Annotated in this window: 105 protein-coding genes (1 of these 105 cut by a window edge); 33 read left to right on the top strand and 72 right to left on the bottom strand. The window is 48.5% G+C overall.

Annotation, left to right across the window (positions count from 1 at the left end; translation table 11 throughout):
* Positions 1-496: 496 nt before the first annotated feature.
* From ACFS25_RS14185 to ACFS25_RS14170, 4 genes are all read right to left on the bottom strand, one after another.
* Complete coding sequence (locus ACFS25_RS14185) at positions 497-970, bottom strand: methyltransferase family protein (RefSeq protein WP_381501901.1); 474 nt, start codon at positions 968-970, stop codon at positions 497-499.
* 186 nt (positions 971-1,156) lie between these two features.
* Positions 1,157-1,876, bottom strand: a complete 720-nt coding sequence (locus ACFS25_RS14180; protein WP_381501898.1) for a LytR/AlgR family response regulator transcription factor — start codon at positions 1,874-1,876, stop codon at positions 1,157-1,159.
* 10 nt (positions 1,877-1,886) lie between these two features.
* A complete protein-coding gene (locus tag ACFS25_RS14175; RefSeq protein ID WP_381501895.1) occupies positions 1,887-3,008 on the bottom strand; it encodes a histidine kinase in 1,122 nt (373 codons plus the stop codon).
* On the bottom strand, positions 3,005-4,075 hold the full coding sequence (locus ACFS25_RS14170) for a sensor histidine kinase (RefSeq protein ID WP_381501892.1): 1,071 nt from the start codon (positions 4,073-4,075) through the stop codon (positions 3,005-3,007). The genes ACFS25_RS14175 and ACFS25_RS14170 overlap by 4 nt, the downstream gene beginning before the upstream one ends.
* A 252-nt stretch (positions 4,076-4,327) precedes the next feature.
* On the opposite strand from ACFS25_RS14170, the gene ACFS25_RS14165 reads away from it, so the two are divergent.
* The 3 genes from ACFS25_RS14165 to ACFS25_RS14155 all read left to right on the top strand — a co-directional run bounded on the left by ACFS25_RS14165 (position 4,328) and on the right by ACFS25_RS14155 (position 7,473).
* The gene (locus tag ACFS25_RS14165) at positions 4,328-5,650 is read left to right on the top strand and encodes a vanadium-dependent haloperoxidase (RefSeq protein ID WP_381501889.1); all 1,323 of its coding nucleotides are present in this window, start codon (positions 4,328-4,330) and stop codon (positions 5,648-5,650) included.
* A 51-nt stretch (positions 5,651-5,701) separates the two neighbouring features.
* On the top strand, positions 5,702-6,289 hold the full coding sequence (locus tag ACFS25_RS14160; RefSeq protein ID WP_381501886.1) for a hypothetical protein: 588 nt from the start codon (positions 5,702-5,704) through the stop codon (positions 6,287-6,289).
* A gap of 620 nt (positions 6,290-6,909) precedes the next feature.
* Positions 6,910-7,473, top strand: coding sequence for a recombinase family protein (locus ACFS25_RS14155; RefSeq protein WP_381501912.1), 564 nt, complete (start codon positions 6,910-6,912; stop codon positions 7,471-7,473).
* Between the two features lie 117 nt (positions 7,474-7,590).
* Here the strand turns inward: ACFS25_RS14155 and ACFS25_RS14150 are convergent, their stop codons facing one another.
* From ACFS25_RS14150 to ACFS25_RS14030, 25 genes are all read right to left on the bottom strand, one after another.
* Positions 7,591-8,088, bottom strand: a complete 498-nt coding sequence (locus ACFS25_RS14150; RefSeq protein WP_381501884.1) for an RES family NAD+ phosphorylase — start codon at positions 8,086-8,088, stop codon at positions 7,591-7,593.
* An 8-nt stretch (positions 8,089-8,096) separates the two neighbouring features.
* Positions 8,097-8,501, bottom strand: a complete 405-nt coding sequence (gene parS / locus ACFS25_RS14145) for a type II RES/Xre toxin-antitoxin system antitoxin (RefSeq protein WP_381501881.1) — start codon at positions 8,499-8,501, stop codon at positions 8,097-8,099.
* Positions 8,502-8,678: 177 nt separating this feature from the next.
* Positions 8,679-8,882, bottom strand: a complete 204-nt coding sequence (locus tag ACFS25_RS14140; RefSeq protein ID WP_381501878.1) for a hypothetical protein — start codon at positions 8,880-8,882, stop codon at positions 8,679-8,681.
* Positions 8,883-9,000: 118 nt separating this feature from the next.
* Positions 9,001-9,432 (bottom strand): GPW/gp25 family protein, encoded by a 432-nt coding sequence (locus ACFS25_RS14135; protein WP_381501874.1) that lies wholly within the window; start codon positions 9,430-9,432, stop codon positions 9,001-9,003.
* Positions 9,433-9,434: 2 nt separating this feature from the next.
* Entirely contained in the window at positions 9,435-9,734 is a 300-nt protein-coding gene (locus tag ACFS25_RS14130) for a PAAR domain-containing protein (RefSeq protein ID WP_381501871.1), read from the bottom strand.
* An 11-nt stretch (positions 9,735-9,745) separates the two neighbouring features.
* On the bottom strand, positions 9,746-11,527 hold the full coding sequence (gene vgrG, locus ACFS25_RS14125) for a type VI secretion system tip protein VgrG (RefSeq protein WP_381501868.1): 1,782 nt from the start codon (positions 11,525-11,527) through the stop codon (positions 9,746-9,748).
* Positions 11,528-11,565: 38 nt separating this feature from the next.
* A complete protein-coding gene (locus ACFS25_RS14120; RefSeq protein ID WP_381501866.1) occupies positions 11,566-12,213 on the bottom strand; it encodes a CIS tube protein in 648 nt (215 codons plus the stop codon).
* 46 nt (positions 12,214-12,259) lie between these two features.
* Positions 12,260-12,439 (bottom strand): DUF5908 family protein, encoded by a 180-nt coding sequence (locus ACFS25_RS14115; RefSeq protein ID WP_381501865.1) that lies wholly within the window; start codon positions 12,437-12,439, stop codon positions 12,260-12,262.
* A 4-nt stretch (positions 12,440-12,443) separates the two neighbouring features.
* Entirely contained in the window at positions 12,444-12,887 is a 444-nt protein-coding gene (locus ACFS25_RS14110) for a phage tail protein (RefSeq protein ID WP_381501863.1), read from the bottom strand.
* 2 nt (positions 12,888-12,889) lie between these two features.
* Positions 12,890-13,342, bottom strand: coding sequence for a phage tail protein (locus ACFS25_RS14105; protein WP_381501861.1), 453 nt, complete (start codon positions 13,340-13,342; stop codon positions 12,890-12,892).
* 33 nt (positions 13,343-13,375) lie between these two features.
* Positions 13,376-15,298: a phage tail sheath family protein gene (locus ACFS25_RS14100; protein ID WP_381501860.1), complete on the bottom strand. Its 1,923-nt coding sequence runs from the start codon at positions 15,296-15,298 to the stop codon at positions 13,376-13,378.
* 62 nt (positions 15,299-15,360) lie between these two features.
* Complete coding sequence (locus tag ACFS25_RS14095; protein ID WP_381501858.1) at positions 15,361-15,990, bottom strand: hypothetical protein; 630 nt, start codon at positions 15,988-15,990, stop codon at positions 15,361-15,363.
* Positions 15,991-16,023: 33 nt separating this feature from the next.
* A complete protein-coding gene (locus ACFS25_RS14090; RefSeq protein WP_381501855.1) occupies positions 16,024-17,031 on the bottom strand; it encodes a hypothetical protein in 1,008 nt (335 codons plus the stop codon).
* A gap of 3 nt (positions 17,032-17,034) precedes the next feature.
* Positions 17,035-17,586 (bottom strand): DUF4255 domain-containing protein, encoded by a 552-nt coding sequence (locus ACFS25_RS14085; RefSeq protein ID WP_381501852.1) that lies wholly within the window; start codon positions 17,584-17,586, stop codon positions 17,035-17,037.
* A 219-nt stretch (positions 17,587-17,805) separates the two neighbouring features.
* On the bottom strand, positions 17,806-18,228 hold the full coding sequence (locus ACFS25_RS14080) for a helix-turn-helix transcriptional regulator (protein WP_381501849.1): 423 nt from the start codon (positions 18,226-18,228) through the stop codon (positions 17,806-17,808).
* A 201-nt stretch (positions 18,229-18,429) separates the two neighbouring features.
* Positions 18,430-21,666 (bottom strand): hybrid sensor histidine kinase/response regulator transcription factor, encoded by a 3,237-nt coding sequence (locus ACFS25_RS14075; RefSeq protein ID WP_381501846.1) that lies wholly within the window; start codon positions 21,664-21,666, stop codon positions 18,430-18,432.
* Between the two features lie 700 nt (positions 21,667-22,366).
* The gene (locus ACFS25_RS14070) at positions 22,367-23,236 is read right to left on the bottom strand and encodes an amidohydrolase family protein (RefSeq protein ID WP_381501843.1); all 870 of its coding nucleotides are present in this window, start codon (positions 23,234-23,236) and stop codon (positions 22,367-22,369) included.
* A 48-nt stretch (positions 23,237-23,284) separates the two neighbouring features.
* On the bottom strand, positions 23,285-24,046 hold the full coding sequence (gene madM, locus ACFS25_RS14065) for a malonate transporter subunit MadM (protein WP_381501839.1): 762 nt from the start codon (positions 24,044-24,046) through the stop codon (positions 23,285-23,287).
* Positions 24,034-24,411 carry a malonate transporter subunit MadL gene (gene madL / locus ACFS25_RS14060; protein WP_381501835.1) on the bottom strand — a complete coding sequence of 126 codons (378 nt, stop codon included), beginning with the start codon at positions 24,409-24,411 and terminating at the stop codon, positions 24,034-24,036. The genes madM and madL overlap by 13 nt, the downstream gene beginning before the upstream one ends.
* A gap of 58 nt (positions 24,412-24,469) precedes the next feature.
* Positions 24,470-25,987, bottom strand: coding sequence for an acyl-CoA synthetase (locus tag ACFS25_RS14055; RefSeq protein WP_381501832.1), 1,518 nt, complete (start codon positions 25,985-25,987; stop codon positions 24,470-24,472).
* Between the two features lie 40 nt (positions 25,988-26,027).
* Positions 26,028-26,795, bottom strand: a complete 768-nt coding sequence (locus ACFS25_RS14050; protein WP_381501829.1) for a 3-hydroxyacyl-CoA dehydrogenase — start codon at positions 26,793-26,795, stop codon at positions 26,028-26,030.
* Between the two features lie 16 nt (positions 26,796-26,811).
* On the bottom strand, positions 26,812-27,960 hold the full coding sequence (locus ACFS25_RS14045) for an alpha/beta hydrolase (RefSeq protein WP_381501826.1): 1,149 nt from the start codon (positions 27,958-27,960) through the stop codon (positions 26,812-26,814).
* Between the two features lie 8 nt (positions 27,961-27,968).
* A complete protein-coding gene (locus ACFS25_RS14040) occupies positions 27,969-29,795 on the bottom strand; it encodes a feruloyl-CoA synthase (protein WP_381501823.1) in 1,827 nt (608 codons plus the stop codon).
* Positions 29,792-30,571 (bottom strand): crotonase/enoyl-CoA hydratase family protein, encoded by a 780-nt coding sequence (locus ACFS25_RS14035; RefSeq protein WP_381501820.1) that lies wholly within the window; start codon positions 30,569-30,571, stop codon positions 29,792-29,794. The genes ACFS25_RS14040 and ACFS25_RS14035 overlap by 4 nt, the downstream gene beginning before the upstream one ends.
* Positions 30,572-30,729: 158 nt before the next feature.
* Complete coding sequence (locus ACFS25_RS14030; RefSeq protein WP_381501818.1) at positions 30,730-31,290, bottom strand: DUF3237 domain-containing protein; 561 nt, start codon at positions 31,288-31,290, stop codon at positions 30,730-30,732.
* A 133-nt stretch (positions 31,291-31,423) separates the two neighbouring features.
* Here ACFS25_RS14030 and ACFS25_RS14025 point away from each other — a divergent pair, with 133 nt between their 5' ends.
* Positions 31,424-32,338 carry a LysR family transcriptional regulator gene (locus tag ACFS25_RS14025; protein ID WP_381501815.1) on the top strand — a complete coding sequence of 305 codons (915 nt, stop codon included), beginning with the start codon at positions 31,424-31,426 and terminating at the stop codon, positions 32,336-32,338.
* 6 nt (positions 32,339-32,344) lie between these two features.
* On the opposite strand, the gene ACFS25_RS14020 is transcribed toward ACFS25_RS14025, so the two are convergent.
* From ACFS25_RS14020 to pcaH, 9 genes are all read right to left on the bottom strand, one after another.
* Positions 32,345-33,643, bottom strand: a complete 1,299-nt coding sequence (locus ACFS25_RS14020) for an MFS transporter (protein WP_381501812.1) — start codon at positions 33,641-33,643, stop codon at positions 32,345-32,347.
* 93 nt (positions 33,644-33,736) lie between these two features.
* Complete coding sequence (locus ACFS25_RS14015; protein WP_381501810.1) at positions 33,737-34,846, bottom strand: 5-methyltetrahydropteroyltriglutamate--homocysteine S-methyltransferase; 1,110 nt, start codon at positions 34,844-34,846, stop codon at positions 33,737-33,739.
* 48 nt (positions 34,847-34,894) lie between these two features.
* Positions 34,895-36,103, bottom strand: coding sequence for a 3-oxoadipyl-CoA thiolase (gene pcaF, locus ACFS25_RS14010; protein WP_381501807.1), 1,209 nt, complete (start codon positions 36,101-36,103; stop codon positions 34,895-34,897).
* Between the two features lie 5 nt (positions 36,104-36,108).
* A complete protein-coding gene (locus ACFS25_RS14005) occupies positions 36,109-37,455 on the bottom strand; it encodes a 3-oxoacid CoA-transferase (protein WP_381501804.1) in 1,347 nt (448 codons plus the stop codon).
* A 56-nt stretch (positions 37,456-37,511) separates the two neighbouring features.
* Positions 37,512-38,726: a 4-hydroxybenzoate 3-monooxygenase gene (locus tag ACFS25_RS14000; RefSeq protein WP_381501801.1), complete on the bottom strand. Its 1,215-nt coding sequence runs from the start codon at positions 38,724-38,726 to the stop codon at positions 37,512-37,514.
* Positions 38,723-39,877, bottom strand: a complete 1,155-nt coding sequence (gene pcaDC / locus ACFS25_RS31885; protein WP_456242999.1) for a bifunctional 3-oxoadipate enol-lactonase/4-carboxymuconolactone decarboxylase PcaDC — start codon at positions 39,875-39,877, stop codon at positions 38,723-38,725. The genes ACFS25_RS14000 and pcaDC overlap by 4 nt, the downstream gene beginning before the upstream one ends.
* 2 nt (positions 39,878-39,879) lie before the next feature.
* Entirely contained in the window at positions 39,880-40,962 is a 1,083-nt protein-coding gene (gene pcaB / locus ACFS25_RS13985) for a 3-carboxy-cis,cis-muconate cycloisomerase (RefSeq protein ID WP_381501798.1), read from the bottom strand.
* A gap of 12 nt (positions 40,963-40,974) precedes the next feature.
* A complete protein-coding gene (gene pcaG, locus ACFS25_RS13980) occupies positions 40,975-41,565 on the bottom strand; it encodes a protocatechuate 3,4-dioxygenase subunit alpha (protein ID WP_381501794.1) in 591 nt (196 codons plus the stop codon).
* Complete coding sequence (gene pcaH / locus ACFS25_RS13975; RefSeq protein ID WP_381501791.1) at positions 41,562-42,311, bottom strand: protocatechuate 3,4-dioxygenase subunit beta; 750 nt, start codon at positions 42,309-42,311, stop codon at positions 41,562-41,564. The genes pcaG and pcaH overlap by 4 nt, the downstream gene beginning before the upstream one ends.
* 143 nt (positions 42,312-42,454) lie before the next feature.
* Between pcaH and ACFS25_RS13970 the strand changes: the two genes are divergently transcribed.
* The 3 genes from ACFS25_RS13970 (at position 42,455) to ACFS25_RS13960 (ending at position 44,335) form a co-directional block, all read left to right on the top strand.
* On the top strand, positions 42,455-43,342 hold the full coding sequence (locus ACFS25_RS13970) for a helix-turn-helix domain-containing protein (protein WP_381501788.1): 888 nt from the start codon (positions 42,455-42,457) through the stop codon (positions 43,340-43,342).
* 125 nt (positions 43,343-43,467) lie between these two features.
* Entirely contained in the window at positions 43,468-43,710 is a 243-nt protein-coding gene (locus ACFS25_RS13965) for a hypothetical protein (protein ID WP_381501785.1), read from the top strand.
* Positions 43,711-43,753: 43 nt separating this feature from the next.
* Entirely contained in the window at positions 43,754-44,335 is a 582-nt protein-coding gene (locus ACFS25_RS13960) for a hypothetical protein (RefSeq protein WP_381501783.1), read from the top strand.
* Positions 44,336-44,514: 179 nt separating this feature from the next.
* Here the strand turns inward: ACFS25_RS13960 and ACFS25_RS13955 are convergent, their stop codons facing one another.
* Both ACFS25_RS13955 and ACFS25_RS13950 read right to left on the bottom strand, forming a co-directional pair.
* Positions 44,515-45,489: a S41 family peptidase gene (locus ACFS25_RS13955; RefSeq protein WP_381501780.1), complete on the bottom strand. Its 975-nt coding sequence runs from the start codon at positions 45,487-45,489 to the stop codon at positions 44,515-44,517.
* A gap of 48 nt (positions 45,490-45,537) precedes the next feature.
* Complete coding sequence (locus tag ACFS25_RS13950) at positions 45,538-46,152, bottom strand: hypothetical protein (RefSeq protein WP_381501777.1); 615 nt, start codon at positions 46,150-46,152, stop codon at positions 45,538-45,540.
* A gap of 392 nt (positions 46,153-46,544) precedes the next feature.
* On the opposite strand from ACFS25_RS13950, the gene ACFS25_RS13945 reads away from it, so the two are divergent.
* Both ACFS25_RS13945 and ACFS25_RS13940 read left to right on the top strand, forming a co-directional pair.
* Entirely contained in the window at positions 46,545-47,450 is a 906-nt protein-coding gene (locus ACFS25_RS13945) for an NAD-dependent epimerase/dehydratase family protein (RefSeq protein WP_381501774.1), read from the top strand.
* A gap of 340 nt (positions 47,451-47,790) precedes the next feature.
* Positions 47,791-48,639, top strand: a complete 849-nt coding sequence (locus ACFS25_RS13940) for a hypothetical protein (RefSeq protein ID WP_381501771.1) — start codon at positions 47,791-47,793, stop codon at positions 48,637-48,639.
* Positions 48,640-49,020: 381 nt separating this feature from the next.
* Here the strand turns inward: ACFS25_RS13940 and ACFS25_RS13935 are convergent, their stop codons facing one another.
* The 10 genes from ACFS25_RS13935 to ACFS25_RS13890 all read right to left on the bottom strand — a co-directional run bounded on the left by ACFS25_RS13935 (position 49,021) and on the right by ACFS25_RS13890 (position 60,290).
* On the bottom strand, positions 49,021-49,875 hold the full coding sequence (locus ACFS25_RS13935) for an oxidoreductase (protein ID WP_381501768.1): 855 nt from the start codon (positions 49,873-49,875) through the stop codon (positions 49,021-49,023).
* Between the two features lie 271 nt (positions 49,876-50,146).
* On the bottom strand, positions 50,147-50,446 hold the full coding sequence (locus tag ACFS25_RS13930; RefSeq protein ID WP_381501766.1) for a hypothetical protein: 300 nt from the start codon (positions 50,444-50,446) through the stop codon (positions 50,147-50,149).
* 47 nt (positions 50,447-50,493) lie between these two features.
* Positions 50,494-52,419, bottom strand: a complete 1,926-nt coding sequence (locus tag ACFS25_RS13925; protein ID WP_381501763.1) for a hypothetical protein — start codon at positions 52,417-52,419, stop codon at positions 50,494-50,496.
* A gap of 207 nt (positions 52,420-52,626) precedes the next feature.
* Positions 52,627-53,532 carry a helix-turn-helix domain-containing protein gene (locus ACFS25_RS13920; protein ID WP_381501760.1) on the bottom strand — a complete coding sequence of 302 codons (906 nt, stop codon included), beginning with the start codon at positions 53,530-53,532 and terminating at the stop codon, positions 52,627-52,629.
* A gap of 18 nt (positions 53,533-53,550) precedes the next feature.
* Positions 53,551-54,291 (bottom strand): SDR family oxidoreductase, encoded by a 741-nt coding sequence (locus ACFS25_RS13915; RefSeq protein WP_381501757.1) that lies wholly within the window; start codon positions 54,289-54,291, stop codon positions 53,551-53,553.
* 219 nt (positions 54,292-54,510) lie between these two features.
* Positions 54,511-55,746 carry an alpha/beta hydrolase family protein gene (locus ACFS25_RS13910; protein WP_381501754.1) on the bottom strand — a complete coding sequence of 412 codons (1,236 nt, stop codon included), beginning with the start codon at positions 55,744-55,746 and terminating at the stop codon, positions 54,511-54,513.
* Between the two features lie 873 nt (positions 55,747-56,619).
* Positions 56,620-57,537 carry an SDR family oxidoreductase gene (locus ACFS25_RS13905; RefSeq protein WP_381501751.1) on the bottom strand — a complete coding sequence of 306 codons (918 nt, stop codon included), beginning with the start codon at positions 57,535-57,537 and terminating at the stop codon, positions 56,620-56,622.
* A gap of 64 nt (positions 57,538-57,601) precedes the next feature.
* Positions 57,602-58,081 (bottom strand): YybH family protein, encoded by a 480-nt coding sequence (locus tag ACFS25_RS13900; RefSeq protein ID WP_381501747.1) that lies wholly within the window; start codon positions 58,079-58,081, stop codon positions 57,602-57,604.
* Between the two features lie 333 nt (positions 58,082-58,414).
* Complete coding sequence (locus ACFS25_RS13895; protein WP_381501744.1) at positions 58,415-59,143, bottom strand: LytR/AlgR family response regulator transcription factor; 729 nt, start codon at positions 59,141-59,143, stop codon at positions 58,415-58,417.
* A 16-nt stretch (positions 59,144-59,159) separates the two neighbouring features.
* Positions 59,160-60,290 (bottom strand): sensor histidine kinase, encoded by a 1,131-nt coding sequence (locus ACFS25_RS13890; protein WP_381501741.1) that lies wholly within the window; start codon positions 60,288-60,290, stop codon positions 59,160-59,162.
* A gap of 277 nt (positions 60,291-60,567) precedes the next feature.
* Here ACFS25_RS13890 and ACFS25_RS13885 point away from each other — a divergent pair, with 277 nt between their 5' ends.
* The 3 genes from ACFS25_RS13885 to ACFS25_RS13875 all read left to right on the top strand — a co-directional run bounded on the left by ACFS25_RS13885 (position 60,568) and on the right by ACFS25_RS13875 (position 65,490).
* Positions 60,568-63,030, top strand: coding sequence for an outer membrane beta-barrel protein (locus ACFS25_RS13885; RefSeq protein WP_381501738.1), 2,463 nt, complete (start codon positions 60,568-60,570; stop codon positions 63,028-63,030).
* Between the two features lie 394 nt (positions 63,031-63,424).
* A complete protein-coding gene (locus ACFS25_RS13880; protein WP_381501735.1) occupies positions 63,425-63,532 on the top strand; it encodes a winged helix-turn-helix domain-containing protein in 108 nt (35 codons plus the stop codon).
* A gap of 788 nt (positions 63,533-64,320) precedes the next feature.
* On the top strand, positions 64,321-65,490 hold the full coding sequence (locus ACFS25_RS13875) for a glycosyltransferase family 4 protein (RefSeq protein ID WP_381501732.1): 1,170 nt from the start codon (positions 64,321-64,323) through the stop codon (positions 65,488-65,490).
* A 339-nt stretch (positions 65,491-65,829) separates the two neighbouring features.
* On the opposite strand, the gene ACFS25_RS13870 is transcribed toward ACFS25_RS13875, so the two are convergent.
* Positions 65,830-67,005 (bottom strand): DmpA family aminopeptidase, encoded by a 1,176-nt coding sequence (locus ACFS25_RS13870; RefSeq protein WP_381501729.1) that lies wholly within the window; start codon positions 67,003-67,005, stop codon positions 65,830-65,832.
* 857 nt (positions 67,006-67,862) lie between these two features.
* Between ACFS25_RS13870 and ACFS25_RS13865 the strand changes: the two genes are divergently transcribed.
* From ACFS25_RS13865 to ACFS25_RS13845, 5 genes are all read left to right on the top strand, one after another.
* On the top strand, positions 67,863-68,120 hold the full coding sequence (locus tag ACFS25_RS13865; protein ID WP_381501726.1) for a LytS family sensor histidine kinase: 258 nt from the start codon (positions 67,863-67,865) through the stop codon (positions 68,118-68,120).
* Between the two features lie 9 nt (positions 68,121-68,129).
* On the top strand, positions 68,130-68,558 hold the full coding sequence (locus tag ACFS25_RS13860; RefSeq protein WP_381501723.1) for a LytR/AlgR family response regulator transcription factor: 429 nt from the start codon (positions 68,130-68,132) through the stop codon (positions 68,556-68,558).
* 5 nt (positions 68,559-68,563) lie between these two features.
* The gene (locus tag ACFS25_RS13855) at positions 68,564-68,692 is read left to right on the top strand and encodes a hypothetical protein (RefSeq protein WP_381501916.1); all 129 of its coding nucleotides are present in this window, start codon (positions 68,564-68,566) and stop codon (positions 68,690-68,692) included.
* The gene (locus ACFS25_RS13850) at positions 68,679-68,795 is read left to right on the top strand and encodes a hypothetical protein (RefSeq protein ID WP_381501720.1); all 117 of its coding nucleotides are present in this window, start codon (positions 68,679-68,681) and stop codon (positions 68,793-68,795) included. The genes ACFS25_RS13855 and ACFS25_RS13850 overlap by 14 nt, the downstream gene beginning before the upstream one ends.
* 574 nt (positions 68,796-69,369) lie before the next feature.
* The gene (locus tag ACFS25_RS13845) at positions 69,370-70,389 is read left to right on the top strand and encodes an LLM class flavin-dependent oxidoreductase (RefSeq protein ID WP_381501717.1); all 1,020 of its coding nucleotides are present in this window, start codon (positions 69,370-69,372) and stop codon (positions 70,387-70,389) included.
* 552 nt (positions 70,390-70,941) lie between these two features.
* On the opposite strand, the gene ACFS25_RS13840 is transcribed toward ACFS25_RS13845, so the two are convergent.
* The 12 genes from ACFS25_RS13840 to ACFS25_RS13785 form a co-directional block, all read right to left on the bottom strand.
* Positions 70,942-71,106 carry a hypothetical protein gene (locus ACFS25_RS13840; RefSeq protein WP_381501713.1) on the bottom strand — a complete coding sequence of 55 codons (165 nt, stop codon included), beginning with the start codon at positions 71,104-71,106 and terminating at the stop codon, positions 70,942-70,944.
* Positions 71,107-71,258: 152 nt separating this feature from the next.
* Complete coding sequence (locus ACFS25_RS13835) at positions 71,259-71,867, bottom strand: hypothetical protein (RefSeq protein ID WP_381501710.1); 609 nt, start codon at positions 71,865-71,867, stop codon at positions 71,259-71,261.
* A gap of 71 nt (positions 71,868-71,938) precedes the next feature.
* Entirely contained in the window at positions 71,939-73,036 is a 1,098-nt protein-coding gene (locus tag ACFS25_RS13830; protein WP_381501707.1) for a DKNYY domain-containing protein, read from the bottom strand.
* A gap of 27 nt (positions 73,037-73,063) precedes the next feature.
* Complete coding sequence (locus ACFS25_RS13825; protein WP_381501704.1) at positions 73,064-73,327, bottom strand: hypothetical protein; 264 nt, start codon at positions 73,325-73,327, stop codon at positions 73,064-73,066.
* Between the two features lie 49 nt (positions 73,328-73,376).
* Entirely contained in the window at positions 73,377-73,619 is a 243-nt protein-coding gene (locus ACFS25_RS13820; RefSeq protein WP_381501699.1) for a hypothetical protein, read from the bottom strand.
* Entirely contained in the window at positions 73,616-73,939 is a 324-nt protein-coding gene (locus ACFS25_RS13815; protein ID WP_381501696.1) for a hypothetical protein, read from the bottom strand. Before ACFS25_RS13815 ends, ACFS25_RS13820 begins: the two co-directional genes overlap by 4 nt.
* Before the next feature lie 116 nt (positions 73,940-74,055).
* On the bottom strand, positions 74,056-74,643 hold the full coding sequence (locus tag ACFS25_RS13810; RefSeq protein WP_381501693.1) for a hypothetical protein: 588 nt from the start codon (positions 74,641-74,643) through the stop codon (positions 74,056-74,058).
* A 26-nt stretch (positions 74,644-74,669) separates the two neighbouring features.
* Positions 74,670-74,915 carry a hypothetical protein gene (locus ACFS25_RS13805; protein ID WP_381501690.1) on the bottom strand — a complete coding sequence of 82 codons (246 nt, stop codon included), beginning with the start codon at positions 74,913-74,915 and terminating at the stop codon, positions 74,670-74,672.
* A gap of 269 nt (positions 74,916-75,184) precedes the next feature.
* Entirely contained in the window at positions 75,185-75,619 is a 435-nt protein-coding gene (locus ACFS25_RS13800; RefSeq protein ID WP_381501687.1) for a hypothetical protein, read from the bottom strand.
* Positions 75,620-75,709: 90 nt separating this feature from the next.
* Entirely contained in the window at positions 75,710-76,090 is a 381-nt protein-coding gene (locus ACFS25_RS13795; protein WP_381501684.1) for a DUF805 domain-containing protein, read from the bottom strand.
* 154 nt (positions 76,091-76,244) lie between these two features.
* Complete coding sequence (yiaA, locus tag ACFS25_RS13790) at positions 76,245-76,643, bottom strand: inner membrane protein YiaA (RefSeq protein WP_381501682.1); 399 nt, start codon at positions 76,641-76,643, stop codon at positions 76,245-76,247.
* 334 nt (positions 76,644-76,977) lie between these two features.
* Positions 76,978-79,944, bottom strand: coding sequence for a tetratricopeptide repeat protein (locus tag ACFS25_RS13785; protein ID WP_381501678.1), 2,967 nt, complete (start codon positions 79,942-79,944; stop codon positions 76,978-76,980).
* Between the two features lie 287 nt (positions 79,945-80,231).
* Between ACFS25_RS13785 and ACFS25_RS13780 the strand changes: the two genes are divergently transcribed.
* The 3 genes from ACFS25_RS13780 (at position 80,232) to ACFS25_RS13770 (ending at position 81,755) form a co-directional block, all read left to right on the top strand.
* Complete coding sequence (locus tag ACFS25_RS13780) at positions 80,232-80,468, top strand: hypothetical protein (protein WP_381501674.1); 237 nt, start codon at positions 80,232-80,234, stop codon at positions 80,466-80,468.
* 180 nt (positions 80,469-80,648) lie between these two features.
* Positions 80,649-81,050, top strand: a complete 402-nt coding sequence (locus ACFS25_RS13775; RefSeq protein WP_381501671.1) for a hypothetical protein — start codon at positions 80,649-80,651, stop codon at positions 81,048-81,050.
* 15 nt (positions 81,051-81,065) lie between these two features.
* Entirely contained in the window at positions 81,066-81,755 is a 690-nt protein-coding gene (locus tag ACFS25_RS13770) for a Rossmann-fold NAD(P)-binding domain-containing protein (protein WP_381501668.1), read from the top strand.
* 34 nt (positions 81,756-81,789) lie between these two features.
* On the opposite strand, the gene ACFS25_RS13765 is transcribed toward ACFS25_RS13770, so the two are convergent.
* Both ACFS25_RS13765 and ACFS25_RS13760 read right to left on the bottom strand, forming a co-directional pair.
* The gene (locus ACFS25_RS13765; protein ID WP_381501665.1) at positions 81,790-84,855 is read right to left on the bottom strand and encodes a ligand-binding sensor domain-containing protein; all 3,066 of its coding nucleotides are present in this window, start codon (positions 84,853-84,855) and stop codon (positions 81,790-81,792) included.
* On the bottom strand, positions 84,840-85,613 hold the full coding sequence (locus ACFS25_RS13760) for a LytR/AlgR family response regulator transcription factor (protein ID WP_381501662.1): 774 nt from the start codon (positions 85,611-85,613) through the stop codon (positions 84,840-84,842). Before ACFS25_RS13760 ends, ACFS25_RS13765 begins: the two co-directional genes overlap by 16 nt.
* 268 nt (positions 85,614-85,881) lie before the next feature.
* Between ACFS25_RS13760 and ACFS25_RS13755 the strand changes: the two genes are divergently transcribed.
* The 4 genes from ACFS25_RS13755 to ACFS25_RS13740 all read left to right on the top strand — a co-directional run bounded on the left by ACFS25_RS13755 (position 85,882) and on the right by ACFS25_RS13740 (position 88,943).
* Positions 85,882-86,286, top strand: a complete 405-nt coding sequence (locus ACFS25_RS13755) for a globin domain-containing protein (protein ID WP_381501659.1) — start codon at positions 85,882-85,884, stop codon at positions 86,284-86,286.
* A gap of 369 nt (positions 86,287-86,655) precedes the next feature.
* The gene (locus tag ACFS25_RS13750; RefSeq protein WP_381501656.1) at positions 86,656-87,540 is read left to right on the top strand and encodes a hypothetical protein; all 885 of its coding nucleotides are present in this window, start codon (positions 86,656-86,658) and stop codon (positions 87,538-87,540) included.
* A gap of 91 nt (positions 87,541-87,631) precedes the next feature.
* Positions 87,632-88,483 (top strand): globin domain-containing protein, encoded by an 852-nt coding sequence (locus ACFS25_RS13745; protein ID WP_381501653.1) that lies wholly within the window; start codon positions 87,632-87,634, stop codon positions 88,481-88,483.
* 235 nt (positions 88,484-88,718) lie between these two features.
* Positions 88,719-88,943, top strand: coding sequence for a hypothetical protein (locus ACFS25_RS13740; RefSeq protein ID WP_381501651.1), 225 nt, complete (start codon positions 88,719-88,721; stop codon positions 88,941-88,943).
* 559 nt (positions 88,944-89,502) lie between these two features.
* Here ACFS25_RS13740 and ACFS25_RS13735 read toward each other — a convergent pair.
* From ACFS25_RS13735 to ACFS25_RS13725, 3 genes are all read right to left on the bottom strand, one after another.
* The gene (locus tag ACFS25_RS13735; protein ID WP_381501646.1) at positions 89,503-90,153 is read right to left on the bottom strand and encodes a hypothetical protein; all 651 of its coding nucleotides are present in this window, start codon (positions 90,151-90,153) and stop codon (positions 89,503-89,505) included.
* 68 nt (positions 90,154-90,221) lie between these two features.
* Positions 90,222-90,539 (bottom strand): erythromycin esterase family protein, encoded by a 318-nt coding sequence (locus ACFS25_RS13730; protein WP_381501643.1) that lies wholly within the window; start codon positions 90,537-90,539, stop codon positions 90,222-90,224.
* A gap of 447 nt (positions 90,540-90,986) precedes the next feature.
* Entirely contained in the window at positions 90,987-91,877 is an 891-nt protein-coding gene (locus ACFS25_RS13725) for a helix-turn-helix domain-containing protein (RefSeq protein WP_381501640.1), read from the bottom strand.
* 223 nt (positions 91,878-92,100) lie between these two features.
* Here ACFS25_RS13725 and ACFS25_RS13720 point away from each other — a divergent pair, with 223 nt between their 5' ends.
* The 8 genes from ACFS25_RS13720 (at position 92,101) to ACFS25_RS13685 (ending at position 99,063) form a co-directional block, all read left to right on the top strand.
* The gene (locus ACFS25_RS13720) at positions 92,101-92,598 is read left to right on the top strand and encodes a cyclophilin-like fold protein (protein WP_381501637.1); all 498 of its coding nucleotides are present in this window, start codon (positions 92,101-92,103) and stop codon (positions 92,596-92,598) included.
* Positions 92,599-92,646: 48 nt separating this feature from the next.
* A complete protein-coding gene (locus tag ACFS25_RS13715) occupies positions 92,647-93,282 on the top strand; it encodes a (2Fe-2S)-binding protein (RefSeq protein ID WP_381501634.1) in 636 nt (211 codons plus the stop codon).
* The gene (locus tag ACFS25_RS13710; RefSeq protein ID WP_381501631.1) at positions 93,279-94,343 is read left to right on the top strand and encodes an FAD binding domain-containing protein; all 1,065 of its coding nucleotides are present in this window, start codon (positions 93,279-93,281) and stop codon (positions 94,341-94,343) included. Before ACFS25_RS13715 ends, ACFS25_RS13710 begins: the two co-directional genes overlap by 4 nt.
* Before the next feature lie 2 nt (positions 94,344-94,345).
* Entirely contained in the window at positions 94,346-96,586 is a 2,241-nt protein-coding gene (locus ACFS25_RS13705; RefSeq protein ID WP_381501628.1) for a xanthine dehydrogenase family protein molybdopterin-binding subunit, read from the top strand.
* A 29-nt stretch (positions 96,587-96,615) separates the two neighbouring features.
* Positions 96,616-97,029: a (R)-mandelonitrile lyase gene (locus ACFS25_RS13700; protein WP_381501625.1), complete on the top strand. Its 414-nt coding sequence runs from the start codon at positions 96,616-96,618 to the stop codon at positions 97,027-97,029.
* Positions 97,022-97,612 carry a DapH/DapD/GlmU-related protein gene (locus ACFS25_RS13695; protein WP_381501622.1) on the top strand — a complete coding sequence of 197 codons (591 nt, stop codon included), beginning with the start codon at positions 97,022-97,024 and terminating at the stop codon, positions 97,610-97,612. The genes ACFS25_RS13700 and ACFS25_RS13695 overlap by 8 nt, the downstream gene beginning before the upstream one ends.
* A 28-nt stretch (positions 97,613-97,640) precedes the next feature.
* The gene (locus ACFS25_RS13690; RefSeq protein ID WP_381501619.1) at positions 97,641-98,177 is read left to right on the top strand and encodes a cupin domain-containing protein; all 537 of its coding nucleotides are present in this window, start codon (positions 97,641-97,643) and stop codon (positions 98,175-98,177) included.
* 151 nt (positions 98,178-98,328) lie between these two features.
* Entirely contained in the window at positions 98,329-99,063 is a 735-nt protein-coding gene (locus ACFS25_RS13685) for a carboxymuconolactone decarboxylase family protein (RefSeq protein ID WP_381501616.1), read from the top strand.
* 315 nt (positions 99,064-99,378) lie between these two features.
* On the opposite strand, the gene ACFS25_RS13680 is transcribed toward ACFS25_RS13685, so the two are convergent.
* A complete protein-coding gene (locus ACFS25_RS13680; protein WP_381501613.1) occupies positions 99,379-99,606 on the bottom strand; it encodes a hypothetical protein in 228 nt (75 codons plus the stop codon).
* 84 nt (positions 99,607-99,690) lie between these two features.
* Here ACFS25_RS13680 and ACFS25_RS13675 point away from each other — a divergent pair, with 84 nt between their 5' ends.
* On the top strand, positions 99,691-99,855 hold the full coding sequence (locus ACFS25_RS13675) for a hypothetical protein (protein ID WP_381501609.1): 165 nt from the start codon (positions 99,691-99,693) through the stop codon (positions 99,853-99,855).
* A 189-nt stretch (positions 99,856-100,044) separates the two neighbouring features.
* Here ACFS25_RS13675 and ACFS25_RS13670 read toward each other — a convergent pair whose 3' ends face one another.
* The 3 genes in view from ACFS25_RS13670 to ACFS25_RS13660 are tightly spaced (at most 24 nt apart) and all read right to left on the bottom strand, a layout consistent with a single transcriptional unit that may run on beyond the window.
* Positions 100,045-101,502 carry a TolC family protein gene (locus tag ACFS25_RS13670; protein ID WP_381501606.1) on the bottom strand — a complete coding sequence of 486 codons (1,458 nt, stop codon included), beginning with the start codon at positions 101,500-101,502 and terminating at the stop codon, positions 100,045-100,047.
* A complete protein-coding gene (locus tag ACFS25_RS13665; RefSeq protein ID WP_381501602.1) occupies positions 101,499-103,763 on the bottom strand; it encodes a peptidase domain-containing ABC transporter in 2,265 nt (754 codons plus the stop codon). The genes ACFS25_RS13670 and ACFS25_RS13665 overlap by 4 nt, the downstream gene beginning before the upstream one ends.
* A 24-nt stretch (positions 103,764-103,787) precedes the next feature.
* Positions 103,788-104,625: the 3' portion of an HlyD family secretion protein gene (locus tag ACFS25_RS13660; RefSeq protein ID WP_381501600.1), read on the bottom strand. It continues 341 nt past the right edge of the window; only the last 838 of its 1,179 coding nucleotides appear in the window; its start codon lies beyond the right edge, outside the window; its stop codon occupies positions 103,788-103,790.

Here is a 104,625-nt window from a genome sequence, read left to right as displayed (position 1 = left end):
TGACGACAGAGGCCAGCCACTTCTTTTTTTGGTTATGTCTAAAAGTCTCACAAATCGCTCCCAAAAGTGAGACGGTGTATTGGCCCTTATACAAACGTCCGTCAACTGGTGAATAGAGTTGCTAGCTACGAGACAATATTCAATGTAAATCTGTCCCAAAAATAGTACTTTACCGCTAAAGTATAGATATGCTTATCCTATCCTCCTCTTTTCAAGATTTGTATTTTTCCTAGTTGGCGTTCAGGAAAGGCGACCTTTTCGTGAACGCTTTTTGTGTTTCAGGACAGGGGTCAGACTAATTCTGCGAATCATGGTAAGCGTTCACTTGGCCAAGCCTTTTCGTGAACGAAAAGGCTTGGTTTGCAAATTGTAGTAAATCAATAAAAGGCGCTGGCTATACGCGCCAAAATTTCATTACTAAAAATGGTATATTGCCAAGACAGGACTCGCCAGCATATACCAGCCATTAAATTAAACTTTTTTAATGGGGCAAGACTTACAACCAACGCCGTACCATGGCTTTATAGCTCAAGTATTCCTCGCCAAACTTGCGGGTCAAGTACTCTTCTTCGCGTTCAATGATGCCTTTCTGAACGACTAGTAACAGGGGGATGAGCAGGAATAACCCCCACCAGGCATTCGTACCCATTGACACCCCAATATAAATAAGCGTTAAGGATACATACATTGGGTTGCGGCTATACCGATACAGGCCATTGCTGACAATAGCCGTGGTGGCACCCTTCGGGTGAATCGTGGTCTTATGGTGAATCATTCCCCGAAACGCCAGCAGCAGGGTACTCACGCCAACACTGAGCCAAACCAGGCCAATACGCAGGGCGATGCTTGTCGAAAGAACCGGCGTAGGAAAGACATAGCTTATTCCTAGCCCGAGCAGTAAAGTACTACCAAAGAGCAGGGGCGGGAAAGCAATAACTCTCGCATGATCGGCATTTTTGTCCGTAGTCATATCGTATATAGGTCAAATGAATCCTGTTCCGAGTCGATCATCGATCAGTCAAATAAGTTGTTCATCAAAGGGGCCCCAACCTTCCTTCAAATTGATAGTTTGGCTTTTAAGGGCGTTGTTGGGCCTATTCATCCATCTAAACATGAAGTACATCGTCTACCCTTCTCAGCTGTATTCGAGTGGCCCTCAAGCAAGTCTTAGACCAGCTAGAGTCCGTAGTACGTGCGGGCAATACAGCCGACCGATGGGTAATTCCTGGTGGCTCAAGAAAACGTGAGCGGCTGTAAAGGCCGATATCTTATCCAACGCAACCAGAAAAGAACGGTGAATGCGCAGAAACCGGTTTTCGGGTAAGAGCGTTTCCAGGGAGCTGATCGTCCGCTTAATCAGCAGGGGCGGGTCAGCCACCGTATAGAGACGAACATAGTCTTTCATACTTTCCACGTACACTAAATCCGCCAATTGGACCCGGACCATCCTCCGGTCAGCCCGCAAATACAAAAATTCTTCCTGATTTGCCACTGACCGATTAGGCGCTGGCAAGGGGCTCGCGTCCGGATGCATAACTTTATCAACGGCCCGCAGGAAACGATCTAACGCGATGGGTTTCAACAGGTAATCCACCGCATTTAACTCAAATCCGTCCAGGGCATACTCCCGGTAAGCCGTCGTGAAGATGACTTTAGGAGGCCGGCGAAGGCTCCGTAGAAAATCGGTTCCCAACAAAGTCGGCATCTGGATGTCTAAAAACAGCAAGTCCACCGACTGGGTTTGTAAGATTCGGAAGGCATCCAGAGCATTTTCGCATTTACCAACAATGACCAGCTGGCTAACCTGGGCGGCATGGGATTCAAGGACCTCCAGGGCGGGGGGTTCATCGTCGACCAACAAACAGGTAAGTGGCATATGTAAACGGTTAAGTGAAGGTTGTCAAAAGAGCTATTTCCGGATTTTGATGGACCAATGAGTCAACTGGCAGATCTAATAGAACCACCACCAGGTCGGTCTCCGCGAGCAGTTCCAGGGAGAACTGCCCGGCGTATAACAGGGCTAATCGGCGACGAATGGGGGTTAATCCGGCTTCTTCCTCTTCAACCGAGACGCTTCGTGAAGGATCCCGGCTGTGAATGACCTTGAAGCGAAGGGATTTCTGCCGGACATGGCCCTGAATGGAAATCCAGGCAAGCTCGGTGTCTTCACCGAGATAATAAAAAAAGGCATGTTCGACCAAGGCCAGCAGCAGTAAGGGAGCAATCCGGCATCCGTCCAGTGTCCCACTAACGTTCATCGAAATGGCTAGTTGCGCGCCCTGCTGTCCTTGTTGAAGATCGACATACCGCTGGACCGTCTCCACTTCCGCGTCGAGCGGAACCCAGGGCGCCCGACTTTCGTAGAGCAGGTAACTCAGTAGATGCGAAAGATCCAGTACGACCTGGGGCGAGCGGCTCGATTTAACCCGGGTCAACTCCTGCAAATAAGCCAGCGTATTGGCGATAAACTGGGGATGGAGTTGCGTTTTGAGCAGGGCCAACTCCGTGCTGAGTCGTTGTCGGCTCAACTGTTGATGCTGCCGTTGCCGATCGTACCAGTATTGACCAATCTTGAAGCTGCTGGCCAGCCCGGCGACCAGATTGATAAAGAAAAAGCCTCCTCCCGGAAAAAAGCCGATGAAGTACGCCCCGTTAAACGATCGGGTGGCGGGTATGCCCAATACATGCGGAGCAATAACGAATTCATAATCGGCCGAAAAAAGGCGAAGTATAGCCGCACTCGCCACCACCCAACCCACCAAAAAGAACCCGAATAGCCCGAACCGCTGGCGGAGCAGAAGGGGCGAAATCAACCCGTACAGGAGTGGATACGTGACCAGGATATAGGTGGGTAGCTGGATCGAAAGCAGCATGACGAGCGTCACATACCCCCCGGGGCTATTGGGGTCGGGCCAGCGAATGAGCCACATGAACAGGGTAATCCCCAGCCAGAAAAGTACGTGCCTGGCCAGGCGATTCGGTAGTGGAAAAGAAGGCGACCGCTTCATCGGGCTTGCAGGGGAAACGTGAGACAGACCGAAAACTTGGTTGGGTGCGACTCGATCGCCAGTTGGTACGCTGACGCGTAGAGCAAACTTAGGCGCTGGCGAACATTCTGCAGGCCGATGCCGCCGGGCTTATCCCCTTCAGGGGGCCTGATGGTGCGGGTGTTGGTGAGTTGAAAGCTTAGCTGACCTGCCTCCACCCAAAGTTGGAGGGTAATCTGCGCTTTACCCAGTTGTTGGGCCGAGCCGTGCTTGAAGGCATTTTCCACAAAAGGCAGTAGTAGTAAAGGGGGAAGCTGATAGTCCGCCAGTGCCCCCTGGATAGAAACCTCTACCCGGAGCCGATCGCCATACCGAAGCTGTTCTAACTGGATATAGTGCTGTAGCACCCGCACTTCGGTCGTTAAGGGTATCTGGGCCTGATTGCACTCCTGGGTCATGTAGTGCCATAAGCCCCGAAGCCGCCCCACGACGTCGGTGGCCTGATCCGACTGTTTGAGCGTCAGGGCGTATAGATTATTGAGCGTGTTAAACAAAAAATGCGGATGTACCTGGGCTTTTAACAGGCGAAGTTCCGCCGTTACATTCTCAGCTAGTAAGCGCTGATTGGCTACTTCCTGGTGATACCAATGGCGGAGCAGCTTGCTGATGGTAGCCAACGCGGCCGTCGCGATCATCAGAATATAGGTACCCGCCGAAAAGGTATTGAAAAAATCGGCGTTGGTGGGCACCTGATACCCCGCTCGCATCGGATGGAGTATCGAGTACCGAAATCCATAATGAAGGCCCAGGCACCCCATTAACCACCCCGCCAATCGCCAGCCCAGTTGACGGGTCTCCCCCTGCCAATAGGGAGCTAATACCCCATACAGGAGCGAGTAGGTGGCAACCATAAACAGCCCCAGGAACAGCAGCGCATCCCGAAGCGCTAAGAGAGGCTGGTTAATAAGCTTCATCTGGAGAATATACCAGGTCAGAAACAGGGTGTAGATGACCCAGAATGCCCCGTGCCGTAGCCAGACATATTGCTCCAACCCGGCCAGCGCCTGCTTTAACGATCCCTTTTCCATGAGTGGCTCGTGGGGAAATAACTTAAAGTTACGTCACAAAGACGCATTGTACTTGTTTTTTTATGCGCCATCGACAGACAGCACAATGGGGTCGATAAACGGTAGAAATCCCCGTTCATCGACCTGAACCGGTTGTCTAACCCAATTGCGTAGCTCATGGACGATTAAGCGAGTATGGGTTGGTCAGAGCCCGTATGTTTAGAGCCCGATTGACACGAACTACTTCCCAATCAAGCGAAAACCCCTGTTGCCATGCATTCCTTATCGACCGTCCAACGTTTTGGCCTCCTTACCCTCTGGCTATTGAGTTGCTTTTTTTTAGTAGCCTCCTGTCAGGACCATCGACTACCCGAAACCCCTATGGGGGCCCCCTACCCGGCTGATGTCCTTACGGCCTGGTTAACCCTGCAACTCAAACTCACCCGAACAACGCCCGCCCCGCCCCCGGTGGTAGCCCGGCGATTTGCCTACTCCGGTATCGCTGGCTACGAATCCATCGTACCGGGTTTGCCAGGTTACCAGACGATCGCTCCCCAACTTAATGGGCTGCCCGCTTTACCCACTCCTACCCCTGCTGTCAGCTACTACTGGCCCGCCAGTGCCAACGCGGCCTTAGCAGCCATGAGCCGCTACTTTTATCCTACGACGACCAACAAAGCCGCTATTGATTCCCTGGAGGCCGCCAATAGTCAACTTTACCAAACCCATCAGGATGCTGAAGAGCTAAACCGGTCGGCTGCATTTGGTAAGCAGATTGCCAATACCGTATTTGAATGGGCGAAAACCGATGGCAATGATAATACCACCCCGTACATCCCGGTGGTCGGACAAGGCCTGTGGATACCCACGCCCCCCGCCTTCTTACCCGCTGCCCTGCCCAACTGGGGCAAAAATCGGCCCATTCTGCTGGGCAGTGACGCTGGAGCGGATCAGGGTCCCCCCGTTCCCTACTCGGAAGACCCTCAGTCGGCTTATTACGCCCAGGCCAAGGAAGTCTTAACCATTTCGCAACACCTCACCGACGAACAGAAAACGATTGCGCTCTTCTGGGCCGATAATACCGATGGAAATGGTTTTGCGGGTGGGCACTGGATGTACCTGCTCAACCAGGAGCAACTAAGGCAGGGGTGGCCGGTAGACAAGGTGGCCGTTGGCTGGGTCCAGCTGGGCGTGGCCATCTCAGAGGCTCAGATCAGCCTCTTTAAAAGCAAGTACCTCTATAATCGCGTTCGCCCGATCACCTACATCCGCACCGTGCTGAACCAGGCGGATTGGAACGCGTTTATTCCCACGGTGAACCACCCTGAATATCCGGCTGGTCATGCCGTAGCGGCCGGGGCGGCTACCCAGACCTTGGCTCTGTTATTTGGGGAGCAATATCCGTTCACCGATACCTCCTATCGCCTGGGTGGCTACATTCCTCGCTTTTTCAACTCGTTTCAGGAAGCCGCCCTTGAAGCGGGAAACTCCCGAATTTATGGAGGCCTACATTATCGAAAAACCATTGAAGTGAGTCAGACCCAAGGTCAGGTCATTGCCAATAACGTGGCCCAGCAGCTAAAATTTAAGCCGTAGTGTAGCGATTTTATGATGAATTGATCCGGCTAATCAGATCAATTCATCATAATGCTCAACCAAAGACGCCGGATTGACCTTACCGAGTGTAGTATTTCCCTTCTTGATCTAACGACGACTAAACGCCTGATTAGTAATAATAAACGTAATCTGATGGAAATTCGCCGAGCAGTGGTGTTACCCGTCTCCCTGGCCACAGCCCGTCAGCATCTGGCTGTGGCCTTAGCTAGCCCTCTGGTGGTCCAACAGGGCAATCTCATCTTAGCTAAAATTGTTTGTTATGGTCTTATCAAGGAGAATAAGCTATGGGTTCGGTACATTGAATTTGGCCGCTCCCCTGTATACATTGACCTGATGGCCCATTTGGAAGAGACACCGGGTGGTGTACGGTTACACATGACTATTGCTGCGGAGGAAACCCCCGGTTTCCTGATTTACCTACCCCTACTGGCAGTGTATCTCTTCTTTGTGTCAAGCAGTCTCAACTCTGGTCTAAAAGCGGAGTTGCTGGGTAATTACTTCCTTCTTTTAGCGTTTAGCGCTACCATAACGTTCCTATGGCGCTCGCTAAACACCTCGTTCTCCCAGATGAGAATCACTAAATTAAAAGGGGTTCTAGAGCAAATGATCACCGGTTAGGTATGAAAGGATGCGATGGTTAACTTGTATCAAACCAGCTTCTTTTCTGATTGTGATGGGTACTATTCCCCAGAAACCTGATGTAATAAAGTAGCTTCGAAACTCTTTGTTGCAAGCGTTTCAGTAAACCCTCTAAACTCGAGACGGTGTATTGGCCCTTATACAAACGTCCGTCAACTGGTAAATAGAGTTGCTAACGACGAGCCAATAGTCAATCTAAATCTGCCCTGAAAATAGTATTTTGCCGCTAAAGTATAAATAAGCTTATCCTATCCTCCTCTTTTCAAGATTTGTACTTTTCATAGTAGGCGTTCAGTAAAGGCAGCCTTTTCGTGAACGTTTTCAGATGTTTTTCAGGACAAGTAAACCTGAATGATGACTGATCGATCAGATCAGCTATCATTCAGGTGATACCCCTTTCTAAAGAGCTTAGTGGTATCCTTCTTTTTGTTAGCCTTGCAACCTGATAATTCTGTACCTTCAACACCAACAACCTGCTTCCTAGATCGACAATAGATTTCTTACATTCACGTCCATAACGTGAGATAGATACTACTATATCATGAAGTTAGGTTACGCCCGCGTCTCTACCGCACCGGCGGCCCGGCCAAGATCAAAACCTGGCACTTCAGCTAGATGCCCTTAATGCAGCAGGTTGCTCGAAAATCTTTCAGGAAAAAGCCAGTGGTTCTAAAACAGAACGACCTGAATTAAACAGGCTACTCGAAATCATTCGGGAGGGGGACACCTTGATGATTTGGAAGCTAGATCGATTGGGCCGTTCCCTGAATCACTTGATCGAGATCGTAACTCTGTTGGAGCTACATCACATTGGGTTAGTTAGTTTGAACGACCCGATCGATACCACAACGGCTCAAGGTCGGCTCGTTTTTCGCATTTTCGCCAGTCTAGCCGAGTTTGAGAGGGAGGTGATTCGGGAGCGGACGTTGGCTGGTTTAGCTTCCGCCCGTCGACGAGGTCAGCTCTTAGGTCGTCGTAAAGGACTATCCAAAGCCGGTGAGCAGAAAGCCCGCATTGGTGAAAGCCTCTACAAAGAAGGCAAGTACTCGGTCGAACAAATCGCCCGCGAGTTACACATCTCTAAGACAACGTTATATAAGTACCTCCGCCAACGCGGGGTCAATATAGGCGCTTCAGTTGAAACCCCAGTTGCCACAACTTAGAGAATTATCGATGTAGGCTATTTAACATTTACTAAACGAGCTTTTAAGTAAGGTTACGCTTGGCTTTTGTGCACGTATATTACCCTATTAGAGCTAAGTTAATCTATTCAGTACCCATCAAAGGCTGTCGGTATCTTTCCATAAACGAGCGTCTATGGGGAAAGCGGACGTTCGGGCTACGATTATTTGCTTGAATGCTGAGTGTGCCGGGTGAAGCAGGTAGTTAAAGGAGTCTGGTACCACTGCAGAAGGGACACCAATCGCTAGCACGTCAGGCTTAGCCAACCAGGTGGCTATTGCCTGATGATTCACATTAAAATCCGCTTCGTCTCGCCAATCAGTCGGCAAATCTGACGCATTGAGTAGACGTGGCGGTTCGGGTAATACCAGCGTCAAGAGTACGAGCCGGGGTAAGTCGCTATAGGATAATGACCGTAAGTGGACAATCTGTTCCAGCAAGGCCAATTCAGGGCTAGCGGAGGTGTAAAGAATTCCCACACCAGGCGGATTCCAGCGACCTCCTAACCGTCGCGCTCCTTCTGCCGAGAGGGGCGTAGTCACAAAGCGTTCTTTAATAAGCCGGTACACACGTACCTGTGATTCAGGGGAGGTCATGCCAAATCTCAGGAGTAGATGCCATGCTCAATCCGCCCCAACACGGTGTGAACCATACTAAAACCAGTGGTGGTATCTAAAAGAGTAACGGGTGCCTGGCGACGGAGTTCCGGTAAAGGACCATGCAGCCAGCGGCCCAGTACGTCCGTACGGCCATCAAATACATCTAATCCGTGCTTAATCAAGACCTCCAGTAAGAGTAATCGCTCTGAAGCATTGCTATCTAATCGAGCATCAGGGCGTAGCCGATGTAAGGTACGCTCCGAGAGATTCAGAATGCGCGCCATCTCTTTATCAGTTAGTCCGATAGGCCTGGCTACCTCATCAGCTTTGGCACGACTTAAGCCTGCCCTGGATTGTTCGACAATGTCAAAGCCATCGCCTGTCCATTCTGTATTCACACTTAATTCCATTCGCTTTCTATTTGCTGTCACTAAGGTAAGCGCCATTTGGCATAATCACAACTAATGGCTCGATCTTAGGCGAGCAACGTGTTTGTGATTATGCTTCACTGAAATTCACTTCGACTTGCCCAATACTGAGGCATCGATGCCTCAAGTTAAAAGCGTCAAAATAAACGGTGTAGAGGTTCAAAACGCTGAACGACTAAAGTGAACGGTTTTATTGAACGCAAAAACCACTGTTTTTGACCACACCCTCCTACCCGACCACCGTTCATTTAAACCTCCGAATAAAAGCAGGACAAGACAGTCCTGCAAACGCGCAGCCTCCTGGCGGTCGGTTGTTGTCAGCTCAATTGCCAGTTGCTTGATGCTGTGGATCTGCTTGTTCATGCATACAGAACTTACGTTTGGGATCCAACGGGAGTCAGGGCAATATCTGTCTATAGGCCAGCCATAGTTCTTTGGAGTAGCCCCAACGAAGGATGTAAGCTATAGGAATCTTCTACTATTACAGAAGGTTGGCTTCAGTCTTATAAAATGGGAAAACTACATTATGCCGACTGTTAATGGTGCGGATGGTGTAGTCAACTTCAATGAATAGTACACCATCAAGTGCATTACCAGCATTTATACTAACCGCGTTGACTTGTACTCGGGGTTCAAAATTTAAGATAGCCAGTTCGACTACTTCCTGCAAATGCCGGTTCGTTGTCGTATCCGACGTCTCGAAAAGAAACTGACGGAGCGCACAACCATAGTCAGGAACCATAATACGTTCTCCAGGTTCGGTATGAAACAGAATGTATAGACTCTGGCGAATATCTTCGGCCGCTGCCGCCATACTGACCAATTGGCCATCGTGGCCTGATGAAATTTTCTGGTCAAATGAAGGCGGAAAGCTCCATCCGATCCCTAAAAACGACTTTTCCGGTAATTCCATCTTTATCCTCCGATTATAACAGTTGGCATACCAAGTACAATGCTACCTCCATGGGCGGTGGTGTCGCCCATGCGAGCCGCTGGCATACCACCAATTAAAACTGTTGCCGAGCCTTTTATGATCGTGTCGGGCGGACCGACACATACACACATATCACCCAACTTGGCGGCTGGCAGACCACCAATGAGTACGTTAGGGCTTCCAGGCCCTATAATTGGGCCCCCAACGTGCGGAATGGGGGGCAACCCAGGCGTCAGCATGGGGCACACATGCATATCAGTTAATCGTGCAGCTGGAGGCATCTTTGTATTGGTTAGTTTATCATGACGAGGGCACCCTTAATAACCATCTGCCCAGCCGCTGAAACTTCAGCAGAAGCAGTTCCCTCCAATTTAAGTTGGGACTGGGCTTTACCCGCTATGTTCAAGCCATTGAGTGCAAGGTCGCCGGTAGCTTTAATGTCTATTTTGCCCGTGGCCTCCAGTTCAATGTTCGAAGCGGCCTTTAACTTGATCGCACTTTTTGAGTCGAATGTAATACCATCCTGATTCATTATGATGGCGTTCCCATGCTGATCCTTAATGGTAACAGACTTGGCATCGTCGCTGAAAACGATCTGGTTTTTACCAGGCGTCTCAATGGTAATAATCTTCTTTTCGTCATCGAATTCAACCTTTAGGTTCTCTTTTGTGAGCCAGGCTTTTTTAGTATTGGCTGCATCAGGCACATAGGCCGGTTTCTGCTTTTTGCTGTATAACGACCCCAGAATGACTCCATACCGTGGATCGCCCCCCACGAAACCAATAATGACCTCATCGTTTGTTTCCGGATAAAAAAAGGAGCCGGTTCCGGCCGAGGCCTGTTGCTGCGCCAGCCGTACCCAGAGTAATTCATTATTCAACGCAGGCACTCTTACCTGCACGCGAAAATGCCCCTCCGGATCCTGATCGGTTTTGGTAACAGTGCCAGAGCAAAGACCATTAATACCCGGCAAAACCCCCGCTGCCGCCGGAGCCATTACATCTGGCTGACGTTCTATGAACCACTTTTCATCAAGCCCCAACACGATTTCCGTAGACCAGTCACCTGCTTCCAAGGTGTGATTAACCTGCGATACGAAAGCAGTACCATTGAACCGATTCCCAAAGCCCACAAGCTCAACCATATTCCCCAGTAAAACCGAAGCATTCCCCGGAAATTTGATAGTCCCTTTAATTTTGGACAAAGCCGACTTCAACCACAAGCCATTTAGCCAGGCTCGGGCCTCTTCGGCCGGGAGCGGAGCCTGCGTCTGAACCGTAAAAGCAGAAAGTCCTATTACACTAGCTAACGATGCACTGGAATCAGTACCATTCGTTTTTACACTTGGATTTGTAGCACTCAACGCCTGAACACTCTGCGTTAAGTCGTCCCAAAATGACCCGCTAACGGCACTGTATTGGCTTCTGGCATCGAGTTCCAGATTAAACGTATACACGCTTTCGCCATGCGTTAGCCGTAACACTGGTTTTGTAGAAGTCGAAGGCTTACTAACCGCCACCTTCTTGCCCGGAACCACCATCAGGCCGTTTGCTTCGGCTCTGCTCAGCAAAAAATCCCAATCGGTACAATAATACTGAACTAGTTCCTTATGCGATACCGTCGTTGCCGTTACATCAGCCGTAAGACTATGATTGGAAAATAGTTGCGTAAATACATCACTATCTTTCTTGTTCTCATACGTTTTTGACTGTCGGCCAATCGTCATTTTTACCTCATTGCCCCGACACTCTACAGCCAGTTGAGACGAACTATCCGAGGCCAGAAAAATGGTTTGGCCAATAATCAAGCCCGAAAAAATTTCTTTATTTTCGGAGTGATACCCCGCCTGAATAGAGATTGTAGCTCCTGGTTTAACCGTACTGTCTTGGCTAAAGGCAAACAATTGCTCGGATGGATCGCCGTCGAGGAATTCGACACGAGCTGTACTGACACGATTCACCCCAAAAAAAACGTTTATCTGCGCTACTTCACGAGTGCCGTCGAGTTCTTTGCCATCAATGAGCACCCGGTAAGAAACTAGATCAAGTTTGGCATTTAAAGGAGAGGTAACCATAATCTAAATTGAAATAGTTGGAGCAAATAGGTTGGGGACTATTTTAATGAAGGTAAAGCAAGGGTCGTACCTGGAGTAAGACGGCGAAAGGTTGCCAGCCCATTAAATCGGGCTACCTGAATGTAATAGTCGGGCTTACCGTAATAGTGGTAGCAGATAAGCGGCAGGTTATCGCCAATTTTTACGACATACAAATGCGTTAAATCAGATGATTGCCTATCTGCTTTTCGAGCTAGCGTCAACGGGTCGGCAAAGCCGGTGAAATTAAGCGCAACCGTAACCCGGAGGGGAAAACCGTCTGACCGGAATAGGGTGTATTTAACGCTCATGTCATTCAATACGCCTTTAAACAGGAAACTACCCCAGGTAAGCTGGATATAGTTTGGGTGGTGGCTTACGCCCTGGTAAGTATACAGAATCTTCTGAAGATCAGCGATTTCCTGACTGACGTTCGTTCGTTTTTTATCGACAATTCCGGTACCGTCAATTGTCAATTCGAATGACAGTTTTTCTTCCCCCATATCCACAAATTTTTGGGATTTACCAGCGCCCCCGACAATATCCGGAGAAGCATAATTCACCTGTCGGTTGTGAGAAAAGTTAGCCGGGTTCACCTGAACCGTATACTTACCAGCGTATTTGCTGAATTTCTCGTCAGAATAGGCAATGATCTTTAACTTTTCCAAGGTGTTTTCGTCTAGTTATACCAACAAACCATGGCCTGTTTTTGCACTATCGTTCCCAACCAGAGGAGGACGCCAGCTTGAGCTTTGCCATACAGGCCTGAAGCACTTCTCGCTTTAATCGCTCCAGCTGATCGGTCGATAACTTTAGCGTACCTGATGGCTGGGCTTCACTTGTCGGCGATTCTACGGTTACTTTAATGACCAATTCCCGGATTTCAATAGGCATGACGTCAGAGATCAAAGTGCGAATAAGCAAGCTCAAGCGATTCGATAGCCAGTTTATTTTCCTGCGCATTAAAGTCAGAAATACTCCATTTGACCGGCCATGCATTATGAAATGTCCAGCTTTTCAAGGGTTGCCCCTCCTCGTTTAGCAACTGTAGGTCAACCGTCTGTGTAGTAATAGGCGAGGAAAACTCGGCACTGAGGGTTTTTCTGAACCATTCAACCAGATTAGAACCAGAGTCTACATAACCCCTTTTCAGCACCAGGTTCGTATAGGTTGGTATGCCCGGCACTTTATACTTATACAGATTAAGACCGCCTTCCTGAATTTCTTCGGTGGGCAGGGTTACAGAAACCCCGCTCACCTCCTGAAATCCATTGTCGGAATCCGAATTCTTCGGCCCGAACGATATACTAAAGTAAAATCCAACTGCAGGGTAGGTATTCATGGTTAGCCGTTTTTGATGACAATCGTTTCATAGGCAATTTCAATAGTTTCGACAGCTACTTCATTACCGTCTGACTTTAGGTCTGTCCCCGAAATTTTGACCGGAAAAGCATTGGTCAATGTCCAGACCATTGTGTCTGCACCACCCTCATCCATAAGGCTGATTACCACCGTTTCCCGTTTTATGGTGTTCAATTTGATGGTGCTGTACCAGGTCCAGAACTTGTTATCTTTGGCGAAGACGCCTTTCTTCAACGTGATATTTCCTGTTTTGGCAATACCCGGCATCTTGATGGTTGAGAACACTTTACTGTTGCCAGCCCGGTATTCAATAACCTGGGTCTCGCTATCGAGGCCAGTTACTTCCTGAAATGGAATTTCTCCCTGATCACCCAACGTTACTTTGAAGAAAAATTTGGGTAAGGGCCATACATTATCCTGCTTATCGCCAGCCATGATTGCTATGATTTACGTGTTGTGTGAAAGGGTTTAGGACTTTTGCATCTGCTGCTGGAACGTGAGCATAATAAATTCGGCGGGTCGGACAATCGCCACCAAAATGGTGATGTTCATAATACCATTCAGGATATCATCAGCCGTCATTGTCGATCCTAAGCCAATGGAAACTTGGTAGGCATCGTCTGGTTTGGTACCGGCCAGCGCTCCCCGCTTCCAGAGCGTGAATAAATAACTGCTGATCATGCTGTTCATGAGGGTCCAAGTACCTGAATCGTTTGGCTCAAAAACGTAAGACCGTGCAGCCAGTTTCACCGACTGTTCGATCATGATCATTGTGCGACGTACGTTAATGTAGCGCCAGTCTTGGCTATTGCCGTCCAGCGTTCTGGCTCCCCACACCAACACCCCCAGCCCGGTAAAGGGTCGTATGGCATTGATAGATTTACCCGAAACTGCGTCGACGTTCAGACCGGACTGATCGCCATCACTCAGGCTAACCGTTGGTGCTACCACTGAGTTGAGACTGACGTTGGCCGGTGCTTTCCAAACTCCCCGGTTATTATCGACACTAGTGTACACCCCGGCCATAGCTGCCGATGCGGGCAGGGTGTTGATATACCGTGCAATTGCTTTTGTGATAGCGACGTACGATTTACTTGAAGCCAGTAATGAGTTATGAATTACAGTGGCCTCAATTGGCTCAAAGTCTGTGACTAATTCTTGACCAATAGGAGTTTGAACACGCTCTAGGGCAAGTTTGGTAATCGAAACAGAGATTCTATCTATTTGATTCGACTTCACTTTTTCCTGATAATCTTTTTTAGCCGCAGATATCGCTGCGTCCAGATCGCTTTGTGCATCGTTATAACTAGTAACTACTTTACTTTCTGTTTCGCCTTTCAGCGTTTTTCCCCTTACATAGGCTAAGTCTTTATCTGAGTCAAGTGCTCTTCCTAAATCTATGTTTGTTGCTGAAAAGGTTATTATTGCCTTAGCTAACTCATTGGTGGCTTGTGAAACACCTACCTCCATTATGTCATTTATCTTTGAAGGAACTCCTAGTATTGAGTTAGCCAAAGCCCCATTTAGTTCTTGGTTACCTTTGAGGTCATCCAGTAATGTTGCGTTCTCTTGCACTAGAGGAAGCAGTATAGTGGCCATAGCCTGGGCTAAAGTGATGGTTGATTCAACTTGAAAGGTTGTTAAATTGTCTATTGTTACATTATCCCCTGATTGATTTCCCACTGTTGCTACAGCCAAAGCCCCATTTAGTTCTGGGTTATCTTTGAGGTCATCCAGTAATGTTGCGTTCTCTTGCACTAGAGGAAGCAGTATAGTGGCCATAGCCTGGGCTAAAGTGATGGTTGATTCAACTTGAAGGGTTTCTAAGTTGTCAAATTCTGGAGGATTGGGCTTTACGTCGGCAAGCTTATCAGTTACTGCAGGAACATCAAGTGCAGTTTTCACAAAAGAATTTTTCTTCATTAAATCTATCGACGCCTTAGCCAGGGCCTTGGCCACGTCCAGATTATTGGCCAAATCAGAGACTTTTATATCTTGTAATCTCTTAAAGGTAGTGCCGCTTACAGTAGGCATCACAGCCGCTACAGTACCGTTATTAAGTGCATTTTTAACCTCCGCATTACTTGCCGCTGCTTTTTTTGCCGCTATTATTAACGCATTCCTGAATGCTGGATTAGTTGTTAGCACATCATTAAACTCTTCTTTATTTTTTTCTAATATTAAATCGGCAGCAGACTTCTTACCACTCACATTGGGATCCGCCTTAACTCTTGATTCCTCCGAAGGAAGTAGTTGCAGTTGCCGACTATTCAACAGAATATCCTTCCCATCTTTGTCTTTACCTACAGGCTCATTCTGTAAAGTGATCACCAACTCCTCACCAAAGTATTGGAATGTAACTTCATTGGTTGACACAATATTAGTTTCCACCCAAGGGAAGTAACACACACCATATTTCAAATTATTCTGGCCAATTTGATTGCGAAAGTCTGTTATCTTTTCCTTAGTGTTCCCCGGCTTTGCACGGCACCATAATACACATCAATCAAAGCAATGCGGTTCAGGTAAGTGGCACAATGAGCTAGCATTGTCGTTGCCACCGTATAATAATCAGGTTCGTCAAGCCGAAGCGCATCCGGGCAGACAATCATGGTTGGTTCAGACTCATAAACTAAAGCATCGATGGCCTTTACAAAATCATCTTTGGTACTATCTCCACTTTGATAAGAACCAATCGAAATGATGTAGCAGGTAGCCCCCCCGTTTTGGTAGAACAGGCGGATACTATTATAGAGATAAAATAATTTACCGGTAGGAACAAGGTATTGAGTTGTCTTATCCCACAGTTGAATTGGAATTGATTCAACAAGCCTACTTTCTTTATCCGTTTCTGCTTCAGCCTCAGACTTTAATACAAAAGATGCGAAATATCCACCACCAAAGTATAGTTCAAACTCGCTAAACGATGTTACTCGTATGGGTTTATTTGATAAATCACGGTTATCATAAGTTGCCTGCTTCGTGTGTCCAATAAAGACAGGCACCGCCGTAGCTACCTCAACAACGGAGTTAGGAAAGGCATTTTTCTCAATAATGTAAACACCGGGGGTTTGCTGAACCATTTTGATTACTGATTTAGAAGGTGAAAGGGTGAATTATAAATACACATACATTTCCGAGACAAGCTTGTCCGGATTACGTTTCATATTATCTCTCGTTAGAGTCTCTTTCCCGGCATGTGGCAGGGTTATCGGACTCAATACGCCTTCTGATTTGCCTTGAATTTTGTTAGGACTATTATTTCTTTCTGAAAGTGCAATAGGGCTCTCTGACACAAAAAAATCGGTTAGCGGGATGTTAGCGGGAAGAAATCTGATGCTTGATCCAGAGATAATTTCTAGTTCAATCTTTTTATCAAGCTGATATTTTTTAATAATAATATACTTCCAGTACGTTTCTCGGTCGGCAAAATTGATTGCAATTGGCTGTTCCTTACCTATTGCACTTTTAGCTATCTCAAGAATACCCCAGGGCCGTAAAGAATGTAAATAGCTATCAGCATAAAACGATAGTACCACTTGGGCATCAATCTGAAGTTGATATGAACCATCCCCCCATTGGCGCAGATCGACCAAAATAGATTGTGTTGAATTTTTGTCTGGATAGCTAAAGGTTTCTAGTAATTCTTTTTTATTAAAATCAACTAACTTAACAAGCTTATCAGGCGATGCAACAGTTGGAAGAAGATACTCAAAGAGCATTGGCTTTAGATGACACAAGTCTTTTTCGCCCACGTGATCTTCACAAGAAACTGTTATCTTGTATGGCTTAACTTCTCTGGTACTTAAGAAATAGGTCTGCCCAAATGCCTTGTTCAGAGGCAATTCACTATAGTTTTCAAAGTAGACATCCGTTGGTTGGACACTAAAAATCAAGGGAAAGATTTGACCAGGTAGATTAGCGATTGTTTTTTGTAGATCATCCAGTTTGAGTTCAATCAAACCGATCAATCCACTATCTGTTTTTTTCAATATAATGCCTGCCCGACTGAGCTGTTGCCTTGTCGCTGGCGTTGGCAACAGTTCTATGTTTCTTAAGATCTTATCGACAAAATAATCATGAACGAAAATAACCTCAAATAACTCAGCAAAAATCTGTTTCATGCGCTAGGCTGGGTTTTGGTTAATGGCCAAAATTGGCGGTGTCGTACCAGTTTTTAACCCTTCCTGAATGGTCAGCATTTTTACTTTATATACGACAGCAGGAATATGCTTTCCGCCAAGCATACCCCAGATGTTATTCCAGTCCTGCAAATTGGTGGACTCCATTTCCAGAACCAGTTTATCAAAACCAGCATCAAGTGTGGGAGAATTCTGAGCAGTAAAAACATTTTTGCTCTGAAAGAAAGCTATGGTATAGGATAGGACTTTTAATGCTTCATCATAATTATCAGCGGAAGCTCCGAAAAGTACTGACAGATTTAGTCGGATAGCCGGTTTTAGTTGAGCGTATTCATTAGCAATCCGTTTAGTCTCAACCATATTCCTGACGCTGGTTTCCTGCTCAATTGTAAGTAACGTAATACATAGTTTACCATTCGTATCCGAAGTTATCGAGCCAGCATGATCAACGTACGATGACATGACAGCCTCCTTACCCTGCATCTTTAAATAAACGTTAATTTCTTCCAGAATAAATCTCAGTGCTATTTCTATCATTTTTCACCTGTAGTTAAGGGGCAGGCCAACATAGTCAGAGGAATATCGACTCGGCTAAATCGCTTACAGAAAATGTAAACAACACTAGTTAACAGGGCTGTCAATAGACCCTTTTAATGCACCAAAGCTCGACTTTTCCCGTTCCTTGCACTGTCCGTTTTGGGGCATAAGCTGTCAAATTCGGGGCATTTAACTAGAAAAAAGGGATAAAATGGGTCATTAACCCTTCTCAAGTTGGCTAGTGGTAAATTCGGTGGGTGTCTGGTGGTAAAACTCTTTGAATACGGCCGTGAAATGCGACGGCGTTTTAAACCCCGTTAAGCTGGCAGTTTGACTAACGGTGTACCCAATACGTAGCAGCTCGACGGCTTTTTTGAGCCTATATTGGCGAATCAGGTCAGTGGGTGTTAGCTGATTCAGGCTTTGTAATTTTCGGTAAAGCGTTTTTCGGTTCATGGTCAACTGTCTGGCCAGCCAGTTGACACTCATTGACGAGTCATGCTGCTCCAGCAGAGCGTGAATCCGATGCAGAAAGACAGATTCAGTTGCCCCAAACGAAGCAAGCACGCCATCAATAGGAGGGTCCAGGGTCAAAACAATGAACTTCCGATTATGATTGTCTTCTTTCTCTTGACGATCCATTCGCTTTATGAAATCATGAAGCTGTAACCAGCACGAACAGCCTTCATCTCAGGCCGCTTTCAATGGTTTTTACATGGTGTGGATAGAACAACCATTTTTGATAGCTCAAATTTCGTCCATTCCTACCGAAGGCACTGTCCTGCCTGGGGCATGGGCTGTCAAATTCGGGGCATTCCAGGGGCAACACTAAAAGAATCACCACTATACCCTTTTGTTACGGCCAGCGATGAATTCGGTCGGCGTTTGCTGGTAGAATTCTTTGAAGACAAGGGTGAAGTGAGAGTGCGTACTAAAACCAGTCAAGTCGACGGTTTCGATCACACTGATACCAGATCGCAGTAGTTCGGCCGCTTTCCGCAAGCGATACTGCCGAATCAGCTCGGCCGGTGCCAGTTGAATCAGGCTCTGTACCTTTCGATAGAGTGTTTTCCGGTTCATGGCCAACTGATCGGCCAGCCAGTCGACACCAATCGTGGTGTCATCCAGGTTCTGGTCTAACAACCCATAAATCCGATTCAGAAAGGGGTCCTGGATTAGCTTAGGTATGACCTCCGTCGACGTTGTCGACTCCGCAACGGCCAGCGCAAACTGTTGCCGATAATAGGCCCCTAACTTTTGCTGGCGAGTAATCAAGTTATGGACCCGCAATTGCAACTCAACCAGGCTAAAGGGCTTGGCCAGGTAATCATCGGCTCCCAATTGCAATCCGTCAATTCTACTCTGCTGAGCCGCTTTGGCCGTTAGCATCACGACCGCAATATGGTCCGTATGGGCATTGGCTTTGATGAGCTGGGTGAGTCGGTACCCGTCCATGCGGGGCATCATCAGATCTGTAATGACAATATCAGGCAGTTCGGTCTGGGTTAATGCCCAACCTGCCTGACCATCCTCCGCCTGAACTACCTGATATGACCCAGACAGTTCCCCCACAAGAAACTCCCGGAGTTCGGCATTGTCTTCCACAATCAAAATGCAGGGCATCAATTGGCGACTAACAGTCAGATTTACTACCGGAGTCATCTCGAGCGGTACCTCTAGCTCAAGGGCATTCGACTTAGGAGTTGACCAGCGGATGTGGGGTAGATTAACGGTTTTTGATACAGGTTCGATAGGTAACGTCAAATAGAAGGTCGTACCGAGATTCACTTTACTCTCGAGGGTAATGGTTCCTCCCAGTAGGCCAACTAGTTCATGAACCAGCGCCAGCCCAATACCAGTCCCTTCGTAGGCCCGGGTGCTGGCGCTATCCACTTGATAAAAGCGGTCAAAGACATACGGTTGCTGTTCAAAAGGAATACCAATGCCGGTATCCACCAATCGGAAGGCTACCTGGGTCATTTCGCCGGACGACCAAACGGGCATACCCGTCAGCGTCACTTGCCCTCCCTTGGGTGTAAACTTGATGGCATTGGCTAGCAAATTGGTTAGAATTTTATCCCATTTATCCGCGTCGAAAGCGTACTCGCCTTGGGATAACCTACCTATACGATACCGCAGATGTATGCCTTTTTGCTCAGCCGAACGCTGAAATAGCGTGACAATCTGGTGGACAAACTCCGTCAGGTCTCCCTGCATGAGCGAAACGGGCATGAAATTGCCCTCCAGTTTGGCTAGATCGAGGAGTTGATTGATCAGCCGCAGGAGCCGATCTGCGCTGTGATGGACCAACGTCAATAACGCGCCATCGTACCGTTTTTCTTCCAATAGTTTGGCTACCGGCGATAGAATGAGTGAGAGGGGTGTACGAAACTCGTGGGTCAGGTTATTGACAAAGCGCGACTTTACCTGATCAAGCTCCCGAAGCTGGTCAGCCTGCTGGTGAAGTTCCTGGGTACGCTCAGCGACCTGTCGTTCCAGCTGTTCATTTTGCTGAGCTAGGAGTTCCTGTCGTTCGTGTTGTTGAGCCAGATTCTGGGTTGATAGCATTTCGACCTCCCGGAGCCGGTCAACCAGTTGCCCGTTGACCCAGCCATGTTCCAGCGCCAGCAGAATCGACAGTGTCAGCGGGAAGCACAGAAAACTGGCTAAATAAAAACCATGAAACAGCCATTCATGGCCATACCCTGGGAGATGCAGGGAAAATAAGAGTGACGACAGAATCCATAAGCCCAGATTACAGAACGCGCAGATGGCAACGATGTTAGCCCCCCTCAACTCACGCCTGACCGCCACCAGCGAAAGTCGGATCAGCTCAAGTGGCAGGAAATAATTGACAGGAACAGATAACCACTCAAAATCAGGGGATAGCGCAATAAGCTTAAGGCTAACACTGCCCATGGCCAGCCAAAACAGCCAACCCCGGCGAAAATTGAAAAGCCTGTAAAACGTCAACACTACTAGGCACGGCACCCACTTATCCATCTGTGACCCATAGTCAGCCAGAATCTGCAGGCCTATGGTGTGCGTAAAAGGGCTGGAAAACCTGAAAAAAAAAGCGAAATTCAGCAACAAATACATCCCGGCGGCATAGAGGTTTGCCCGCTGGCTGCGATGTGCAAAAAACAGGCTCAGATGCAGAATAAAGAGAATGAAAGCGATCCCGATCCGAAATGTATTCAGGTAAATCGACTCGACGTCGACCGGTTTGATGGCCGGTAGAACATGGCTGGGAAGTAGCCAGAACTGAGTTGCTGCCGCATCCCAGCGGACGTAGTTGGTGTAGTAAACTTGACTCGGCTGGCAAGCAATCCGCAGGGCCAGCAGATGGCTGGACGAGGCCGTCAGGGGAAAACTAAACGCGGCCGAAGGATTATAAGCCTGTACGCTATCGGGATTGGCACTAACCTTACCGAAACGATACAATAATCGCCCGTCCAAATAAATCTCTGACGCAATGGATTGAGACAGCTTGATCATCAGGGGCGGCAAATTAGGTCCGGTCTGAATGTGCAACCGAAGCCAGCCAATACCCGCCTGCTGTAGTTGAGGTAACTCCCGGATGTCTTTGGTTGGATCAATCGTCGTCCAGTGTCGATCATCCAGATCGGTGCTGGCTCCCGTTGGGTTATCACCGGGCTGGAATCGCCACCCCCCTTTGAGCAGAAATCCCTCCTCGGGCACTTGATTCAGAGTGACAGGGGTTGGTGCTGGCTGGGCCTGGGAAATCGTCACGAAGGAAAGGGCCACGATGAGACTATGAATCAGCCGCTTCCATACCGAGGGTGATGAGCCGTTGAGCCGTTGTTGGTGAAGCCCGACTAACATGGATTGCTCAGCTTGAGGGATATCCTCGGTTAGAGGCTGAAACAGCCTGGAATCAGGTGTGCGGATCTCCTGTTTTACTTTTGCTAACGGCAAGCCGTTTGGCAGAGAAACCCCGGTAAGATCGAGATAGCCACATGGATGGTATTTGAGCCCGGCAGCGATAAGACCAGCGCCTATCTGGCTCAACAAGAGAATCTGCCCAACGCTCAACGATTGGAAATGGAGTAGTCGCACAGGCAGTCAATGGCAAAGAGGGAGTGGATGAGCTAAAACTAAGTAATTATACGGCTTACTCCTACGACTTACCCCAAAAGCACTAAAGCCGATAGGGTACAGTTGATGAGTACCAGGCTGACCCATTATATACATAAAGGCGTCGTCCATCATGGTAAAGAAGGGTTGAGTTGACCCCAAAAAGTCGCTCCACCTGATTGGGGGTACGAGCGGATTTCTTTAGTTGACATTTGTAGCCAATTGAGACTGATCGGGCAGTTCTCAGGGGTGGCCCCTTCCTTCGTTAAGTGCTACCCATTGATCAATGCGCTTAACCTTATTTTCCATTTCGTGAGTCTCAATTTTTAGGGTCTAAAGTTGTCCTTGGTATGCATGTTGTTCGTACAATCAGCGAATCTCAGGACGGGTCAAGCCGTATGCTACGGATTAGCGTTAACAGCTATTAAAACGGGAACAAGTGATTATCGGCGTACAGTACGGCTCATTTTCTATTGGACAAAACATATCTCGATAACCCTGTCAAGTTTGCGGTATACACATCTCTCCTACTCAACCGGCTGTTTTCGTCCAACAAAAGGGCAACGAATACTATTTATGAACTTGCTATTTTGCTATCAATGAACGAGTTGTGTTACCATTAGCTACCGCTGAAAATCGTCCACGAAAACGTCCGATTAAATTCTGGCAAGGACAATTAGTTTTAGACGGTCAACCCCAGCATCTTAATTGCATTCTCCTTCAGAATCAGCGGTTTTACTTCATCTTTGAATCCGGCTACCTCAAAATCTTTTAACCACCGCTCAGGCGTAATCAAGGGAAAATCAGTTCCGAACAGCATCTTATGTTTGAGTTGCGTATTGGCATACTGTACCAGTTGGGGCGGAAAATATTTTGGCGACCAACCCGACAGGTCAATATAAACATTGGGTTTGTGCATACATACTGACAAGGCTTCATCTTGCCACGGCCATGACGGATGGGCGATGATGATGGGCGAATCGGGGAAGTCAATTGCTACGTCGTCCAGATGAATTGGGTTGGAGTAGTCAAGCCGCAAGCCGCCCCCGCCCCGAACCCCCGATCCAAAACCGGAATGGCCGGAATGGAAAAGCATGGGCAAGCCAGCGGCCGCAATCACTTCGTAAAGGTGGTAGGCCATCCGGTCATTGGGGTAAAAACCCTGCACCGTTGGGTGAAACTTGAATCCTTTTACGCCAAAATCCTCAATCAGCCGTTTGGCTTCCCGGGCACCCATCCGGCCTTTGTGCGGATCGATGCTGGCGAAGGCAATCATTACGTCAGAGTTTTCGAGGGCAGCTTCGGCTACCTCTTCGTTCGGAATCCGTCGTTTGCCGGTTTCATGTTCCGAGTCAATGGTGAACATGATAAACGCCATATTCTGCTCCCGGTAATACGTGATCGTTTCCTGAATAGTAGGCCGGTGGGTCGATTTAAAGTACCTGGCAAAGGCCTCATCAAACTCTGGTCGGTAATCGTCGTGCGGCTGTTTGCACGATACTTCGGCGTGGGTATGTACGTCGATGGCAACGATTTTAGCTAAATCAATCATGTTCTGTTTGCTAGGTCTACGCGATTCAACAGGCGTCATTAAGAAAATTTAACCGACAATTACCTTGACCAGCAGGTACAATATCGATGGGCAGAGTAAACAACCTAAACCCGTGTAAAAGGTAGCTGTCATGGCGCCATACGGCACCAGCTTCGGATCGGTAGACGCTAATCCGGCGGCAACACCACTCGTTGTGCCGATCAACCCACCAAAGACCATGGCCGTTACTGGATTATTTAAGCCGATAAAACGGGCCACCAGTGGTGTGCCAATCGTGACTAAAATGGATTTCACGAGGCCTGTGGCAATACTGTTTGCAATCGCATCAGACGAAGCCCCGATGGCTGCCCCGGTAACGGGCCCGACAATAAATGTGCAGGCTCCGGCACCAATGGTTGTGATGCTTTTGGCATCCCGATAACCCATGGCATACGCAATGAGCGACCCACATAAAAAAGTGAGAATGACACCCGTAAAAAGTGAAATGATACCCGCTAGTCCCGTTTTTTTAATAATGGCAAAACTCACTCCCATTGCGGTCGAAACAATGGCGAAGTCTCTAAACATGGCTCCGCCCATGAGTTCAAATCCGCTTAATTGTTTGATGTCGGCAATGCCTTTATTACCGCCCGTAAGGATACCTCCAATGTAAGAAATTACCAAACCCAGAAAGATGGCGATAGCCGATGCGGGTATCTTTTTGTTGGTGAGTTTGTCGGATAAAAAATCGGATGCGTACATAATAAGGCCGATCGAAAAAAAGGCAACGATCAATCCGTTTTTTGATAACAGGGTCGTTATATACTCCATTCTTCCGTTCCTTTTAAGGATAATTTCGCTACGATAGGCACTAACACTAAACAGAGGATAACAGGTATGATGCCCGCTAGCAGCGCTATGGCACCACTCGACAGCGCCACCCGTACATTTTGCGTAGCTGCCATAGCCACAATAACAGGGATGTACATTTTGCTCCAGAACAGGATACCGCTTTCCATTTCCAGATTAATTTTATTCCGTTTTTCCAGCCAGTTTTGGGCGTATACCAGGAATAACATGGCAAAACCGACCCCGCCTACATTGGCATCAATGTGAATAAGTCGACCAATCGTTTCGCCGACTAGCTGACCGGCCAGAAAACAGCCCGATAAAAGCGCTACACCTCTGATTAGCATCGTTATTAATCGTTTATAGGAGTTATAAGTCCGGTGTCCGTTTGTCGTGGTGTCGGGTTTAAGAACCCGACACCACGACAAATATTTTTTTTAGCTCGTTTTTGGTAACTTTTCCCATGGCATTGCGCGGGAGATCGTCCACAATTTTATATTGCCTCGGCACTTTATAGGCGGGCATTTTCTCACGAATCCAGGCATTCAACACTGTCAAATCGAGCGACCCGTCATTGACAACAAGGGCGGCAACGACCAACTCGCCCCACTCTTCATTATCCAGACCGACCACGCTGCAATCATTGATCTGGGGATATGTCCGCAGGACTTCTTCAATTTCTAACGCCGATATTTTATAGCCCCCCGACTTGATAATATCAACCGAGTTTCGGCCCAGGATCTTATAATAGCTATCATCCAGCACGGCAACATCGCCCGTTTTGAACCAGCCGTCCGTCGTAAATGTCGCTTCGGTGGCTTCTTTTTTGCGCCAGTATTCCTGAAATACATTCGCTCCTTTCACCAGAATTTCGCCGGGCGAATCCACGCCGGGTGCTACATCGTTATGCTGTTCATCGACCAATCGGATTTGCACGCCCGGTAATGCCTGCCCAATGTGACCTGCCCGGCGTTCGCCCTCGTATGGATTGCTAATGGCCATTCCTATTTCGGTCATGCCATAGCGTTCCAGCAGCCGGTGTCCGCTAATGGTTTCCCATTTCTCCATAACCGAAACGGGCAACGCAGCTGACCCGGACACCATCAGTCGAAATGTTGCCATACTAGCCGTTAACGCTTGTTTCTGCGCTTCGGGAAGCTGGTCAAAATAGGCGATGAGTTTAAAATAAATGGTCGGTACGGCCATAAACAGGCCGTCCTGGCTCCCCAGTGCTATTTTCGCAAACCAGTCGAACACCTTTTCTGGCGCAAAGTTTGGCAAAAACTCAACGGTGCCGCCCGCCCATAAGGTGCAGGAAATCACGTTGATGATGCCGTGTACATGGTGCAGGGGCAAAACGCACAAAATAATATCCTGTTCAGAATACGCCCAGGCCTGTACGAGAGTAGACACCTGCGCGTCGATGTTTGCATGCGTAGTTACTACCCCTTTGGGCAGATTGGTGGTGCCACTCGTATACAAAATCAGGGCACGATGGCTGAGGGTAACAGGCGGCAAAACACCCACTGGGGCGGGTTTGTCATCAGCGCCTAACACGATCAATCGGATTCCCTGCTGTGCCGAATAATCGGTTAAAACAGATTCGAATTCGGGCGAGACCACAATAATTTCGGCCTCCGTATCCTCAATTACGTACTGGAGCGACGCCAACGGGTAGGTTATGCAAAGGGGCACCGCAATACCGCCCGCCTGCCATATACCCCATTGGACACGCACATAATCGAAGCCGGGAACGACCATAAATGCAACCCGCATTTCGGCAAGATCCGCGCTGTTTTTCAGTAAGGTTCGCGCAAACTGCTGGGAGCCTGTCTGTAAATCCTGAAAACTATATGAATGACCGTGGGCGATAATGGCTGTTTTGTCAGGGTTTCGGAGTTGCTGTTGAATAATTGATAGCATCAGATTTGTCTTTGAGTTTTTCTAGGTAAACCAAAGGTATTTATTTTGCGCCCATCCGGATAGCTCCATCGAGCCGGATTGTTTCGCCGTTGAGCATTTGATTTTCGATAATGTGTTTAACCAGGGCCGCAAATTCGGCAGGCTGGCCAAGTCGCGATGGAAACGGAACCTGCTGACCGAGCGATAGCCGGGTTTCTTCGGGCAAACTAGCCAGCAGTGGCGTCTCAAATATACCGGGTGCAATGGTCATGACCCGAATGCCAAACCGGGCCAATTCACGGGCAATGGGTAGGGTCATCCCCACAATTCCGGCCTTTGATGCTGCATAGCCTGCTTGCCCGATTTGCCCGTCGTACGCGGCCACCGATGCCGTATTGATCAGGATACCCCGTTCACCGCTGCTTACTGGCTGGTTGTGCTGGATAACTGCCGCAGCCAGCCGCAGCATGTTAAATGTACCAATCAGGTTGATTGTAACGGTTCGGGTGAAGCTGGCTAATGAGTGCGGTCCCTTTTTGCCGACTACCCGCTCGGCCGGACCAATACCCGCGCAGTTGATGGCTCCATGCAATCCGCCAAACTGAGCGAGTGCCGTATCTATGGCGTTTTGTACGCTGGCTTCGTCCGTTACGTCGGTCTGAACAAATTTGGCACGAGCGCCGAGGGCTGTTTCCATGGCTGCACCAGCTTCCGAATTAATGTCGGCCAGCAACGCGAAACCCCCATTGTCGACCAGAAGTTTGGCCGTGGCCGCACCTAAGCCAGAGGCTGCTCCCGTAACGATAAAAACGTGATCCTGAATTGTCATCTGTGTTTTATGTAGATTAGTCGATCATACCCGCCTTCGCTTTCTGGCCGGTTGCTATCCACTGGCGCAGGGCGTCGAAGGCCGTGGCAACTTGCTGGGGTTTGAACTGACAATGCCCCTGCCCATTGGTGTACTTCACCACAAACAGCGCATCTTTACCCTGCTTATGGATCATGTTTTCAAAATTCACGACGCCATATTGCGGAGGGATCAACTGGTCATAGACGGTGTGCAGCAGGACAACTGGCCGAATGATGTTACCCGTGCGGTCGTATTTTCCGAAAAGGCCATCCGGGCTGACCGTTGCTGCCAGCCGTTCGGCTTTCTGATTCACTACGAGATCGTTTGGGAAGCCGCTGTATAGGGTGTTTGTATTATCGAACGGGTTGCCTTTTGCCTGTTGGGCAATATCGCGCAGCACATTTTCATTGAAAAACAGGGAGAACGGTAAGTCATCCATTTTTAAATCGAACCGTTTGGCGAAGGCTACGGCCAACAGCGAGTCTTTCGCAAAAATAGCTTTCCTGATGGCCGCTGCTTTGGCCTGCATGGTATTGCCAGCCTGAGCCTGATACGGTTTTGAGACATCGAAAATTTCGGCCAGGGACGTAACAACGCCCGGAAACAACCCATTGAAGGTCGCGTACATATCGAACTCCTTGCGGCATTGCAGATACGGGCGACTCGATAAGGGGCACATCGGCAAACCGCCCTGATAGTATTGTCCGAAATTTTCGAGAGTAGCCAGCGCCACCCCACCGCCCATCGACTGACCAACCATAATGGTCGTGTCGGGCCGACTATATTTTTTGATGAAAAACGCACGTAAGGCTTCGGTATCGTCCACCCCTTCGGCCAGTGCAAACCCCTGTTTGCGGTAGTCGGAAGCCGCCACGGCAAATCCCCGCTCTAAAAAAGGCTGCACGGTATTGAGCCATCGATTGCTGCGACTCTGTGCGGGCGACCCAACAAACTCATAGCCATGGGCGAACATCACCAATCGTTTGGCTGGCGCTGTTGTCCAGCCCTTCGGGAAAACGATCTGGTAGCGTGCGCCATTGATACTCCCCGAATCAATGGAGGAAACTGCGGATTGTGCCAGGGCCGAAACGCCGCTTAATAAGCCAGCGAAAAGAAGGAAACGTTGGGCGATGCTCTTAGTCATGGATCTGTCTAGTTCTTGTATAATTCGTCAACAATTTCCGGATGATTAGCCAGAAAGGCCCGTTGGTTTATGGAGCCTTTGTCGGTAAGTTCACCCCCATCTAACGATAGCGTAAAATCGGCAAAAACGGCTTTTTTGATCAGTGTCGAGCTACCGCCCTCCTCGTTTTTCAGGCTATTGAGCACGTCTGCCAACGCATTAATTACGGTTTTATGAGCAACCAGCTCCGGCAACGGAACATGGGCAGGATAACCACTCAATCGACAGCAATACTCGATATTAGGAATCACGATGGCACCGACAAACGCCCGGTCGTGGCCCGTAATGACCACATCCTGAATCAATCCATTACCAATCGTGATGAGTTTGGTGCGCAGATTTCCTACGCTCACCCACGTGCCGGTGTCAAGTTTAAAGTCTTCGGCAATGCGCCCATCAAACACGACCCCCTCGTTAGGGTCGTTGGGGTCAACAAATTTGAGAGCATCGCCGGTGCAATAAAACCCTTCGTCGTCAAAAGCACTGGCCGTTGCGTCGGGTTGCCGCCAGTAGCCGGGTGTAATGTTGGCTCCCCGGTAGCGGGCTTCAAGTTTGCCACCATTCGGTACTAGTTTCAGGTCAAGGCCCGGTACGGGTACACCCAACATGCCGGCAAAGCTACCGGCTTTGGTGGCAAATAAGGCCGATGGACTCGATTCGGTGCAACCCAGCCCCGTTGCGATAACGACCCGCTCGCCGGTCGTCTCGTAGGCCAGTTCTTCAAAGGCATCCCAAACGTGCTGCGCCATCCCGGCACCGGCATAAAACAAAAGTTTCAATCGGCTGAAAAAGTGTTCGCATAGCGCTTTGTCACGCCGAAAATACGGAATCAGTTCTTCGAAGCCCTTGGGTACGTTGAAGTATAAGGTTGGGGCAATATCGCGCAGATTGGCAACGGTGATAGTAATGCCTTTGGGTGTGGGTGTGCCTTCATCAATGTAGAGCGAACCGCCATTGAAGAGCATGAGCCCGAAGTTATGATTCCCACCAAACGTATGATTCCAGGGGAGCCAATCTATAATAGTCAGGTCGTCATCGGTCAAAAACGGAAACGTCTGGGTGATTTGCTGCCAGTTGGTACAAACCATCCCGTGTGTATTGATAACGCCTTTGGGAAAGCCCGATGTGCCGGACGTAAACAGAATTTTGGCCACAGTTTCGGGCTTAACAGCCGCAAAAGCCTCCTCAACCGCATCCGTGGGCAACGTATCCAGCAACGTATCGAAGGCGATGGCATTTACGCCCTCCGGTGCCTGATAAACGTATACCATGTGAGCGGCTCCGGCACAGGCCCGCAGGGCTTTTTCGTACTGCTGGCCATTCGATACAAATATAAGCTTCGGTGCCAGTAGCTCAAGGGTATAGGTCAATTTGGCAAAATCGGTCGAACGTAACGAATAGGCCGGACTAATGGCCGAATACGGAATCCCAACGTGCAGGGCAGCCAAAGCCATTAGACCGTGTTCGATGCTGTTTTCCGAGAGAATCGCCATGGATGTTTCGGCTGTCAGCCCCAAATCGATTAATCCCTGGGCCAGTTTCCTGACAATGGTGAAGGTCTGCGCAAAGCTTACGGTTCGCCAGTTACCGTTGCTATCGCGCTGACCCATAAACACCCGATCGGGCGTAGCCGAAGCCCAATGCGGCAGACGTTCTGTCATGCGATTGGGGTGAGGAGCCAGCGTTTCCGTCGAGCGTAGTAGGAGCGTTCCATCGGGACGAGTAATTTTTTCAATGCTGACGGGTCCAAACTGAACGGGCCGAAAGGGAGTTTGTTTGAGGTTGAGGGTTGTCATGCGTCTCCGACTTTTTTGGCTTTCCCGTCTAAAAAATCCCTCAATCGTGCTTTGGCTTCGGGCGCATTCTGGGCAATAGCCGCCGTAAGCGATTCCATCATCAGGCCTTGTTCCTGACCCGAATCCGCTATTCTGGGTAGAATATGCATCAGCGCATAATTAGTCATACCAGCGTTTGACGCCACTTTCTTCGCCAATTCAATGCCTTTTGTCAACCCGGCACCTTCCTCAACCACGTATTGTGATAGACCAATCGCCATGCCTTCGTTGGCAGGATAGACACGTCCCGTCAGCATCATGTCGGTCATGCGGGCCAGCCCAATCAGTTTAGGCACACGAACGGAAGCTCCTCCGCCGACAAAAATGCCACGCTGTCCTTCGGGTAAGGCATAAAAGGTAGACGTTTCAGCTACCCGAATGTGGCAGGCACTGGCTAATTCGAGTCCACCACCTACGCAGGCTCCGTGCAAAATAGCAATGACGGGAACCGTACCAAACTGTACCCGATCCAACGCTCGATGCCACATCCGGGAATGATGCAACCCTTGTACCGCGTCGCGTTCAGTTAGTGACGACAAGTCGAGACCCGCGCTGAAATGCTTGCCTTCGCCGTAAATAATGGCACAACCTATCCCCGACGGTATGTTAGCAAATACCTGCTCAATGCCCAGAATCAACTCGTCGTTGAGGGCATTGCGTTTGTCGGGACGATTGAGTTTGACAATAAGGACGTTGTCCTGAATTTCAGTATATAACGTATCGGGTAATGGCAACATAGCGGATGCGGGAAATTAGTTTGCAAAAGGGTAGAGCACGATAAATCAGACTTGAAAACGTTCACCTTTGGCTATGTTTACCAATGGAGCCACTCGTACTTTATTGTCAATCGCCTAGCGGTATGGCCTAACGGAGTGAGGGCTTCAACGGCATGCTATTACAATATTTTCCAGACTTGAATAATCACTCCATCCGGATCGCGAATGCCTTTCGAGATAAATAGCGTTTGGGTAAGCCATTCGTACTTGCCCGGTGGGGTTTCAAAGGTGGGAGCGGCCCGGAAATAGTAGTCGTTGGGGCTTACTTTTTCGCCGTTGGCAATTCGTCGGGCCACCTCAGGAGTCGCCGTCCGAATGCCTTTGTTATTGACGTAGATAAGAACCCCATCGTCAGTCTGGAGCGTATAAAGCGCGCTGAGTTCCGTCGTTCCATCTTTTCGCAGAATCTGCCAGTCAGCCCCACCGTTGATGATGGTTCCCTTCATGTTGGGACCGCTGAAGGTTCTGCCCGTTATCGGGATGATGCGCCGTGTACCATGTGGTGTTTCGCCGACGACCATAGCTGGGGCAATCTTTACATGTAGTTCACAAACAAACTCCAGTTGAGGAGCTTGTGGACCAGTTGATGCCAACTCTTTTTGTGCCAAAACCTGAAACGACGGTTGGCAAACAAGTAAGCAAATAAGTAGCCCGATAGGGGACAGCACGGAATTTTTCATTGAATGGCTTCGGGCAAGACATAACAAAAAGACAAAATAATACGGGTAAAGTCTAATCGTTCTTTCTTACCTTGTCATAAGAAATACTTATCAGGGTGGCTATGTGCCCCTAATCAGTCCTGTTTGCTACATTATGGAATTACGTCAGTTGAAATATTTTGTGGGCGTAGCAGAAGAACTGCATTTTGGTCACGCTGCCCAGAAGCTATTTGTCTCACAACCCGCACTGAGCCAGCAGGTTAAATTACTGGAAAACGAACTAGGCATTGAGCTGTTTGTAGGCATTAAGCGCACTCAACTACATAAGGTTGAGTTAACCGAAGCCGGGAGAGCCTTACTGACCGACGCCAAACGAATTCTGCAATTAACTGACAACGCAATCCGAAACGCCCGGCAGGCAGGGGCCCGGCAACAGGTCGTGACACTGGGTGTTTTCAAACTGATTCTGCCCGAACGGATCATGGGCATGCTCGAACTTTTTTCAACTCACTGCCCAACGGTGGAAATCAAAATCGTTGAACTCCCCAACACCGCTCAGGTTCAGGAGTGGGTGGCCAACGACCGGGTTGATTTGGGGATGACCGTACTGCCATTAGTCTACGAAGGATTACTAACGACACCGTACGCTGAAACCGATTTCAGTATCCTAATGAACCGAGACCATCCACTGGCAACCAATACGTCGGTCAGGCTGGAACAGTTACGACACGAAAAGTGGATTGATCACGGACCGGAAGCGGGCTTGTTTTTTGGGCAGATCGAGGCCGTTTGCCGCCAGGCGAATGTTAATCGGGAAAGCAACATTGTGCAGGTTGTTCCCTCTTTCGATCTACTGAAAAGTATGGTTCGGCTAGGAAAAGGACTTGCGTTTATTCCGGCTTCACTGGATTTGCATCAGGAACCCAATTTGCTGTCGATGCCGATCATTAACACCGACAGCACACCCTTCAAACAGATTGTTATTCAACACGTTCTGATTCACAAATCGGAACGGTCATCTCCGTTGGTGCAGGCAATGGCCAGCTTAGTTAGGGCAAAAACGGTCTAAGCAAGTTCACCGAATTTTCGGAGACGAAATATAGAGGGTCATAATACCCGCCAGAATGGTCGGCAGCGCATAGATCAAAAAGTTAGTGCCCATCGAAAGTCCCATTCCAATGAGTACTCCGCCCATAGCGGGGCCAATAATACCGCCCAATCGACCCATCCCGATTGCCCAGCCAACGCCCGTTGTTCGAAACCCGGTCGGGTACATACGGGCGGCAACGGCATACAGGCCCACAAAACCACCCTGAATACCAAAACCGAGCAGCCCGAACACCAGAAGCAGGACCGACGACCCTTTAAATAGACTGAAAGCTGCCATGAGCAAACCCGTCATAATCAAGAAGATACCGATTGTTTTTTTGAGTCCAATCCGGCTGGAAATGTAGCCCTGGGTGACAATACCGAAAAAGGCACCGACATTGAAAACCGTTCCGGCATAAATGGCTAATTCAATCGATAAACCCGCACTGGAAGCCAGCTTGGGAATCCAGCTCGTGAGAAAATACAACGTAGCAAACGATAGAAATAAAGCAACCCATAGCTGAATCGTTGGAATTTTATAGTCATCCGCCAGAATGGATGTTAGGGGAATTCCCTGCCGTTGAACAGGTTTGGCGGGCAATGACGTGATCGTGTTACGTTGCATCCTGGCTAAAATCAGATTCGCGTTCGCCAGCGCATTTGGGGGCTGCGATTGCAGATAAAACTCCAGCGATTCAGTCAGGAAGAAATAGATAACGGGCAGCGCGACAAGAGTGGCCATACCCGCCAGTTGAAACATGGTTTGCCAACCCGACACGGGAATGACGCGGGCCGCGACCAGACCCGACAGAACCGCACCAACCGGATAACCGCCAATAACAACACTCACCCAGAAATCTTTCGTTTTATCGGGCGTATACTCCGCCACCAGAGCTGCCGTACTGGCCAGCATACTGCCAATACCTATCCCGCTCAGAAACCGAAACGCGATTAAGAATCCGATAGAACTCGCCTGGGATGTCAGGTAAATACTGATACCCATGATAGCAGCACTGAGCAGAATCATGGATTTTCGCCCGATCGTATCGGCAAAAGGAGCTAAAAACAAAGCCCCAAAGGTCATACCGAACAGGCCTGAGCTGAATACGACGCCTAAAGCTTCGGGACTCACCTGCCAGGCTTTGGCAATGGCGGGTGCCGCATAGGAAATCACCATCACATCCATACCATCGAGCATGTTCATCAGCCAGCATATAAATACGGTGGCGTATTGAAGTCCTGTTAGCGGTTGTTTGTCAAGCAGGTTTCTCGGACTCACTTCCATTGATTCGATACGGTTAGGAAAAATCAGGAACGGGTTATGTAGTTACCAAACTATTTATAATCAACTAATTAGCAGTGACAAAATCAGCAACTATCAGGGTGTACCCCAGACCTTAATGGCCGTGTTGGTCACCAATTCCAGTTTCCGCCATTGGTCGTCGAAGGTTAAATCATTGCCGTGGTGAGTGGACGAAAAGCCACATTGCGGACTAACAGATAGGTTGTCTAATGGCATATATTGGGCTGCTTCATCGATACGTTTGGCTAAATCATCTATGTCTTCCAACGTCCGAACTTTCGACGAAATAATACCCAGCACTACTTGCTTATCCTTCGGAACGAACCGTAACGGAGCAAAATCGCCAGAGCGCTCGTCGTCATATTCCAGAAAATAGGCGTCGACGTTAATTTCATTGAAAAGCACCTCCGCTACAGGTTCATACCCGCCCTCTGCAAACCAAGTGCTGCGGTAGTTACCCCGACACAGGTGAATGCCTACGGTTAAATCATCGGGTCGATCATCGATTACCGAGTTAATCAGAGCCGCATAGGTGCGGGGTAACTCATTCGGATCTTCGCCCCGCTCCACAGCCGCAGCCCGCATCTTTGGGTCGCACAGATAGGCCAGATTAGTATCGTCCAGTTGCAGATAACGCAGCCCAGCCTGATATAAATGGTCAATTTCCTGACGATAGGCGGCCGACAGATCGTGGAAAAACTCGTCCATGTCGGGGTACGAATTGATATCGATGGATTTACGCCCACCCCGGAAGTGAATCATTGTTGGCGACGGGATAGATACTTTGGGGGTTTGCATCACGACTGATTTCAGGTAATTGAAGTCTGCCACCTGAATATCGTTGACGTGCTTTAGTTTACCTGTTACGCTCAACACGGGAGGTTTAAAATTATCCTCGGCAACTCGGGCGTTCGGGTTGGCATCAATACCACCTGTAACGGAAACTCCCGCAAGTTCTTTCAGAAAATCGAGGTGGAAATAATCCCGGCGAAATTCCCCATCGGTAATGGAGCGCATGCCGGTAGATTCTAGTTTTCGAACCGTTTCTGCAATCGCTTTATCTTCAATAGCCCGCAATTCATCGGCTGTAATCTCGCCTTTTTTCCACTTAAGGCGATTTTCTTTTACATCGGGCGTACGTAGTAGGCTGCCTACATGATCGGCCCGAAACGGAGGAGTTTTCATTTGGTTTGATATAAGGTTAAAGAGTATATAGTCGATCTGTTCAATTCATTAACTTACCCGCTCAAGCACAACGGCATAGCCCATGCCTACACCCACACACATTGTCGCCAGGGCGTAGCGTTTGTTCTGCCGTTGCAATTCGAGCACAGCGGTTTGCACCAGCCGTGTTCCCGACATACCCAGTGGATGCCCCAGAGCGATGGCTCCCCCATTTGGATTGATGCGGGGGTCGTTGTCGGCCATTCCCAATTGCCGGATGCAGGCCAGCGACTGGGCCGCAAAGGCTTCATTTAGTTCAATCACATCGATATCATCTAGCCGTAAACCAGCTTTTTGCAGGGCTTTCTTCGTAGCCGGAACCGGACCAATTCCCATAATACGCGGCTCAACGCCGACTACAGCAGACGCGACAATGCGGGCTTTGGGCGTTAATTGATAGCGATTTATGCCCTCTTTCGAAGCGACGATCATAGCAGCAGCCCCATCGTTCAAACCAGCGGAGTTACCTGCCGTAACGCCCCCCTCTTTTTTGAAGGCCGGTTTTAGGGTAGCCAGCACGTCCAGCGAGGTCTTGGGCTTAACGAATTCATCGGTTTTAAAAACGGTAGGTTCTCCTTTTTTTGCCGGAATTTCGACAGCCATAATCTCCTCCGCCATTCGACCCGATTGCTGTGCGTTAGTTGCTTTTTGCTGGGAATTATAAGCAAACAGGTCCTGATCTTCGCGGCTGATGTGGTAGATTTCGGCCAGATTCTCGGCCGTTATGCCCATTGCATCAACCCCATACATAGCCTGCATTTTGGCGTTAATAAACCGCCAGCCAAAGCTGGAATCGAACATCTGCGCATCGTTTCCATAGGGTTTCGATGTTTTGGAGATCACCCATGGCCCCCGTGTCATGTGTTCCATACCGCCAGCAATGAACACGTCGCCATCGCCCGCTCTGATGGCTCGATTGGCATGAATCACCGCCGACATGCCCGATGAACACAGCCGATTGATCGTTTCGCCTGGCACAGTATAAGGCAACCCGGCCAGCAAGAGCGCCATGCGGGCAACGTTCCGATTATCCTCACCCGCCTGATTATGACACCCCAGCACGACATCGTCGATAGCATCAGCTGGCAAATTCGGATTCCGCCTGAGTAATTCTTTAATAGGTAGCGCAGCCAGATCATCCGCTCGTACGGTTGAAAGGCTACCCCCAAAACTGCCAATCGGGGTGCGGATGGCGTCAACAATATAGGCTTCGTTCATAAGTACTATCTCAGGTTGACCAAACATGTGGCGCTTGTTTTAGCCCGCACGTCGTCCAGCGTGGCACCGGGCATCAGTTCCAATAGGGTTAATTTACCCGCTGGATAGGCAAAGACGGCTAAATCAGTGATAATCATATCGACCACGTCCATTGCCGTCAGCGGGAGGGTGCACTGTGGAACAATCTTAGACGAACCATCCGGATTAACGTGGGTCATGGTGATAATCAGTCGTTTCGCCCCCTTCGCTAAATCCATCGCTCCCCCTACACCCAACAATGGTTTTCCCGGAACGGCCCAATTGGCTAAGTTGGCGGTTTCGTCCACTTCCAGACCACCCATGATCGCTACGTCGATATGCCCACCCCGAATCATGGCAAATGAATCGGCGCTGTCGAAATAACTGCTTCCTTTCAGGGCGGTAACCGGAATTTTTCCTGCATTGACCGGATAATTCATAGCTCCGCCCCCATCGGCCGGAGCAGGCCCAACACCCAGCATTCCGTTTTCAGTATGCAGAATGATGCCATGCTCGTCAGTAATCAGGTCTGCAACCAGGGTTGGAATGCCGATCCCCAGATTGACCACATCGCCTTTTTTTAACTCGGCCAATGCCCGTCGGGCCATATTCATTCGAACATCATCAACTTTCCTGGAAGTCGAAACCGAGGCCGAACTACCCAAATCCTCCAACGTCAGGGTAGCCTGTACCAGGTAGTCGATGAAACAGCCGGGCGTATGCACTTCTTCTGGAGCGATCTGACCCACGGGCACAATTTCTTCTACTTCAGCAATGACTAAATCGGCGGCTGTGGCCATAGCCTTGTTGAAGTTATTTTCAGTCATACGGTAGTGCAGATTCCCTGCGGTATCGGCCCGCCACGCCCGCACAAAAGCAACATTACCCCGGATACTTTTGATAAATACGTGCTCAATGCCATCGATCACTTTGGTTTCACGACCTTGAGCCAGCGGGGTTCCTGCCGACGTGGGCGTGTAAAATCCACCGATACCGGCTCCGCCCGCCCGAATGGCTTCGGCCAGCGTTCCCTGCGGTAATAATTCATACGCCACCTGGCCACTCTGGGCCGCTTTCACAGCATCTGGATTCGAGGTAAAAAATGAGCCGATTAACTTTTTGATTTGACCATTCCGCAGGAGACGACCACCACCAAGGCCCATTTCGCCCGTGTTGTTGCCAACGAACGTCAGGTTCTTCGTGCCAATTTCTGCCAGCGCGTGCATCAGGTGAACGGGGTTGCCCGTCATCCCAAACCCGCCTTGCAGCAGTGTATCACCGTCGTTCACCAAAGCCGCAGCGGCAGCTACGGTAAGTTGTGGTACTGTTTTCATAGCGTACTCATTCCGTTAGAACTACCCGAACATTTTGATCTTTCGGGTAGGTTGATTTAGGTCGTAGCTTCGGCGGATTGTTTAGCCGCATGGCCTACGTAATTTTCGGCAACCAGCGCCGAAGCGGCTCGGCTCGTGATTAATTGATTGAATCGGGATGTCTGTAAGTGAGCATCGAAAGGCGTTCTGTCCGGATTGTGATGCAGTAACTCAGTCATGAAGTTAGAGAACTCCTGCACCCGCCACACCCGACGCATGCATCCTGCCGTATACGTGTCTAAATTAGCACGACTTCCCTCGCGATACCAGGTCATCAGCGCGTCAAAAAGACTCCCTGTATCGGCAACGGCCATGTTCAGCCCTTTGGCCCCCGTTGGTGGAACAATGTGCGCTGAATCACCTGACAGAAAGAGCCGCCCATATTGCATGGGCTCACTCACGAAGCTCCGCATGGGGGTAATGGTTTTTTCCAGAATCGGCCCTTCAGCCAGTACCCATCCCGTTGAACCCAGTCGAATCTGGAGTTCGGCCCAGATGCGCTCGTCGGGCCAGTCTTCCAGTGTATCCGTCACGTTACACTGCACATACAGCCGGGAAATTTCCGGTGAACGCATACTGTGTAGGGCAAATCCCCGCTCGTGGTAGGCATAGATTAATTCATGAGTAGAAGGGGGTACCTTCGCCAGAATGCCCAACCAGCAGTAGGGGTAAACTTTGTCGTAAACTTTAGTCAGTTCAGCAGGGATCGACGCACGACTAATACCATGAAAACCATCGCAACCCGCCACAAAATCGCAGGTGAGCGTATGCGCTTCGCCGTTTTGTGTGTAGTGAATCGTCGGAGAAGAGCTTTCCAACCCATCGATGCGTGTCGCTTCGGCCTCAAATGAAATAGGAACTTCCGCGTCCAGCGGAGTGCTGCCAAGTCGCAGACGTATCAGATCTTTCACCACTTCCGTTTGAGCATAGATAGTCACCCGAGAGCCACTGGTCAGTTCAACCAGATCAATGCGATGCCGCTGGCCATTATAACTCAGGATAATTCCATCATGAACAAGCCCTTCCCGGTCAAGCCGGTCAGTGGCACCGGCCTGACGAAGTCGGTCAACGGTATTCTGTTCGAGTAGCCCTGCCCGTTGCCGACTCTCAACGCGCTCCTGCGAGCGGTTTTCCAGTACAACCGAACGAATGCCCTGCTGATCCAACAGTTGTGACAGCAACAGTCCTGCTGGCCCGGCTCCGATAATACCGACCTGTGTCTGGTGGTTCATGGACGTTGTTCGTTTAGAATTTCGCTCGCGGCATGGAAAGCGGTATTAGCAGCTGGCAGACCACAATACAGCGCCGAATGCATGATCACTTCCTTGATTTCATCCACGGTTACGCCGTTGTTGAAAGCTGCCCGTACGTGCATTTTGAATTCCGCTTCGCGGTTAAGTGCAATCAGCATCCCCAGTGTTATGAGGCTTCTGGAATGACGTGACAAACCAGGCCGGGTCCAGATTTCGCCCCAGGCGTAGCGGGTAATAAAATCCTGAAAATCAGCATTGAAATCTGTAATGCCCGCGTTAGCTCGGTCGACGTGGGCACTGCCCAACACATCCCGACGGACAGCCATACCTGCATCATAGGTAGCACGATCCGGTTCAGGTAGAAACTCTTGTAGAGCCTGAGCAAATGTACCAGCGACTTCAACTGCCGACAAGTGCGCGGCTGGCAGCTCAATTAATTGAGCATCAGGGATTTCTTTCTGCAGAAACTGCCCATCCGCAACGGTTGTCACCGGATCATAGGTGCCCGCAATAATGAGCGTTGGTACGGTGATGCGATGAATGTCATCTCGTAAATCAGTATCCCGAATGGCCGCGCAACAGGCTACGTACCCATCGACTGATGTAGCGCGAAATTTGGTTACGAGCTGGTTTCGCAAAGTCGGATTAGCCTGTCCAAATGCAGGTGTTAGCCAACGATCAAGCACTGCTTCGGCAATAACCGAAACGCCCTGCTGACTAACGGTTTTGATGCGTTCATTCCACGTAGCAGGCGTACCGATTTTAGCGGCTGTATTGCAAAGAACCAGTTTTGTAATGCGTTCTGGATGATGAATCGCCAGCCATTGACCGATTAATCCACCTATCGACAACCCACAGAAATAGACCTTAGAAATTTCCAGTGCATCTACTAATCCGATTACATCCCGGCCCAGATCATCTATACGAATGGGGTTAGTTGAAGAGGGCGTCTGTCCATGTCCGCGCGTATCGTAGCGCAGCATTCGGAAATGGGTTCGTAGTTTATCCACTACGCTATCCCACATTGTCAGATCAGCGCCTAATGAATTGGAAAACAGCAACATTGGCCCTTGCTCAAGGCCGTCGAGCTGGTAATGCATTGGGGTTCCGTTTATTACGAGTTCGGCCATTGTCAATTCGTCGCGTTGAGATTTTGTTGCATCCGTACCGTATCGACTTCCAGGCTACCAATTAGGTCATTGGCGTAGTGCAGGTTGGCCGCGGTGAGTTTCACTACTTCCCGAATAACGGGCCATTCGCTATGCCAAGCTCCGGCAGCTCGTTCGTGGGACTGTATCATAGCACCCAGAAGACTAGCCACTAAGGCGGGCGTACGGTGCGCGATGGCAACCATAAACGTAGACGTAACCGGATTTCGCTTATGAGGCATGGACGATGATCCGCCTTTACCCTCAGCAGCCCCTTCGCGCACTTCACCAACTTCGGTTTGCATCAGCAGAATGACATCATTGGCCAGCTTACCCAGCGACCCATTCAGAATGCCGAGCATGGCGGCAATGTCGGCCAATCGGTCGCGTTGGGTATGCCAGGCGTGTGTAGTTGTTCCCAGTTCCAGTGTATCGGCCACCCGCTCGCGAATGGCAGAACCATGTTCACCCAGTGTTGCGCCGTTGCCGACCGGCCCGCCTAATTGCACGATGATGCATTCCTTCATAATCCGTTCCAGACGTTCCGTTGAGCGTAGCAGCCCGTCGAGCCAGCCCATAACCTTGCCGCCAAACGTCATCGGCAAGGCCTGCTGCAATAGAGTTCTTCCCATCATCGGCGTATACTGGTGGGTGTGAGCTAAGGCCGTCAATTGATTGGTTAGCCGATTCAAATCGCCCCGGAGTTGCTCCAATCCCTGTTTCAGTTGACACATTAATGCCGTGTCGATAACATCCTGGCTGGTTACTCCCCAATGAACGTACTGAACTGCTTTAAGGCTTTTCCTACCAACTCGCTCCTTCAATAGATTGACGAACGGAATGGCTGGATTGCCAGACAGCAGCGTTTGTTCCCGAATTTGTTCCGTATCCCAATCGGTTTGCTGGCAAACGTCCGCGATAGTTGTTGCTGATGAGGTCGGAATAACACCAACAGCAGCCTGAGCCGTTGCTAATGCGGACTCGAAAGCCAGCATAAACCGTAGTTCGGTAGCATCCGAAAAAAGGGCCTCCATCAGCGGAGTGGTGAAAATTGATTCAGCTAGCACGATACGGGATTCCTATAAATCAAAAAAGACCGTTTCATCGGAACCTTGTAACCGGATATCGAACTGATAATGTCCATCCGTACGCTTTGCTGCCAGGAGCGTATTCCGCCGGTCGGGTTCAATCGAGTTCAAGAACGTATCCCGTTCATTTGCTTCTGGTTCGTCCGAAAAATAGAGCCGGGTATAGAGAGTCCGCAGGGAGCCACGCATAAACAGAATGACATTGATGTGGGGAGCCGCATCCTCGGCAGTCAGGCCCGGCTTAAACGTCGTAAAGAAAAATTCGTGGTTGGCTGTCGTACCCGTGCCAAAGCGGCCAAAGCCCGTAAAGATGGAATGATCGGGCGGATAGGCAATTGGTTCAGCAGCATATTGACCTTGCGCATCGGCCTGCCATAGTTCCACTATCGCATCGGAAACGGAATTTCCATTCCCATCAAAAATACACCCCGTGATATAAATGATCTTTCCCTGACTTTCGCGCGGCTCAATCAGCATTCCATCCATCAGGCTCGTGTAGTCGTAGCCATACTGACGAGCTGTGAGACCGTAGGCAAAAAAAGGGCCTACCGTTTGGGAGGGCGTTATTGGTAAGGTATTCATGACTCAAACGGGGTTTGGTTCCGACCATTTAGTACGATATTGAACTCATACGCTAAGGCAAACTCCGGCTCGGTCCAGTCCATACTGAATTGGGCAATGAGCAACTCACGGGCGTGGTTAGGAACCGACTGGAAAATGGGGTCATAGGCGAACAGCGGATCGCCCGGGAAATACATTTGGGTCACCAATCGCTGATCGAGATGATGGCCGATCACCGAAAAGTGAATGTGATTGGGACGCCATGCATTATAATGATTGCCCCAGGGATAAGCTCCCGGTTTAATGGTGTAAAATGAATACCGACCGTCTGCATCCGTCAGCAGGCGTCCAGCCCCTAAAAAATTAGGATCAAGAGGTGCATCATGAATTTCCGCTTTGTGTATGTACCTCCCAGCAGCATTAGCCTGCCAGATTTCAACCAGCACATTGGGCAGCGGTCGCCCCGACGCGTCCAGAACCTGACCAGCTATTTTGATCCGCTCACCAATTGGCTCCCCGTTTCGGCGAGCATTTTTAGTCAGGTCATTATCTAATGGCCCAATGCAGGATTCACCAAAAACAGGGAAACGAAGGTTTTTCATTTGATCCGGAACCAGTATCAAGGGACGGGTTGGGCTGCGTAAAATCGTGGATTTATAGCCGGGAGACAGGTGTAGTGGATGCGTACTTAATGAGTCGGGCTGGACCGAATTGGCCGATAAAACCTGCTCATCGTGTAGGGATTGATGATACGCCTTTTCTTCCATGGTTAATCGGTTTCGAATCACGAATAAGTGAAGGCAAAGCTATAAGGATGTTCCTATCTTTTCTTGGATGATTCTAAATCATTCTTGTACAAATAGAACAATTATTTTATATTAGACCACATAATTGTCTTTTTAGAACATTCATGAGCCGTGATCTAAAAAACTTCAAAGGATTATATGGCGAGCATCAACTCCCCTTCCCAGAGAACTTTATCCACCGCGAATTGCTGGCCGTGCGTAGTAAATTATATGGTTGGGAAATTGATCAGCACTTACACACCAACCTGTACCAGTTATTCATCTTTACGGCTGGCAGTGGCACCTTGCTATCAGAGCAGCAACATCTGTCGCTTCAACCGCCCTGTGTGCTGATGATTCCGGCTAATACACTGCATGGGTTCGCGTTTCAGGCCGGTATGGAAGGCGACGTGTTTACCTTTTCCGAATCGTCGCTGGAGCATCTGTTTAGTGACGCTCAGCATGTTCTATTAGAAATCAAAAAGCTCAATCAGTTAACTTTTGACCATTCGGAAATTTCCTTCAACGAAATAGTATGGCTAAAAGACAAAACTATTCGGGAGCTGGACGAAGTCCAACCCGAAAAACAATATACTTTACAACACCTGACTCAGCTTTTGTTTCTCAGTTTATACCGCATCAGTCTGCGGTCTGAAACGCCCGTCCCGCCATCTGACAATCGTACGCTAACGTATTTCCTGACGTTTCAGAAATTAATTCGCCAGGGGCTTAATGAACCGAAGTCTGTTCAGCACTATGCACGCGAGTTGACTATAACAACCGTTCACCTGAACCGTATCTGTCAGGCTATCGTCAAAAAGTCAGCCCTGCAAGTAGTACATGAGTTTCTGATAACAGAAGCGAAGAAATACCTCCTGAATACAACCTACTCCTTATCTGAAGTTTCATACAGGCTTGGGTTTAAAGATCCCGCCTATTTCTCCAGACTATTTAAAAAACAAACTCAGTTATCACCAAGGGCATATAGGCAGCAACATGGAGGGAGATTATAAATCGATTGCTCTACGGATTTCGCTAGGTAGCTATTAAATTTAATCTATCTCAATGACACCCCTCTCCTACCCAAAAATCGTTCACTTAAACGTCCGAATTACTCTTCCAACTGGGAGGAGTAAGAATGCCATTGTTCAATTACTATGGGCTGCGCCAAATTAACACCCGTGGTCGAGAGGCCGCAGCCGAAGTGACGTATGTGGCCGCTATGGCGTATAACTTGAAGAAGTTCCTACGCTTTACTTCCGTTGAACAAGGCGGAATGGTAATTGCCCTGCCAGTACCTGATCAGTTTTATTATATACTGATCTACTTTTGCAACAGCCACGTCATTTATATAACGACTCAGGAAAAAATTCAAAAATAAGTATACAATAACTCTAAAGTAATTTTGCATTTTTCAAACATTTATGCAATTCTTCATAACTCTAATCAAAGCATTGGGTACTGGTATACTTGTTCTTTTATCTATTCCTATTTTCTTTCTCTTATTGATATTCTTACCTGAGTTTTGCACAAAACGGACTGACAGTACTTCACTGATTCAAAGTCAATCCTTTCAAGATCTTCACCACATGATTATTCAGTTGGATAGTACTAAAAATATAGCTGTTTTGCCACAGAATGAGTATGTTGTTGTTGATGGGTTAGTTATAAATCTTGTCAAGCGAACGTTCGGAAATGAACCAGAATTAAGCTTTTACCATACCTATTATGATGAAGGAAGTAAAAATAAGTTTTTAGCAATTGACTCTTTACTTGAACACCGTCATATGGATAGTGCGAAGGTTTATAGAATTACAACAGCGATGAAAACTAACAACATAGCTGACGTGGCCATCAATCATAAAGCAATTTCTTATCGTTGGAAGGTCTCAGCCATGCATGGGGAGGAAGGCGTTCTTTACAGTAAAAAGAAAGTCAGCAATGACTCTCTACATTATAAACTGTTTGAACAAGTGGCCCCCAATTTCTACCATTTTGCTCGCTGAACAGATCTGCATAAAGTACAATCTCTAATTATATTCATTGAGAGTTAAATATTGCACTTTCTGTAGAGTTGTTACGTAACTACACTTATGTAATGGACGAAATGCAGAAACGAAATATTTTATCAAGAGTGACTCTCTTTTAAATAGCCAAAAATGCAAAGCGGTAACCTAGCCAAGTTTTATCGAAGTAGCCAGGCTATGGCATTAGCCACGGCGGTAGAGGAATAGGAAGATTCATCTGGCTCAACGGACTGACCATAAGGTAGCTTAGTCCGATCAACCATCGTCGCCTGAGTCAACGTTAAAACGGCACCATCACTAAGCGTAATACCAATATTGGCTGTGGAAAGGCCGCAGGTTGAGGTGCCAAAACTGCGGGTTTGCCTACGCCCTTTAAATGCAATGGTGATGGCTTCGCCAGAACTGGCTGTAGACCGATCCGTTAGTACAGCAACTTTGGGGTTTAACTTGCGAAGCTGATAAGGGCTGTTGACCTTAGACAGAGTCGCTTGATCTAACAGGGCAGCTCCCTGCTGGTAGGACCAAGTAGAGTACTTCCCATCGGGATCTATAAAGTAACCTGCGGACCCTTCGCTCAGAATAGGTCCAATGCCTGCTAACATTGGCCACATATTACCCCCAGTGTTATGTCTCAAATCAACGATCCAGCCCCGTATTGAATCCGAATCGGCTGCTTTGATGGCATCCTGAATCGCTTGAGCAAAAGCAGTACCGGCGGAGCCACTTCCTGAAAAAGCTGTGACCTTCACATATCCAACCGTAGGCAAGGCAGGAACAGGAGCCGGAGCCGGGTTACTACAATTTAGGGGCGAACTCCCATAAATTGTGGTTCCCTGAGCTGGAGTATAAAAGCTGTGATGGTCTTCAAGTAGGGTCAAGGCAACCTGAATGGCAGGGTAGGTGTCGGCAATGGTTTTTGCTCCTTGCGCTTTAGCCTTGACTTGCTGTTGAAAATCAACCCAGTTTATCGTTTTTCGATTAATGGAATTCGCTTTCATTGCAGCAACAAGCTGGTCAATATACGTTTGGGCTGTTGCCGAAAGAGGGCCTGGGGCTTGATCCTTCTGACAGGAAAATAAACAACCCAATAGTAGAAAAACCGGTAAGTAGTATTGAGTTTTTGAGGCAATCATCACCTAAGTGAATTTATAAACCTGTGCTTATAAAATGAGCGCTCACTCTTAGTTAATACTCAATGATGCATCATCGTAATAAGCGGTACCTGTGGTCTTCGGTAAGAAAAACAGCAAAACATACATACTGGTCGCATTGGCTGGAAATGCATCAAACGTCAGTGTATATTCCTTAAACTCATTGGTGCCCACAATTGATGTTTTTCCTTCGGTGGATGTGTAAAAAGCGGATGCATACTTGGCACTAGCTCCCTGGTTACCTCCCATAGCCAGCGCGATTCCGTTACCTTGAATGTTGACCATCTTGATTTTGACTTTCATGGTCAGCTTGGCACCTGCTGGTATAGGGGTAGTAGCTGTATAGAGTATTTGTTGCATGTACTGATAGGTGGAATCATTGGGAGCTGCTGAACAAGTCACTTTGATAGAATGGGAAGGCGATGAAGCTGCTTCAGTGGAGTAAGAGACTGAATAATTGGTTGGGTTGGTCGTTGAAATTTTGCCTAGATTGTTTGTCCAATCTTGATAGGGTGTTATTTCAAAATCGCTATTAGTTAACACATTAGCAACTGTCTGGGTTAGAGGTTGAGCATCCTCTTTTTTGCAGGCATTCATTATAGCTGCTGTTAAAAGGAGTAAGAGTAGAGATCCGATGATGCGCATATCTGTGAATAGGAAAGTTTTAAACCTAAACGTTGATAATGAGTATTTTTACTACAAATAAGATAATTAAATTATGGTTAATTCATATTTTCAAAAGCTATTATAGTGTTACAAGTCCAATATTCGGTAGCCAGTCATGGTTGAACAGCTCTCGCCTGATGCTAGTTATCTGTTAAACACAAACGCAGCCTAAAATCGGATGGTTAATTGGTCGATGGTTGGGCAGGAGAGGAGTCGCTAAAACCGGCCTCTAAGCGTTCAATAAAAGAGATTCTCTTTCCAACGGTATACCGTTGGCGAATTCGTTTTGTGGCCTAGAATAGGATAGGCAATAAACAACGCAAACAAAATAAGTCAGTAACAAGAAAAATCAGTATTAATCAGACAAATACATGACTAAAAAGCGAATATTTTTTACAGGCGGATCGGGAAAAGCCGGAAAGCACGTCATTCCCTACCTGCTCGACCAAGGCCATAAAGTGTTGAATGTAGACCTGATGCCGTTGGATCATCCAGGGGTCGATAATCTGGTCGCTGATATTACCGATTCTGGACAGATGTTTAATGCCATGAGTTCCTATACCGGCTTAGATGAATTGGAGCCGGGCAATGGCGTACCCAAATTTGATGCGGTCGTTCACTTTGCCGCCGTGCCCAGGATCTTACTCAAACCCGATAATGAAACGTTTCGGGTAAACACCATGGGTACCTACAATGTGATTGAAGCAGCGGTTAAACTGGGCATTAGAAAGATTATTATTGCTTCCTCCGAGACTACCTATGGGATCTGTTTTTCCGATGGCCAAACCAACCCCAAAGTGTTGCCGCTGGAAGAGGATTATGACGTTGATCCCATGGATAGCTACGGCTTATCGAAGGTAGTCAATGAACAAACAGCACGCAGTTTCCAGCGACGGTCCAGCTTTGATATTTATGCCCTTCGTATTGGCAATGTGATTGAACCGCACGAATACGCTAAACTGTTTCCCTATTATTTTACCAACCCTGAAGTGCGACGCCGGAATGCCTTCTGTTATATAGACGCGCGTGACTTAGGCCAGATCGTGGATTTATGTCTGCAAAAAGAGGGCCTTGGGTATCAGATTTTTAATGCTGGAAATGATCATAATGGAGCCATTATTCCCAGCAAAAAACTGGCTGAGAAGTTCTTTCCCGGTGTGCCCATTACTCGCGAATTGGGAGAGCATGAAGCCTTATTTTCAAATCGCAAAATCCGTGAAGTGCTGGGCTTTAGCGAACAGCATAACTGGCAGAAATACGTGAAATGGGAGTCGTAGGGTAACACCTGTTTTTTGTTAAATGCGCTAATGGGTTAAGTACGTATGCGACTGATCGTGTTTGACAGATATTAAAATTTGCCTTATGCTTCCAATCTAAATACAAAGTCATATCTCATCAAGCTTTGTTCAACTGTCCTTACAGGGGGGAAAACTAAATGGTCTTGATTGGGTAAAATTAGAACGAAAATCGATTTCTTTAGCGTTCAGGGCTGTCTCGTTATCCAGAATAGCCTATAGGTTGCTTCAAACTGTACTAGGAGGGATAATTGACAGAAATTCGATACATTCGCCGGGCATATAACCCTTTTTTTACTCCTTACTCCGAACGGACAATCTGATGAAAAAATCATTTTTTACCCTACTGCCTACTTTAATATTCAGCCTCACTTCTTTGGTTCAAGCCCAGTCAGTGGAACTGAAACCCGAATGGGAAACCGATACGACCCTCCGTACACCCGAAAGCGTTTTATTTGAACCAGTTCAAAAAGTTCTCTACGTAGCGTGTATCAACGGCAGTCCGAACTTGGAGAATAAAAGCAGCTACATCGCCAAACTGGGACTGGATGGCAAGGTAATTCAGTTGAAATTTACCGACAACCTCAATTCGACCAAAGGCATGGGTATCCTGGGAGATAAATTGTACGTGACCGAAATGACGCAGGTCGCCGAAATTGCCCTGGCTACGGGAAAGATCCTGAACCGGTATCCAATCGAAGGCGCTAAATTTCTCAATGATATTGCCATTGATACCAAAAAAGGCGTGGTGTACATCACCGACTCGAATGACAGTAAAGTGTGGGCCATCACCAATGGGAAAGCTAGTCTTGTTCTGTCTGGTGATCCGCTCAAGGGCACCAACGGTCTTTTGTTTGAGAATGGTCAATTACTGATCGGCAATGGTGATGGTTCCCTGTTGAGTTTGAATCCCGTGACAAAACAACTCATGACATTGGCTAAGGTTTCGGGCGGTATCGATGGGATTGTGGCTTTGGGAAACAAGACCTATATGGTCACCGAGTGGGCCGGAAAAATATGGTACATTCATGCCGATGGGAAAACTGAGCTAAAAATGGACACCTCAACACAGAAGATCAGCTCGGCGGACCTTGGGTATAATCCAAGCACCAAGGTGCTATTTGTTCCTACCTTTTACCACAATACGGTCAAAGCGTACTCGTTCAAGTAAGTCCATTCTATTGTTAGAAAGGAGGCTGTCACACAGGCCATGCAGCCCATGTGACAGCCTCTTTAATTCTGGATTCTAGTCTGTTCGTCGGAAGATTCGTCATCCTATTTTTGTTCGAGCGTTAATTTAGCCGTCCCAAACGGTGTAAAATAGGTACGCTTTAAAATGGATGGTTTCTAAGATTCCGGCTTAAAAGTGCCATGACTATTTCCCCAAAAACCTTCTTCTGTAATCATACCATACCGATTACAGTAGCGTACTATTTGTAAAGATCAGACATGGTTGGTTGAAAGTCTTCTTATTCTTTTTCAGTTCTTTTTTTTAGGCCCGCCTTCCTGGGTAGCTTCAGCCGACTATCCAGACGCAACGGCATTTCCCACTTTATACGGCGTGTTCTGGAAAATCAGCACTTAGCGTCAAGTCCTTCCAGGTATTGAAATTATCTTTCATCGAGTCGGCTTTCTCCATGGCCAGCTTATAAGCCATTTCTCCTAATAGGAGTCGCAGCGGAGGGGAAGCGGTTTCGACGGCTTTAATAATGGCTTCACATCCTCGGACGGGATCTCCCTTTTGATGACCACTGCCCTCAAGACTGGCGGCCATTCGGGCACCCACACTCACTTTATAATCCTCTAACTGTACTTCCGTGCGGGCGGTAGAACGGCCAGCCCAGTCGGTCCGGAAGGGGCCTGGCTCAACCAGCAATACAGTAATGCCCAACGGTCCCACTTCTTTTGATAGTGATTCAGACAAGCCTTCCACGGCAAATTTGGTGGCGTGGTAAAAACCCGTCGCCGTAAAACCAACTAAACCACCAATGGATGAAAAATTGATGATATGCCCGCTACGTTGCTGACGCATACCAGGTAATACGGCTTGGATCATATTGACCAGGCCGAAAAAATTGGTGTCGAACTGAGCCCTGATTTTCTCCTCTTCCCCTTCTTCAATGCTGGTAAAGTAGCCATAACCTGCATTGTTAACCAATACATCAATCTTGCCAAAGGTTTCCTGCGCCTTGACTACGGCTGCGGCCACCTGTTCTTTCTCGGTCACATCCAGGGGTAACACAAGGGCTGTGGTCAAATAGCCTTCCGCCAGATCGTTTACCTGCTCTACATGTCTGGCCGTAATCACGGCTTTCCAACCTCTGGCTAGTATTAATTTGGCTAATTCTCGTCCGAAGCCAGTCGAACACCCGGTGATAAACCAAACGGGAACGGTTACATTTTCCATTTTACCTGATTTTCTAGAACTATTTTATCCCTACTTAGCCTACATTTCCCGTAGCGGGAGCGTAAGCAGATGGAACGTTATGATTTGTTAACGGCAGCCTGCGAACGAACTGGCTACTACGATAACGTTCTACCGGGTGTTAGGTTATTATAACAATTGATTTTGCCAACTGGTCCGACTTGCTTGTAGTCAGCATACACTGACTCAAATATCCACTGCATATTGCCGGCGATACCCAAACTTAACGACGGCAAAAGCCTAGCTAAGCCTCCTAGGCTTTTGCCGTATTGTACCGATTATTAACTAAGACGCGTAGCTTATAGCGCTTAGCCACTCCCTCACCTAATGGCACGTCATATTCCCGTTCGTCCACTAACTTGCCATAGGCATCTGCAAAGTTGTAACCAATAGCTGAATGTACTAATCCGTTGATGGGAGCACCCACCTGGCTAACGGGAACGTCAACACCGGTTAATTGGATGAGCCGGCGGCTGAATGCCTGGTTGCGGTCCAGTTCATCGGTTACCAATGCTTTGGGTTTGGCCTTGCCGTCGGGGGCACTAACCTGCATTCTGGCCCAGTCTGATAGACCTGTTACCGGACGAGTCAAACAATCATCTACTTTTTCACCAATTTCACATTCCCGATAAACACTGGAAAATTTTCCCCCGTATTATCGATGTTCTTAAAATTCAACAGCGAAAATGTCTTACCCGCAGACAGCCCGCACTTCGTACAGTTGCTGTCATAAGATAACTTCATCTCCGTCGGACCGATCACTTTTTTATTGTTGATAGAGACTGTACAGTTTCCCGCGTTCATTTCAATAGTCACATGGATCCTGGTGTGTATATTCGTAAATTCAGGTAATGACTTCTTGAGGTAAAGACCCTCCTTGTTATGCTCGGTATTCGGTCCCCCAGATTCATGCATCTCCAGCTCGATCCCACCGCGAAAATTCGACGTGGCGACGCGATCGGCATCACTCCCTGCGATCAATTTCAGATCTAAAATGGTTGGATCGGGTCTGAGCGCTTCATCTCCATTTACGCTATAACCGGTTCCATTGCTAAAATGGATCAGTAGCTGTCCGCCCGTCCGTCCGCCGAAATCCGCAACGGTGGCCACGTCCAGGTTAAGCGTAAAATTCTCGGGCAGTATCTTCGGCAACGTTGTGGGGAAGGTGGCGTTATTACTCCCAAGTTTCAGCCAGTTCCCATCAATACCCTTTATGGTTGCGATAGAAGAAGGTTTGCCAACGGAACGTACATACCAACCTTGTGGCATCTGTCCAATCGGAGCGCTGGTAAAATCGTCGTTGATTAGGACGCCGGGAGCCGCCTTCTTGGGAGCCGTGGTGATGATTGGTCTGCTGGAGGATCCTGTCGCCGTTCCCACTTTCGTGCCATTCGGCAACTTACCCTTGTAGCCCGCCAGACGTTTCAGCATTCCGGATTCATCGGCGGGTTTATATACCTTGCCTTTGATCTTCTCCGGATCGAAATAATAGTCATAAATATATTGGTAGTTTACGTTTTTCGTCAGCGCCTGATACAGTTCATACGCCTGGATACCATTCTCGCTTGTCTGGAATGGGATCGAAAACGTAATGAACAACGGCTTGTCCTGTTTAGCTTTTTCGAACACGTCGGGATTCATCGTCCAGACTTCATAGTTTTCTGATCCTGGATTGTTACGGAACGGGTCCACATTTTGCGAGAAGATTCCTGACAAGGTTACCTGGCTATTCTCCAGTGTGGCCGGCTGATCGAGTTTCCCGGCATACTCTTTCTTCCATTTTCTGATCCATGTCCGGTACTTCTCATATTCAGCCTCCAGTCCATCCTGGTATTTCGGATCCTTATGCGCCTTTACCACGCCCATGGCATAAGGCAAACTCGACTCACAGGCATCGAGAAATTCGCCAACCGTCGCCCGATGAAAAGGGAGTTTATTATTGGGTGCGAGGATTACGGTCTGGTTACGCACGATAAAGGGCGCACAGTTTACGGAGATTTTTGGATCCGCCTTCTTGACTGGATCGTTTGCCGCCAGACCGGACTTATCATCCTGTGCGAGCCACGTAAAATAACACACCCCCGGCCCATTGAGGAATTCGATCGGGCTGCTTGGAATCTGGTTGAACCCGACCGGGAATTTGATGTATTCTTCACTGACCGCCGTGAAATTTCCTTTCACATCCCTGTTATCGTAGCTCACGTTCCAGACGCGGAAGTCGAGATAATAATTGTGTGGACGATAGTCCTTGAAATCCGAACTGGTCCTCACATTGAGAACTGTCTTGAATGACCCCACGCCACCCACCGGGTGATAGCTCTGCATCATCCAGTCCACCAGTCTATACATCTCTGCTTTCTGACCCGTAGTCAGGATGCGGCCATCGGCACTCAATGGCTTCCATGGCTTCTCGGGCACCCAATTGATCCAGTATAGGATACTATCTTCGAGCTGCATGTCCCGATGCTGGGCATGTGCACTGAAATACAACGGAATAGAGAAGGCGAGTAACAGGAATTTTTTCATGACAATGATTTATTGACATGCCAATTATGCGAAAATTCCCGTTAGATCGAACTCCCCGAAAAGAATGATTTTTAACTACTTTTCGGCAAGAGACAAAACCGGTAGACCTAACAGCGTATGCTATGAACCGTGTTGAACAGATGTTAAAAGAAAGCGTTCAATAAAACACTCCTACATCAGGTTAAGACAATTAGAAAATAACTGCCCTTAATTGAACGATTGTCTAAATGCATTCGGGGAAAGATTCGTGTACCGTTTAAATAATTTATTAAACGATTGCGGATGCTCAAAACCCAGTTGGTAGGCGATTTCTCCAATGGATAACCGGGTAGTGCTTAGGCTGACTTTGGCCGTTTCAATTAACCGGTTATGTATATGTTGCTGTGTACTTTGCCCGCTCAATGAGTTAAGCATATCTGTCAGGTATCTGGGCGAAACCCGAAGCTCGTCGGCTACCTCCTGAACCGTGGGTAGCCCGCTCAGATGATTTTCAAAGCGAGCGGTCAGATAGGTATCCATTTGACTGATCAAGTCGTTGTTAACGGCTTTGCGAGTAAGAAACTGTCGGTTGTAAAAACGATTGCTGTGATTCAGCAAAAGCTCTATTTGGGAAACCAACACGTCTTGGCTAAAGGTATCCGTATTAGTTTCCAGCTCAGCAGCGATGCAGTCAAACAAATTGCCGATGATTCGCTTCTCCTTGTCCGAAAGGAACAGCGCTTCGTTTACGGCGTAGGCGAAGAAACCATAGTGATGGATGTTCTTACCCAATTGATACCCGCTGATTAGATCAGTATGAAAATAGAGGGTATATCCGTCGTAGCTGCTCTCGTCGCCCGACATGGTCACGAGTTGATTCGGCGCTAAAAAAGCCAGGCCACCTTCCTCAAAGTCGTAATATCCCTGGCCGTATTTCACCTGCCCTCTGAAATCCTTCTTAAAGGATATCTTATAAAAATCAATCAGGAAACTGCGTCCGGCGTTCTCACGGCTAATCGTTGCAATGTCATAATTTACCAATGCCACCAAAGGATGCAGTGGTTTAGGCATACCCATCCCGCGCATCAATTCAGAAATAGTTTTAAAAACGACAGGCTGCAACGTAGTTTTCATGTTTAGATTGAATTGGCCTCAATCCTGAATAGTTGGACGGACAACGATATCTCCCACATCCACCTGGTCTGGCTGGCTAATGGCGTAGGCCACCGCACTGGCGATAGCGTCGGGACTAATTGCGATTTGAGCTGCCCTTTCCTTTATGGCCACTCTAGCCACTTCATCTTTTATATGATCGGACAGTTCCGTATTAACAAAACCAGGTGAGATTCCGGTCACCCGGTAGTTTCCAGCCGACTCCTGCCTCAGTGCTTCAGCAATGGTTCGCACCGCATTTTTGGTGCCTGCATAGACCCCTTGAAGCGGGACAATCTTGATACCGGACGTAGATAGGATGTTAATAATATGTCCGAAAGCCTGCTTTTTAAAGACGGGTAAGGCCGCTGCCATTCCATACAGGGTGCCTTTAAGATTCACGTCAATCATTTCTTCCCACTCTTCCAGCTGCAAGTCATCAATTCGTGAAAGATGACTAACTCCCGCGTTATTGATCATCACATCTAAACATCCGTACGTTTTACAAGCTAAATCAACCAGCCGAACCAAATCGTCGCGCTGTTTGACATCCATCACTAAACAGGCAGCTTCACCGCCTGCATCCTTGATCCGTTCTACTAACTTATCCAACCGCTGCTGACGACGAGCCCCTAACACTACTTTCGCACCTTGTTCAGCCAGCCTAATCGCAATTGCTTCGCCAATGCCGCTGCTGGCACCGGTAATGACTACGACTTTACCTTTTACGTTGTTTTCCATAGGGCAAAGGTCGGTAAGGACAACCCTAAGAAATTAGTCAAAACTGCAGAAGTTGTAGCCTTATTCTCATCATAATGGTTGATCACACTTTCTTCTCTCTCAATGGGTGAACGTCTGCTTGAACTAGCCGCTCCACGCATTTCACAATGAATAAGCCAGAAAACGTTCCCGAGATGGTTCATTTAAACGTTTGCTTGTTCCCCGCAAGACACCAGACCGCTACGGTTTGGCATGGCGCATTTCCAGCCCCACAGCCATGCGGGCTTTGAAGCCGGGCCAACCCTCGGCTGCCTCGGGGCCCGGCAGATCCAAATACTTTTTGTAATCGATGCCCTTGAGGTGAATCCCTAAAAAAGCCGTCACGAAGTGTTGATTAATATTATTGATCCGATGCTCGTTCCAGGCAGGCTCGGCATAATGCATGTAGTCCTCCACCGATGCCCCGGGGAGCATCGAGGCCAGGGGGGGCGGATTGGGCGCTACATTATGGCGGGCATTGACGTAGGTCAGCAGATACCGATCCGCGTTGACAGCGCCTTCGTAAATCGCTTTAATGCCTTTTTCGTATCCCGACACATCATCTTTACTACCAGCCACCAATAGTGTGGGCAAGGTCAGGGCTGACAGGCCTGTGGCGTCCCAAACACCCCGCTCCATGCCCCAGGGAGCAAATGCAACGACGGCCTTAATGCGCGAATCGAGTGACGCTTTGTAAGTGGGCGAGGCTTGAGTGCGGGCTTCCAGAGCCGTACTGCCCCCGGTCAGCTGCCCAAACATTTTCAGCGCCTGGGGACTGTAGCCAGCTCCGGCCACATTGAGGGCTCCATATCCCCCCATCGAATAGCCAATCAAGGCAGTATTGTCTGGGTTAACCAGGCCCGCCAGAAAACTAGTACTGGCTTTCCCCGATAGCCGGGCCAGTTCATTGAGCACAAACCCATCATCCAGGGAGCGGTTCAGCAACGTACTGGGAAAGCCAGCCAGATCGCCGTAAGTCGATTCGGTGTGATCGATGGCCACGACAACATAACCTTTGGAGGCCAGGTTTTCGGTCAGGTAGGTTAGCAATAGTCGTGAGCCGGGGTAGCCGTGGGAGACAATCACCAGTGGATAAGCGCCCCCACTAGGGTCAGGCTTGGCATCGCGGGCAGCCCGGCCCAGGAACGTAAACGGCTTAAGCGGTCGTTTGGGATCATTGGCCCGGCCAAGGGTAGATTCATAGGTAACGGTAGGCTGTTTGTTGGCCACAATACTAGCTGGATACCAGATTTCAACCCTTAACCGGCGGTCATAGAGCGGGTACTTGCCCTGACTTCCATGTAGCACATCAAGCTGGCCTGGGTGAATCAGGTTCATCGTCCGTACCCCCACCCCATAGCTTCCCCGGGTAGCTAACTCAGGGGCATTGGGGAGTAGATCCCCGTTGATGAACCCATCGCCAGGTGATTGGGCCATTAGTTGTCTGGACGTTAGCAGCAGTAGAACAAGGATAAAACAAATCGAACGGGTGTTCATGGATCTGGCGAAAAAGGTGTATTCTTTAGTTAATTTGAAGGCCAACACGACAGGAGGTTGATCGAGTTTTTTGGTTATTAAGTTACTGGCAAAGCTACTAAGTTTGCTGCTCAACAGGGATAGGTACCCTACTAAAAGAATAGGTGTCCCTGTCCTGAACATCTAGTCAAATCAGAACCAATCCGGTTTAAGGAAGTTCTCTACTTGATCAGATGCCTAACGAACATTAACCTCTAGATGGCCAACTGCGCTGGGTACGGTTTCAGGGGAGAGGGCCTGATATCCTTGGCAAGCTGCTTCGGGAGGTGATGCCCGAACTGTTGACGGAGAGTCAGGTTAATCCGATCAAACGATAACTTTCAGCAGTTTGCTTATGTTGCCTCTCATGATCTTTAGGAGCCGTTGCGCAAGATCCAGTTATGGGTACAACCAATAAAATCTAACCCAGAGGGGCTTTCTTCTAGCAATGGGCTGTGAGTTCCAGGCTACCCAGGTAAATCACCAAAAGAGTAAGTAACGGTATAATCATTTCTTGAGGAGTTCGACATCATGTCGAGTACTGTGGGTCATTGACATGCCTACCCCGTTCTGATAATCTAATTCGGGCTTTGCGCGGGTAATTATAGACCCTTTTCGAGAGATTATCTGTATAAACTATCATTGGTTTCTGCCATCTGATCGTACGAAAGCTGGCCGCCCCCGTGTCATCTTTTTATTGCATCGGCTAGCAAGTAATTCGCTGAAAGAGTTTTTAAATACCTGTCGGTTAAATTTTGCCAAACCATTCGTAACAGATAGACGGTGCGTTCCGGTTCAGGAAAATGCCGACGCGTAATCATGCGCGAAGGTTGTAAATGAACGTGGGGGCCGACCCGTAGCCTCGTTAACGCCCGGTTCAACGGCTGCGGCTTCGTTACGGCTGTAATGCGCGTAATCTTCAATCAGACCGTCGGCCTGCCAGTCTGGAAAGCCAATTTTAGCTAATTCACTGCGCATAATCGTCGCCGGTATATCGACGAAGGTGACCGAATGACCCAAGACGGTGGACAGTTCGTCGGCGACCTGCGCATGGGTAATGGCTTCGGGGCCAGTGAGCGTGTAAATCTTATCGACGTGACCCGGCTCGGTTAGGGCTGTGGTCGCTGCGGCAGCAATATCGCGCACATCAACCAGGCTGATTTTAGCATCGCCGATGGCGGCAAAAAACTTACCCTGCTGGGCAATTGAATCCCGAAAAGTTAGCAGCCCCTGCATAAACAGATTGGGACGCAGAAACGTAAACGCCATACCTGATTCACGAATAGCTTGCTCCACTACGGCATGGTAGCGCAGAAACCGGACCGGTGAGGTTGGATTAGCCGCCAACTGGGAGAGTTTGACAATATGTTGCACCCCCGCCTGCTTGGCCTGGTCGACAAAGTGAAGCTGCTGCGCTTCGGCCTGTTCGGAAGAAGGGGTCAGCAGAAAAGCCCGCCTAATTCCCCGCAGGGCTTGACCCAGTGCATCCGGATCGTTGAAATCACCTGCCACAACCTCCACCCCTGCCAGCGCAGTCAGTTCCGGCACTTTTTTAGGATCGCGCACCATGGCCCGGAAATGAACACCCTGTTGGATTAATAGCTTGGTGACTTCACTGCCAACATTGCCGGTAGCTCCGGTAATGAGAATCGTTGGCGCAGCGTCAACCGTATCGGGTACGGGTTGAGCGGTGGAATTGGCTGTTGATTGCATGGCTTATATTGAATATGAAAGGTGTGTTTAATCTAAATATCTTTTTGCTGTATTGACTCAGTGATTAATCTGTTTTAGGAGGGGCTTCTTGTGCAATTTCCCGCAACGTCAACCAACCGGTCGGACTGCTTTTATCCTGAATATAAATTACCATCGCCCGTCCGCGACCAATAGTAGATTTACCGCCCGTTCTCGGCGTCGTTTTAATGGAAAAAATGACCGTCTGTATAGCAATCTCCCCGATGAAAGTAGTGTTTTCGACGGTGTTTTCGATAAATTCTACTTTTGACTGCTGAAACCAATCTCTGGCTCCTTTTTCAACGGCAGCTCTACCGACAATTACATTTTTCCCACCGAAATACTTGATAACCTGGGGACTATGCAGTTGGCCTATCAAGGCTGCGTCTCCCTGCCCAAAAGCATTCCGAATAGCCGCTGTCGCTTTTTCAAGTGATTGCTTTAGGGCAGTCGAGTTAGTCATAGCCTGTGAATAGCCATGGGTTGAAAAAAAGACCAGGATTGTTAGCTGAATTAATACTTTCATCGCATGAGTGATTAACAGGTTGACCAACCAGTAAGCATGTAAGGTGTTTATTGTGAACAGCCCTCATCAGGCAGATAGTACGATTAATTCCTAATCGAATAGGGTACTTAGAGGTCGATTAGATTTTGATTGCTTTATCAAAGGAAGGCGGGATTAGTAAATGAAGACTGATGAATTGATCAACGATTGCACAAATTTGATGAAATGCAACAATTGGGTAAACTAGCCTTCCAGAGTGAGACTTTTTTAAAGAACACCGCTGATTCTTTCGCGTCTTCTATACCCGTGAAAAGTTACGGCTACAAAAGTTAGTTGAAACAGAACTCATCATTCTCACTTTTTCCACACTTTATCCGTCAATACGTTATTCATTACCTGATCACGATAGTTTCGGCTGATTGGAATACGATGGGATTGAATTAGGATATCATTGCCGTCAATACCGTCTATTTTGCGGCTTGAGACCATGTAGGATTTGTGCACCCGAATGAAGGAATAACTCATTAAATTCTGTTCTAAATCCTTCATATTCAGTAAGGTTACGTACTTCCCTTTGTCGGTGAAAATGGTTACGTAATTTTGCATTCCTTCAATAAACAGGATCGTCTCAAAATAGAGTTTCTCGTACTTATTGCCACATTTGATAAAGACGTAATCCGGCCATGATTCCACTTTTTGGTGGGCTGGTGAAGTCGATTGAGAAACGAGCCGATGATACTCCTTAGCTTTGGTTGCCGACTTGAAAAACCGCTCAAACGTAATTGGTTTTAACAGATAGTCCAGCACGTTCAGTTGAAAGCCTTCCAGAGCAAAACTGGGATAAGCCGTCGTAATAATTACCATAGGTGGACTCTTCACGATTTTCAGAAAGTCGATCCCACTCATTTTGGGCATCTGGATATCCAGGAAGATCAAATCCGTTGGCTGCTGGTCCAGTACGTTAATCAGCTCGAGCGGATGCTCACAAGTGCCGATCAAGTGTAAAAAATCAACCTCTCTTACATAGCTGGCTAAGCCTTCCCGGGCTAGTGGCTCATCGTCGACGATAACACAGTTGATCATACGCATAGATTGGTGGTCAAGCCAGTTGAAGGGCTGGTGTTGAAACGAGAGTAGCGAGTTGCAGCACCAGCTTTACGGCAAACTGGTCAACATCATGTTGTGAAATCAACTCAAATTGTTCCGGGTACAGTAAATCCAGCCGTCGCTGCACATTCTTCAGGCCAATGCCTCCGTAATTAGTTACTGGGGTGGCTGTTTCGGGAGCGCTGCTATTAGCGACAAAAAAGGTTAGATGATGGCCATCTACTGTCAGGTTGATGGTAATCCAGTTGGACTGGTCGCCGTGTCGGGATACATGCTTAAACGCATTTTCAACGAACGTTAACAGGATAAACGGCGCTATCCCCAAATGCTCCGAATGGAGTGGCTCACTATCAAAAACAACCGTCATATTCTTGTTCTGGCGGAGCTTTTCGAGCTCAATAAAGTTTTTCAAATAGGCAATCTCCTTACCCAGCGGAATCGGCTGGTCATTGCATTCATAGAGCTGATACCGCAATAATTCAGAGAATTTTGCCAACGAATCGGACGCCATATCCGGGTTTTTATGGATTAGGAAAAAGATGGAATTGATTGTATTAAACAGGAAATGCGGATTGAATTGATTTTTAAGAAATGTCAATTCGGTGGCCAATTGCTCTTTTTCAAGCAGTTGTTGCCGTTGCTGGGCCTGAACCCAGTTTCGGGTTAGCTTGATGCTCATGGCTAGGGTCATGCTGGCTACGGTTGAGGGTAAGGCACTTCCCAAAAAGCGATAAAAGCAATCGGCTTCTGAGCCTCCTCCAAAGAGCTCGGCAAGCGGCCTGGCTGATACAAAGGAGCTGAAATAATATCCGCTAACAATGCAAAGTGTAGCACCCATCACGGTTAAGAGCAAGTACGTACCGTAGAGGACAAACCGATTTTTTTCCAGATACTGAGGAATCAGAAAATAAAGATTGAAATAGACCGCCAGCGCCTGAAAAATAACGTAGAAACTGAACTTAATCGTAAAGGGTAAAATCAGTAAGGAGCTGAAGGCTTTCACTGGATTCCCCATCGCCACGACCCACCACAGGTAATGGTAGATTAACCAGAATGGCAAGTGGTAGAGTTTGTAATGAAAAAACCAGTGTTGCTTGACTTGATTCGAAGGCTCAGTACGCATGCTCGATCAACGTGGTTCGTTCGGATAACGACATCCTTATCTCGAAGGTACATGGATTGACTCGATATCGATTCACATAATCCACGAACGACCCAAACCAATTGACCACTGAACATCCTGAACGGACGAGAGGTTACAGGCCTTTATTGATCGGTTCATTTTTTTGTTTCAGGACATTTTTAAGCACTTCGTCAAGTAGTTCCTGTAAGTAGTCATTTGGCTTTTCTTGCTGTTGCCAGCCTTTATTTCTTCGCCGGTGAAATCACTCAAAGTCATCATGAAGCGCTTCGTTGTTTACCTGCTCCTGTTCATTAGTTACCAGCCGGCCTTTAGTCAACTATCCGGCCATTTGCGTACCTCCGCCGGGCAACCCATCCCCTTCGCCAATGTACTGGTTGTACAAAGCGTTGATTCGTTACTGGTCAAAGCGACGTTAACCGATGAGACCGGACGGTATCAACTGGCTATTCCGGATACAGGCACTTATATCTTACGGCTGAGTAGCCTCGGTTACCAAAGCTGGCGTTCACCCGCATTTGAACTGACGCCTGCGGAACCCCGCAAAGAATTCGGCGAGCAGATTCTACGAGAGGACACACAACAATTAGGAGAAGTAGTGATTCGGGCACAGAAGCCCCTCTACCAACAGACCTCCGAAGGGACAGTGGTCAATGTCGAGAGTAGTGTTTTGTCGAAAGGGAGTTCGGTCTTACAGGTGCTGGAAAGGTCTCCTGGCGTCGCTATTGACTATCGAAACAACACAATCACTTTGAATGGGAAAAGCGGGATAACCGTCCTGCTCAATGGCAAGCTCATGCGCATGTCAGTGGAGCAGATCGTTGCCTTATTAAATGGCCTGAGCGCCAATGAGGTAGAAAAAATAGAATTGCTAGCCACGCCTGGCGCTCGTTATGATGCAGAGGGCAGCGCCGGTGTGATTAATATCGTGCTGAAGACATCAACTAAACCCGGCACCAATGGCACATATTCACTCACGGGGGGGTATGGCGTCGGGGAGAAAGGGGCGGGCAGCGTTTCTCTGGCGCACAACCTGAAAATGGTCAACCTATATGGCTCTTATTCCTTTTCGCATGACCGTGGTTATTCTTTTCTGGATGGGAACAGTATCCAAACGATGCCGCTACTGGGTGGCCTGTTGAGCATTCTCTTTTCGAATCAGGCCCACCCGGTGCAAACGAATCACAATGCTCGGATAGGCATTGATGCCCGCTTGAACGCCAAAACAACGGTTGGCGGCAGCCTTCTTTACGCGAATTTATCAACGGCTTCCACGACGCTTAATGACCGGGAGTTTACTATTAAGCCGGATTCGGTATTGTTCTTCAGCAGTACCATAAACGGAACCAATCGTTGGAAAAACCTGCTCGCTTCTACGTACCTGGAAAAACAGGTGGGGAAACTAGGAAAGCTAACGGCTACTCTGGACTACCTTCACTACACCAATGATAGTCCTACCGAAGCTCAAAACGTATTGTCAACCAAAGATGGGGCCGAAGTCGGCACGGGTTCAGTCCTTTTTGCTCCGCGTCAACGGGGGACGGCCCAGACCACCATCCAGGTTGGGGTGGCTAAACTAGAGTACACCCGCCCGCTCAGTAAGAACGTGACGCTCGAGATGGGAGGCAAAGAGGTTTATACTTCCGATGCCAGCCTTTCAGACCTGATGAGTTTGGTTAATGGGATTTGGATCAGCCGGTCCACTACCTCAAATGCCATTAAAATGCAAGAGCACATCAGTGCTGCCTATGCCTCCATCCAGGCCCAATTTACCCCCCGGACAACCTTGACGGTCGGGGCTCGATACGAATACTCTCGTACCCATATGGTGGAGTCAACCACTCAAGCCACTTTAGTCGATCGCCGACTTAGCCAACTTTTTCCGAGTGTGTTGGTTTCCCGAAAAGTTGAGAATGATGCCGAACTGCAACTAGCCTATACCAAACGCATTAGCCGACCATCTTACAATGAACTGGCTTCGTTTGTGACCTACAATGATCCTGTTTCTGTTTTATCGGGAAACCCCCTTTTAAGACCTACCCTCACCAATACACTAAAGTTGGGCTATTCATATCGTAGTTATGCTTTATCCGTTTTGTTAAGTCGCGATGATTACCCCATTAACCGCTATCAGCTGACCGAAAGTCCGACGGGCGATTTTATGTATATATCGCCCCAGAATGGCCTTTATCAGACTAATCTTACCTTTCAGGCTACCGTCCCCGTTAACGTAACCAACGGGTGGAGTATGAATTACGGCTTTGTTGGCGGCTGGAGACACTATCAGGAAAACTTCAGTAAACAGCCGCTCGAAAATTCCTACTTCGGTTATTCGCTCAATTTTAGTCAATCCGTTAAGCTCCCTAAAAACATGGATCTAGAGTTGTCGGGCTGGTACAATGCGGCTTCCTACGACGGCACGATAAAAACCGATGGCTTCGGCACGCTGAACCTTGGCTTAAAAAAAGTACTAAAAAAGAATAAGGGGATTATTCAATTAGCGGTGACCGACCTGTTGCGAACGATTCAATATAGTAATCGGTATGGTACGCTTACTCAGGAATCGTTTTCTGGGGAAAGTCAGTCTACCTTTCACCCCGAATCCCAGCGCGCATCTATCGCCAAGCTTACCTATTTTCGATCGTTCGGTAGCACCAAATCAACTCAAGCACGAAAATCAGACGATGGCTCCTCCGATGAACGGATTCGAGTCCGCAACTAGGCCATAGTTCATGACAGAAAACAATGCATGAACTGCATTCTGATCAAGTTGACTAAGTACTGTGTTGTACCAGAGCCTGATGGTAGGCTATCGATTGAGCCACGGCAGTGGATAGCGACTCAACCGAAAAAAATGACCAATCAACTTTAGGAACCTAGCCTTTTGAGAGACTGGTCGGTTGTTTCATTTAAGCCGAGCGACGGTTTAACGGTATTTGGCTTGGCAAGTTTTGACCTGTTACAGATTCTAGAGGTCAATTTTTTGAACAGCGTTTGATTGTGTTTTATCGATAAATTTAGACGCCTTATTGACCCGTAAGTAAGTTTGTTATGTAGGTTGCTTTTGTTGGAATGGCAAGCTACAAACTATCGGATTACAAAGCTCTCAGACGGCGTTGGCTGCCGGAGCAGTAATCAAAAAGTTATTTGGCGTCAGTTATGACCCTTCTCAAGTAGGCCGTATTTTGACGAGATTAAGTTGGAGCCGACAGAAACCACAGTGAAAAGCCAGCCAACAAGACCCTCAGATTGTTGCTCAATGGCGAGAAGAGCGTTTACCGCATCGGAGGTCCGACTGAATTCAAAAAAAGCGAAGGATGAGACTCGGATCATATTGTACGTGGATGAGTCGGCGTGTTATTTGTTACCCTTATTAGCTCACACTTGTGCACCTTGTGGGTAGACCCCGGTACCAGTTGAGCAGGAGGGACGCGTTCATTTAACCGGTCCGCCTTGATTGTCGCTATTGCTCCTAACGGCCGCATCTATTTAGCGGGGCAAGATCAGTCGTTTACCAGTGAGGACATCGTGCGGTTTCTTACCAACTGTGTGAGCATTATCGGAAACGGAATAGGCTAATTATCTGGCCCAGTCGCCGGTGCGAATGGAGCAGCCATCCACCGCAGTGAAATGGTAAAAGCGTTTTTGAAAAACCGTCCAGGCCGGATTCATCTGGAACGTCAACCGGCCCATAGGCCACCGGGCTGCCCGTGCGGTTTTTACAAGTCTGGAAGACCTTATGGTAGCAGTTATCGATTAAGTAAAGTGCCTGGAGAAAGACCCAAAATTAGTGCAGGCTTTCTTCAACAAAAAAGGGGTAGCCTTCATTACGGACTAATGCACAGATCAATAAGTTGCTTAAATCAGCAGTATGGGTGAAGTGACGAAAAATGTACTTTTCCACCAAGCTACCCACCTTTAAACGAAAGCCTTAGAGAATAAGAGTTTATAGGGATTAACCAGAATGCCCTGGTACTCAACGAGTCCGGTTTCTTGCTAAATAAATGCCACCATGAACGTTTTAATCGCTACCTACTTAGTCGCATCCTCCCCCTCAGGCGTAGTGACCTACTATCAAAAACTAGCTACGGATTTGGCTAAGGCGGGTGTTGGTGTTCAAACCGTTGATGCATCCCATACACCTCTTGTCTGGCGCAAATGCCTGGGACTACTGAAACGCATCATGCGGCCGCTAGGGGGCATTGCTCAGGTAGCCTACGACGAGTTTGCTTATTTCACGGGCGTGTATCTGGCTGTTCGTAAACTGCGCCACACCAACCTGGACCTGATCCATGCCCAGGATGCCCGTTCGGGGGTAGCAGCCTGGCTGGCTCTTGGCAAGCATGTGCCCGTCATCCTGAGTTGCCACTTTAATGACGATCCAGTAACGGAACTAGCTCTTAGCTTTTCCTTAAAGCCCTGGGCAACCGCCCGCCTGTCAAGCTGGTATCGGTATCTATTTTCAACCATCAAGAATTATATATTTAGCTCTGAGTATGCCTACACCAAATCCAAACACCTCCTGCCCACTAGCTTTAGCAAGCATATTCTTTACAACACGGTTAGCCTACAAGCCACCAAGGCCCCGGTGACGCGAAGGCCCTCCGACCTGTTTCGCATTAGCAATGTGGGGTACATCGACGAACGAAAAAACCAACAATTACTTCTTCAGCTTGGGCACGAACTCTGCCAGCGGGGGCATGTTGATTTTATAATCTGGCTCATCGGTGATGGCCCGCTGCGGTCAGTGTATGAGCAATTAGCTAGCACGCTCGGTCTAACCAAACAGGTACACTTTTATGGGCAGCAGGCAACCCCCTGGCAGTTAGTAGCCCAGTCAGACCTGTATGTTCACACCGCACTTAACGATAATTGTCCATTCGCCATTTTGGAAGCATTTGCCGTGCAAACGCCAGTACTGGCCCTGGCTGTGGGCGGGATTCCCGAAATGCTGCCCGTTGGGTCAGGCCTGCTACCGGATGCTGAGCTTAGCCGCCTGACCGATGAAGTAATTCGCTGTTTCAACCCGTTACGTCGTGCCCAGTTGACAGAAGCCCAATCAAAGTTTGCCAATCAGCGGTTCAATCATCAGACCAATCTGGAGAAGTTGCTTACCTTTTACCGGCAAGCAGTGGTATCACCTTCGTTTGATACAATTCTCCAGGTCCCGGCAGCATCCTGATGACCAGCTCTTGAGCGCCTTCAGGTAACCAAATGATTGCCAAGTTCTGAGGATACTTGGTTGCTGTAAGACGGGATATCTTTTCATACTAGTTAACATTGTCGTAAAGCAGTCGTATGCTACGGATAACATTACCAAATTCGCTACTTATTTAGCAATCGATAAAATCTACTAAAGCTTATTAGCAGCTTCTTTATGAAAATTCCTCATCATGCCGTCTTAAGTGAGGCTCTTTCTTCTTTAGTCCCCTTATTGAATTGTGTTTTTTATCGCTGATTATCGGAACCACTAGGTACAGCTATGACAGCCGTATTCAAGAGTCTATAAAAGGAGGACCGGCTAAGGTTTCGTAGCCAGTCGGTTATACTGCTTCAGGAGTTTGCGAACCGCTTCGTGAGGAAGCCCATACGCCTTATTGCCATTGATGCCTTCCATGGTCTGGGCCGCTACCATCGCATTCAAAATAGCTTCTTCAACCGCCTGAACGGTGGCCTCGAATAGAGGGTTAATCCGATCGTTGGCTAACGTCACAAGCGAGGTTAACCGATTTCGTTGAAAGGCGCCCGGATTTGCCGTGGAAAACGCCAGAAAAATATCACCGGAGCCGTTTTCTCCCCGGCCACCCACCATACCGATTCCTAAAGGAACCCTAGCCGCGATGCGCTTTAATTGATGGGGTAACAAAGGTGCATCCGTGGCGACGACGACAATAATCGAGCCATCGCCCGGCTGGTAGGAAGGCGGTGCTTTAAAGTCGTTATTCAGGGTGTCTTTCAAGGCTACACCCACGGGTACCCCCGCTATGGTCAGATTCTTTTTGGCGCCAAAGTTTGACTGAACCAACACCCCGACCGTGTAGGTCGAATCACCCACCTTGACGATCCGGGAAGCAGTGCCGGTGCCGCCTTTGAAGCCCAGACACATCATACCGGTGCCTCCCCCAACATTACCCTCTTTGATTAAACCGCTCGCGGCTCCGTCGAGGGCGTCAAAAGCGTGACTTTCCTTGACGTGAAACCCGTAGATGTCATTTAAAAAACCGTCGTACGTTTCAGCCACGACGGGATAGGTGTACCAGAAATCTTCTTTATGCCAGCCTGTTTTTACGTACCATTTCAATACCGCATCGCGGACCACGCCCACACTATTCGTGTTGGTAATCATGATGGGGCCCTCCAGAAAACCGGATTCGGTGACCCAGGTCGTGCCGGTCATTTCGCCATTTCCGTTCAGCGTGTACCAGTTGGCAAACACCGGATTATTGGTTCTCCCCCTGGGCAGAATGGCGGTGACGCCGGTCCGGACGGGTCCTTTGCCGCGTATATTTTTCCCCTGCCCGGCAATGATAGTACTGTACCCCACCTGGACACCTTTTACGTCGGTGATAGCATTAAATTTCCCCGGCTCTCCGATGAAAGGAATACCTAAGTCACGGGCCCGAGCAGCCGGTTGGGCTTGGGTGTTTGATGCCCACAGGAGGAAAATGAGAAGGGATGCGGTTTGATTAAGTTTCATACGTAATTGCTTAGTTAGCGTAATTGATTGGCTGATTGACTTCCGGCTTGGATTCGATAAAAACCCTAAAGTAGTAAAGAGTATCTTCGCTAAAGATGCGGTAACTTACGTGACAGACTTTGTCCCTTTGATCAGCCGCTGAAGCGATTGGGAAAGCCATTAATGCCTACAATACGGTCCCTCCTTACGCGTCGTTGAACCACCTGACCGCAACGGAGGCCCGGACCCCACCAAAGATACCAGCGAAAGCGGAAACCCAAGCTTCGAGGGGTTGCCGTTGCGATGCTACCCGTATGAAAAAGTTAGGTAGGGCAATGTACAATGTGAGGGTCTATTTTGCTGATTTTACTATCTGTCCAATGGTCCCGGTACTGCACCGCTAAGCGCGGTTTCCCCGCTCCGGCCGGTACGCCGGAGCGAGACCGTGCCGGGACCAGCGACTGAACCGGCCAGTCATAAGCATACGGTCCCTGACTAACCCGTTCCTCAGCTTTTTGCAGAACGCTTACATAACTTCTTAGCCGCTTTGATAATCTGTTCTTCAGGGGCTCTCATAACTATAAAATCACCGGCTCCCAGCAGCGAAAAGGCCAACAGCCGGCTTTCCAATCATCACTGACATACAGGGGGCATTCTCCCACCCATACCGCTCCTGTAACGGGGTCGTATAATATTTTGCGGTATATGTTATATCAGCCGAAAACGGGGAAAGTACCGCTCCAAAAAGATCGAACATCTGAATGATTATATTGCGTCACAACAGCTTCGCTTGCCGAATCCCAGCAGCGTTCGATTGACGGTACTGGGCGCTGTCGATCGGGTGGTTGTTGAGCCGCTATTTATTACTGATCCCGTTGGTGGAAAATACGTTCAAATATGGCCTGCATGCGCACTTGGCTTCTCTGATCCAGTTTACACTCCATAGTTCACCCAACAACCTCTATTTCGAGAGCCGGAATTATATCTTTAGGGAGAGCAGGGATTCAGATGAAGAGTCAGGGATTGGCCTTGCCAATGTTCGCCAGCAACTGGCCTTATATTATCCAGACCAGCACGGGTTAACGACGGTTGAAGTAACGGGAGAGTTTATCGTCACCTTAAAAATACAGGTATAGCCCTAGCCAATGAAAGCGATAAAACTCCGTTGCCTGGCCATCGACGATGAACCCCTGGCGCTTGACCTTCTGGCCGACGACTTGTCACGCATTGCCTATCTGGAGGTTGTGAACACGTATTTATCTGCACTGGATGTGCAGGACTATTTAACGACTCATTCCGCCGATTTGCTCTTTTTGGATATCCGGATGCCTACGCTATCCAGTACGCAGTTTCTGCGCGGGTTGGAAAATCCGCCCCTGGTTATTTTTACGACGGCCTATGAACAGTCTGCCATTGAGGGTTTTGAGTTAAATGTCATCGACTATTTACTGAAACCCATCGCTTTTACACGACTCCAAAAGGCCGCCGAGAGAGCCTTGAACTACCATCGATTACGAAAAAATAGCCAGTCTGACGATACGTTTTTTTTGTCTATTCGGAATACCAGCGGTTGAAAATCATGGAGAAGGAGATTGTGTACATCGAAGGGTTAAAGGATTATGTGAAAAATTTTCTGGTCAATACCGCCAAACCGATTTTAACCCGGCAGAACCTAAAAAAAAATAGAGTCCCAATTGAGTACCGGTAAATTCTGCCGGGTCCATCAGTCTTACATTATCGCCTTGGAAAAAATCAGCTCAACCCAAAAAAAATCTCTAACGATCGGTTCGCTCATAATTAATATTGGCTAGCTCTACGCAGAGGGATTCCGGGAAAAATACCTGTTTGCAGACAAGAATCTATATGGGAGAGCGGCCAATATAGGGTGCATTTGCCGAAGCGGTGCGACTCCCATTTCACGTATTTCTGTCAGTTATGTTGTTCGCCAAATCCCAGAACTTCACGGATTTTCTATTTAAAAACCTATGTTCTCATAGATCGATTATGCGAGCCGTGGCGAATCGTCAAGGCGACCTGTGCCGTACGATTCGGAAGAACTACCCTTCGTTTAAATAACTCTATATACTATTCTGTAGCATACGGCCATTAATGTAGCTACTTTAATTGTACATGTTTAGATTAAGAGCTACCTTGTTAGCTTAACCTAATCAGCGATGCCAGTCGATTTGCTCACTATATTAATTGATGATAATCCTGCGATTCTAAAGGTGTTGAGTCGTGCTGCCTAAAGGTGATTAGGCATAATCGATAGTTGTAACTAATCTTGGGTAAATCTAAAATTCGTCACGCACGGCACTTAGCCGTCGTTCAGCTGCCAGGCTTGCGGAGCAGACCTGGCCTAGTGCATAAAATCAATAAACGACAATGGAAATAGGTATTGACAGTTTTGCTTCGGCCCTCTATGGAAGCCATTCCTTGAGCAGCGTGGACGCCATGGAGCAACTGCTCGACCGAATTAGTTTGGCTGATCAGGTGGGCCTGCACGTCTTCGGTATTGGCGAGCATCATAAAAAGGAATTTTTGGATTCAGCAACGGCGGTGATTCTGGCCGCAGCCGCCAGTCGGACAACACGCATTCGGCTGACCAGTGCTGTCAGCGTACTGAGCACCGCCGATCCAGTGCGGGTATATCAGAATTTCGCCACCCTGGACCTGATTTCTAAAGGGCGGGCAGAACTCGTCGTTGGACGAGGCTCGTCGGTAGAGGCCTATCCGCTGTTCGGATTTAGTCTGAACGACTACGATGCGCTGTTTGAGGAGAAACTGAACTTGTTACTAAAAATCCGGGACAATGAGTTTGTTAGCTGGTCGGGCCGGTTCCGTCCTGCCATCCAGAATCTGCCGGTGTATCCCCGAGCCGTACAACCTAAACTACCGGTTTGGCTCGGTGTGGGGGGCACACCCGAATCGTTTAGCCGGGCGGGGCAGTTGGGCCTGCCGCTGATGGTGGCCATTATTGGCGGCCACACTGCCCGCTTTCGGCCCCTGGTTGATTTATACCGGGAGGCTGGTCGAAAAGCCGGGTTTACGCCTGATCAGTTGAGCGTAGGGATACACTCACCGGGGTACGTCTCCCACTCCATGGAACAGGCCATTGCCGACTATTACCCTGGCTACGCGGAGTTATGGACGAAACTGGGCCGTGAACGTGGCTGGCCACCCGTTACCAGGGCTCAATTCGATTCACTGGTCTCACCGATGGGTGTCCTGGTGGTGGGCGGCCCAGAGCAGGTAGCTGAAAAACTGCTTCGGCACAGTGAGGCCCTTGGTGGCGTTGACCGGTTTACCTTTCAAATGGACAACGCGGGCTTAACGCATACTCAGCTAATGGCCTCGATTAAATTGATCGGTCAGGAAGTTATTCCCCGCATTAACGCCCGCTAAAACGCCTGGCGGTGAAAACGGGGTTACATCTGAAACGCTGACTAAAAAAAGAGTACACAGAACTGGGCACCCTTTTTTTCTCTTCCACCATCTAAAACCTGCAATTAATATAGGACTGGCTTATACGAGTCGGGGCTACTTTGTGGACTGAAGAAGCAGGTATTGTACCAAGTGATCGGGCTTTGGCTAGAGTTTATCCCGATTGTTTGAACTCAATTGGGCCGGGCCGCTGGACGGTCATAAAGCTAAGTGCCTGGTGAGGCCGTTGCTGCGGGAGACCGTCCTCACGCTAATCAAGTTGTGAAGGTGTTACGCCTTGCTGTCTATCCCTCACCGAAGTGATTTCAGGCAAACGATCGGGCTGCCGGAGCAGTCGCACCGATTCAGAAGATCTACCCATAACTGATTAGGGGTTCAAATCAGGGTGATTGGTTAATCAGGGTAGACAAAAGTTATAGTTTAGACGTATTTTGTAGCATCTGATGCATAGACAGACCAGCAAATATAACGGCGAATAAGCCATGTGTATCGTTGTCGTAGAACGGACGATTACTATAATACGTAACGTCTTCCGAACACATCGTGCCCATGCAAATTCGGTGGACGGTTCCCGTCGGGTTCTATTTCAGTTTTGAGAGCATCCCAGCCTTTTTGCGCAATTGATTTACAGGTTTTGGCCTTCAGCCAGCTGTATTTCACCCCACGCGCAATGGCCATGGTGAAAATAGCCGTCCCTGATACTTCTTTCTGAAAATCAGGCTGTTTATGACTCTAAAAGTTGAAGCAGTTCAATTAGCATTCGTTATCAATAAGATAGGCTACTTTAGTTTCATTACCTAATCCCTTATCGTCGGAAATATGGTTCTGTCTTAGTGCATAACGTTTATTTCTGGCATTGACAGCTTGGCCACTTCATTAACTAACATCGCCTTATCAGATTTTAACTTTAGTAGGAAAGGCGTAACCTCGTTGCCGTATTTCCTGACGCTAACCGCGAACAAAAGAATGCCACGTTGCCCGGATTTAGCCTTGACCTGTTTAAATCGAAAAATATCCCGTTCAATCAAATTGGTCTGCACATCAGTAGCATTCGTTCCGATTAGACAGTCGATAATTTTCTCGCCTGTAGCCGGATTACTAATCACTTCGTAGTTAACGATTGGATTCGTTCTTTTCAGGTTCTCCAATTCGCGAACTTTGGTCTCTACGGCCTGATCTACCGTTGATCCTGTCACCGCAAAATCGACGGTGACCATTGACTTATAGTTGGGGAAGTTGTCGCCAACGGCCAAGTACTCCTGTTTGTAAAGCGACGCATCGGGATGCGCTGACCAGGCTAACTGATAGGCATTTTTTTGAACAGAAATCGGTCCTTGAATTTCCATAAAGTTAATGACAGTCTTCCCCATCTGTCCATAAATTTGACCCGGCAGCGACAGCAGCGCAAGTAGAGCGATGAATAATGGATTCTTTCGCATGGTGTTGTTTTGTGAATTAATTGGTGAGCAGATCCACTTTACCCGTTTGGGAATTACGCTGGTTATGGTTGTTATTCCTCTAGTTTAACACGTTGGCCCTCGGCGTAGAAATGCGCTTTATCGGCAGCATCCCGATCCGCTTCGTTGCTAACCATAGCAAACGAAACCGGGTCTGCTCCGCGCAGTACTTTGCCTTCGTAATAGACCCGTTTGGCATCTTTTGCATAGCCATATTCCAGCATATGGAACGAGGCTAAATCAGCATCCTTTATTGGATTCGCTTTGTAGAACACGGTTTTATTATCCCGTGCATACTGGTCGGACAAGATCGAGAAAGTAGGTTTGTCTGCGGCTGTAATCAGTAGGTTTTGAAAATAAACGTGGGTACTGTCGTGGGCATAATCCGTGTATACTTCATCCCATTGTTTAAAAGATGATGAATTGGCCGCTGTCAATACATTGTCTTTATAGAAAGCATGAATGGTGTCAGTTGCGTAATACAAACCAACAACGGTGAAGGAGCCAGGCTTGGCTTCCTTAATCACGCGGACACCGGGCGGTTCGGTGCTGTCCAGATTGTTCCAGGAGTAATAAACGGCTTTGTCATCTCTTGAAAAATTTCTACTTACTACGTCAAACGAGTTACCGTCACTACCAGGAATTGGCTTGAGATAGAAATAGCCAACGTTCTTATCCTTGCCAAACATGTAGTCAAGCGGCTTGAACGTAGCCACATCGTTTACCGCAAAACCTGTCTCTTTGTAATAAGCGCGAAACTTGTCTTTAGCATAGTCGTAGTCAATGACTTGGAACGAGCTGGCATCGGCCCCATAAACCCGGCTGATTTTATCCTTTCGGCTTGTCTCAAATAGCTTGAAGTCGATGTAATTATCACAGTAAAAAACGGTGGCGTTATCTTTCGCGTAGTGTTCGTCGAGCGCCGTAAAACCCATGCCATTTGATCCGGTAAGCGTGATTCCCCGATAATAACCTACGGCTTTATCATTGGCAAACACGGCGTTTAATTCCTGAAATGAATCGTGATCTGCCGAACGCATCAGGTAGTCTTTATAATAGACCAAACCATTTTTTGTCTGGTAACCAGACTTTTTACAGGATAGGAGAATACCCAGCCCCAAAATGGAGAGTAAAATGTGAAGAAGTTTCATGATGGAAATGGAATCGTACTTGAATCTTTAATTGGTGAAAAAGTAGTAGAGCAGAAGTAGTAGTAAGACCTCAATAAGTAAAACCACGATTTTTGTCCACGCGTAAGGCAGCCAATTCAAACCGATCAAAACAATGAGGAGAAAGACAGCCACTCCTTTGATAAGTGACCCAACTCCCGACATTTCATGACCAGTCCCACTGCCCTGCTGGGGAAGAATCCACAACACACCTGCTGCGTAAGTACTAATGAGTGCCCAATTGATAGTGGCAATAATTTTTAGGAGGAACATGGGAGTGTACTGGCCTTTATCTCAGGCCAGATGAATGTGCGAGAAAAAATTAGTCGGAATCAAACTTGTCAAAACAGTTTTGGAACCTTCCTTTAGCCAGTTCCTGATCGAAGTGTTCACCAACTGCTTTAAGTAGCCCAGTGTCAGTACTGGATAGGGTTAGAGTTTTATCTGCTTTGTTGACATACAGGGTGTGTTTAGCATCGTACACGGTAAAGTCCGTAATAATCTGGTTACTCGTCTCCTCCGTTTTGAGGTCACATACGGGATAGAGTTGCCCGATACACGTCATAAAAGGGGCAATGATGCTGGCCAATACGGGTCGCAGTTGGTACTGCACCGGTTGACCAGTTGCCTGATCCAGCCTCCACCGGCCCGTCCAGTAGGGAAGGCAACCAGCTTTTGCACATCCAGCACGGTCCGCGTATTGATCAGCAGGTAGCGACCGCCCGACAAAAACCGCGATGATTTAGAATCATCAACGAGGTGAACCTGATGTTGGGCTCCTGGCTGGCCATGCTCACTATCGAGCCATTGGTAGTTACCGTTATTATTATCCTGTTCGTCAAGCAGTTTTACCGTTGCCTGTCCGTCGTCAGTAATTAAATACATACTGAAACTACCACCCAATACGGCTGGTTAAGGCGCATCTTTCAGAAACAAAGCCTGCCAGAAGTAAGCCGGTTTGCCAATGCCAGAGTGAGTTGGTAAGGCTAGATTGTAGCGAATCACTCCTGGCCAATGTTCAGGATTTCGTTAATAACCAAATGGTTGCTTTGCCGCACTAATCGGAATTCATACGCGCCTAAAAGTGTCAGCGCCACCGTAGCCTGATTCCTGACAATTGTCACTTTATTGATCTTCATTGATTTCAGCGAGGCTAACTGCTTCTCAACATCCTGACTTTGGAGCACCAGATCAAACTCAAACCCATCGGGCGGCCCCTCATCCTGCGGGTTCAGTCGGAAGCTTTTGTTATGTTCCTTAAAATATATTCGCCATTGGTTGAGATACGTATCCGAGAGGAGGTGGCTGCTTTTGAGATACGCTAAGTAGTACTCCCCATTTTTCAGATTAACCGAGTAGGGTTTCCCGACCGGCTGATTAATCAACGGCCTGCGGTTGATGGCCTGCATATGGGTTTTATACCAGCTCAGAAAAGCAAGGACTACCTGGCCCGCCTGTAGAGAATCCGCTATGGGTACGCTCGTTCTTATGGAGACGTCCGAAGTCGCGAACATAACCTTCCGTTGACTGGTCAGCGCACCGGGTGTAAGCAAGGTGACCCAGATTATGAAGCTATAGAAAAGTCTCATGGATGAACAGCTATAGAAGCGTTTTTTTATGCACCTATAGCAGACGACGTATCCGGGTTGGGCGTATGCTCCTGTACTGATTTCTTATTAAGTCGTTTCTGGTACTCCACCCATTGGGTTCCGAATATGGCAACGAGCAGCCCGAACGCTTCTCCAATCAATTTGTGATTACGCCCGCTCCCGATAAGTAGTATATCCGGTCTGAAATAGATAGCAATGGCCAGCAGTCCACACAGGATCGTAGCGGTTTGGCATACAAGTAGTTTTTTCATGATGAATGCTCAAGAAAGATGAGAAAGGGACTATTGATTGCTTGGTGCAACATCAGGTTAAATCATTTCTGTGCCGCTTGACGATACAAATGTAAATTCTGTAGTGACCATCTTTCAAAAGTTTCACTATGAGTGGCCGTAATTTGCCGGTTAAATTGTCATCAATCAGGAATAAACCATTTTCGACCGACTCATCAATATTGGCTATCTTGAGCTATACGAAGCTATCTGCTCAGATGGTGTACGGTTGAAGCACAAACAGGTCGTGATTATTGTCGGACGAGGTACTTTTCCTGCAGATTCAGAACTCGTTGTATATCGCACCCGAACACGAAGATTCTGCTTCGTCTATCGTGTAATCCACCATAGGGAATATCATCTTTCCAAAAGGCTATACCTCTGCGGTCAAGTTCATCTATCAATTCCTGCTCTACTGACTTGTCTTTTAAGAAGCCAACCAGGTGTCTATTGGCAGACCTGTCGGCTGTGATTGTCCTGAAAGCAAAATCAACGGCTTCTTTTTCTGTTTGAAAATAGCTTAGATTTTGACGCACTCCGCGTTCTGTGTAGTACCAAACAAATAAACGGTCTGCCGTGTCCAGGCCATATCCTTCGTGAATAATTCTACTGCCTATCCCGTAGCTGTCATTATAGCAATTGGCTGTCATCCATTCGTCAAGTTGCTTGATTGTCAGTAAGACCATTATAACTATCTGATTTTGAGGAAACTAAATCACACTCATCTATCAAGTGCTTGGCTAAATCACCTGTCTTCCGCCAAGCGAAACCAGGGATCAGGCTTTTAATTTAGGATCAGGTCCATATGGATTGCTCGCGTTGGTTCCTTCTGTGCAGGCTAGAATCAGGTTGTAAATCGGAATTAGCATGTACCAGCCGCTCTTGCCTACGTCATGCATTCGCCGGATGGCAACGGCAACCGTTGGGACCAGAATGGCCAGATTAACCAGAAGAAGCAGCCAGCTAAATAACACCGATCCATTGAAGAGCAACGCGTTTAAGAAAACTAAGCTCTGAGAAACGAGTGTATTAATTAAAACAAAGTACCAATACTCGCTGCGCCGGGCGCGTCCGCTATAGTCATTGTACTTTTTTAGTATGGTAACATAATTGTTCAATGGGGAATTGGTCGTAGCAGAATTGAGGGATGTGTTCATTGTTGTATTTGTTATTTGTTGTTTGAATTAGTTTGTTAGTATTTAATCAATTTGGAATTGCTGAGTGTGGTAAATTTCAGCGTTAACTGTTCGCTATTTTCTCAGGCTGCATGTCGAGTCAACAAAGTAAGTGGGTGGGCTAAGGTGATGACGATTATCCTTTATTAGGGAATGCCTGACAATCTCTGGTATTTTTCTGGACCGCGATGGCGCCGAATAAACCAAGCAAAAAGGCAAACGCATAAAACCCTTTTTCACTGGGCAACAGTGTCGCGTTCCATAAGCCAATTGTCAAAAGCGCAATAGATAAGATTGTTGATAACCAACTGATTCCATAGTACAGATCTGTGACAGGGAAACCCTCGATTCGGTCTCTCACGCTTTTTTGTACAGACACCACCGCGAAAATGCCAAACATAAGGACGGTGAAGTAGAACCCTTTTTCATTTAATAACATCTGGGATCGCCATAGTCCAATTAAATAACCGAACATACCGGCTCCAAGAGCAACCCAGGATGCGCCCACAAAGGCGGCTGATGTTTTCTGATTCATAGTAGAAGTTGTTTATGCCACAAAGTTGTCGTTCGCCAGGGCTGCTTTTCAAAGATTTCACTACGAATGGAGCCATCTGCCCATTGAATCGTAGGCCAAGGATTATGAGTTGCTTTGGGCCTTGTCGTTTATACGCAGGAAATCACTTGGATAACCAATCCAGGGAAAGCTCTTGGCCTTCCGGCCAGTGTCCTGTTTTAGGAATTTTGTTACCCAATAGGAAAGACGAACGAATCCATCAGTCTCAGTGGAGAATCGCGTGGTTCCCCACCGAGTCTGATGGATTCGTGGTATGACTAGCTTAACTTTTAATGGAGTATAGAACCGCCGGGCGTTAGACGGGAGAAGAGAGTCGGCTCTGGTATTCAGTTGGGAGCATACCAAATTGGTCCCGGAAACATTTTGCAAAATAAGAGAGGGAATTGAAACCCACTTCGTACGCAATTTCGGATATGGTGCCGGTTCGTGCGTCGAGGAGTTGGGCTGCCCGCTTCAAACGCATGAGCCGAATAAAATCTCCTGCGGCTAAACCAGTCAGGCAAACGAGTTTGCGGTGCAATTGCATCCGGCTCAATCCTGCTTCCTGTCCAAATTGCTCGGCACTAAAATCCGCCTTGCTTAAATTGTTCTCGACAATCTGGATGACCCGTACCAGAAACTTTTCGTCAGCTGACGTCACGGTGATGTCCTTCGGCTGGATACGGACTTCCCGACTGAATCGCTCGTGCAACTTCCGGCGGTTAGCAATCAGGTTTTGGCCTCGGGCTAGTAATTCTCTTGAATCGAACGGTTTGGTCAGGTAGTCATCGGCGCCGGTTTGCAGACCCGTCAGCCGCTTGTCTTGTGCTGAGAGAGCAGTCAGTAAAATAAATGGAATATGGCTGGTGCGTTCATCTGTTTTTATTCGATGACATAGTTCAATTCCGTCCATATCGGGCATCATCCAGTCGCTGATAATCAGGTCAGGCAAATGATCCTGGGCTGCGGTCAGGCCCAGAAGACCATTTTCACGTTCCAATACCCGGTACGTTGGTTGCATCAGATTTCGGATGAAGGTGCGCACATCATCATTGTCTTCGACGATCAGCAACAGTGGCCGTTCATCGTCACCCTGCACGATGGCTGATGAATCGGGAGTCGGGGGCGAAAAGTCGATGACTCTCGGAGAATGTTTAGGGGTCGGGAGACTGGCTGCTACCTGGTCCGATTCGGTTAGGGGGAGCAGAATGACGAATCGTGCGCCCGAACCCGGTTTACGCTCGATACGAATTGTGCCCTGGTGCAGGTCAACAATTTCCTTGACTAAAGACAAACCAACGCCTGTTCCTGGCTGTCGGTCAACGCGGGGTGCAACACCCTGATAAAACCGTTCGAATACCCGTTCGATCTGGTCCGGTGCGATCCCAACCCCGCTGTCATCAACGGTTAGCCGGACAAAAGCACTACCATCCACCTGGATTGATTCAGCCCCTACGTAAATTTCACCGCCATCGGGCGTGAATTTAAAGGCGTTGGACAGCAGATTTGTTAGTACTTTTTCTAACTGATTGGCATCATAGTTAACCAACAAGTCCTGAGGAGATAGTTTGACAGAGAGTTGAATGTTACGCTGAGCCGCCAGTGACGAAAACAGGGCGACGGAAACGTTCAGCAAGGGTTTTATGTCGTCGGTCTGTAGCTGTAATTCCAGTCGGCCAGATTCGATTTTCGATAAATCGAGCAATTGGTTAATCAGGTGTAACAAGCGTTCAGAATTGCGATACATGACCGTTACCTCGTCCCGACGAATGACCGTTTCGGTAGTTGAGGACAGTAGGTGGAGCTTTTCACTCAACGTACCAATGATGAGCGTTAGTGGAGTCCGAAATTCATGGGTGACATTAGTAAAAAAACGGGATTTAACTTCGTCCAATTCCTGAAGTTGCTGGGCTTGATTAGTCAGTACAGCGGCCTGATTTCCCAATAGATGCGTTTGGGCTTCCAGCTGCTGATTTTTGGCAGCAACGACCTTTCCCTGATCGAGTAACACCTGATTATTTCGAATTTTTAACCGTTGTCGGCTCACCACCAGTCCGGCAATAATCAGGGCCGCCAGTAAACCGGCACCTATCGTATTTCGCCACAACTGAGCCACCTGTTGATCTTTCTTTAGCAACTCAATTTCGGCCTGTTTCTTCTCAAATTGATAGCTGGCCTGTACTCCGGCGATCTTTTTGGCACTTTCTTCATTGAAGGCGGAATCTTTCAGGGCCACCCATTTCGACTGGAATTGGTACGCTTTAGCAAAGTCGCCTAGTTGAGCATGAGCCATCGCCAACCCCTTGTACACCCGTAGCCGACCGGCCTGTTGTTTAAGCTGTTCAGCCAAGGGAAGTCCTTTATTGAAAAACGCGAAACTTTCACCTGCCCGCCCGGTCTGCAATCGGATCTCGCCCAGAGAAAGTAAACTCGACACAAGGCCCGGTTTATAGCCTAACTCATTACTCGCTTTTAGTGCCTGCTGAACAGCGGCTTCGGCGCGGTCGTACTGGGCCATGCGGCAATACGTCTCGCTCAGATCGTTGTCGCAAATTACTAGACCCATCGGCTCATTTAGGGCCAGAAAGCGGCTGCGAGCCTGATTTAGGTAGGAAATGGCTTTGGGATTGTTCTTCTTAAGTTGGTAAATAACGCCGATATTAGCTAAGACACCGGCCTGGTTACGAACATCAACTCCGGCACTTTTCCGAAATGACTGCCAGTAGTAATACAGAGCCTGATCGTATTTTTCCTGGTACTTAAAAACGATGCCGATGTTATTATACGTCTTTGCCACAGAAGCCAGATCTCCCGCTTTTTCGCTCGCCCGCAGACTTTTAAAATAGTACGTTGTGGCTTGGGAAAAATCGCCTAATCCCCGCAGGTTCAAACCTATAGTGCTATATACAGAAGCTAGCCCATTCTGATCGTTCAGTGCCTCAAAGTAAGGTAGGGCGGTTTTCGCCAGCTGAACTGCGGGTAAATACTGTCCCTGTGACCACTGATAAATCCCCAAGCTAAGGTAACTACGCCCGATGCCACGTTGATAATCCAGCTTCTGAGCCAGTCGAAGTGCCTGTTCAGCATACTGTTTTGCTTTTTGTGGATTATTACTAAAATATAAACCGACTGCTTTATTCAACAGAATGACCCGATTCGTATCGGCACTGGTATGTTGCAGGAGATTTTCCAGGCTGTCGCGTTTGCTCTGTTGAGCCATTGCCGAACGGTGTCCGGTTAGTAAGTCAATCCCAAAAAACAATAGAAAAAGAAGTCGTTTCATAGAGAGGAAGCTTGCGAACTGGTAAGGTATCAGTAGTCGCGGTAAATACGTCAATGTACTTATGGAGCGGTCGTTGGAATACAGCTTCTTGGCTCAAAAACACGCCCTTTTCTGTAACAATGGCTACAGGATTTAGCGCGATAATGTCAACCGGATTAGCCAATGTGCAACTGATTTCTCGGTTATTTTAGTCCTTGTTACAACCGTGCTATAGAATGTTACAAGCCTGCTAACCCCTGCCTATTGCTTCTCCGTAGGTTTGCATCGTCCCTATCCCGACGATCAACATGGAAAAGCGAAACGTTTATAGACTGGCAACGATCCTGTGTGGCTTATTGGCGATTGCCATCAGCACTCGGGTTGATATGATTACCTGGCAGTGGCAGGATGACAAACCGATGGGAGCCGCCCTGGGATTGTTAAGCGCTGTTTTCGCCACCCAATGGTTCTACTACCAAAATCGGCAGGATGAGACTTCACTCCAAACTCGCTGGCAAGCCTGGTTACGTCGTCTGCTGTTGTAGCTGGTAGATGGCTTATTGCCTGTAGACTACGGCTGAACCCGCCAAAACCTGTCACTCGCACAGTAATTTTTGCTGGCGACATGCGGATATCATTCTTTTGTGTGAATCTGATGGGCACTACAGTCATCAACGTGTACTGTCGGCCAATCCGAGCGATTGTCACTATTCACAGTTAACCGCATGAGATTGTATTTTTTAACGGCCTTCTTCACCCTTATGCTAATGAGTAATTCGATAAGCTATGGCCAGTTTGCTCTCAAGAATTCTGAATGGTATGAGCAGTATACCAGCCAAGTATGGGACGCGTCTGATGTTAGTAATTTACTCGACATTTTTGAATACAAGTCTCATCAAAAAAAGGACATGACCAGTAAGCAACTGAGAATAGTATTCTCAAAATACAGTCCAGACGTGTTCGCGAAACTCAATAGGGAAAGCGATTCCCTATGCTGCCTGAAGCATGAGGAATATAGGGAGCTTTGGAACAAGTCGCATCCGAAAGTCGATCAGTCTTTTTGGGATATGTACTGCAAAGGTTTGATCATGCTAATGAAGGTTGATGGTACGCTAAACGATAAGTAAAACTCGCCATCATTCGTGGAACGCTTTTTAACCGCCTTCGTCTTGGGCCTTTGTACCGCTCCTTTAGCTTTTATACTGACCCTATTTTTCATCGATAGCATTAACCGGTCGGACCCAAGTCATAGCCCAACACTGTCGAACAGTCTCGTTTTGGGCTTGGGTTTAGCCGTTGGTAGCTTCGTATGCCTGGGTGGGCTGGCCTGGTTTTTAGCGGAACATGGCTATCTGCGACCTGTGCAGACGGTGACCGGGTTAATAGTGGCAGGATGGAGTATAGCCGGGGCTGTATTTGCCTGGAAGGAACCCCGCCATCTAGACTATACCAGACAGCAGGCTGTGATCGAGGCAGAAATCCGGATGGCAAAATCGCTGCTTAACAACCAACCGCTGCCCCAGGCCGTAATTCCGTCTTTTTTAGGTGGTGATTTCGACCACAGCGATGCCGAGCGTATTCGGGAAGAGGGTGATTTCCTGATTATGCCGTGGGAAACAAAGGTGACCGTTGTGTATAACTGGACTATCTGGCTAACCCTGCTCAACACCCAGCACCTGTACTTCCCCATGAACTTATCCTATCGTCCGACACAATCCACAGACTGGTCAGCTTGGGCGGCACCGTCTCCTCATAAAAACAGCACTACGCCCACCGGAATCACCCTTCGCTACCGATACCGGTTGGTGCCACAATCAGTTGAACGTCAATAGCGTTACTATGTCTATTGACTTAATGTATTCGGGTTTAGAGGAGCGGTACTGCTACCAGAAAGTGAGTAGTTGTTTCAACCACGCTGAGTTCTCGCCCACTCAAGTAGCCATATAGCGACTTGAGACTGGCTAATCCCTGTTTGTTCGACGTTTCGACAAAGTCCTTTTTTTGTAGAGAATTCATCACAAACAGCGTGTCTTCTTCCGTATAAATCTGAATGTGAAGCGGAGTTTCCTCATCAAGAATGTTGTGTTTGATTGCGTTTTCGATCAGATTCTGGATCGTAACGGGCACAATCAATCGGGTCAGGCAGGCAGGATCTATGCTGATACTGATTTGAAGATCATCGCCAAAGCGAGCTTTCTGTAAGTCAATATAGTTCTGAGCAAAGGCCAGTTCATCCTGAAGGCTGACGAGTTCCTTGTCTTTGTTTTGCAGAATATAGCGATAGATGACCGATAATTTTCGTAAAAACACCGATGCCTCTTTCGGTTTAGTAATAATCAAGCTGTTGAGTGAGGTTAAGCTATTGAACAAAAAATGGGGATTGAGATGATTAATGAGGTTTTGATACTGAATTTGGGCCTTGTCGCGCTCCAAGCGGGTTGTTTGAATTTGAAAATGATGCAACCGGGCCGTTTCCCGGACACGGTATCGGTAAAACCAGTACAGAAGCGCCAGAAACAGCGACAATAGGGCAATACGAAACAAGCGTGTATTATAAAAGGCCGTATCGACGTGAATGGGTAGCGTGGTTTCGAGGGTTTCCGTTTCACCCACCACGGCCTTGACCCTAAATAGATAATCACCACCCGGTATTTTAGTATAATTAGCCACCGTATGGGCATCAGCCCTTACCCAATGGTCGTCGTATCCTTGCAACGTATATAAATACGTATAGGGCTGGTAGCCACGATTCAGGATCGAGTAATTGATACTAAAATTATTCCTGAAAACATCAAGATGAAGTGTCGGGCTGTTGGCATGTATCACGATAGACGTATCGGGTAGTAAGAGCGAACTAATCAGAACGTTGGCGGGTGTGGGCTGGCTTTGAACCCGGCGAGGCATGAATTCGACCACGTAATTTTTCAACGTGGTCAGGATGTTTCCATTCCGCAGGGGAAACATGTAATTGACGTACCCAATGTTTGACTCGTTGAGTTGCAGGGAAATGTTCTGAACCGACTTACGGGCTGGATTGATAATCGAAAATTTATTAAAGGCAGCCATCCAAATCTGTCCGTACGAATCGGCATAGGCCGCTTTGCATTCATTGGAGTATAGCCCATCCTGTTCAGTCCAAGTTCGATAGGTATTGTGTTGCGGATCAAACTCAACCAACCCCTTACCGGATACGGGTGTCCAGAGTCGATTTTGTTTATCGGTCGTGAAGGCGAAGTGATCGGAGTAAGCCGTAGCCGCTGGTTGGGGTGGGCCACTCATAAACCGCTGCTCATTAGTTGAAAACCAGATAAATCCTTTGTCAGCCACATCGGCCCACACGCGTCCTTTTCGGTCCAGACCTGCCGACCAGACGTCGTGTTTTACCTTTTCGGTTCCAAATGGCAATCCGTAAGTACGCCAGCGGCCCGATGGCATATGATAGCTAAAAATCGCATCGCTGGCACCGAATAACCAAAGCAGGTCGCCCTGTCTGACCATCGTTCTGAAATCGTCAGCGTGGCTGAATATAGTCGGCGGCAAGGCCAGCGGAGAAAACCGCTTGCTTCGCTTGTTGAAAACAACCACAGACCGCGTTCGACAGATAAAGAATTCGTCCTGATTCAAACCGGCAACCAATTGTGGTAATCCAAATCGGTAATCATCCCTGGGTGCAGAATCCATTTTGTGAATGGCCAACTGGCCAGACGTAGGCTCATAATTAAGCAGCTCATTATCAGCCGATAGAAGCCACCAGCTTTCGTTGTCGTCTTCCAGAAATGAGGTCAGGCCCCATCCATTAGCCAAAGCAGGATGCTTCTTCGCTAGGTTATGAATCTGATAAAATGTTTTTTCTGGATTGGTATACGAAATGCCATTAACTGTCCCGAGCCAGATTGTTCCGTCCTTTTGCGACCAGGCTGTCCAGAAAAAATCCCCGGCTATCGACGTTTTATTGGCTACGTCATGGAAAAACTCCTGGGCCTGATACCGTTCAGTGTCGATGGTAAACATCGTGTATGTCCAAGAGGAAGTCCACAACTTATGCCGGTGATCGACAACGATGGTACCCATCGGAAAAGCAGAACGGCCTGTCTGACTCGTTAGTGCAAGGCTATTGGTTACGGTTTTTTTTGTCAGATCATAGAACAGAATTCGTTGGTCAGTATTGTCAGAAAAAATCAGTCGATCAGCTCCATCTATGGCTAAAGCCGAGGTGTTATGCTTTTGAAAGACAGGTAGTTGATTCGGGTTGTTGCGGTAATTGACAAACTCTCCCGACGTTATGTTCAGGTAGTTGAGTCCCCCTTCTTCAGTCGTTATCCAAAGACCATTATGAGTTAGATCTTCCAGCACTCCATTCTTTGTAATGTCATTGTTGGAGAGCGATGCCACTTGAGCCGACTGATGGCTAAGATGCGTAAACTTATTGGTTTTAGGGTCTAGCCGGAACAGGCCAGTACGGGCCGTGGAAAACCAGATTTGTCCGGTACGGTCGCAGAGGATGTTCAGACACTGCCCCAGAACCTGAGCACCGGTAGAGCGAATATTACGAAACTGACCCGTACGGCGGCTGTATTGGCTGATACCGTCGTCAGTTGCCAGCCACAGATTGCCTTCTTTGTCTTCGCATAAGTCCTGAACAATATTATTTCCTAAACTTGTTGCCCGTTCTCGATCGGCTTTAAAAACTGTAAAATGGCTGCCATCAAAGCGATTCAACCCACTATAGGTGCCAATCCAGAGGTAGCCATCCCGGTCCTGAAGCAGGCAATTAACCATATTATACGATAGCCCCTGAGCCTCCTGAATATGCTGAAACTCAAGTGGTAGGTTGACCGTCTGGGCCGATAGTGAACCCAACAGCCCGAAATAAAACCAACAGCCTGCAACGAGCCAGCCTACGTGAGCTTTCAAACTCATTGTTCCAGCCATTTCTTGAAGGAAGGGGCCTTATCTCGGCTAATGTCGATGCTAAACTGATGATTTGGCGTTTTCAGGGCAAGCACTAATTTAAGATTCGAAAGCCCCTTCACGCTCTGCACCGAGTTAATGTTGACAATACAATGGCGACTGGCCCGGTAAAATTGGTTTGGATTGAGTAGCGACTCAATTTCGTCGAGAGTGTCGTAATCCAAAATATAGCGTTCCCCGCTATTGGTCACCATAAAATTGAGTTCATCCCGCACAATGTAGGCTATGTCAGCCACCCGAACAGGTATCCAGCTATTGCGGGCGTTCCCCAGAAAATGCTCCTTGTAAGTAGGTTTAAGTGCTGACGGTATGTTTAGCGCATCCAGTAATTTCTGCACATCAATGGCGGTCTTGCTCTGGCTTTTTCCTAAAGCACGGGCTTTCGCAATGGCCTGCCGTAGTTCATCCCAATCGACGGGTTTGAGCAGATAGTCGATGCCGTTTACTTTAAAAGCCTGGATAGCGTACTCATTATAAGCCGTAGTGAAAATGATGGGGCAGGAAATTTTAAACTTGTCGAAGATGGTAAAGCTGATGCCATCGGCGAGTTGAATGTCAGCAAAAATCACGTCTGGCTCGGCGTTTTCGGCAAACCACCGCAAGGCCGTTTTTACACTGCCAACGGTGCCGACAATCTTAATGCCCGGATCGACTTCGGCAATACTAGCTGTCAGTTCGAGAGCAACCAGTTTTTCGTCTTCAATAATGAGCGCATTCATAGGAGGGAGGTTTGGCCAGGAAATCTACCCTAAATCTTTCAGTTTCAGCCATCATCTGCAAGTTTTTGGCTACGAACCGTGCTGAATCCGGTTTTAGTGACGCAAAACAAAAAACGGACCGTATGCGTAAGGGCGACCGCGAATGATGATTATTTTCGTACGGCTGAATGCCTCATACCGACGACTCATAGTAGAAAAGTTGGCGGGGAATGGATTTAGTCCGTCATTTACTCCTTATTGAGAATAAGACCTATTGAGCGTTTTTAACATGACGAACCAACAGCTTCAACTTGTTAAACAAACCTGGAAACTCCTGCGTGAGGTTGATTCTGCCGTGCTTGGCGACGTTTTTTACGGGCGGTTATTTTTTAAATACCCAGCCCTACGGTCCATGTTTAAAGGGTCGATGGAAAGTCAGTACCAGAAGTTTGTGGATATGCTCAGTATTATTGTGGCACGCCTTGACCGACCCGATACCGTGGCGCAGGAAATTTATACCTTAGCCCGGACTCATGAAGGCTATGGCGTGCAGCCCTGGCACTACGATCTTGTTAGAGAAGCCCTACTGTGGACCCTGAAGCGGGGTTTGGGAACAGATTGGAACGAGGAAGTGGAACAAGCCTGGGTCGCCTGCTATGATTCACTTACCCAGGCTATGCTCACACCGGAATAAGTGACTACGTTACAGGATCGTCAGCGTGTTGAGGTCGATTGTATAACGTCAGATGCTTACATCTGACGTTACAGCTCAGTAAGAATTTTCACTCAAACTACGTATTCCCTTGTAGAAGCCCTCCGCCGTTCGCGCCGGGGCTTTTTCGTTTAGCGCGGTTTGATTACTGAAATACTGAATCCTGCCCGAAACGGTCTGTAGTTTCCTACACGCGTTTCAACTACCGAATTGCCGGTACTCGCACTGAAATTCTTGAAAAGCAGGTCTGACAAGCGCCACTTTTACACCACAATCGTGAACAGCCACACGGCAACCGATTGTGTGATCCAATTAAGGAAACAACTCTCCCGTAAACACAACAAACTACTAATGAACAATTTATCTAAAAAAAGCGCAATGGGCGCATTCTTGGCCTTATCGCTTAACTTGGTTGCCTGCAAGGAAAACAGCTTGGTCACTCCCGACCAACCACTGACGGAGGCTACAAAAGTCGTAAACGATATCAGTCCAAACCTACCCAAAAAATATACGCTCACTAAACGCGGTGCCGCTAACCTGACGTATTACAGTGATGGCCGATTGAAGCGCGTGATGTATGGCCCGGATGTACGGGGTAATACGAATACCCGAACTGAGTACACCTACGGCGCCGGGTCGATCAACGCCATATCCTACGTTGGAAATAATCTGTTAGCTGATCAAACGTATCTGATCGATGAAACTACCGGACGCTGCACCGAATACAAAGGGTTACAGTATCTCTACAGTAATTCTAGCCAGACGGAGAAAACGGAGTTGGTATACCAATATAATACGAAGGGCCAATTGAAGACCGCTAGCGATAAAGCCAACGCGGCTATTCGGACTGAGTATACCTACAATGTTGATGGCGATATGATCCGGGCCATTCACTACGGCATGAACTATAGCACCCTTGCTATCAGTGTTCAGTCTGATTTCACTTTCGCTTACGATCAACCAACGGGCGACCCTGTTCTGGCCGATTTATCGCCAATAAATGTCGATGAAACTGGCTTCCCTGATCCCTTTCTGAAAGTTTTTGGCAAAACAAGTAAGCATCTGGTAAAGCTCATTATGGAGAAATCTACGCCGGGTGGCAGCTATTTCACCTATACCCTGAATGCGGATGGTTATGCGATGGAACGAAAAAAGTACAGTCTATTCAATGCGGCTTCAATCGAGACGATCCCTTTCAACTATCTGGTAACCAACCTAGGATTTACTACTCTTTAAAACGCGTACCTGAGATCTCATCGCGGAGCTGAGTCAGCACAAATGTGTTTATCGTGTTCCATAAACCTTTATTAATCAGAAAACTTATAAGATGACTACGGACCAAAAACAACTTATCAAAGCGACTGTACCCGTCTTAAAACAAAGCGGTCTGTTGCTGACCACTCATTTTTATCAGCGGGTTTTCTCGATCAATCCCGAGTTGAAACATACCTTCAACATGGGCAATCAACAAAATGGCCGACAACCGGCGGCTCTGGCGATGGCCGTGCTGGCCTACGCAGAAAACATCGAAGACCCATCGGTATTACTGTCCACGCTGAACCGCATTGGCCATAAGCATACAAGTTTAGCTGTTCGTCCGGAGCACTACGATCTCATTGGCCGTCATTTGATCGCTTCCATTGGCGAAGTGCTGGGCGATGCTGCCACACCAGCCCTACTCGACGCCTGGACAGCGGCCTACGGGCAATTAGCCAGCCTGATGATCGGCATCGAAGCTGGTCTGTACGCGGCTCAGGTAACAAAACCAGGCGGCTGGACGGGCTGGCGTCCGTTTGTGGTCAGAGCCAGAATCGAGGAATCGAGCGAGGTCACCGCCTTGCATCTCTATCCGGTTGATGAAGGTCTCGTAGCCGACCACCAGCCCGGTCAATACCTGAGCATTCGATTATTTTTACCTCAATTAAATCTGCTACAGCCCCGGCAGTATAGTATCACAAACGAGCCCAATGGGTTGTTCTATTGCATTTCGGTAAAACACGAAACTGGCGAAACCACTAGTACAAATAAATTGATTAGTAATCACCTTCATGCTGTTGTTCAGGAAGGTGATCGTCTAGAAGTCAGTGTGCCAGTTGGTGTTTGTCCGGTGGCGGTTAACGTGCCAAAGTCGGTACCATCGACCCAAAGGAGCGGCTGCCCAATGCATCAGGTTGCCTGACTAAAACGGACTGAAGGAAGCCATTTCCAGGAACGAGTCTGGCCTGTTGTAACTGCGTCGCTATGTATTATTTAAGTAAATTTTTCTGGTAGATTATCAAACAAGCCCTGAAACAGGGCTTGTTTTTTTGTGATTTCACCCAGTGTTACAACCGTTTTATAGAATGTTACGAGCCTGCTAACCCCTGCCTATTGCTTCTCCGTAGGTTTGCATCGTCCCTATCCCGACGATCAACATGGAAAAGCGAAACGTTTATAGACTGGCAACGATCCTGTGTGGCTTATTGGCGATTGCCATCAGCACTCGGGTTGATATGATTACCTGGCAGTGGCAGGATGACAAACCGATGGGAGCCGCCCTGGGATTGTTGAGCGCTGTTTTCGCCACCCAATGGCTCTACCACCAGAAGCAACAAACTTCGGTCCAACCACGCTCCTGGTTACGTCGCCTGCTGGATTAGGCCATTGTTATGCCTGACTCCATCCTACCAAACTTACTACGTTTCGTATTCGACGCGCTAGGAAGCCCATGCTAATAACCGCAGGCCGGTAAATACCTCACTTGCGCTACAGCTGGCTTATGGCTTCTTACATATAGGGAGTACCTATATTCGTACGATATGTTCAATCAAAGTTGGGTAGTGTGCTGTTAATTAAGTAGTTGTGGTGTTGTTTTCTTTAGTTTTCAGCAAAATCGGAGTTTCTTGTAATATCGTACGGGACGGGCGATAGCCCCGGGTCGTTGTACCGACTACTGCCGCTCCGATAAATTCTCATACCTGTCTGGCAACCTACATAAATTGTACAAGATTTCTTATTGTACGTTTGTTAAGGGAATATTCTCAGATCAACTACTGCTTAGAAGCCGTGAAAACAGGCCAAATTAGACGCTGCAAAGGGGAGGAGAAAGACCCGTAGTATAGTAAGGGAATATCCCTAGATAGACCTAACTAATGGCGAGTAAACTACCTTTAAAGACGCCTTCTTAGTGATCATAACGTTAGATTATACAACTGATCTTCACGCTACTTCCCGGTTCGCATCTACCCAGTAGCCTAGCGCCACGACCAGCCATAGCACCTGGCTACTCCAAGCTAAGGCCCCTACACTGCCTGGGGGCGGACCAAGTTCGCTGCCCAGATAGACGAGCACTAAAAAGGCCACCAGACCCCAGAGGGCGAATCGACCGGTGCGGTTACGCGGCCGTGTACGGCGCACGTACACCCATAGACCGGCCACCAGAAAGCCCAGTTCGATGGCCAGCGTAGCGGGCAGATTCTGCCACAGACCCAAGCCTTCTTTTGGAGAATCCCCAAAGTAAAGGGGCAGATCGGGACGGTGCATGATTAGGTCAAGCAGCCAGTGACTGGGCACCAGCAGGCCCACTAGCAAGGCTCCCCGCCAGTTACGCCGTAACAGGCCATAGGTGAGGCCTAGTGCCAGACCCAGTACCACTTGCGCTAACAGACTGTGTGAGAAGGGATAATAAACGAAGTCGAAGGGTGAGGCAGCCAATAGGCCAGGGCGAATTTCGACGCGCTCTACGCCTAGCAGCAAAAGTGTGGGCCAGAGTAGATCGGCCAGTTGAGCGGCCAGAAACAGGGTACCCAGTGATACGCGCGGTTGAAGGGGCTTACTCGCCAGTCCGACTCCAAAATGACCTAGAAACATGGTAGTAGCCCAGAGGGTGTTAGTATCCCGCAAAGTTCTGGCGCTCGGGCGCTTATTTCACTGACAGATTACGAAAATTGGCGTGACTTTTCGCGCAAGACGTTTAGAAAGGGCGAAAAAAATGTCATGCTGTAGTCCACCTCAATTCGCTCCGGGTTATGGGTTAATTCAGGTAGCGTATAAGACAAGTCGACATCTACCTTAGCCATAAACTCGTCAACCAACGTGTAAATGTCATTATCCGCTATGACTTTGCAATCAAAGTCGTAGAAGGAGAGTTGCTCACCAGTGGGTTTGTCCGTGTTGTACTGCTTCATCCATTCAATCAGGTTGCGTACTTCGGCGGTGTTCCACATCCAATAGCCCACATAGGCTAATTTTTTCAAGGTCCACCGGGGCCAGAGATATGACAAAAATTATACGGCAACGCTTGCATAAACCATGGAAATCCGTGCGGTCGTACTGCCTCCTAGTTTTCATAGTTCACTAAGTTAGATCGTGCTTAACTTAATGTCCAGTCAAATGTAGCAGGTCCAGTATACGTTTCGTCTAAAATCATCGGTTCGTGTTTTTACATTAAATCACTGTCGCAGCACGGGTTCGATGGCTGATCATCGACGATAGATACGGGCTGCTACTATGTGAAAATCATTGATTGATCGTTAACCGAGAGCCTGGAGCAGCTTTCTAATCAGTATGCTTTGTCGGTGAGGCAATTTCTTTAAGCGTATTTGTCTGGAAATAAGTAGCACAGTACGGTTTCTTTTTAAGATTTACCCAAGACTACTTGATCGATTTGCGTTGGGGATATGAACAATCAGTTGACCAAGGCGTTAATTCAAGGCACTTCGATACTCAATTGGGGTAGCGCCCACTTGTTGTTTAAAGAAGCGTGTAAAATGCTGAGGATATTTAAAGCCTAGTTCATACGAAATTTCACTAATGGATTTGCTGGTATCAAAAATCCGTTCTTTCGCCAGATCGATCAGCTTAAGCTGGATGAATTCCAGGGCCGACTTGCCGGTTTCTTTTTTGATTAAGTCGCCAAAATAATTGGGCGACAGGTGTAACGCATGGGCAAAGTAGGCAACCGTTGGTACGCCATCCATTCGTAGCTTTTCGCCGACTAAATACGCACTAAGTTTCTGCTCAAACTGCTCAATGATTCCGTGATTGGCGTGTTCACGGGTGATAAACTGGCGGTCATAAAAACGGGAACAGTATTTCAGCAGTAATTCCAGGTTGGCGACAAGCAACTCTTTACTATGCCGGTCAATGTTTTGGCCCACTTCAGTAGCCACATTGCCAAAACAAGTCGTCACAATCTCTCTTTCTTTCTCAGAAAGGTGAAGGGCTTCATGAGATTGATAACTAAAAAATGAATACTCATGAATCTGCTTGCCTAAGCTAGTTCCTTTAATGAGGTCGGGGTGAAAGACGAGGGCCTTCCCATAAGGTTGGTGCAGTTCGCCTTCGGGCTCATTGGCAATGATCTGTCCAGGCCCAAAAAAGACCATAGTCCCCTCAGCATAGTCATAATATTGATTGCCATACCGCAACTCACCACAGTGGGTTTCTTTCAGGATGATGGCATAAAAACTCAGCGTAAATTTCACTCTGGGGAGTGGGGTTGACTGATTGAAATCAACCAGACTGATCAGGGGGTGCTGCGTTTTATTGCTAAACGTATCCGTATATTTCTTTATCGTGTCGTAGACAATCATCGCGGGCGGTTCGGCGCGGGGTGCGGTTCGGCGGGCCCCGTGTCATCCGATTTTTACTCAAATCTACAACCGAAAACCGTGCCTCACCGCCCTGCCAGTAAAAGTGGTAGGTAAAACCGTAAAATGTATAAAAGGAATGGTATGACAACCCGGTAATTTTGCCAGGGACTTACTAAAGAGCAGGTTAACCACCTGTAAATGAAGTCTATCATTTTCGACGACTATGAAACTCAACCAGATCTTGCTGCCTCTCCTACTAGTTGTCGTGGGTAATTTGGCTTGTAAAACCGATACCCCGATGGCAGAAGATAAACCGATTAAGCTGGATTCTACCAGTCTTGACAATAGCCCCCTTACCGATCGTTCATCCAATCGGCTGCGCATCAGGATCGGTTCCAATACGTTTTCGGCAACACTCCTGAGTAACGCAACCGTAACCGCATTTAAAGCCAAATTACCGATCACGCTATTCATGAAGGAGTTGAACAGGAATGAAAAGTTTGCGGATCTGCCGAGCAGCTTACCAACGAATGCTGCTAATCCCGATACGATTCAAATGGGCGATTTGATGCTTTATGGCACCAATACGCTGGTGCTCTTCTATGAAACGGTTCGGACTTCCTATAGCTATACGAAGCTTGGCCGGATCGATAATCCAACGGCCTTGGCTGCCGCGCTGGGTTCAGGAAATATAACGGTTACCCTAGAAATGGAGTTGTAAATTAGGTGTGTAGCATTAGTGGTCTACCAACGTTAAACCTTCTGCAATATGGCTGAAAACAAACATTTCGATGATGGACTAGAACCGGCGGATTATTCCCGGCGGATTTTTTTAAAGCAATCCTCGGCGCTGGCTGCCATGGCGCTAACTCCGCCCGTTGCTATGGCAGCGGTTGAAGAAGGTCTCCACCAGAAAGTGGCGCTGGCTATCGAGCAGACGCCCCTGCAACTGACCATCAATGGGAAAGCTCAGCAGCTTAGCATCGAACCTCGCGTCACGCTCCTTGACCTGCTACGCGAACAACTTCACTTAACCGGCACTAAGAAGGGCTGCGATCACGGTCAATGCGGAGCCTGCACGGTCCACGTCGACGGGCAGCGGGTCAATTCCTGTCTGACGCTGGCCATGACGACCGAAGGCTGTAAAGTCACGACGATCGAAGGTTTATCTGATGGCGACCGACTACACCCGATGCAGGCAGCCTTCATTAAGCACGACGGTTTTCAGTGCGGTTATTGTACGCCCGGACAGATCATGTCGGCGGTGGCATGCATTCGAGAAGGGCACGCCAATAGTCCCGACGAGATTCGGGAGTACATGAGCGGTAACATTTGCCGTTGCGGAGCCTATGCTAACATTGTCGATGCAATCACAGAGGTAAAAAAAGGAGGGGTCAGGGTATGAATCCATTTCAGTTTACGCGGGTGACAACTCCGAAAGCCGCTATATCGGCGGTTACAAAAGAAAGTGGAACGTACTTTCTGGCCGGGGGCACTAACCTCATTGACCTCATGAAACGGGCAGTAGTTATTCCTGAGCGGCTGGTCGACATCAATAAGCTGCCCCTGGCCACCGTTGAAGAAACGAGTACGGGCATGCGTATTGGGGCGATGGCTAAAAACTCGGCGGTGGCTGACCATGTGTTGATAAAAAAACACTTCCCGCTGCTGTCACAGGCCCTCAACGCAGGGGCTTCAGCGCAGCTTCGCAACATGGCTACGGTTGGTGGCAACATGATGCAACGTACCCGCTGTAGCTACTTCTATGATACTTCGATGCCCTGCAACAAACGAAGTCCCGTGCAGGCAGGCCCTGACAAGGGGAAACCCAACGGGCCTTCGGGCTGTGGAGCCATTGGCGGGGTCAACCGGATGCACGCTATTTTTGGCACCGAAACGCCGGGGGGGCGCGGTGCCCCGTCGGGACCTGCCGACCGAAGTTCAACGTGCATTTCTGTACATCCCAGCGATATGTGCATTGCACTGGTGGCGCTGGATGCGACGGTGAACGTATCGGGGCCGAAAGGCGACCGTAGTATTCCCTTTGCCGCCTTTCACCGATTGCCCGGCGACCTGCCACAAAAAGATAACACGTTGCAACCCGGCGAACTGATTATGTCGGTCGATTTGACAACAAATCGATTCGCCGACAACTCATACTACCTCAAAGTGCGGGATCGGGCCTCCTATGCCTTCGCGCTGGTGTCTGTGGGCGCAGCGCTCAGCTTAAAAGGGAAAACGATTCAGGACGTTCGACTGGCGATGGGTGGGGTGGCTCACAAACCCTGGCGATTGATCGAAGCCGAGCACTATTTAAAAGGCAAGGAAGCCACGGAGGCCAATTTTATACAAGCCGCCACACTGGCCATGCAGGGTGCAAAAGGCTACGGCGAAAACGATTTTAAACTGACACTAGCCCCCAACTCGATTGTTGACGCGCTAAAAATCGCTACTAAAACCGCCTAATCATGATAAAAGACACAAAAAATCCGCCTATCGACCGGATCGATGGACGGATGAAAGTGACCGGCGGGGCCAAGTACTTCGCTGATTTTGAGCTACCGAACATGGCCTATTGCGTCCTTGTTGGCAGCGAAATCGCTAAGGGTACGATCACCAGTCTGGATACCAAACGGGCAACGGGTGCACCGGGTGTGATGGGTGTGTTTACCCACCAGAACATGCCGCCCATTCCGGGATTTGACGCGCCCGTAGGCGGTGAAGCCGATGGGCTGGCACCTAAGCCCAAAACGGAAGAAACCTACCGCATCCTGAGCAGCCCGAAGATTCTGTTCGATGGCCAGCCCATTGCCATCGTCGTGGCCGACAGTTTCGAGCGGGCCACCTACGCGGCTTCGCTCATTAAAGCGACCTACAACAAACAGACGGCCCGTACCGATTTGCAGAAACACGTTGCCGAGGGTATTGCGCCCAGGGGAGCTGAGGGAGGGAATTATTCGCGGGGAAAGGCGGATGCGTATCAGACGGCACCTGTTACGTTGGAAGCCAACTATACCATCCCGGTAGAAGTGCATAATCCAATGGAACTGCACGGCATTCTGGCGCATTGGACCGGAGCCAATACGTTGATGATCTACGCCAAAACGCAGGGGGTAAATGCTACGCAAAATGCCATGGCGCAAGCCTTCAAGATCGATCCCAAAAACATCCACGTGCATACCGAATTCATGGGGGGCGGTTTTGGTATGGGTCTTAGGACCTGGCCTCAGGAAACAGCGGTGGTGGCCATTGCCCGAAAAATCGGTCGGCCCCTGAAGCTAGTGATGAACCGGAGTCAGATGTTTACCCTGGTGGGTCACCGGCCCTATACGGTGCAGACCATTAACCTGGGAGCCGACACAGACGGCAAACTGATTGGCATTGCGCATGCAGCAACGGCGGAGACGGCCAGCTATGAGGACTTTACCGAAGCGACCGTCAACATGACCAAGTTCATGTATGCCTGCCCCAACGTAAGTACCCGCTATCGTATCGTGCGGCTCGACCGCAGCGTACCCATCTGGATGCGCGGGCCCGGTGAAGCCACGGGGGCGTTCGCGCTGGAATCAGCCATGGACGAAATGGCCCATAAGCTCAACCTCGACCCCATTGAGTTTCGGCTGCGTAACTACACCGAAACCGACCCTGAACATAACCGGCCATATTCGAGCAAGCACCTGAAAGAAGCGTATCAACGCGGAGCCGAAGCAATTGGCTGGAACAACCGTAAGCCTCAGCCGGGGAGCCAGCGCGATGGAGAATGGCTCGTTGGTTATGGGATGAGTACGGGCGTGTTCAATGCCTTCCGGTGGGAGGCCAGTGCCCGCGCTTTGTTGAAAGCCGATGGTACGCTGACGGTGCAGAGCGCTGTAACGGACATCGGGCCAGGAACGGGAACGGCCCTGACCGTCATTGCCCATAACGTGCTGGGCGTACCGGTTGATGGAATCAAGGTAGAGTATGGCGATACGTCCCTGCCAAAAGCGCCCTCGCAGGGTGGCTCGGCCATTGTTTCTGCCGTAGGATCAGCGGTATATGATGCCTGCACCGCCATTAAACAGACACTCATTGAACTGGCCAGTAAAGACGGAGGCCCGATGGCTGGTCGGCAGGCCGATGAGTTGACGCTGGCTGATGGGGTGCTGTCGGTCACAACCGAGCCAGGCAAAAAAGTAACCGTGAGCGAACTGATGCGGACGAATAACCTGACGGTGATCGATAAAACGAAAGACTCAAAAGGCAGTCCGGAACTGGAAAAGTATTCGATGTATTCGTTTTCGGTGCATTTTGTGCAGGTACGGGTTAACCCCTTAACGGGCGTGGTACGCGTGGCCAAAGCCGTGAGTGTGGCGGATTCAGGCCGGATTATCAGCCCTAAAACGGCAGCCAGCCAGATGATTGGTGGCGTGACGGGCGGTATTGGCATGGCCCTGACGGAGGAAGCCGTAATCGACCACCGCTTCGGTCGGTATGTCAACAACAACCTGGCGGATTATCACGTCGCGGTTCACGCCGACGTACCGGCCATCGAAACGATTTTTATCGACAAGCCCGATCCAATTATTAACCCCATGGGGGCCAAAGGCATGGGTGAAATTGCCCTGATCGGGTTTGCCGGAGCGGTGGCCAACGCCGTTTTCAACGCCACCGGTCAGCGCGTTCGCGACCTACCCATCACGCCAGATAAAGTGATGCAAAAACTGGTTTAAGATTGACGTAGTGACAAGCTAAAAAATGTATGGAAATTAGTAGAAACGGAACTCAGCCATCAATGGTTGGTCCAGAGGCCTGGTTTACGGGTGCTGTGCGAATAGACCCTTTGTTCGCCAAAAAAGAAGTCACTAAAGGGGCTGGCGCGCTGGTCACCTTCGAGTCCGGTGCCCGAACCGCCTGGCATACCCATCCTGCAGGTCAAACGCTCATCGTCATCTCCGGTATGGGTTGGGTGCAGCGAGAAGGGTCCCCCATTGAAGAGATTCATCCCGGCGATGTCATTTGGTTTGCCCCAGGTGAAAAGCACTGGCACGGCGCTTCGCCGACCAAAGCCATGAGCCACATAGCCATTCAGGAAGAACTAAACGGTGAAGTGGTAAACTGGATGGAAAAAGTAAGTGATAGCGATTATTCAACCAGTTCAACGAACGATGAGTGAACCTGTAAACAAACAAACGGTCGCCCCTTCAGATATATTCGAGCGGCTACGAGCGGGGGAGCTTTTACGAAAGGATGATCCGGAGTATGGCAAATTTGCCGAAGTGGTTTCTCGCACGATCCGGCTATGCGTGGAGATGAACGCCACGGCTACCAGCGTTGATCAGGTGCGCAACCAACTGAGTACTATTATCGGGGTCGAAATCGACGAGTCGACTGCCATCTTTCCGCCCTTTCATACCAATTTAGGCCGGTTTATTCGGTTGGGTAAAAACATCTTTATTAACCACGCCTGCTCCTTTCTGGATATTGGTGGCATTACCATCGAGGACGATGTGCAGATTGGTCCCCGTGTCAACCTGACCTCCGAGAATCATCCATTAGATCCCACTGATCGTCAAACCCTGATTCCCCGGCCGATTGTGATCAAACGCAACGCCTGGATTGGCGCGGGATCCACCATTCTGCCTGGTGTCACGATTGGTGAAAACGCCGTTGTGGCCGCTGGTGCGGTGGTAAGTCGGGACGTACCGGCCAATACGGTTGTGGCGGGTGTTCCGGCGAAGGTGGTGAAGGCCTTGTAATTGGCAATCAAAACGTAATGAAACAAGTATGGAAACGTCATTCGTCATCAGGACAAGCCGCATTACAGATCATTTGGCGGCCACTCCACCGCTTACCGGCATAGCTCTCAACATTCTTTTGCTGTTGGTCGCCTTGGTCATTATTCCTGCTTCGGTCCTGGGACAGACCAGTAACGTCGTGACAAGTCCGCAGGCAGCAACACGAGGCCCCGCTGCCACGTTTACAGGGACCGTTTGGGTTACGAGCCTTGTCCCAGATGACTCGATCTTTACGACTGTCGCGGGAAGTGTTGCCTTTGAGCCGGGGGCCCGCTCTTACTGGCACTCTCACCCAGCCGGGCAGATCCTTATTGTCACGGATGGTGTCGGTTACCACCAGCTGAAAGGGGAACCAAAGCAATTGATTCGGAAAGGCGAAGTGGTTAAATGCCCACCCAATGTGGTTCACTGGCACGGAGCCAGCCCCGGAAGTAAGATGACTCACCTGTATATCATCCCGAATACCGGCAAAGGCCTTGTCAACTGGCTGCAGCCCGTCACAGATGCGGAATATGGGCAAAAATAAGCAGGCAAGGCATTTTTGTTGATACACCCTTATTCAACTAAGCGGACCACCTATTTGACTCAAAGAACCAAGTGATTGCTCTGCCTAACACGGAATAATCTATAGACCACCGACAGTTATGTGCTATTACAAAGCCACGTCAATCTTCAGGATGATGACGATTTTACGCCTTCAGACATTCTTTCTGTTTAGTTTATTCCTTATCCTTGCTTACCCGATGAACGCGCAAACCAGATCTACTGAACCTTTAAATCCCAAACAGCAGAGTCTCGTAGTTATTTCGGCGCTGACTACCACGGGAGACATTCCAAAACTCAAGCAAGCGTTGAACGCCGGACTTGACGCTGGCCTGACAATTAATGAACTGAAGGAAGTACTCGTTCAACTCTACGCATACTGTGGCTTTCCCCGAAGTTTGAACGGCATAAATGCGTTGATGGCCGTTGTTGACCAGCGGAAAGCTGCGGGCAGGAACGACTCGCCTGGTCAAGAGGCTTCGCCAATTGATCAGACGACCGATAAGTATGATGTTGGCAGGAAAATGCTGGAAGTACTGATGGGCAAGCTCGACAACACGGCCCAAAGTGGAGCCAATGCCTTTGCGCCGGTCATCGACACGTTTCTAAAAGAACACCTGTTTGCCGATATATTCAGCCGCGACGTATTAACCTATCGCCAGCGAGAACTGGTAACCATTTCGTGCCTTGCCAGTATGGTCGGCGTTGAACCTCAGTTGCAGTTTCACCTGGGAGCAAGCTTGCAGGTAGGCCTCAGCGAAGCGCAACTCAAAGGAGTGATTCCGTTGATTGAAACCAGCGTAAACAAACAACTGGCCCATACTGCTGAGCAGGTTTTGGCGAACGTGTTGGGTGCGCGAGCCAAATAAATAAGGATTCAGGTTGTTTGATCTAACATAAAGGGGTTGCTCCCGAAGCCATTCCTGGTAGTGTCTGGAAATATAGGACTTTTACTGACAGTCAAAGCTGAAGGACGGCGGACCGTTCGGCGCCTAGAGTTGACACTCGGCGGCCCCCTAGGGTAGCCCACCGCATTGGCGGTCCGACCTGTTTACTTATTGATAATCTACCGGATCTTAGAATCTTACCACGCCACAAACCTAAAGGGAGGCCCCGCATTAAACCGTTCGATATACGCATTTTGCGTGGGTTTGTCTGGTTCGATCCAGTGCAAGCCAACTTCCTTAACCGAGCACCAGTCCTGCAGAGCCTGACTGATGAATTCGGGCCGCGGTGGCGGGCCACCTATTGTCACTGCGGAACCGCTCCAGCTTGCCATACTGCTCGACCAGCCGATCTAATCGCCGGGTAATCCGCTGAGCGGGTAGGGAGTAGTCAACTTCTATTCCCAAGGCTTCCCGCCGGTGCGCCGGTGCGATACCGTTCGGGCACAAGTGTTCGCGGCAAAACACGCGTGCATAAACAGGCTCGTTTACGCCTAAAATCGCTCTTTCATTTAGCCGGGCGGCCAGTGCCGGGCTATGTCAGCGATCCGAATGAAAGGCGAGTCACAGATTTACTATCAACTGGTCCGCTGGTGCGGTAAGGTTGCCGAGGGTAAAAACAATATGCTCGTGCTGAATGCCGTTCGCAACAACGGGGCCGCCCGCGCGGCTAATTCACTGGGTCTGCTCGGTAATCCATCAAGATCAGAAATATGACAAAAATTATAGGCCCGCACTTGCGTAACCCGTAAAATCCGTGCGGTATAATAGCCAATGAAGACACTACGCTAGCAATCTGGTCGGCGCTGGGCTACCTTTCACCCGTTGAATACAGTAAAAGGCAAAGTCAACATGTTGTTTGAAGTTTTGGCCAGTATTTTGTTGCAAGTACAGTATAATATATACTCATAATTCACCAAGTTTATAAAAGTCAACGATCTTCTCTCGCAGTATCGTCTCGTAGCGAAGCTGAATTAAATTAACCGAAGCTCGGTCAATATTACTTTTTGCCAAATTGTATTCTACTGCATTTAGCAGACCGGCGTTGTAGCGAGCTTCCGCAGCTTTGAACGACTGCCCTAATACCGAAACCTGTTGATTCAAAGCATTATAACGATCTTTGGTGTTTTCAAACTGATTAACAGCCTGATCGATAGCCTGCCGTAGATTTCGCCGGACACCTTCGGCCTGCGACTCTGCTAACTGCTGCTGTAACCGCGCATTAGTCGTTCGGTAACGCACCTGAAAGCCATTTAAAATTGGAATACGGACGCTGACACCCACGCTTTTGTACTGATTGTTGTCGAATTGGTGAAAATAGCCAATGCGCTCCGAAGACGACGTTTGGGCCAGCACCTTGACCGGGTAGGACTGTCCGGCCACATCCACAAAGCCGGTCGTTGTTTGCTCAATCATATCCGGGCTGAATACATTCTGGCGGGCCGCGCTGGAAAATGATGTTCCCCAGTTGGCCGTCAGTGTTATGATTGGGTAAGCTATTCCTTTAGCCAGGTCGATTCCTTTTTGGGCAGCTTTAGTACGCAGGTCAGCGGCCAGCACTTCGGGCATAAATGTACGCGCCTGGCTGTACAACTGGTGCGCATCCATTAGGCTGGTTTGCATCGACATCGTATCTGGTAGCCGCACAAGTTCTAGTTGCGTGGTGGCGGGTAGATTCAGTACTTGCAACAATGTCAGCAGAGCCGCATTTAGATTGGTTTTGGCCTGTACCCGTTGCATATCATCGATTGCCAGTTGACTTTTGGCATCGTAGAGATTAAATGGAGCTACAGTGCCCATCTTCATCAGTTTTTCGGTTCGTTCGACCTGAGCCTGCGATACAGCTACCTGCACAGCACTTGCCGTTAGTAGATCCTGTGCTGACAGTACCTGTAAATAGGCCAGCAATGTGTTAAGTGTGAGACTGTTTTTGATGGCTGCCACGTCGAATTGACTCGCCTGGGCGATCAGACCCTGCTGAAGTAACGTGTTTTTTAACTGAAAGCCGTTAAAAATGGTCCAATTTAGCCCTAGCCCCGCGTTGCTGGTTGCGATTTGGGCGTTGGTGATTCCATTGGTATAAGGATCAACGTTGCGCCCAAAATTTATTCCCTGACTAGTTAGGCCCGACACTACCGGTAACTGACTTTTTCGGGTCTGCTCCACAGTATTGTCAGCCACTTGTTTTTGCAAAACTGACTGCCGTAGTACTGGCTGATTTTCTAACGCTAATGTAATGCACTGTTCCAGCGTCAATGTAGTCGAACGCGGTTCGGCCAACGTGATTAAGGGAGATACAGGACCCTGGGCCCGAGTTTGGTTAAACAAGCTCAAAGCGAGTAGGAGTAGGCATATTTTTTTCATGCGACTAAGGCGGGTTTAGCGTCAGTACTGTCAATCCTGGAAACAAGTTGATCGCCGTTGGCACTGATCTGGAGTAAATTCAGTGGCGACTGTGCCAGCGTGTTAATGGTCAGCGGCATTTGTGAGGCCCAGAGCTTGTAATAAGCGGTTTGCTGAGCCAGTAACTCGAAATGCGACCCTTCTTCGATTAATTTACCTTGCTCGATAACCACAATTTTGTCGGCGTTCATCACTGTGCTCAGCCGGTGCGCAATGAGAATGACTGTTTTATTGTGTTCCCGCAAATGCCGAATCGTTTCCTGCACGCACTGCTCCGAAATTGAGTCGAGCGACGAGGTAGCCTCGTCAAGGATCAGTACATCAGGATTTTGGTAAAGGGCCCGTGCAATGGCAATGCGCTGCTTCTGTCCACCCGATAAGCTCGCCCCGTTTTCGCCCAGGTATGTATGAAAGCCATTTGGTAGTTTCTCAATGAAATCCGTGATGCCGAGTCGCTGACAAATGGACACAATCCGCTGCATATCGGGCTGGTATTCGCCCACGGCGATATTGTCGATTACGTTTCCGGCAAAGAGGTCGATTTTCTGCGGAACCACGCTCACCCGACGACGGATGCTGTCATTGCTGATGTGCTTGATGTCATAGTCGCCGATGTGGATGCTGCCACTCTGAAGCGGATACAGATTTTGCAGCAGTGACAGCATCGTAGACTTACCCGACCCACTTTCTCCCACAACGGCGGTGATCTTCCCACGAGGTACCGTCAGGCTGAGGTCATCGAATACCTGCGTACGGGTGCCGTAGCGAAACGAAACGTCGGTAAAGCGGATATCGCCGATCATCTCCGGTTTTAGCTCGATTTTGTTTTCGGTTTCTTCCCGCTCCAGGTCCATAATTTCGAACAAACGGTCGGCGGCAATGAGGGCGTCCTGTACGGTTCGGTTGGCCCCGATCAATTGACTTGCCGGGCCGGTGAAGTAGCCGATGAGGGCGTAGAATGATAGCAACTCGCCGGGGGTAATCTGGTTATCAATGACGAAGCCTGAACCAACCCAAAGGAGCACGATGGTGAACAGCCGCGACACGATTTCCGTGGCGTTACCTGACCACACTGAGTTACGAGCCGAGGTGAAAATGGTTCTGAGCAGTTTGATAAATCGCGTTTCAGTCTTGACATTGGCAAACTCTTCCAGCCCAAACCGTTTGATGGTACCCATTGCGTTTAGCGACTCGACCAGCTGCGACTCCAGTTCGGCGGCATCTTCCATTAGTGTCCGCTGATATTTCCTGTTTAGCTTATTGACAATCAGGTAAATACCTCCATAGAAAGGGATGACGGCCAGCATAATCATCGCCAGTTTCCAGTCATACGTGAACATCATGCCGAATGAGAATAACACGATAAATACGTTGACGACCAGACCCGTAGCCGCATCATTGATGAATGCCCGGATCTTCACTGCGTCGTTGATGCGTGAAATAATTTCGCCCACCCGCATCGTATCAAAGAATTGCTGCGGCAGCTTCATCAGGTGTTTATAATACCCCAGAATCAGTCGTGCGTCGATTTGCTGTCCTGTTTTAAGTGCAAACATACTTTTCATACTGCCGATGAAGAGTTGCAGCACTAGAATCAGCACCATCACGATACTGAGCAGGTTGAGCAGATTTCGGTTACCTTCTACGATGACGTTGTCGACAATCTTCTGCATATAAATCGACGTCGACAGGCCCAGCACGGTATAAATCAACGCACCGAAGAGCGCTTGTATCATCACACTACGGTGCGGCCGCACTAACTGCCAGAAACGCTGCGTGGCCGATACTTTCTCGTTGCCAGCTGTAAATTGATCGTCGGGCAGCAGTAGAATCAACACGCCGGTCCAGATTTTTTTAAACTCCTCGTGGGTGTGTTTTATGAATTTGCCCGGTCCGGGGTCCATCACAAGGATATGTTTGTCGGTCACGTCGTAAATGACCACAAAATGGTGCAGGACTTCCTTCACGATAATGTGAGCGATGGCGGGTTTGGGAATCTTGCTCAGGCTTTCGAACGTACCCCGTACTCCCTTCGCCTGAAAACCCAACCGGTGAGCCGCTTCAATCATGCCCAGTACATTGGTTCCTTTCTGATCAGTAGACGCCATCTGCCGGATGCGGGCAATAGGCATCATAAGTTTATAATGCGCCGAGATCGACGCCAGACAAGCCGCCCCGCAGTCGGTAATGTCGTGTTGTTTGATTATCGTTTTCTTTGCCATGATTTCTTGAGGAGGGAGTTTACTTTATTTCGCGGCTAAGGCGGGGGTGTTCTTCGGGTTGAGCCAGTCGTCGGCATTGTCGTATAGGAGGTCGAACAGGCTACGACGTGTCACCACAAACCGCGCCCGTACCGTCATACCTTTTTTGAGGTAGCCTTTATACCCTTCTTTGAGCGACAGGAAATTCTGATCGAGCTGGCATTTGACCCGAAACACGGGTGTATCGTTCATCACAATAATGTCGTTCGATACCTCAGTAATTTTACCCTGTACCATGCCCCACTGATTATAGTCGAAGGCGTCGACCTGCATTCGGGTAATCATACCGGGCCGCAGTAGACCAATGTCCTTCGGCGATACGTAGCACTCAACCAGCAGGTTTGAATCGGGTGAGATTACGCCGAGCACTTCACCGGGTTGTACGTAGGAACCGGGATACCGGCCGCCTAACTGACTGACTGTACCGGCCACTGGTGCCTTGATGGTATGCAGTTTTTGCTCGTTAAGCAATTGGCGTTCCTGAGCGCGGAGTTCATCAAGAGCAAGTTGGTGTTGGTTAAGGCTGGCCTGCCACTCGCTCACCTGCCGTTCAATCTGCGATGCGTATTGCGCGACCACCGTGTTGTATGTGTATTCTTTGTCTTCGAACTCCTGCTTCGCCAATACCTTGTCCTGGTAAAGCTGCCGGGTCACATCTAACTCACGTTTGCGCTTGGTTTGCGTCTGCGTGTTCTCGGTGAGCAAAAACCTGAATTGTTCGTACTGCTGCCGCACCACCGGCGATTGCAGACTTGACACTGACAACAGGTTTTGGCGGGAAGCGTGTACGAGCCTGTCGAGGTCGTGGATGTTGAGATTTTTT

The sequence above is a fragment of the Spirosoma flavum genome (assembly GCF_042686045.1).
In the GTDB taxonomy this organism is placed as follows: Bacteria; Bacteroidota; Bacteroidia; order Cytophagales; family Spirosomataceae; genus Spirosoma; species Spirosoma flavum.
The sequence above is the reverse complement of the archived record's forward strand: the minus strand, read 5'-3'. Positions and strand labels throughout refer to the sequence as shown.

Excerpts from the sequence above, each read along its gene's own strand:
- ACFS25_RS14000 (WP_381501801.1), bottom strand. The coding sequence starts at position 38,726 with ATGAACCACCAGACACAGGTCGGTATTATCGGAGCCGGGCCAGCAGGA.
- ACFS25_RS13940 (WP_381501771.1), top strand. The coding sequence starts at position 47,791 with ATGAAAAAATCATTTTTTACCCTACTGCCTACTTTAATATTCAGCCTC.
- ACFS25_RS14105 (WP_381501861.1), bottom strand. The coding sequence starts at position 13,342 with ATGGCTGGCGATAAGCAGGATAATGTATGGCCCTTACCCAAATTTTTC.
- ACFS25_RS13830 (WP_381501707.1), bottom strand. The coding sequence starts at position 73,036 with ATGAAACTTCTTCACATTTTACTCTCCATTTTGGGGCTGGGTATTCTC.
- ACFS25_RS13675 (WP_381501609.1), top strand. The coding sequence starts at position 99,691 with ATGAAAGGCGAGTCACAGATTTACTATCAACTGGTCCGCTGGTGCGGT.
- ACFS25_RS13950 (WP_381501777.1), bottom strand. The coding sequence starts at position 46,152 with ATGCGCATCATCGGATCTCTACTCTTACTCCTTTTAACAGCAGCTATA.
- ACFS25_RS14165 (WP_381501889.1), top strand. The coding sequence starts at position 4,328 with ATGCATTCCTTATCGACCGTCCAACGTTTTGGCCTCCTTACCCTCTGG.
- ACFS25_RS13740 (WP_381501651.1), top strand. The coding sequence starts at position 88,719 with ATGGAAAAGCGAAACGTTTATAGACTGGCAACGATCCTGTGTGGCTTA.
- madL (WP_381501835.1), bottom strand. The coding sequence starts at position 24,411 with ATGCTAATCAGAGGTGTAGCGCTTTTATCGGGCTGTTTTCTGGCCGGT.
- ACFS25_RS13890 (WP_381501741.1), bottom strand. The coding sequence starts at position 60,290 with ATGCGTACTGAGCCTTCGAATCAAGTCAAGCAACACTGGTTTTTTCAT.
- yiaA (WP_381501682.1), bottom strand. The coding sequence starts at position 76,643 with ATGAATCAGAAAACATCAGCCGCCTTTGTGGGCGCATCCTGGGTTGCT.
- ACFS25_RS13800 (WP_381501687.1), bottom strand. The coding sequence starts at position 75,619 with ATGGTCTTACTGACAATCAAGCAACTTGACGAATGGATGACAGCCAAT.
- ACFS25_RS13670 (WP_381501606.1), bottom strand. The coding sequence starts at position 101,502 with ATGAAAAAAATATGCCTACTCCTACTCGCTTTGAGCTTGTTTAACCAA.
- ACFS25_RS14130 (WP_381501871.1), bottom strand. The coding sequence starts at position 9,734 with ATGCCTCCAGCTGCACGATTAACTGATATGCATGTGTGCCCCATGCTG.
- ACFS25_RS13900 (WP_381501747.1), bottom strand. The coding sequence starts at position 58,081 with ATGAAAGTATTAATTCAGCTAACAATCCTGGTCTTTTTTTCAACCCAT.
- ACFS25_RS14085 (WP_381501852.1), bottom strand. The coding sequence starts at position 17,586 with ATGATAGAAATAGCACTGAGATTTATTCTGGAAGAAATTAACGTTTAT.
- ACFS25_RS13855 (WP_381501916.1), top strand. The coding sequence starts at position 68,564 with ATGGAGAAGGAGATTGTGTACATCGAAGGGTTAAAGGATTATGTGAAA.
- ACFS25_RS13715 (WP_381501634.1), top strand. The coding sequence starts at position 92,647 with ATGGCTGAAAACAAACATTTCGATGATGGACTAGAACCGGCGGATTAT.
- ACFS25_RS14160 (WP_381501886.1), top strand. The coding sequence starts at position 5,702 with ATGCTCAACCAAAGACGCCGGATTGACCTTACCGAGTGTAGTATTTCC.
- ACFS25_RS13685 (WP_381501616.1), top strand. The coding sequence starts at position 98,329 with ATGATGACGATTTTACGCCTTCAGACATTCTTTCTGTTTAGTTTATTC.
- ACFS25_RS13785 (WP_381501678.1), bottom strand. The coding sequence starts at position 79,944 with ATGAAACGACTTCTTTTTCTATTGTTTTTTGGGATTGACTTACTAACC.
- ACFS25_RS13805 (WP_381501690.1), bottom strand. The coding sequence starts at position 74,915 with ATGAAAAAACTACTTGTATGCCAAACCGCTACGATCCTGTGTGGACTG.
- ACFS25_RS13810 (WP_381501693.1), bottom strand. The coding sequence starts at position 74,643 with ATGAGACTTTTCTATAGCTTCATAATCTGGGTCACCTTGCTTACACCC.
- ACFS25_RS13955 (WP_381501780.1), bottom strand. The coding sequence starts at position 45,489 with ATGATTGCCTCAAAAACTCAATACTACTTACCGGTTTTTCTACTATTG.
- ACFS25_RS13870 (WP_381501729.1), bottom strand. The coding sequence starts at position 67,005 with ATGAAACTTAATCAAACCGCATCCCTTCTCATTTTCCTCCTGTGGGCA.
- ACFS25_RS14090 (WP_381501855.1), bottom strand. The coding sequence starts at position 17,031 with ATGAAACAGATTTTTGCTGAGTTATTTGAGGTTATTTTCGTTCATGAT.
- vgrG (WP_381501868.1), bottom strand. The coding sequence starts at position 11,527 with ATGGTTACCTCTCCTTTAAATGCCAAACTTGATCTAGTTTCTTACCGG.
- ACFS25_RS13755 (WP_381501659.1), top strand. The coding sequence starts at position 85,882 with ATGACGAACCAACAGCTTCAACTTGTTAAACAAACCTGGAAACTCCTG.
- ACFS25_RS14025 (WP_381501815.1), top strand. The coding sequence starts at position 31,424 with ATGGAATTACGTCAGTTGAAATATTTTGTGGGCGTAGCAGAAGAACTG.
- ACFS25_RS14110 (WP_381501863.1), bottom strand. The coding sequence starts at position 12,887 with ATGAATACCTACCCTGCAGTTGGATTTTACTTTAGTATATCGTTCGGG.
- ACFS25_RS13705 (WP_381501628.1), top strand. The coding sequence starts at position 94,346 with ATGATAAAAGACACAAAAAATCCGCCTATCGACCGGATCGATGGACGG.
- ACFS25_RS13815 (WP_381501696.1), bottom strand. The coding sequence starts at position 73,939 with ATGTATTTAATTACTGACGACGGACAGGCAACGGTAAAACTGCTTGAC.
- ACFS25_RS13700 (WP_381501625.1), top strand. The coding sequence starts at position 96,616 with ATGGAAATTAGTAGAAACGGAACTCAGCCATCAATGGTTGGTCCAGAG.
- ACFS25_RS13945 (WP_381501774.1), top strand. The coding sequence starts at position 46,545 with ATGACTAAAAAGCGAATATTTTTTACAGGCGGATCGGGAAAAGCCGGA.
- ACFS25_RS13725 (WP_381501640.1), bottom strand. The coding sequence starts at position 91,877 with ATGATTGTCTACGACACGATAAAGAAATATACGGATACGTTTAGCAAT.
- ACFS25_RS13665 (WP_381501602.1), bottom strand. The coding sequence starts at position 103,763 with ATGGCAAAGAAAACGATAATCAAACAACACGACATTACCGACTGCGGG.
- ACFS25_RS13925 (WP_381501763.1), bottom strand. The coding sequence starts at position 52,419 with ATGAAAAAATTCCTGTTACTCGCCTTCTCTATTCCGTTGTATTTCAGT.
- ACFS25_RS13845 (WP_381501717.1), top strand. The coding sequence starts at position 69,370 with ATGGAAATAGGTATTGACAGTTTTGCTTCGGCCCTCTATGGAAGCCAT.
- ACFS25_RS14150 (WP_381501884.1), bottom strand. The coding sequence starts at position 8,088 with ATGACCTCCCCTGAATCACAGGTACGTGTGTACCGGCTTATTAAAGAA.
- ACFS25_RS13930 (WP_381501766.1), bottom strand. The coding sequence starts at position 50,446 with ATGCAGGTTAGTGCCCCCGACGGCAAGGCCAAACCCAAAGCATTGGTA.
- ACFS25_RS14050 (WP_381501829.1), bottom strand. The coding sequence starts at position 26,795 with ATGACAATTCAGGATCACGTTTTTATCGTTACGGGAGCAGCCTCTGGC.
- ACFS25_RS13735 (WP_381501646.1), bottom strand. The coding sequence starts at position 90,153 with ATGTTTCTAGGTCATTTTGGAGTCGGACTGGCGAGTAAGCCCCTTCAA.
- ACFS25_RS14170 (WP_381501892.1), bottom strand. The coding sequence starts at position 4,075 with ATGGAAAAGGGATCGTTAAAGCAGGCGCTGGCCGGGTTGGAGCAATAT.
- ACFS25_RS14175 (WP_381501895.1), bottom strand. The coding sequence starts at position 3,008 with ATGAAGCGGTCGCCTTCTTTTCCACTACCGAATCGCCTGGCCAGGCAC.
- ACFS25_RS13825 (WP_381501704.1), bottom strand. The coding sequence starts at position 73,327 with ATGTTCCTCCTAAAAATTATTGCCACTATCAATTGGGCACTCATTAGT.
- ACFS25_RS13935 (WP_381501768.1), bottom strand. The coding sequence starts at position 49,875 with ATGGAAAATGTAACCGTTCCCGTTTGGTTTATCACCGGGTGTTCGACT.
- ACFS25_RS13780 (WP_381501674.1), top strand. The coding sequence starts at position 80,232 with ATGGAAAAGCGAAACGTTTATAGACTGGCAACGATCCTGTGTGGCTTA.
- ACFS25_RS13710 (WP_381501631.1), top strand. The coding sequence starts at position 93,279 with ATGAATCCATTTCAGTTTACGCGGGTGACAACTCCGAAAGCCGCTATA.
- ACFS25_RS13750 (WP_381501656.1), top strand. The coding sequence starts at position 86,656 with ATGAACAATTTATCTAAAAAAAGCGCAATGGGCGCATTCTTGGCCTTA.
- ACFS25_RS14070 (WP_381501843.1), bottom strand. The coding sequence starts at position 23,236 with ATGATTGATTTAGCTAAAATCGTTGCCATCGACGTACATACCCACGCC.
- ACFS25_RS13915 (WP_381501757.1), bottom strand. The coding sequence starts at position 54,291 with ATGGAAAACAACGTAAAAGGTAAAGTCGTAGTCATTACCGGTGCCAGC.
- ACFS25_RS14045 (WP_381501826.1), bottom strand. The coding sequence starts at position 27,960 with ATGACTAAGAGCATCGCCCAACGTTTCCTTCTTTTCGCTGGCTTATTA.
- ACFS25_RS13860 (WP_381501723.1), top strand. The coding sequence starts at position 68,130 with ATGAAAGCGATAAAACTCCGTTGCCTGGCCATCGACGATGAACCCCTG.
- ACFS25_RS14055 (WP_381501832.1), bottom strand. The coding sequence starts at position 25,987 with ATGCTATCAATTATTCAACAGCAACTCCGAAACCCTGACAAAACAGCC.
- ACFS25_RS13690 (WP_381501619.1), top strand. The coding sequence starts at position 97,641 with ATGGAAACGTCATTCGTCATCAGGACAAGCCGCATTACAGATCATTTG.
- ACFS25_RS13960 (WP_381501783.1), top strand. The coding sequence starts at position 43,754 with ATGCAATTCTTCATAACTCTAATCAAAGCATTGGGTACTGGTATACTT.
- ACFS25_RS14080 (WP_381501849.1), bottom strand. The coding sequence starts at position 18,228 with ATGGATCGTCAAGAGAAAGAAGACAATCATAATCGGAAGTTCATTGTT.
- ACFS25_RS14040 (WP_381501823.1), bottom strand. The coding sequence starts at position 29,795 with ATGACAACCCTCAACCTCAAACAAACTCCCTTTCGGCCCGTTCAGTTT.
- ACFS25_RS13965 (WP_381501785.1), top strand. The coding sequence starts at position 43,468 with ATGCCATTGTTCAATTACTATGGGCTGCGCCAAATTAACACCCGTGGT.
- ACFS25_RS14030 (WP_381501818.1), bottom strand. The coding sequence starts at position 31,290 with ATGAAAAATTCCGTGCTGTCCCCTATCGGGCTACTTATTTGCTTACTT.
- ACFS25_RS13695 (WP_381501622.1), top strand. The coding sequence starts at position 97,022 with ATGAGTGAACCTGTAAACAAACAAACGGTCGCCCCTTCAGATATATTC.
- ACFS25_RS13745 (WP_381501653.1), top strand. The coding sequence starts at position 87,632 with ATGACTACGGACCAAAAACAACTTATCAAAGCGACTGTACCCGTCTTA.
- pcaF (WP_381501807.1), bottom strand. The coding sequence starts at position 36,103 with ATGAACGAAGCCTATATTGTTGACGCCATCCGCACCCCGATTGGCAGT.
- ACFS25_RS14015 (WP_381501810.1), bottom strand. The coding sequence starts at position 34,846 with ATGAAAACTCCTCCGTTTCGGGCCGATCATGTAGGCAGCCTACTACGT.
- ACFS25_RS14115 (WP_381501865.1), bottom strand. The coding sequence starts at position 12,439 with ATGCCTATTGAAATCCGGGAATTGGTCATTAAAGTAACCGTAGAATCG.
- ACFS25_RS14095 (WP_381501858.1), bottom strand. The coding sequence starts at position 15,990 with ATGGTTCAGCAAACCCCCGGTGTTTACATTATTGAGAAAAATGCCTTT.
- ACFS25_RS13820 (WP_381501699.1), bottom strand. The coding sequence starts at position 73,619 with ATGACGTGTATCGGGCAACTCTATCCCGTATGTGACCTCAAAACGGAG.
- ACFS25_RS13795 (WP_381501684.1), bottom strand. The coding sequence starts at position 76,090 with ATGAACACATCCCTCAATTCTGCTACGACCAATTCCCCATTGAACAAT.
- ACFS25_RS13765 (WP_381501665.1), bottom strand. The coding sequence starts at position 84,855 with ATGGCTGGAACAATGAGTTTGAAAGCTCACGTAGGCTGGCTCGTTGCA.
- parS (WP_381501881.1), bottom strand. The coding sequence starts at position 8,501 with ATGGAATTAAGTGTGAATACAGAATGGACAGGCGATGGCTTTGACATT.
- ACFS25_RS14005 (WP_381501804.1), bottom strand. The coding sequence starts at position 37,455 with ATGAAAACAGTACCACAACTTACCGTAGCTGCCGCTGCGGCTTTGGTG.
- pcaDC (WP_456242999.1), bottom strand. The coding sequence starts at position 39,877 with ATGGCCGAACTCGTAATAAACGGAACCCCAATGCATTACCAGCTCGAC.
- pcaG (WP_381501794.1), bottom strand. The coding sequence starts at position 41,565 with ATGAATACCTTACCAATAACGCCCTCCCAAACGGTAGGCCCTTTTTTT.
- ACFS25_RS13835 (WP_381501710.1), bottom strand. The coding sequence starts at position 71,867 with ATGCGAAAGAATCCATTATTCATCGCTCTACTTGCGCTGCTGTCGCTG.
- ACFS25_RS13885 (WP_381501738.1), top strand. The coding sequence starts at position 60,568 with ATGAAGCGCTTCGTTGTTTACCTGCTCCTGTTCATTAGTTACCAGCCG.
- pcaH (WP_381501791.1), bottom strand. The coding sequence starts at position 42,311 with ATGGAAGAAAAGGCGTATCATCAATCCCTACACGATGAGCAGGTTTTA.
- ACFS25_RS13895 (WP_381501744.1), bottom strand. The coding sequence starts at position 59,143 with ATGATCAACTGTGTTATCGTCGACGATGAGCCACTAGCCCGGGAAGGC.
- ACFS25_RS14180 (WP_381501898.1), bottom strand. The coding sequence starts at position 1,876 with ATGCCACTTACCTGTTTGTTGGTCGACGATGAACCCCCCGCCCTGGAG.
- ACFS25_RS14135 (WP_381501874.1), bottom strand. The coding sequence starts at position 9,432 with ATGGAATTACCGGAAAAGTCGTTTTTAGGGATCGGATGGAGCTTTCCG.
- ACFS25_RS14020 (WP_381501812.1), bottom strand. The coding sequence starts at position 33,643 with ATGGAAGTGAGTCCGAGAAACCTGCTTGACAAACAACCGCTAACAGGA.
- ACFS25_RS13970 (WP_381501788.1), top strand. The coding sequence starts at position 42,455 with ATGAGCCGTGATCTAAAAAACTTCAAAGGATTATATGGCGAGCATCAA.
- ACFS25_RS13775 (WP_381501671.1), top strand. The coding sequence starts at position 80,649 with ATGAGATTGTATTTTTTAACGGCCTTCTTCACCCTTATGCTAATGAGT.
- ACFS25_RS13920 (WP_381501760.1), bottom strand. The coding sequence starts at position 53,532 with ATGAAAACTACGTTGCAGCCTGTCGTTTTTAAAACTATTTCTGAATTG.
- ACFS25_RS13910 (WP_381501754.1), bottom strand. The coding sequence starts at position 55,746 with ATGGCCCAATCACCTGGCGATGGGTTCATCAACGGGGATCTACTCCCC.
- ACFS25_RS13760 (WP_381501662.1), bottom strand. The coding sequence starts at position 85,613 with ATGAATGCGCTCATTATTGAAGACGAAAAACTGGTTGCTCTCGAACTG.
- ACFS25_RS13875 (WP_381501732.1), top strand. The coding sequence starts at position 64,321 with ATGAACGTTTTAATCGCTACCTACTTAGTCGCATCCTCCCCCTCAGGC.
- madM (WP_381501839.1), bottom strand. The coding sequence starts at position 24,046 with ATGGAGTATATAACGACCCTGTTATCAAAAAACGGATTGATCGTTGCC.
- ACFS25_RS14035 (WP_381501820.1), bottom strand. The coding sequence starts at position 30,571 with ATGTTGCCATTACCCGATACGTTATATACTGAAATTCAGGACAACGTC.
- ACFS25_RS13840 (WP_381501713.1), bottom strand. The coding sequence starts at position 71,106 with ATGGCCATTGCGCGTGGGGTGAAATACAGCTGGCTGAAGGCCAAAACC.
- ACFS25_RS14185 (WP_381501901.1), bottom strand. The coding sequence starts at position 970 with ATGACTACGGACAAAAATGCCGATCATGCGAGAGTTATTGCTTTCCCG.
- ACFS25_RS13720 (WP_381501637.1), top strand. The coding sequence starts at position 92,101 with ATGAAACTCAACCAGATCTTGCTGCCTCTCCTACTAGTTGTCGTGGGT.
- ACFS25_RS14140 (WP_381501878.1), bottom strand. The coding sequence starts at position 8,882 with ATGAACAAGCAGATCCACAGCATCAAGCAACTGGCAATTGAGCTGACA.
- ACFS25_RS13905 (WP_381501751.1), bottom strand. The coding sequence starts at position 57,537 with ATGCAATCAACAGCCAATTCCACCGCTCAACCCGTACCCGATACGGTT.